Raw genomic sequence first — 89,083 nt, forward strand, 5'->3', positions numbered from 1 at the left:
CTAACATTTGGTTCCAAACGAATCTATCATTACCAAACATTTGGGCTAACTTATCTTTTTGAACTCGATTGGGATAGAGTCTTAATTTAATTCCAGCTAACATTTTTTCACCTCCTCGTCGCAAAAATTATAGCAAATTCAAAAATATACTAAAATAGAAAATCGCTGAAAAAGCTGGTTTCATCTCGGCAATGAATTACCGAGTTTTCACCAGCTCGTAATATTATAAAACTTTAAAATAACATTAAAGCAATGCATATATATTGATAGTATACGGGTTTTCTAGATAAAATAAATAATATACTATTTTAGAGAGGACGCTTAATATATGAGTCAAAAACATAAAAAACGTTCTTGGATGAAGTGGATCATTTTTTTACTTGGTCTAGAAATTATTGCGATTTCAATTAACTTCTTTTATGGACCAATTAATATAGCAGCTGGTGGTTCAACAGGTATTTCAATTTTAGTTGATGCTGTTTGGGGAATTAATCGATCGCTAACTGTATTGATTGTAAATATTTTAATGTTAATTTTAGCTTGGATTTTTTTGGGTAAAAAAACAACTAAAAATATTGCTTTAGGGAGTTTTTTACTGCCACTTTTAATGGAAATTACCCCAACTGCTCAATTAACAGATAATCGCTTATTAGCAGTAATATTTGGTGGGGCGCTAATGGGACTGGGAGTTTCATTACTATACCGCATAAATGCTTCAAGTGGTGGAACGACTGTAGTACCAATGATATTGAAGAAATATTTTTATCTTGATTCTTCAATTGGTTTATTGGGAATTGATATGATAATTATTTTTCTTAATATTTTTGTAGATGGTTGGGAAGCATTTTTATTGGCTGCACTTTCTCAAGTTGTTACTTCTATTACTATGAATTATGCAGAGGCTGGTTTTGACAGAAAGTATCAAATTCGGGTAATGAGTAATAATCACTTTGAAGAATTGAAAAAAATTTTAATGGAAGATACACAAGGACTAACTTTGTATAATGTTGAAGGTGGATATAGTCAGGATGAAAAGCAGCTTATATTAGTTGTGGTTGATCGGCGTGATTATGGTCCTTTAATTAATAAAATTCACGAAATTGATCCAGAAGCATTCATTATCACAGATACTGTTGTACGGGTTCACGGAGGTCAATGGAGTATTTAATTTTTTATAAAAGCATTGCGAAAAAATGCCTGAGGTAGTACACTATAAGAGTTGTATTTGTGGAAACCTCACATCTGCAACCGCACGTTTTGAGGTAAAAAGAAAGTTAACGTTAACTTCACCTCAGGCGGCGAGTCTAAGTATTATTTCGGAGGTGTACAAATGTACGCAATTATTAAGACCGGTGGTAAGCAATACAAGGTTGCTAAGGGTGACAGTGTTTTTGTAGAAAAGCTTGAAGTTGAACCTGGTAAAGAAGTAACCTTTGATGAAGTTATTCTTGTAAACGACGGTAAGTCAACTAAGATTGGTACTCCAGTAGTTGAAGGTGCTAAGGTTGTTGCTAAAGTTGAAAAACAAGGCAAAGAAAAGAAAGTTGTAACTTTCAAGTACAAGCCAAAGAAGCACTCACACACTAAGTACGGTCACCGTCAACCTTATACTAAGGTAACCATCGAAAGCATTGAAGCTTAATTGAGAGGTGAAACAAATGATGATTAATAATCTTGAAGCACTTAAATTATTAGCCCACCACAAGGGTGGTGGTTCAACTGCTAACGGTCGTAACTCAGCTGGTCGTCGTTTAGGCGCAAAGCGTGCTGATGGTCAAGCAGTTCACGCAGGTTCAATTATCTACCGTCAACGTGGTACTAAGATCCACCCAGGTAAGAATGTTGGTCGCGGTGGCGATGACACCTTATTTGCATTAGTTGAAGGTGTAGTTAAGTTTGAACGTTTGGGTAGAAACAAGAAACAAGTTTCTGTTTACCCAGTTGAAGAAGCAAAATAATTACTCTTTTGCAAGACTGGACGCTCGCTAAGAACGTTCGGTCTTTTTTTATGTAAGGGCACGATACTATGGCATCACAACAAGAACTTTTAGCGTTAATTAACAAGCGTATTAATAAAACAACAAATTTGATAAAAGAAGAAGGCGCAGATGGGTTATTAATTTTTAGTCAGCCAAATTATCGTTTTTTAACAAATTTTACTGGTGAAGAAGCTGAGTTAATTGTAACTGCTAAAGGTGATCGAGTATTACTTTCTGATTCGCGGTTTAAAGATCAAATTAAGCATCAAGCACCTGGTGAAATGAAAGTTGTTATGCAAACGATGGATGTGATTCAAGAGGTTGCTAAACAATTAAAACTTTTAGACTTAAAGAATGTATTGGTTGAAGGTGAATTCATCACTGCGACACAATTTGAAGCTTTAAAGTTAGCTTGCCCAGATATCAAATTTACTTTAAGTGCAGAATTAGTAGAAAAGGTTCGTACGGTTAAAGATGAATTGGAATTATCTGCTTTACAGCAAGCTATTAATATTTCAATGGAAAGTTTTAAGCAAATTTTACCTTTAATTAAGCCAGGTGTATCTGAAAGAGAAATTGGTGCTAAACTTGACTACTTTTTCAAAGTTAATGGTGGTGATGGTCCGTCCTTTGACACTATTGTTGCTTCTGGCTATCGTTCAAGTTGGGCCCATGGTGTAGCTAGTGATAAAAAAATTGCCAAAGGTGAATTAGTTGTAATTGATTTTGGTAGTTTTTATAATGGCTATACGGCTGATATTACTCGTACAGTAGCTGTAGGTAAAGTTGAACCAGAGCTTGAAAAAATTTATAAAATTGTTCTAGAAGCACAACGACGTGGAATTGAAGCAGCCATCGCTGGCAATTATGGTCGAGATATTGATAAAGCTGGTCGAAGCTATATCAATGAACAAGGTTATGGAGAGTACTTTGGTCATGGGATTGGTCATGGAATTGGCTTAGAACTCCATGAATTGTGTACACCGGCTATGCCTTATGCTAAGGAAATTTTAAAAGATAATATGGCAATTACTGTTGAACCAGGAATTTATCTCCCTGACCGCGGTGGTGTTAGAATAGAAGATGATATATTAATTAAAGAGAATACTCCAATTACTATATCTAACTTGCCTAAAGATGAATTGATGATCTTGTAAAATTTTGTAATTTCGCTTGTACTTGTTGCGTAAGTTGTTACAAAATTGGTAAGATGTGTATATGTAGAAATGAGGTAATTTATTATGACAATGATTTCTGTTAATGAGTTCAAAAATGGACTTACAATTCAATATAACAATGACTTATGGCGTATCGTAGAATTCCAACACGTTAAGCCAGGTAAGGGTAGCGCCTTTGTACGTTCAAAGCTTAAGAGTTTGAGAACTGGTGCAGTTCAAGAATACACTTTCCGTTCAACTGCTAAAGTTGATACTGCTGATATCCAAACTAAGCAAATGCAATATCTTTACAATGATGGTTCTAGCTTTGTGTTTATGGATACTAATACTTATGAACAACTTGAAATTCCACAAGCACAAGTAGAAGCAGAATCTAAATACTTGAAGGAAAATATGGTAGTTAACGTAATTACTCACGAAGGTGAAACTTTGGGTATCGAATTACCTAACACCGTTGATTTAACTGTTGCTGAAACTGAACCAAACATCAAAGGTGACACTTCTTCAGGTGGTGGTAAGCCAGCTACTATGGAAACTGGTTTAGTAGTGAACGTACCATTCTTCATTAACCAAGGTGATGTATTAACTATCAATACTGCTGATGGTACTTACGTTTCACGTGCAAATAAGTAATTTAATTGAGGTTTACTATGGCTGATAATTCAACTATTCTTTTATCAAGCAATGAAAAAGGCGACGAAACTCGTGTTGACTTGAGTGTTCTTGAAGTCATCTTAGGAATTGCTGCCAGAAAAGTCGATGGCGTCAGCGAAATGCGTGGCTCATTAAAAGCTGGTATTGATCGACTTTTCGGTCGTACTAATCGCGGTAAGGGTGTTTCTTTAAAAGTTGATGACGATAAGCTCACAGCGGACGTTTTCGTTTATCTAGATTACGGTGTTAGCGTTCCGCAAGTAGCAATGGAACTTCAAAAGAAACTTACTTTACAGTTAGAACAAATGACAAACTTGAAATTAGAAAGTATCAACATTCATGTTGTTGGTCTAATTTCTGAGGAAGAAAAAGGTTCTGCTCAAGATGATAGCGAACTTTTTGCAGCAAATACAGATGGTGAGGCACAAGACTAATGACCCAGCATGATATGAGAAGAATTGCTTTGCAGACCTTATACCTTGCTAATCAAAGTCAAGACTCAGATGTAGAGGAAGTTTGTACACGAGCACAAAAAGCTTTAGATATAAAAAAATATCCTGAATATTCTAAAAGTTTGGTTGAGGGTGTTTTAAAAAATAAGGCAGAGTTAGATGAACAGTTAAGTAAATACATTAAGAAGGGGTGGCGTCTTGATCGATTGAATCAAATTGATCGTGCCATTCTTGAATTAGGTCTTTACGAAATTGAAAACGGTGATGTTATCGAACCTGTTTCTGCTCTAAATGAAGCTTTAAACTTATGTGAAGAATTTTCTGCACCTAAATCCAAGGCTTTTATCAATGGTATTTTGGGTAATTTCATTAAAAAGAATTAATTTTTAGAGGTCGGCAAAGTTGCCGACCTTTTTTACGAGGTGGATAATTAATGACAAAAATTTTAAATGGTAAAAAGTTAGCGGCAAAAATTAAAGAAAATATCAAAAAAGATGTTGAGGAATTAAAATCTCAGGGTATTTCTCCAACAATTTGCGTAATTGAAGTTGGAGATGATCCAGCTAGCAAAATTTACTTAGGTTTAAAGGGAAAATTTGCTAAAGAAGTGGGTATTAATGAGCGTGCACTACATTTTCCAGCAGAAATTACCCAGGAAGAGCTTTTAAATGAAATTAAAAAATTGAATCAAGACCCAGCTGTTAATGGAATTATGGTGCAATTACCGGTTTCTAAGCATATTGATGAAACAGCAATTTTTGATACAATTGATCCAATTAAAGATGCAGATGGTTTTCATCCATTTAATCAAGGTAAGCTTTGGCAGGGAAATAGTGATATTATCCCCGCAACGGTACGTGGAATTTTATCATTAATTGATGAATATAATATTGATGTTGCCGGTAAAAATGCTCTTGTAATTGGTCGTAGCACTATTGTTGGTAAGCCAATGGCTGCTGAACTGTTGAATAGAAATGCTACAGTAACAATTGCCCATTCAAAGACTAAAAACTTATCTGAGCTGACTAAACAAGCAGATATTATTGTTTCTGATGTAGGTCAAGCTCACTTAGTTACTGGTGATATGGTTAAAGATGGGGTAATAATAATTGATGTGGGTATGAATCGAGAAGACGGTCAGCTAATGGGTGATGTTGAATACGATGAGGTTGAATCTAAATCTAGTGCCATTACTCCTGTACCTGGTGGTGTTGGTCCATTGACAGTTGCTAGTTTAATGGAACAGGTTATTGTCTTAACGAGGATGCAAAATGGTAGATAAACCAGTTTATTTGTCAGTAAGTGATTTAAATTTTTATATTTCACAAAAATTTAAAAATGATCCTTACTTACATAAAGTCTTCTTGCAAGGAGAGCTTTCAAATTTTAGAAATAGGATGCATTCGCACCAGTACTTTTCTCTCAAAGATGAAAAGGCAAAAATTAACGTAGTAATGTTTAGGCAATACTTCGAAAAGTTAAAATTTAAACCTGAAGAAGGTATGAAAGTTTACGTATCAGGTTATGTTGGAACCTATGAAAAGCAAGGTGCTTATCAGTTTTATGCCGAAACAATGGAACCAGCAGGTTTAGGTGCATTATATGAGCAATTACGTCAATTGCAAGAAAAACTTAATAAGGAAGGTTTATTTGATAGTAGTCATAAAAAAACTATTCCGAAATTTCCTGATAAAATTGCTGTTGTAACAAGTGCATCTGGAGCTGTAATTCATGATATTATGGTAACTGCTAATCGACGCTTTCCTCATGCAGAAATTGATCTTTTCCCGGCTAAGGTACAAGGTAGCGATGCAGCTGAAACAATTGTTAATTCATTACGCCAAATTCAAGCAGGTGGGGATGAGTATGATGTTGTAATTATTGGTCGTGGTGGAGGATCGTTAGAAGATTTATGGCCGTTTAATGAAGAAGAAGTGGTGCGACAGATTTATGAAATGAAGATGCCGGTTATTTCTTCTGTTGGTCATGAAACAGATACTACTTTAGCTGATTTAGTAGCTGATCAGCGAGTAGCTACACCAACAGCGGCTGCTGAGGTGGCAACTCCCAACTTAACAGATGTATTAACTCAAATAAACCAATTACGTGCGCATCTTTATGCGGGGATGCAAGCAATTATTACTCAAAAACGTAATCAAGTTAATTATTTAAACAATAGTCCTATTTTTAAAGAACCAACGCGACTTTATGGTCAACATGTTCAAGATGTAGATATGCTTAAGCAACGCTTATTACAAGCTGAGCGCAATCTATTTAAAGAAAAAATATCTCATTATCGCTTACTAAATCAGCGGTTAAGTGCTGTAAGTCCTGATAAACAACTACAAGAAAATAAACAACGCTTAAATTATCTGATTAGTAATTTGCAAAGAGGTATCGAGGCGTATTTGCAAAATAAGCGTCATGAACTTACTAGTCAAATGCAAAAACTAGATGATAATAGTCCTCTTAAGGCAATTAGCCGGGGATATGTTTATACATCTGATGAGGCAGGAAGAACTATTACTCAAGTAGACCAATTAAAACCTGGACAATTAATTAATTTAACTTTTAAAGATGGTATGGCTCAAGCTCAAGTAACAGAAATCAGGAGAAATCAAGATGACAGAGAAGAATAATTTCGAAGAACAACTCAATCAGTTACAAGAAATTGTTACTAAATTGGAAAGTGGTAATGTACCACTTGAAGATGCTTTAGAAGAATTTCAAGCTGGGGTAAAATTAAGCCGCGATTTAGAGAAAAAATTAACTCAAGCAGAACAAACTGTTGCGAAATTAATTAATCATGATGGTAGTGAACAAGATTTAGATCCTACTAATGCAGCAGCTCCTGAGGAAAAGTAATGAATTTTAAAGATTTTCAAAAAAAATATATACCTCAAATAAATGATTTTTTGGATCAACATCTTATTAGTGAAATTGTTGATCCAAAACTGGGTAAAATCATGGCATATTCCGTTATGGCTGGTGGTAAAAGATTGCGCCCACTTTTATTTTTAGTGACTTTACATACTCTCGGTAAGGAAATTGGAGAGAGAGAATTGAGAATCGCTTGTGGTATTGAACTTATTCATACTTATTCTCTAATTCATGATGATTTGCCTGCAATGGATAATGATGATTACCGACGCGGAAATTTAACTTCGCATAAAAAGTGGGGAGAAGCGGAGGCTATTTTAGCCGGGGATGCTTTATTGCCACTTGGAATTCAATGGATTGCTCAAGGCAGTCAAATGTTTAAGTTGGTTGAAATTATTACCCGTGCTGTAGGTCCTAACGGTATGGTAGGTGGTCAGTATCTTGATATTGATTCAACTAATAATGAGTCAGTAAAAAATGATGCCAATTTTATTAATAATATGGAATGGCTTAAAACAGGTTGTTTAATTGAAGCAAGTGTAGAAATGGCTGCTGTTTATGCACAAGTAGAAGATGAAAAAAAGCAAGCTTTAGTTAAATTTAGCCGTTATTTTGGACGTTCTTATCAAATTTATGATGATTTAGTGGATATTGTTGAAACCACTGAAGAAGCTGGTAAGACTACTCACAAAGATGAAGAAGAGGGAAAGAATAATACTTATACTCTTTTGGGACTTGAAGCTAGTCGCAAGGAATTAAAAGAAATGATTGCTGATGGCAAAAAGTCTTTGGCCAATTTTAATAATCAGATACTAGCAGAATTTTTTGATCTTTATGAAAAGGTGCTCTAATGACAAAGAAAAAACGTGCAGATGTTCTTTTATTTGAACAAAATCTCTTTCATTCAAGAACTGCAGCTCAACGAGCAATTATGGCAGGTTTGGTCAGTGATCATAATCACCAAAGAATTGACAAGAGTGGTGAAAAATTTCCTGAAGATGAAATTTTCTATATTAAAGAAGATGGCAAAAAATATGTCTCTCGTGGTGGGTTTAAGTTAGAGAAGGCTCTTAAAGTTTTTAATATTGATCTTAAAGATCGAATTTGTTTGGACATCGGTGCTTCTACTGGTGGTTTTACAGATGTTGCTTTACAAAATGGAGCTAAAATGGTTTATGCTCTTGATGTGGGTTATAACCAACTAGCTTGGAAGTTACGTGATGATCCAAGAGTAATCGTCATGGAGAAGCAAAATTTTCGTTATAGTAAGCCAAATGATTTTACTGACGGGTTGCCAAGTTTTGCAATGACTGATGTTTCTTTTATTTCATTAGACTTGATTATGCCCCCAATGTATGAAATTTTACAAGATAAGTGCGATGCAGTCTGCTTGATTAAGCCCCAATTTGAAGCGGGTCCAGAAAATGTAGGTAAACATGGTATTGTGCATGATCATCAAGTTCATAAGGCTGTAATTGAGCATACCATGCAAGAGGCCCAAAAGATTGGTTTTAACATTTTAGGAGTTGACTATTCACCAATTAAAGGTGGTAAAGGCAACATTGAATTTTTGATTCATTTGGGGAAAGATAAGTCTGCTTCAAGTCAAAACTTGTGGAATGGTAGTGTTGAAGAAGTAGTACAAAGAGCAGTTAATGGACTGTAGAGGGTGAAATATGCTAGTTGAACTTGATATTCAAAACTTCGCTATTATCAAGTCATTGAAAGTTCGCTTCCAAGAAAAAATGACCGCCTTAATTGGTGAAACTGGTGCAGGTAAATCAATTCTAATTGATGCAGTTTCTCTCCTTTTGGGAAGTCGTGCCCAAAGCGAAATGATTAGAACTGGTGAAAAGAAAGCAATTATTACAGGCTTATTTGCTATTGATGGGCAAAATAAGCTTATTCAATCTCTTTGTGATGAGTATGGTTTGCCGTTTGTTGATAATCAAATTGTAATCAGCCGTGAAATTTCAGTTAAAGGGCGTAATGTTGTTCGAATCAATGGCCAATTAACGACGATTAATGTTTTGAAGGTAATAGGAAAAAATCTAGTTGATATTCACGGTCAAAATGATAATCAGATTTTGATGGATCAAGACCGTCAAATTGATTTGGTAGATAATTATGCAAGTAGTGAATTTAAAGCTAAGCTAGCAAATTATCAGCAAAATTTTTCTCAATGGAAAAAAGTTTCTACGCGTTTGCGTCAATTACGTGAAGATGCTCAACAACTTGCACAAAAACAAGATATTTTGGAGTTTCAAAGCAAAGAACTTGAAGAAGCTGAGTTAGAAGATCTTGAAGAAGACAAGAAGCTTGCGGAAGAATTTAACGAATTAAGCAATTATCAAAAGATTGCCGATACTGCTAATTATTTTATGCAACTGTATGATGATGAAGAACATGGCTTAGGGACCCTATTGGGAGAGGCTCAATCAGCAGCGAATGATTTGTCAGATTATGGTAAAAAGTTTCAAAATTTTGCTCAAGCTTTTACTGATGGAGTTTATTCACTCAATGATGCACGTAGTGAAATAGGCGATTTAATGGATTCGATGGACTTTGATGAGGAACGTTATCAATATGTCGTTAATCGCATCAGTACTCTTAATACACTTAAGAAAAAGTATGGTCCAACTTTGGCAGATGTCTTTAAATTTTATGAAAAAGTCCAACAAGAGCTAAAGCAATTTTCAAGTGATGGATTAGATGAAGATGAACTACAAAAAGAATTGCAAGATTTAGAAAAGAAAATGACTAATCAGGTTCAAGAATTAAGTCATGAACGTTTAGCAATTGCCCACACTTTGGAAGAAAAAATTAAGCAAGAATTAGCTGATCTTTATATGGAAAAAGCTAGATTTGGAATTGATATTGCTCAAACTGAAACTTTTACCAAATTAGGGATGGACTATGTGACCTTTATGATTGCGCCTAATCCAGGCGAAGCGCTGCGACCATTAGTTAAGATTGCATCTGGTGGTGAACAATCACGTTTAGTTTTGGCATTGAAGACTATTTTTAGTCGAGTAGAACCAGCTGGAACTATGATTTTTGACGAAATTGATACTGGGGTATCTGGTCGAGTGTCGGCTGCTATCGGTAAAAAAATGAAATCAATTGGAGAGCATAAACAAGTAATTACTATTACTCACTCTCCACAAGTTGCAGCTGCAGCAGATAATCGTTATTCTGTAGCTAAAGAAATTGAAGCTGGGGCTACTTATACGAATGTCGTACCATTAGATTATGATAAGGCTATTGAAGCAATTGCTAAGATGATGGCTGGGCAAAATGTTACTGAAGCTGCTAAACAAAATGCGATTGATTTGATGAAAAGTTTTGAATAATTAATAAGTTTATGAGCAGTGCTCTAGTTAGCACTGCTTTTTTATTTCTGGAGGTAATAAATGATAGGAGAATATTGGCAAAGATTTTGTAAGCAACATAAAATTGATCTTAAAACGCCATATACTGCTTGGGCTTTTGGGGCTACTGATGAAGAAGCTAATAGATTAGCCGATTTAGTTAATCGAAAAATTAAGACGGCCACAACTTCAGCGTATGAATTATATGGTGACGAACCACTACCTAAAGTAGGGGAATATAATATTATTTTAAATAGTGCCGAGGAGCCAGTCTGTGTTGTTCAAACAAAAGTAGTAGAGATTGTTCCTTATGAGCAGATTTCTGTAGAACATGCTTACCATGAAGGCGAAGGTAACCGTAGTTATAGTTATTGGCGCAAGGTTCATAATGCTTTTTTTGAAGCGGAGTATCACGAAGCTAACAAACAATTTTATCCACAGGCACCAATGGTTTGCGAGGTTTTTGAAAAAGTTGAATAAAAGAAAAAAACAAGAGATTTAAAGTTTTAATTTTTTCAACCCTAGTTAGTTGTTTTACTAATTGGAAGTTAAAGACATTTTTTTATACAATAGGTAAGTGAACTTATTGCACAAATTTAGTTTTTAAAGTAGTATTATCTTGTTACATATTATTGTTTAGGAGATAAAATGGCACGTCAAGGATTATTAATAGTTCTTTCTGGACCTTCCGGAGTTGGTAAAGGTACCGTAAAAAGCGCTATGGTAAAACAAAAAGCTTTTTCATTTGAATATTCAGTTTCAATGACTACTCGTAAGCCCCGTCCGGGTGAAGTAGATGGTAAGGATTATTTTTTTGTAAGTGAAGAACGTTTTCAAGAGGCTATCGCAAATAACGAACTCTTAGAATATAATGCTTATGTGGGTAATCATTATGGAACACCGTTAGCACCTGTTAAGCAAATGCTTGATGAGGGTAAGGATGTTCTACTTGAAATTGATGTAAATGGTGCGCGCCAAGTTCGTAAGTTAATGCCAGAGGGTGTCTTTATTTTCTTAACCCCACCTGATTTACACGAGCTTAAGCACCGAATCGTAAATCGTGGTACTGATTCAGATCAAGTAATTGCGATGCGGATGGAGCAAGCACGTAAAGAAATTTTGATGATGCAAGATTACGATTATGCGGTTGTTAATGATACTGTAGCCAATGCAGTTGATCATATTAAGTCAATTGTTGAGGCTGAACACGTTCGTGTTTCAAGAGTTATTGATGACTATCGTAACATGGTTAAGGAGGACTAATTCATGAAGATTACTTATCCATCAATTGATAAATTGTTAGCACATATTGACTCACGTTACTCATTGTCAGTACTTGCTGCCAAGAGAGCTCACGAACTTCAAGCTGGTGCTCCAGGAGCTTTAGAACATTATAAGTCTGATAAAGCAGTTGGGAAGGCACTTGAAGAAATCGCTGCTGGTAAGGTTACTATTGATCCAGAACATCACGCAAGTCTTGATTAAAGGTACGGGCGTACACTTGCGGCTGTAGTCGTGAAGAGTTCAATAATAAATTAATTATTAGCTACCTTCATTGCTTTAAAGCAATGGAGGTTTTTTGTTAGGTGATTATTAAATGATTGCACAAGTTATTGTTGATGTAGCTAGTAAGCAGACAGATCGAATTTTTGAATATAATATCCCTGATCAACTGGATGATGTTGCAATTGGTTCTCGGGTAGTTGTTCCATTTGGTCGCCGAAAAGTGCAGGGGTTTGTAGTAGGAATGACCGAAAAAACTAATTTTGAGGGAAAGTTAAAAGATCTCTTAGTAGTAGTTGATGAAGTTGCTCCACTAACACCAGAATTAGTAAAACTTTCTGAAAAAATGTCCCATGATATTTTTTCTTATAGAATTACCATTCTTCAAAGTATGTTGCCTCAGGTGATGCGAGCTAATTATCGTAAAATTTTAACACCAATTGATGAAGAGAGTAAGCAATTACCCTATTTTCAAGGTACTCCAATTGATTTAAATAATGTAACGGATTTAAAAGAGATAGTTTTTATCAAAAAGTTATTACGAGAAAATAAGGCTAAGATTGAATATGTTGTTGAAAATAAAGCTCGTAAGAAAAAAGAGTCTATTTATCTGCTAGCAAAAGAAAAAGATGACTTTATTCAGATTTATGAAGAATTACGTAAGTCAGCTAAAAAGCAGCAAAGTTTGTTATTAGATATTTTGAATAATTATGAGACATATCCCAAGCGAGGAAAGCAGCTACAAGAGGAACTAGAAATTTCTTCAGCAGTACTAAAGACGGCGGTTAACAAAGGATGGTTGGTTAAGAAAGAAGTGGAAGTTTATCGTAATCCTCTTAAAGATATGAAAGACACTACTTCTAAAAAAATTATTCTTAACTCAAACCAGCAGCTGGCTTTTAATAAAATAAAAACAGCAGTAGATCAAAAAGAAAGTAAGACTTTCTTATTAGAAGGAATCACAGGTAGTGGTAAGACAGAGGTATATCTTCATGCAATTCAAGCAGCTTTGAATACTAAACGAACGGCTCTAATGTTAGTTCCAGAAATTTCATTAACTCCGCAAATGGTACGGCAGGTAAAAGAACGTTTTGGCTCTGGTGTAGCTGTGCTTCATAGTGCGTTATCGGCGGGAGAAAAGTATGATGAATGGCGTCGGATACGTCGCGGAGAAGCTAAAGTGGTAGTTGGGGCACGGAGTGCAATTTTTGCTCCTTTAGATAATATTGGTTTGATAGTGATTGATGAGGAGCATGAATCATCCTATAAACAAGAAGATAATCCCCGCTATCATGCACGTGATGTTGCTCTTTTACGTAGTAAATTTCATCATTGTCCTGTAGTTTTGGGTAGTGCTACACCCTCATTGGCAAGTCGTGCACGGGCTCAAAAGGGAGTTTATGAGTTATTACAGTTAACTGAACGAGCCAATCAAAAATCACTACCACAGGTTAATTTAATTGATTTAAAGCATGTAGAGTTTGCGGGAGGGCAGTTTGATTTATCGGTAGAATTAGTTGAAGCTATTAAAGAAAAAATTATTAAAAATGAACAGGTAATTCTTTTACTTAATCGCCGTGGATTTGCTAGTTTTATGTTATGTCGTGATTGTGGATTTGTATTGAAGTGTCCTAATTGTGATATTTCTCTTACTTACCATAAAGATACTCAGCAAATGCAATGTCATTATTGTGGGCATCATGAACCATTACCACAAACTTGTCCACATTGTAATAGCCGACAAATTCGTTTTTTAGGTACCGGAACTCAAAAAGTACAAGAAGAATTGTTAGAATTAATCCCGGAAGCTAAAATTTTGCGAATGGATGTGGATACTACTAGAAGAAAGGGTAGCTATAAGCAAATTTTAGATAGTTTTGGTCGTGGAGAGGCAAATATTTTGCTTGGTACACAAATGATTGCCAAAGGATTAGATTTTCCGAATGTTACTTTAGTAGGAGTAATTAATGCGGATACATCACTTCAGGTGCCAGCATATAATGCATCAGAAAAAACTTTTGACTTGTTAACACAAGTTTCAGGACGGGCAGGACGGGCTGATAAAACTGGAGAGGTTTTAATTCAAACCTATAATCCTGAACACTATGCGATTAAGCTTTCGCAGAGTCAAGATTATGAAGCCTTCTATCGTCAAGAGATGCAAGTACGTCATCAAGGTAATTATCCTCCGTTTTTCTTTACTACATTAATTTCTATTGCCTCAAAAAATGAACAAGCTGCTGCAAAAGAGGCATTTTTAATAAAAAGAAAATTAATGAAATCGCTCCATCAACCTACAATTATCTTGGGACCTACTCCAAGTAGTATTACAAGAATTAAGAATCAATATTATTACCAAATCCTGGTAAAATATAAGAAGGAACCACATTTAAATCAAATTTTGCATGAAATTCAAAATGATGCACAATTAATTAAAAAAAGAGGTTTAAATATTTATATAGATAACGAACCAGAAAAAATAATTTAGATAAAGGAAGTTGAAATTATGCCATCAATAATTTTTTTAGGAACTCCAAATTTTGGAAGTGTTGTATTACAAGGTTTAATTGATGCCGGTTATGATATCAAGGCTGTAGTTACTCAACCAGATAAAAAGGTTGGTCGTAAACAAGTTATTCATGAATCAGCTGTTAAGCAAACAGCTAAAGCTAATAACCTACCTGTTTATCAACCAGTTAAATTATCTGGTTCAGAAGAAATGGCTGAATTAGTTGAAATGAATCCTGATTTTATTGTTACTGCAGCTTATGGACAATTTTTACCAACTAAATTTTTAAATGCTGCTAAGATTGCTCCAGTTAATGTTCATGGCTCATTATTGCCAAAATATCGTGGTGGTGCGCCAATTCAATACTCACTTATCAACGGCGATAAAGAAACCGGTGTAACAATTATGCAAATGGTTAAAAAGATGGATGCTGGGGATCTGTATGCTCAACAAGCTCTTGAAATAGCACCAGAAGATAACAGTGGTACTTTGTTTAATAAACTAAGTATTATCGGACGTGATCTTTTATTAGAAACTTTACCTAAGTTTATTGACGGTACAATTACCCAAACTCCACAAAACGAAGCTGAAGTTGTTTTCTCACCAAATATTTCTAAAGAACAAGAACAAATTAAGACTATCATGACAGCTACTGAAGCTAATAATTTAATTCGTGGACTTAATCCAGATCCAGGTGCTTACGTACTTTTAAATGACAAGCGCTTAAAAGTTTGGCAAGCTAAAGTTAGTGATGAAAAGACTGATTTACCAACTGGAAGTTTAGTTTCTAACAAGAAGAGATTTGCTATTGCACTGGCCGATGGTACAGTTTTAGACTTACTTGAAGTTCAGCCAAATGGTAAAAAGAGAATGAATATTAAAGACTTTGCTAATGGCCAAGGAAGTCGCTTTAAGGTTGGAGAAAAGATTATTGATGACTAATGCACGTTCAGTAGCTTTAGATACTTTAATGAAAGTATTTAAACAAAATTCTTATTCGAATATTGCGCTAAATAATGCCTTGCAAAAAAGTAATTTAAGTGAGGTTGATAAAAACTTAGTTACTAATATAGTATATGGGACGATTCAGTATAAAATTTTTCTTGAATATCAATTAAGACCTTTGATTAAAGGAAAGCTGAAAGATGCATTTATTGAGCCGCTTTTATTAATGTCAGCTTATCAGTACTTTTTCTTAGATAAGGTTCCAACTAATGCTATTTTTGATGAAGCTAATAAACTAGCTAAGCAATATAGTAAGAAAAATTCTGGTGCTTATCGTCTGGTAAACGGAATTTTACGTTCTTTAGAGCGGCAAGGGAAAATCTTACCTAATAAAGAAGATATTGTTAACTACTTAAGTATTAAGGAGTCATTTCCTCAGTGGTTAGTAGAATATTTAATTAAAAATTTTGGTGAAAAAAAAGCTCAAAGTATACTTGCTTCTTCTAACCAACCGGCACCTAATAGTATTAGGATGACAGTAGCGCCAGAATTTTATGATGAAATTAAGGCAGATTTAAAGCATGAGGGCTATCATTATGATGTTTCTAAATTGACGGATCATAATTTGATTTTAGATCATGGAAATATTGCTAACACTCCTTTATTTAAACAGGGGAAAGTTACTATTCAAGATAGTGCGGCTTCTTTAGCTGTAGATGCATTTGATTTTAAAGGTAATGAGCAAGTACTTGATGCATGTAGTGCACCAGGTGGTAAAACTGTTCAAATTGCTGAAAATTTAATTTCAGGTAGTGTCATGGCGCTGGATATTCATGAAAATAAGTTGCGTTTGGTGAAAAACGCTGCTAAACGTTTGGGAGTTAGTGATAAAGTTAAAACAAAGGCTCTTGATGCTAGAAAAGCACCAGAGTATTTTGAAAAAGAACAATTTGATAAAATTTTGGTAGATGCACCTTGTTCTGGACTTGGTTTAATTAGAAGAAAACCTGAAATTAGATATGATAAAACTTTTGATGACATTAAGCATTTGAGTAAAATTCAAAGTGATATCTTGGATCAGATAGCTAGTTTGCTAAAGCCAGGCGGAGAATTAGTATATTCTACTTGTACTATTACTAAGGAAGAAGATGAGGATGTGGTGAATACGTTTTTAAGTAAGCATCCTAATTTTTACTTAGAACCAGTCCAAGTTGGTAAGCTTGCTAAGCAAGAAATGGTGCGTATTTTTCCAGATGAATATGATAGTGATGGTTTTTTCATTGCTAAATTAAAAAAACGAGGTTAAATAATTTTGATTAAAACAGCATACGCTTCAAGCATTGGTCGCGTTCGTGAAACGAATCAAGATTTTGTTAAAGTATTTAAAAATCAAAGTAATATTGTAATGGGAATAGTTTGTGATGGTATGGGAGGACATCAAGGAGGAGATGTAGCATCTACAATGGCAGTAAGCCATTTAGGACATAATTTTGAAAAGACAGATTTTACTGATCCTCAATTGGCTGAAAAATGGTTAACGGTACAGTTAAAACTAGAAAATGAAATTATTTTAGAAACTGCTGACCGTTTTTCCGATTTAAATGGTATGGGTACTACCGTTGTATTGGCCTTAGCTTTCGAAGAAAAAATTTTGATTGCCCATTTAGGTGATTCAAGGGCTTATCTATACGGTAGTAATGCTTTTAAGCAAATTACGCAAGATCATTCCCTAGTTAATGAATTAGTTAAAATGGGGGAAATTACCGAACAACAAGCTCGTAATCATCCTCAAAAAAATATTATTACTGAGACTTTAGGGGTATCTAGCACGATTAATCCAGAGTTTAATAATTTGGAAGTTCATGCTGGTGATATTTTCTTACTTTGTACTGATGGTTTAACGAATTCATTAACTGATCCTCAAATTCAACAAATTTTAGCGACTAAGAATTTAACTCTTAAAGAACGCTGTAATAAGCTTATTAATGAAGCCAATCGTCTTGGAGGGGGAGATAACATCACTGTCTGTTTATTAGCCTACGTAGAAAAGGAGGATGACAAATAGTGATTGATAAAGGCTATCTGCTGGGGGGCCGTTATAAAATCATTTCGGTTTTAGGCGAAGGTGGGATGGCTAATGTTTATCTGGCAGAAGATATTATTTTACAAAGGAAAGTAGCTGTTAAGGTCTTACGACTAGATTTACAAAAAGATCCCCAAACAATCCAACGCTTTCAAAGAGAAGCGCAGTCAACAAGTGACCTATCTCATCCACATATTGTTTCTATTTTGGATGTGGGCAGTGATCATAACCAACATTACTTAGTAATGGAATATGTTGATGGTCCAGACTTAGAAGAATATATTCAAAAAAACAGCCCTATTCCTTTTGAAAAAGTAATTAATATCATGGATCAAATATTAAGTGCAATGGCCTTAGCTCATAAGCATAATGTAATTCACCGTGATTTAAAACCACAAAATATCTTGATAGATAAGAATAATGGCAATATTAAAATAGTAGATTTCGGAATCGCAGTAGCACTTAATCAAAGTACGATGACTCAGACAAATACTGCAATTGGGTCAGTGCATTATATGTCTCCTGAACAAGCACGGGGGAGTATGGCTACTAAGCAGTCAGATATCTACTCTTTAGGGATTATGCTCTATGAGTTATTAATAGGAAAAGTGCCTTTTACAGGTGAGAATGCAGTGGCAGTAGCTCTTAAACATTTTCAAGAAAAAACACCGTCTTTAAAAGCTCAAAATCCTAAGATTCCTCAATCGCTTGAAAATGTTGTATTAAAGGCTACTGCTAAAGATCCACGTGATCGTTATAGTTCTGTTTTAGAAATGAAAGAAGATTTAGATACAAGTTTGGATTCTAGCCGGGCTGATGAACCTCCATTTAAGCCTCAACATGATCCAGACCAGGATAAAACAATTGTCTTACCAGCTTTAGACGGATCGGTCCATGATAATAAATCTCCTGATCATGATAAAGAAAATTCTGATACAAAAAATAAAAAGAAACAAAAACCAACTTTATGGGATAATATCAAACAACATAAGTGGTGGTGGATTATTGCCATAATTGCTTTTTTAGGAATTATGATCACTTTGATCGTAGCTTTGGATCGTAAAGATGATGTCAATGTACCGGATGTTTCTAATATGTCTCAAGCTCAAGCTAAGCAGGAATTAGTTTCTTCGGGATTAAAGGTTGGGTCAATTACTAAAAAGTACTCCAATAATGTTAAAAAAAATTATGTGGTAAGATCAATCCCCGGATCAGGATCTACTCTTAAATTAGGAAGAATTGTTGATTTAGTAATCTCTAAAGGTCAATACTACGTGACTGTTCCAAATATTATCGGGGATAGTTATGAATCAGCACGTAAGCGTTTAGTAAAAGATGGCTTTAAAATAAAAAAAGAAGAAACTTACTCTTTTACTACTCCTAAAGGTAATGTTATCTCGCAAGATATTGGTGGTGGGCAAAAAGTAAATCCCACTAAAACTACAATAACGCTTCTAGTTTCTAAAGGTGCTCCAGTAAGTAGGGATACAGTTATAAAGTTAAAGGATTTAACAGGTTATTCATTAAAAGGCGCTCAAGATTATGCTAGGGATAACAAACTTAATTTGAATTTAATTCAAGAGTATTCTGATGAACAAAAAAATACTGTAATTAAACAATCTCCAAGTACGGGAACTGAACTGCACAGTGGTGATACTATTACTTTAACTATTTCTAAAGGAAAAGAAGAAACTAAATCCAGTGACAGTAGTGAAGCGAGTGGACAGGATGTGACAGTAACTAAGTCATTTACTATCCCTTATCAAGAGAATAATGATGAAAAAGGTAATCACGTCCAAATTTATATTTCTGATGCTGATCATTCATTAAATGATGTATATCGTGACTTGTATATTACTAAGGATAGAAGTTTCTCAATTCCTTTTGATTTAAGTAAAGGAGCAGGACATGTTAAAATCGTTCGAGATGGTAAGACGTTGTTAGATGAGGATATAGATAAATAATGAAAAAAGTAGAAGGAACAATTGTTGGCGCAATCTCTGGATACTACGATGTAGAAACTAATGAGGGGATTATACGTACACGTGCTCGCGGGGTTTTTCGTGATCGTAAGCAAAAACCCCTAGTTGGAGACAAAGTAGTTGTACAATTAGACGATAAAGGAATGAATTATTTAGTTGAAATCATGCCTCGTCTAAATGAAATAGGCCGACCTGCAGTTGCTAATGTTGCCCAAGTTTTGTTAGTTATTTCAGGTGTTGAACCAGATTTTTCAACGGAATTATTAGATAGGTATTTAACATTTTTTGCTTGGAAAAAAGTTGGTGTTTGTATTTATCTTTCTAAGGCTGATATTACGCCCGCTGTCAGATTAGAAAAAATAATTCAAAAATTGGATTACTATCATCGTATTGGTTACAGTGTATTTACTAGCGCAAAGGAATTAGAAGAAAAGTTACCTAACTTAGTTCAAGATGGTGAAATTTGGACTTTAGCAGGACAATCAGGAGCCGGTAAGTCTACTTTGTTAAATAAACTAGAAAAAAATGCCAACCAAGCGACTGGCAAAATTTCAATGGCTTTGAATCGTGGTAAGCATACTACTAGAAAGGTTCAACTCTTTAAGTATAGCAAGGGCTTTATTGCCGATACTCCAGGTTTTTCAGCAGTAGATTTATATAAAATAAAGCTTGAAGATTTAGCAAATTGTTTTTATGAATTTGCGGAAGCAAGTAGTGGTTGTAAGTTTAGAAGTTGTCAGCATATTCATGAACCCAAATGTAATGTAAAAAAATTATTAGAAGCTGGTGAAATAGCTCAAAGTAGATATGATGACTACTTAAAAATTCGTCAGGAAATTACTGATAATCGTATGCCAGAGTATTTAAAGTGAGGTATTAAGATATGATTGCACCATCAATTTTAAATGCAAATAATATGAATTTAGGACATGATATTAGTGTAGCTGCCCAAAGTGGGATTAGTCGGTTCCATATTGATATTATGGACGGACACTTTGTTCCGAATTTATCTTATGGTCCTGAATTAGTAAAAGACTTCAAAAAAGAATTTCCAAAGTTAGAGGCTGAAGTTCATTTAATGAGTAATAATTTGGAAGTTACTTTACCACCTTTTGTTAAAGCCGGTGCTGATTTATTAGAGTTTCATTTAGAAGCAACCAAAAAGCCGGAAGAATGGTTAGACTATCTTCATGAACATCAGGTGAAAGCGGGCTTGGTAATTTCTCCAGATACTCCAGTCCAAGATATAAAACCCTTTCTCAATAAAATTGATCNGTTGTTAATTNTGAGTGTTTATCCTGGTTTTGGTGGACAGAGTTTTATTGAAAAATCAGTTAATCGTATTGTCCAAGCTAAAGAATTAATTAAAACTGCTGGAAAAGATATTCCAATTGAAGTTGATGGGGGAATTGATAACCAAACTATTACGCAAGCAGTGAAGGCTGGAGCTGATATTTATGTGGCTGGCTCATATGTATTTAAAAAGGGCCCCATTGATCAACAAATTGCTAATTTGAATCAGGTAATATCTTCATGCAAGCAGTAGCGATGTTGGGAGGTCCACCAGAAGAATGGCCTGAAAATACCGAAGAAATTTTTAAAGAGGCAAAAAATAATAAACAATTAATTTTTGCTAGTGATCGTGGTACAGTTTTTCTCAATCGATGGGGAATCATTCCAGATGTTGCAGTTGGAGACTTTGATTCCTTAAAAAGCGATGAAAAAATCATTCTAAATAAAATTGTTGATGTACGTTATTCCCAACCAATTAAAGATTATACTGATTCTGAACAACTATTTTTAACAGCTTTGAGGGAATATCAGGTTAGTAAACTAACAGTTTATGGATCTACTGGTGGAAGACTAGATCATTTTTTTGTAAATATTTTTACTTTTTTAAAGCCCGAATTACGTAATTTTTTACCCAAAGTTGAGTTGATTGATAAACAGAATATTTTAAAATTTTATAATTCTGGACAACACAAAATTAATTATTGTAAAGGGTACAAATATATTGGCTTTGGTAATTTAGAAAAAATAGTTAATTTTTCAATTTTAGATGCTAGATACGAATTAAAAAATTTTTCTTGTGATTATCCGACTTTCTTTTCCTCCAATGAGTTTGTTAATGAGAATTCTTTTTGGATTAAAAATGAAGGTGGGGTAGTTTTAGCGATCTATAGTAAAGACATCAACCGTTTTGGTTAAAAAAGCAAACAAAAAAAGCGAGGAATTTCCTCGCTTTTTTAGTATCTTCATTAATTAGACACGCTTAACCTTACCGGATTTCAAAGCGCGAGCTGATACCCAAACACGCTTTGGCTTACCGTTAACAAGAATGCGAACTTTTTGAAGGTTTGGCTTCCATGAACGCCGCGTGGAGTTCAAAGCCTTTGAACGCTTGTTACCAAAGACCGTCTTGCGGCCAGTAATAATGTCTTTTGCCATTTGTGCTAAACCCTCCTTTGTTTGTAATAGTACCTATTTAATTTATCACATGAATGGTTTTTATGCAATAATATCTAGTTTTTTTCTTGATAATAATTTACTTAGGTTGATATGGGACGCTGCTATGTTAAAATAAATTGAGTAAATTTATTCTTCAGTAATGGAGGAAAAACATGGCAGTAAAAATAAAAACAAAATATGGCATGATAGATATTTCTAATAGTGTCATCGCAACCGTTGTTGGTGGTGCCGCAACTTCTAATTATGGGGTTGTTGGTATGGCGTCAAAAAATGCAATTCGTGATGGTGCATTAAACATTTTAAATCACGAAAACTACCGTCGCGGTGTTGTAATTCGATCAAAAGATAACGATATCATTGTTGATGTTTATATTATTGTTGGTTATGGATTAAAAATCTCTGAAGTTAGCCGCAATGTTCAAGATAGTGTAAAGTATAATTTAGAAAATCTTTTAGGCATCAAAGCAAAATCTGTTAATGTAATCGTTCAAGGTGTAAAAATTCTTGACGATTAATGATTCGGAGGAGTTATTGTGGTTTTAACTGAAATTGATAGTCAAAAATTTAAAGATATGGTGCGTGCAGCTACTCACCGTATGAGTAAGAATTCAGAATTTGTTAATAAGTTAAATGTTTTTCCAGTTCCTGACGGTGATACTGGTACTAACATGACTTTAACTATTGAAAGCGGAGCGAAGGCAGTTAATGAAAATACTAGTGAAGTAGTTGGTGATTTAACTGAAAGTTTGGCTAAAGGGATGCTAATGGGAGCACGTGGTAATTCGGGAGTTATTACTTCACAGTTATTCCGTGGCTTCTATAAGGCAACAACAGGTAAAAAAACTTTAAATGCACAAGATTTGGCAGATGCTTTTTCTAATGGTGTAACAACTGCTTATAAAGCTGTTATGAAACCTGTGGAAGGTACTATTTTAACTGTAGCACGTGTTGCTGCAGAAGAAGGTAAAAATAAGGCTACTGAAACAGAAGATGTTGTTGAAGTTATGAAGGCAGTTGTTGACGGTGCTAGAAAAGCTTTAAAGTCTACACCAGATCTTTTACCAGTTTTAAAGCAAGTTGGGGTTGTTGACTCTGGTGGTCAAGGATTAGTTTTTATTTATCAAGGCTTTTTAGAAGGTGTACTTGGTGAAAAAGATGATACTTATCAATTAGATGAAACAGAAATGGATGAGCTAATCAATGCAGCTCACCATCAAGCCGAAGCAGCTCAAGTTCAACTTTCTACTAGTGATATTAGCAATGGTTATTGTACGGAGATCATGGTAGATTTGGAAGCAGATGTTCCAAATAAACAAGAATTTAATCTTGATAAGTTTAGAGAACATTTATCTAAACTTGGTGATTCATTGTTAGCCGTATCTGATGGCGAGGTTGCCAAAGTTCACGTTCATACTGAACATCCAGGTGAAGTTTTCACTTATGGTAGTAAATTTGGTGAATTAGGCAAGATCAAGATTGATAATATGCGTATTCAACATGAGACTATTGTTGAAAATAGTGAGGAAAAAGAAGAAGCTGTTGATTTTGCTGTAATTGCTGTCGCTTCAGGTAATGGTATTCGTGAATTATTCAAGAGTGAAGGCGTTAACCGTATCATTTCTGGTGGACAAACTATGAATCCATCAACCCAAGATATTATTGATGCTATTAAAAAATCTGGAGCTACTAAGGCAATTATTTTACCAAATAATGGTAATATTATCATGGCTGCTAAACAGGCGGCAGAAGTAAGTAATATTCCAGTTGGTATTGTACCAACAAAGACTATTTCTCAAGGATTAACTGCAATGCTTTCATTTGACCCAGATGCATCAGTTGAAGAAAATGTTGAAACAATGTCAGAAGATTTAGATTCTGTGGTATCTGGTGAAGTTACGCGCGCTATTCGAGATACTGAAATCAATAATATTCAAATTAAAAAGGATGACTATCTAGGTATTATTGATGGTGATATCAGTGTTGATAATCCAGACTTAATCAACGCAACTGTTGAAATGATTGAAAAGATGCTTGATGATGATAGTGAAATTATCACTTTAATGTTTGGTAGTGATGCAACTGAGTCACAAGCACAAGCAGTCGTAGATCAACTTAAAGAAAAACATGATGATTTGGAATTTGAAATTCATGATGGTGGTCAACCGGTTTACTACTTCTTAGTTTCAGTGGAATAAAATGAATGAACAAACTGAGAAATTATTTTTACCCGTCACTTCTTTGAAAGGGGTTGGAGCTAAGACCAAGGAAACTTTAGCTTCATTAGGGATTAATAGTATTTATGATTTACTTTTTTATTTTCCATTTAGATATGAAGATTTAGAGTCTATGCCTTTAAATCAGGTAATGGATGGACAAAAAATTCTATTAAAAGGTATAGTTGTAACTGAACCTTTTGTTAGTCATTTTGGTTATCGTAAAAGTCGACTCAGTTTTAAAATGAGAATTGACCATGAGGTAATCATGGTCAATTTTTTTAACCAATCCTGGCTAAAAAATAAAATTGAAACAGGCGCAGAAATTGCAGTTTATGGGAAATATAATTCCCCCAGACAGAGTTTGATGGCCTATAAAGTAATTGCCCAAAAGAAAGAAAATCAGGACCTGATGCCTATATATTCTGTTAATAAAGGTATTAAGCAGAAGAAATTACAATCTTTAATCGATTTGGCAATTAAAGAGATGCTTCCCTTAGTAGGGAATGCTGTTCCAGTTGAACTAAGAAAAAAATATCGTCTATTGTCAGATCAGGATATAATTGTTAACTTACATCATCCTAAAGATATGAATGAAGCTAAATTAGCTAGACGGAGTGCGATTTTTAGAGAATTTTTCTTATTTCAGATGCAGCTTGCCCAAGTTGTTAATCGCCGCGATCAACAACATCAAGGTGTTGCTAAGAAATATGATTTAACTGCGGTTAAGGAGCTAATTTCTTCACTTCCATTTGAACTTTCTCCAGATCAAAAGCAGGTAGTGAATGAGATATATAGCGATATGCATGAATCCATTCAGATGCATCGGCTTTTACAAGGGGATGTAGGAAGTGGAAAGACAGTAGTGGCAGTGTTTGCTATTTATGCGGCGATTACTGCTGGCTTTCAAGCTGCTTTAATGGTTCCTACCGAAATTTTGGCTCAACAGCATTTTGATAAAATTGATAGTTTATTAGGACCACTTGGCGTAAGAGTTGCGCTTTTAACGGGTACCACCAAAGAAATAGAAAAACAAGAAATTTATCGTGAGTTAAAAGATGGTACGATTAATGTGGTAATCGGCACCCATGCTTTAATCCAGCCTAAAGTTGAATTTAAAGACCTGGGATTAGTGATTATCGATGAACAGCATCGTTTTGGCGTGAACCAACGTAGTTCACTGATTAATAAAGGGGATAGCCCTGATATTTTAGCAATGACAGCTACTCCAATTCCTAGAACCTTGGCTTTAACTGTATATGGTGATATGGCAGTTTCAGAAATTCATACCTTACCTAATGGGCGCAAACCAATTAAATCTGAATGGGTAACATCTAATCATTTAGACCAAGTTTTGAATAAAATGCATCAGCAGTTAGAAGCCGGATTTCAAATTTATGTAGTGACGCCACTAATTTCTGAATCAGAAAAAAGTGATTTAAAAAATGCTGAAGATTTACAACAGAAAATTTCACAATATTTCTCTAAATATAATGTCACCTTGCTTCATGGACAAATGAAAGGTGAAGATAAAAATAAAATCATGGCTGATTTTTCGAGTGGTAAAGTGAATATTTTGGTTACCACCAGTGTAATTGAAGTTGGAGTTGATGTCCCTAACGCTAATATGATGGTTATATTTAATGCTGAACGATTTGGACTGAGCCAATTACATCAACTTCGCGGACGTATTGGTCGAGGTCAAACAGCTAGTTATTGCTTCTTTATTAGTGATCCAAAAAATGAAGAAGCAAAAAAGAGAATGGAAATTATTGCAAAAATTTCTGATGGTTTTGAACTAGCTCAAGAAGACTTGAAGTTAAGGGGCGAAGGGGATGTGTTTGGTAAAGCTCAATCTGGTTTACCCCAATTTAAGTTAGGTGATGTAGTGACAAACTATAATGCTTTGGTTGTTGCTCAAAAAGAAGCCCGTAACTTAGTCCGTAATGACCCTAATTTAAAAAAGCAGGAGTATAATTTTTTAAGAAATATCTTAAGTTATATCGATAAGCTACAGAATGATTAAAGTGAGAGTGATTGAATGAAAACTATTGCAATTGATGCGATGGGTGGGGAAAATGCCCCTAAGGCAATTATTGATGCTGTAAATAAAGCAAAGAAAAAATTGCCTGATACCAAATTTATTTTATTTGGTAAGCAGGAAGAGATTTTTAATTTTCTCAGTAAAGATGAGATGGGCAATCAAATTGAAGTAATTAATACTACCGAAGTGATTGCGGATAGCGATGAACCAGTTAAAGCAATTAGGAGGAAAAAGGATTCTTCCATGGTTGTTGCAGCCCATTATGTTAAAGAAAAGAAGGCTGATGCCTTACTTTCTTTGGGTAACACGGGTGCACTTCTTGCTTGTGGTATTTTTATTATTGGTAGAATTAAAGGGGTTGACCGTCCAGGTTTAATGCCTACGTTACCTAGTCAAAAAGATGATCAAGGTTTTAATATCATTGATGTAGGAGCTAATGCTCAAAGTAAGCCAGAGTATTTAATCCAATGGGCAGAAATGGCAGCTTTTTATGCTGAAAAAATCAGAAATGTTAAAAAACCTAAAGTTGCACTATTGAATAATGGCGCTGAATCAGATAAAGGAGATCCGCTTCATCAAGAAGCTTATAAGTTACTTAACGATACTGATTTAAATTTCATTGGAAATATCGAAGGTAATGAAGTTATGACAGGTAAAGCTGACGTAATTGTAACGGATGGTTTTACTGGAAATGCGGCTTTGAAATCAATCGAAGGGATGGCAAGTGTTCTTTTACATATGTTAAAGGACTCCTTATTAAATAATGGTTTAAAGGCTAAGATTGGAGCAGCTTTGGCTAAGCCAGCATTAAATTCATTAAAATCCCGCTTTGATACTGCGCGTCATGGTGGAGCAGTTTTAATGGGAATTGACGCACCAGTTGTTAAAACGCATGGTCGTTCAGATGAGAGACCGATTTACTATACTCTCTTACAAATTGATAAAATGCTTGATCAGCACCTAGTTGAAATATTAAGAGAACAATTTAGTAAATCAAACTAGACTTTAATAAATAATTGAATTAAACTAAGATTAAACTTTTTGGGGGTTATAGATTATGACTGAAGAAGAAATTTTTAATAAAATTGCAGATATGATTGCAGATCGTTTTGAAATTAATCGAGATAAAATTACTAAAGATCTTAATTTTCAAAATGATTTAGATGCTGATTCAATTGATTTTGTAGAGTTTGTAATGGATATGGAAGATACATTTGGTTCAGAAATTCCTGATGAAGAGGCCGAAAAGTTACAAACTGTTGGTGAAGCTGTAGAATATATCAAGGAACATCAAAATTAAAATTTTAGCTTAATAAATTGAAAAAGATACTATCATTTTTAACTTTAGGTGCAAAGATTATTGAAATGATAGTATCTTTTGTTTATAATAATGATATTAAATTGAAATTCTAATTGACTTTTAATATTATTAAAAGGTTGAGAGGAGAATGGCCTTTGGAAAAGCAGAGCGATCTATTATTAGATATTCAACATCTGCATACGGCGTATCGTCTACAAGGTAATTTCTATGATGCAGCCGACGACATTAATTTGACACTAAAACGTGATGAAATTTTGGCAATCGTTGGTGAATCTGGAAGTGGTAAGAGTACGATTGCCTCAAGTATTATTGGGTTATATGATCACAAAAATACTAAAGTTACAGGTGATATTCTATATAATGAATTAAACTTAGTAGGATTAAATGAATCGTTATTCAATAAAATTCGTGGTAATAATATTGGTATGATTTTTCAGGATCCTTTGGCAAGTTTGAATCCATTAATGAAGGTAGGAGATCAAGTTGCAGAGACACTTTACTACCACACCGATATGAATGAAAAGGAAAGACATGCTCGTGTTGTTGAACTTTTTAACCAAGTAGGGATGCCACGTCCAGAAGAGATGTATGATATGTATCCCCATGAGTTATCTGGTGGATTACGTCAACGTGTTGTTATTGCTATGGCAATTGCATGTAAACCTGAAATTATTATTGCTGATGAACCTACAACTGCTTTAGACGTAACTATTCAAGCGCAAATTTTGGATTTATTAGAGCAAATTCAAAAAGAAACTCATTCCGGAATCATTATGATTACTCACGATTTAGGTGTTGTGGCAGAAACAGCCGATGAAGTAGCAGTTATGTATGCTGGACAAATCGTAGAAAAAGCTGATGTAAAAACAATTTTTGAAAAACCACTTCATCCTTATACAAGATCATTATTGAATTCAATGCCTCAAAGTGATGATGAAGATGAAGAATTGCATGTAATTCAAGGTACTGTTCCATCACTTAAGAACATGCCACGTGAGGGAGATCGGTTTGCGGCAAGAATTCCTTGGATTCCAGCGAGTGCACATGAAGATGAACCTAAAATTCATGAAGTTGAACCAGGGCATTTTGTAAGATGTACTTGTTGGCAGCAATTCCACTTCTTGAATGATGCCGCTGATGTTAAAGCAAATGAAAAACAAGTAGTAAAGAATAAATAGGGAGTAGTATATGGCAGAAGAAATAATTCAGATTAAAGATTTAAAAGTCCATTACCCTATTCGTTCTGGTTTCTGGAATAGAATTACTGATTATGTACGGGCTGTTGATGGTATTAATCTTTCTATTAAGGAAGGTGAAACTTATGGTCTAATCGGTGAGTCTGGGTCCGGTAAGTCCACTACAGGTAAGGCTATTGTTGGAGTGGAAAAGGCTACTAGCGGTCAAATTCTTTACAAGGGTGTTGACGTAACTAAGGCAAGTAACCGTAAGAAGTTGAACTACAACAAAGATGTTCAAATGATCTTCCAGGATTCAATGTCTAGTCTGAATCCTCGTAAGCGTATTGAAGATATTATTGCTGAACCAATCAGAAACTTTGAAAACTTGACTACTGATGAAGAAAGAAAACGAGTTCAAGAACTTCTTGATATCGTTGGTATGCCAAGTGATGCGATTTACAAGTTTCCACACGAATTCTCCGGTGGCCAAAGACAAAGAATTGGTGTTGCCCGTGCAGTAGCTACTAATCCTAAGTTAATTGTTGCCGATGAACCAACTTCTGCTTTGGACTTGTCGGTTCAAGCACAAGTTTTGAACTTCATGAAGCACATTCAACAACAATACAACATTGCTTTCTTATTTATCTCACACGACTTGGGTGTTGTGAAGCACATGTCGGAAGATATTGCTATTATGCACCGTGGACGTTTCGTAGAAATTGGTAAACGTGATCAAATTTATCAGCACCCAATGCATATCTATACTAAACGATTACTTTCAGCTATTCCGGTTGTAGATGTAGAGAACCGAGAAGCTCATAAAAAAGAGCGACAAAGAGTTGAAAAAGAATTTTTAGATAATCAAGATAAATGGTATGACAAAGATGGTAGAGTTTTACCACTTAAAAAAGTTGGTGACCGTCACTGGGTAGCTTTACCTGATGACATTATCAAAGAAGAATTGAAGGAGGGAGAATAGATATGTGGAAAACGGTTTTACGTAGAATCCTGATCATGATCCCACAATTGATCATCCTTAGTATTTTGGTTTTCCTTTTAGCCAAGATGATGCCAGGTGACCCATTTACTGGAATGATCAATCCTAATTCTGACCCTAAAACCATTGCACGTTTAAGACAAGAATATGGTTTAAATGATCCTGTTTGGGTTCAATATACTCGTTGGTTTGGTAATTTATTACATGGTGATTTGGGTCAATCATATATTCAGAAGGTTTCTGTTTCATCCTTGATTTGGGATCGTGCAGTTAATACTTTCTGGTTATCATTATTGACTGTTGTTTTGACTTATTTAATTGCTATTCCTTTGGGTATTTCTGCTGGTCGTCACCAAGACCAATGGCAAGACCAAAGCATTCAAATTTTTAACTATATTACATTTGCTATTCCAGCATTTGTGTTCTATATCTTAGGATTATGGCTCTTTGGTTTTACTTTAGGTTGGTTCCCAATTTCAGGATCTGTTAGTGGGGATGTTAACCCAGGGACATTTGCTTATGTCTTGAGTAGGTTACAACATATGATTTTACCAGCCATCTTGTGTGCTTTGATTACTACCACTTCCACTGTTCAATATTTAAGAACTGGTATTGTTGATAACAAAGTGGAAGATTACGTAAGAACTGCTAGAAGTAAAGGTGTTCCAGAAAATGTCGTATTTAATAAGCATATTTTAAGAAATTCACTTTTACCAATTGCTGCATTTTTTGGTACTACTATCACTGGTTTGCTTTCAGGTTCAATGGTTATTGAAACTGTCTTCTCATACCCTGGTATGGGTAAGTTGTTCCTTGACTCAATTAGTCAACGTGATTACACAACTTTAACTGCTTTAATCCTTATCTTTGGTATCTTGACTTTGGTAGGTAACTTATTGTCAGATATCATCATGAGTATCATTGACCCTAGAATTAGAGTTAAGTAGGAGGGAAGGAGTTAAATATGGCTAAAGAAAAAGAAAATAAAAATACTGAGTCAACTAAAAAGCCTTCTCTTCCACCATCTGGTTTTAAGGTTGTTGTAAGAGAAATTATTCATGATAAAATTGCAATGGCAGCTTTTATCATCATTGTTTTAATCTTGTTGGCAACTTTTGTTGGTTCATTATTCCTAAATGGACAAAGTGTTACTGAAATTAATATTGCTGATGCTTACTACGGTTGGGGAGAAGCTGGTCACTTATTAGGTACTGATGATGGTGGTCGTGATATTCTTAAACTTTTAATCGTTGGTGGTAGAAACTCAATCTTAATTGGTCTTGCAGTTACTTTGATTACTGAAGTATTTGGTTTAGTTATTGGTTTAGTTTCTGGTTACTATGGTGGTACTGTTGATGCAATTATTATGCGTATAGTTGACTTCATTCAGATTTTGCCACAAATGCCAATCATTATTGTTTTGACTACTGTTCTTCCAAACTACAACGCTGTAACTCTAGTATGGCTAGTTGCCATGTTTGGTTGGACTACAACTGTAAGATATTATCGGAGTTTTATCTTATCACAACGTGGTCGTGATTATGTGTTAGCATCAAAAACTTCTGGTTCCTCCGATCTTAAGATTATGTTCCGTGAAGTTTTACCTAACATTACTTCAATGATTATCATCGATGTTGTTTTGACGGTTGCTGGTAACATTGGTATTGAAACAACTTTATCTTTCTTAGGTTATGGACTACCAACTACTACACCATCACTTGGTACTTTAATTGGTTTTGCAAATGATCCAGTTAATGTTACTACTAGACCATGGTTATGGTTGCCTGCAACTGTTTTGTTATTGCTCATTTCATTGAGTATTAACTATGTTGGTCGTGCTCTCCAAAGAGCTGGGGATGCTCGTCAACGTGAAAGTTAATTTGAATTTTATTAAAAAGCATTCTGCATTTAAGCGGAATGCTTTTTTTGTATAAATTACATTAAATAGTGAAAATTAAGAAGTTTTTCTTAATAATCGTTATATAATACTTTTATAGCAATAGGTAGTAATGAATCGTTTTTAGTATATAGGATATAATATCTAATATAATTTAGAAGTAATTATTAAGTTAAATTAAAATAAATTAAATATTTTTAAGTAAATTACTTGCTTAAATTAGAATGTGATGATAATATTTAATCATCAACTTGATCCAGTAAAATAAATGGGGGAAATAAATATGAAAAAGGCCAAATTATTTGGAAGTTTAACGTTACTTTCTGGTGTTGCTTTAACTTTGGCTGCATGTGGAAATAATAATACGTCAAGCTCAACTACTGATGTAAATAAACTTAAGTCAAGTACTCCTGAAAAAGCTACTAAAAAGGGTGGTACAGTAACTGAAGCTATTGAAACTGATACTCCATTCACTGGTATCTTTTCGAATGAATTATCAACTACTGCAATAGATACTCAGGTTATGGCACCAGCCAATGAAACATTATTTGATACTGATGATACTTATCAGTTTACTAGCAGTGGTCCGGCAACAATTAAAATTGATAACAAAGCCAAAACCGCAACGATAGAAATTAAAAAAGGCGTGAAATGGTCTGATGGCAAGCAAGTGGTTGCCAAAGATTATGAGTATGCTTACGAAATTATTGCCAATAAGGATACTAATTCACAACGTTATACAGATAGTTTGGCTAATTTAGTCGGTTTAGAAGAGTACCACGATGGTAAGGCTAAGACAATTTCTGGTATTGAAATGCCTGATGGTGAAAATGGTCGTAAGATTGTGCTTCACTTTAAACAAATGAAACCAGGAATGAAGTTTAGTGGTAGTGGTTATATTTGGGAAAGTGCAGTTCCATATCACTACTTAAAAGATGTTTCATTTAAGAACCTTGAGTCTTCAGATAAGGTAAGAAAGAATCCTATTTTCTTTGGTCCTTATAAGATAAGCAAAGTTACTCGTGGTCAATCTGTAACTTTTGTACCAAATAAGTACTACTGGCGTGGAACACCTAAATTGGATAAGATTACTTTTTCAGTAATTACTCCTAACTCAGCAACTCAAGCTATTAAGTCAAATAAATTTGATATTGCAGATGTAGTTAACTCCCAATGGGAAAATGTTAAGACTGCTAAGAATGTTAACTTTGTTGCTAGTGTGCCATTAGCTTACTCATACTTAGGGTTTAAAGTTGGTAAGTGGGATTCTAAGACAGGCAAGAATGTTATGAACCCTAACGCTAAGATGAATAACAAAGCGCTTCGTCAAGCAATTGCTTATGGTATGAATGTTGCTCCAGTGGTTAAGCGTTATACTCATGGCCTTACTTTCCAAGTTCCTACTTTGATTCCTAAGCAATTTGGTGCTTACTATGATTCATCAATTAAGGCTTACACTCAGAACTTAAAGAAAGCAAATAAACTTTTAGATGATGCAGGTTATAAAAAGAAGGGTAAGTGGCGTGTTCAACCTAATGGTAAGCCATTAACTATTTATTTGGCTGCTATGACGGGTAACTCAACTCAAGAACCAATTATCCAAAATTATATCCAACAGTGGAAGAAGTTAGGCTTAAATGTTAAGTTAACTGGTGGTCGTTTGATGGAAATGAACTCATTTTACGATAAGGTTCAAAATGACTCTAAAGATGTTGATATGTTCTTAGCTGGTTGGTCATTATCTTCTGAACCATCACCAAATGACTTATATAATGAAAAAGCTCCATTTAACTTTACTCGTTTTGTAACTAAGAAGAACACCCAATTATTGCAAGAAATGGATTCTACTAAGGCCTTTAATAAGTCTTACCGTATCAGTAAATTCCATGAGTGGCAAAAGTACATGAAAGAAGAAGCATATGTAGTTCCAACTACTAATGCTTACACTGTAACTGCTGTTAACAATAAGTTAACCGGTTACTCAACTAAGCCATCTAAAGCAAACTCACTTTGGTACAATATTGGTTACGCAAAATAACAATTTATTTCATATTTTTTTAAAAGCTATCCATCAGGATAGCTTTTTCGTGTACAATAATTCTGTTTGGTTATTTTATAATGGAGGAATTATGAGGAAGAAAAATTTAATTAGTTCTTTATTGACCTTTTCTGCTATTGCTTTAACTTTGACTGCAAAAAGATAATACTACTAAAAATGTTAGTTCTAGTATGTTTAAGAGTGCTGTTCCAGCTAAAGCTGTTAAACAAGGTGGTAGTATTAATGTTGCACTTGAAAGTGGCTCACCGATCACTGGGATTTTTCTTAATGAATTAGCAACTAATAAAACTGACTCTGAAGCTATACAATTTGGTAATGAACCGCTTTTTAAATTTAACAATAATTATCAATATGTTAAGGGTGGAGCTGCAGATATTACTTTTAGTAGAAAAAATAAAACTGCTACAATTACTATTAATCCTAAACTTAGGTGGTCAGATGGTAAACCAGTTACTGCTAAAGATTATGAATATGCCTATGAAATTGTTGCTAATAAAGCTAGCCAATCAGTACGGTATAATAGTAAATTAACTAACTTAAAGGGTTTAGCAGAGTATCATGATGGCAAAGCCAAAACTATTTCTGGTATTGAAATGCCTGACGGTGAAAATGGTAAGAAAGTGATTTTGCATTTTAAGCAAATGTTACCAGCAATGAATCAAATTGGTAGTGGTTATATTTGGGGATCAGCAGCACCATATCATTATTTGAAAAATGTACCGTTTAGTAAGTTGATATCAAGTGACAAAGTTAGAAAACATCCTTTATTCTTTGGGGCTTATAAGGTAGATAAGGTAGATAAGGTAGTTACTGGTGAATCAATTACTTGGAGTCCTAACAAGTATTATTACCTCGGTAAACCAAAGCTAGATAAAATTACTGTTAATGTGATTTCTCCTAATACTGCTACTCAAGCTATCAAGGATAAGAAATTTGATGTTATTAATGTCATTAACTCTCAATGGGAAAATGTTAAAAATACAAAAGGCATGAACTTTATTGCTAAGATTCCATTGAGTTACACTTATCTAGGTTTCAAAGTAGGTAAATGGGATGCCAAAACTGGCAAAAATGTAATGAATCCCAAAGCTAAGATGAATAATCGTGCTCTACGTCAAGCCATTGCGTACGGAATGAATCAGGATCAAGTCTATAAGAAGTATAGTCATGGCTTGACTTTTAGAGTCCCTACTTTAATTCCAGCTCAGTTTGGTAACTACTTTGATAAAAATATTAAAGGTTACACTTATAACCTCAAAAAGGGTAATGAACTATTGGATAAAGCAGGTTATAAGAAGAAAGGGACTTACCGTGTCCAGCCTAATGGTAAGCCACTAATCATTACTTTAGCAGCAACTACTGGGCAAGAAACAATTATCCAAAATTATATTAAGCAGTGGAAGAAGTTAGGATTAAATGTAAAATTATATACTGGTCGCCTGATGGAATCTAATGCGTTTACGTCTGCAGTTCAAAGTGATAACTCTAAAATTGATATGTTTATGAATGGCTGGTCTTTATCTTATGATCCATCTCCAGCTGTTTTGTATAGTGAGAGTTCACCGTTGAATTGGACACGTTTTGTAACTAAAGAAAATAATAAATTACTTCAAGAAATTGATTCTCAAAAAGCATTTAATAATAATTATCGGGTTAAAAAATTACATGAATGGCAAGCTTATATGAATAAAGAGGCTTATGTTGTACCAATGTATAATTCTTACACAATTACTGCTGTTAATAGTAAGTTAACCGGTTATTCATTAGAACCATCTAAGGATATGGGCTTAGGTTATCCTAATTGGTATTACGTGGGTTATGCAAAATAAGATATAAAATATCTGCAGAGGTAGTCGATGGAATTGCTTTCATTAGGTTAAGATGCTAATATATAAAGGTCAACTTGTTCATTTTTTGGAGGAAAATTATATGAAAAGAGCCAAATTATTTGGTACTTTAACTTTACTTTCAGGACTAGCTTTAACACTAGCTGCTTGTGGTAATAGTAACAGTAATAGTCAAACAACTGATACTACTAAGTTTAAGAGCGCAGTTCCATCTAAGCCAACTAAGAAGGGTGGCAATGTGACTGTTGCCGTGGAAACTGATACTCCATTTACTGGTATCTTTCTTAATGAATTATCTACTAGTGCAACTGATACTGAGGTTAGTCAGTATGGTAATGAAACCTTATTTGCAATGAACGATACCTATGGTTATGTAAAGGGTGGTCCAGCCGATATTAGTATTAATAAAGATGCTAAAACGGCTACTATCACTATCAATCCTAAACTTAAGTGGTCAGATGGTAAACCAGTTGTAGCAAAAGACTATGAGTATGCTTATGAAATTATTGCTAATAAAGATACAGCTTCTCAACGCTACACATCAAGTTTAGCTGAGCTTGAAGGTTTAGAAGAATATCATGAAGGTAAGGCAAAGACTATTTCTGGTATTGAGATGCCAGATGGTGAAAATGGACGTAAGATTGTACTTCATTTCAAAGAAATGAAACCAGGTATGACTCAAGCTGGTAATGGCTATATTTGGGAAAATGCAGTACCTTACCACTACTTAAAGGACATTCCATTTAAAAAGTTAATTTCAAGTAACAAAGTTCGTAAGAATCCAATTTTCTTTGGTGCTTATAAGATTAGTAAGGTAACTCGTGGTCAGTCTGTAACTTGGGTTCCTAACAAGTACTACTACAAGGGTCAACCTAAACTTAATAAGATTACGGCTTCAGTTATTTCGCCAAATTCAGTTGCTCAATCAATTAAGAGTAGAAAATATGATGTTGCTGCTGTGATTAACTCTCAATGGCAAAATATTAAAGATACTAAGAATACAAACTTTATTGCGACTGTTCCGTTGCAATATAGCTATCTTGGTTTTAAGGTTGGTAAATGGGATTCTAAAGCTGGAAAGAACGTAATGAATCCAAAGTCTAAGATGAATAATCGTGCCCTTCGTCAGGCTATTGCTTATGGTATGAATGTAAACGAGGTTTATAAGCGCTATACTTATGGTCTTTCATTTAGAATTCCTACTTTAATTCCTAAGCAATTTGGTGATTACTATGATAAGGATCTTAAGGGCTATACTTATAATATTAAGAAAGCCAACGAATTACTTGACAAAGCAGGTTATAAAAAGAAAGGTACTTACCGTGTCCAACCTAATGGGAAGCCTTTAACTATTCGTTTAGCTGCGATGACTGGAAATTCAACTCAAGAACCAATTATTCAAAATTACATTCAACAATGGAAGAAGATGGGATTGAATGTTAAGTTAACTGGTGGTCGATTAATCGAATTTAATTCCTTCTACGATAAACTTCAAAATGATGCTAGCGATGTTGATATGTTTATTGGTGCATGGTCCCTATCAACTGAACCATCACCTAATGATTTATACGGTGAAAAAGCACCATTTAACTACAGCCGTTTTGTAACTAAGGAAAATAATACTTTACTTAAGGATATCGATTCTACTAAGGCATTTAACAAGACCTACCGTGTTACTAAGTTCCATGAATGGCAAGCATATATGAATAAGGAAGCTTATGTTGTTCCAGTAGCTAATTCTTATGCAATTACTGCGGTTAACAACAAATTAACTGGATATTCATTAAAACCATCTAAGAGTATGGGTAACGGCTATCCTAACTGGTACTATGTTGGATATGCAAAATAGTTTTACTTTAAAGTCATCTCTAAGTGAGATGGCTTTTTGTTTGGCTTTTTTCTAAAGGAAAAAATGGGTATAATTAAGAAGTTAAAGAAAGGAAGAGCCTATGGTTACAGAAGATTTTAAAAAGAATCTTAAAGAAAAATATGGAATTAGTTTTCATAATGAACAACTTTTAGAAAATGCTTTTACACATTCTTCTTATGCAAATGAAAATCCTGGTACAACTAATTATGAAAAATTAGAATTTTTAGGGGATGCTGTTTTGGAATTAGCAGTATCGGATTATTTATATCGTCATTTTCCAAAATTACATGAAGGAGAGCTAACTCGTTTACGTTCTAATATCGTTAGAACTGAAGGATTTTCTCAATTTGCAATTGAGTGTGGTTTTCCTTCTCAAATTAATCTTGGGAAGGGAGAGGAAAAATCCGGTGCGCGTAGTCGTAAAACACTTCTTGAAGACGTGTTTGAAGCCTTTAATGGTGCTTTGTTTTTGGATCAAGGAATGCCAGCGGTTCAACATTTTCTCCATTTAACTGTTTATCCAATGATTGCTGAAGGTGATTTTGATGATTCGCGTGATTATAAGACTGAATTACAGGAACGTTTACAGGTTAATGGATCAGTTAATATTAAGTATGAAGTAATTGATCAAGATGAAGCCAAGCCGATGTTTAAAGTTCAATTATTTGTAAACGGTGAACCTAAAACTACAGGTAAGGGTAGAAATAAAAAGATGGCGGAACAGCAAGCCGCATCTCAAGAATTAAAAAATATTAAATAAGAATAGGTGAGATTTTGCCTCTACAAGAACTTATAATTGATGGCTTCAAGTCATTTGCAGATAAAACAACCATTAAGTTTGACTCCGGAATTACTGGAGTTGTGGGTCCTAATGGTAGTGGTAAGAGTAATATAACCGAAGCAGTTAGATGGGTTATGGGGGAAAGCTCTGCAAAATCCTTACGTGGAGAAAATATGAAAGACGTAATCTTTGCAGGAAGTCAATTTCGTAAGCCAATGAATCATGCTGAGGTTACTTTAGTTTTTGATAATCATGATCATGATTTAAATTTTGAAAGTGATCAGGTTTCAGTTACTCGTAAAATTTTACGTAATGGAGATAGTCAATACTTAATTAATAAGAAGCAGGTAAGATTGCGGAATCTACGTGCTTTATTTATTGATGCAGGTATGTCACAAAATAGCTTAGCAATTATTTCCCAGGGAAAAGTAGATCAAATTCTTAATTCACGTCCTCAGGATCGTCGTAGTATTTTTGAAGAGTCTGCTGGTGTATTACATTTTAAAGAGCAAAAACAAGCTGCTTTAAAGCAACTTGAAAAAACTAATGATAACTTAATTAGAATTAACGATTTAGTTAAAGAGTTAGCGGATCGAGTAGAACCCTTAGCTCAACAAAGTTCACTTGCTAAACAATATCAATTTCAAAAGTCTCAGCTTGATAAAAAGATGAAACAACTTTTGGCTATTCAAATTTATCAGTTAAATGAACAAAAAGAAATATTAGAATCAGAAGCTGATAAAAACAGTAAGATTTTGAGTAAGCTAGATAGTGAAGTTAAAAAGTCTCAAACAGATTTAGAAGAAAGAAGAAATCAGGCAGACTTATTATCTGACCAAAAAGATCAACTTCAAAAATCAGTTTTAAGTTTGACTCAAGAAATTGCGACTTTGAATACTAAAATTCAAATGCAAGAGCAGACTTCTAAATATGATGCAGCTACTAAGAAAGAATATTTATCTCAAAAAGCTGAGCTTTTAAGTCATAAAGAAGAGTTGGCAAAGCAATTAGAAGAATATAATTCTAATTATGAAAAAACTCAAGCAATACTTAAACAATTACAATTGGAATTAACTTCACTCAATAGTCGTCTGCAAGAAGATCCTAATGAATTAAATCATGCTCTCGAACAAACACGTAGTGATTACATCCAAACATTACAAGACCAAACAAGTATTAATAATGATCTTGTATACACTCAAAATGAAATCACTAAAATTAAAAATACTTCTAATGCTGATGAATTACATTTAAAAGATGAGCTGAATAAATCAACTCAGGAGTTAAAAAATATCCAAAAAGAAGGTAAAGATTTAGAAGAACAGCGAGAATTTTTAAATCAAGCTTTAAATAAATTAGTGGGAGAATTAGAAGATAATGAAACAAATGCTGGCCGTGTTAAACAGACAGTAAATGAATTAATTACCTTATTAAATCGTCAAACTGCTCAAGTTGAAGGGCTTAACCGCTTGAAAGAACGTCATGAGGGTTATTACTACGGAGTAAAGTATGTTCTTAATCATTTAGATAAATTTTCTGGAATTGTTGGGGTAATTGGAGAGCTGATTACTTTTTCTAGTAAATATCAATCTGCTATGACTACGGCATTAGGATCTGGAGTACAAAATTTAGTAGCTGTAAATCGTAGTAGTGCTAGGGATGCAATTTATAAGTTAAAACAAAATGGTGGAGGACGAGCAACTTTCTTACCATTAGACGGATTACGTCATAATTCTATTCCTGAGTCAACTATCAATACCTTAAAATCAATTGATGGTTTTTTAGGAATTGCAAGTCAGTTAGTGACTTCTAAGGCAGATTCGGATATTAGCAATGCTATCAACTATCTTTTAGGGAATGTAATTGTTGTGAATAATATGGATACTGCCCTTCAAGTTCAAAAGAAAGCTGGTAAGTTTTATCGTATTGTAACACTTGATGGTGATATTATTAGTCCTGGTGGTTCTATGACTGGTGGTACTCGTAATCAACGTACAAATTCACCATTGGTTACAAATACTGAAATTGATAAATTGAATTCAGCAATTCAAAAAGAAAAAAATAGCTTAGCTCATAGTAAAAAAGAATATGAAAATTATACTGAGAAAATTACAGCTCAAAAAACACAGCAAAATCAGCTAGAAGATAAACTTCATAAGATTTCTCAAAAAATAAATGAATTAAAGTTGAGCTATCAAAGTCAAGAACGAGAAGTTAAACGTCTTGAGCATCTATATGAATCACAGTTAAATAATCAGAAACAGCAAGCAATTGAATTACAAAACTTAACTAATAAACTGTCTCAGCAAAAAGTTCAAAAAGATAAGTTGGAACAAAAGGCAGCCTCACAGAAATCTAAAATGGATAAAATTAAACAGGATCTTACTAATTTGGATGAAGTTTATAATAAAATTAAAGGACAAGTTAGTGAGTTAAAGTCTAAAATTGCTGTTTCTGAGAATAAATTAAGTAATATTGCTCATCAACGAAAACAAGTTAATAATCAATTGCAAACTACACGTGCTCAGATTGATAATTTAACTAAGAAGATTTCTATTATTGAAGCTAACAATTCTGAAGCTAATAATAAAGATGTTCTTAAGACCAAAATTGCTAAATTAGAATCTAATAAATCTAAGCGTCAGCTTGAGTTAACCAAGACAAATGAAGAATTAGGTAAGTTAGATGCTCAAATTAATAATTTAGAATCAATTGCTTCACGTAACTATGATTTAAGAAAAGATGCAGCCCAAGAACAAGAGAGTTTTTCTGTAAAAAAAGCTAAACTATCTGAAAAAATTGATCATAATTTAAAGCAATTAAGTGAAGATTATAGTTTAACTTATGAAGCTGCGCTTGGTTTGACCCAGGGAAAAAGAGATAATGAGGAGTTAAACCAATTACAAAAGGATATTCATCTCCATAAGATGTCAATTGAAGACATTGGTCCTGTAAATTTGAATGCGATTGAAGAATATGATGATGTTAAGGAACGATACGATTTCTTAAATAATCAACAAAATGATTTACTTAAAGCGCGAGAAGATATTGAACAATCAATGGCTCAACTTGATAATGAAGTGGAGAGTAGATTTGGTAAAACATTTAATAGAATTGCTAAAAGTTTTAGCGAGATTTTTCCAATTATGTTTGGTGGAGGTCAAGCTAAGTTAGTTTTAACGGAGCCAGATAATTTATTAGAAACGGGAATAAAAATTATTGCTCAGCCACCTGGCAAAAAATTGCAAAATCTTTCTCTCCTTTCTGGTGGGGAAAGAGCTTTAACTGCTATTACTTTGTTATTTGCAATTTTACAGGTAAATCCTGTACCATTTTGCATCTTAGATGAGGTTGAAGCTGCGTTAGATGAAGCAAATGTTGTAAGATTTGCTCAGTTTTTAAATCATTATGAGCTTGCAACTCAGTTTATTGTAATTACTCATCGTCGTGGGACAATGCAAAATGTGGATAATTTATATGGGGTTGTAATGCAAGAATCAGGTGTTTCGCAAGTTTTATCAGTTTCCCTAAAGGAATTAAAGAAAGAAGTGAATGATTAGTGGGATTATTTGATCGAATTAAAAATTCTCTTTTTGGTAAAAAAGATGAAGAAGAGAAAAAAGAAGAGGTTGAAACTCCAGAAGTTGAAGAAGACAAAAGTAGTGAGGAGCAGCCTGTTGAAGAGACAGCACAAACTACTGAAGAAGTGCAAGAAACTAAGCAGGAAGAAAATGAATCATCAGAAGACTCTTCTGATCAACAGCTAGATAATGAAGCTCCAGAAACTTATGATGAACCTGAAACTAAGGAAGAAACTTCCTCACAAGATCCTGAAGAAGATCAGAAAGAACCTGAAAATGTAGAAAGTATTTCTGAAGTTGAGGCTCCAGAAACATTTGAAGAAACTACTGAAGTAGTAGAAGAACCGGCTGAATCTGAAGATTCTGAAGATGATGAAAGTGAAGAAGACACAGAAGAATCCGAACAAGAAAAATATGATCGTGGTTTAAAGAAAACAAATAGCTCATTTGGGGCTAAATTGAATGCTTTCTTTGCTAAATTTAGAACGGTTGATGAAGATTTCTTTGAAGATTTGGAAGATTTATTAATTGAATCTGATGTTGGTTTTGAAACTGCTGAAGAATTAACTGATTCTTTACGTGATGAAGCTAAGTTACAGAAAGCTAAGAGTCATGACGACTTAAAGCAAGTTATCGTTGAAAAATTAGTAGATATTTATGATAAGGGTGGTGAAGGTAAAGATACTAGTTTAGCTTATAATCCTGATGCTAAGCCTAATGTTTACTTATTTGTTGGAGTGAACGGTGCTGGTAAAACTACTACCATTGGTAAGTTAGCTAAGCGGTTAAAAGATTCAGGTAAATCAGTAATGATGGTAGCTGCTGATACGTTTAGAGCTGGAGCTGTTGAACAATTAGTTGAATGGGGTAAACGTGATGATGTACCAGTAATTACTGGTAAAGAGAAAGCTGATCCAGCTTCTGTTGTTTTTGATGGTGTAAATAAGGCTAAAGAAGAGGGTGTTGATTACTTATTAGTTGACACGGCAGGTCGTTTACAAAATAAAGTTAACTTAATGAATGAGTTAGATAAAATTGAAAGAACTATCAAGAAAATTTTACCCGATCAACCTAATGAAGTTTTGCTTGTATTAGATGGTTCAACTGGTCAGAATGCTTTACTTCAGGCTAAAGATTTTGATAAAACAACTAAATTAACAGGTTTAGTTTTAACTAAGCTTGATGGCTCATCCAAAGGTGGGGTTGTTTTAGCAATTAGGAATGAAATGGATTTACCAGTTAAATTAGTGGGTCTTGGTGAAAAAGTCGATGATTTAGCTGATTTTGACGCTGAAAAATTTGCAATTGGTCTTTTCCAAGGCTTGATGTAAAAAGAAAGTATTATTTATTAAAAAAAGAGGATATTTATGAAAGAATTAAGTGCATGTACTTCGATTTTAGTTGGTAAAAAAGCTTCAATTGATGGCTCAACAATGATTGCTCGTAATGATGACACTTTTAAGCCAATCACACCACAAAGATTTATTATTGAACCAGCTGTTCATGGTGAAAAAGGTAGAAAGATCAAATCTTGGTTAAATAAGTTTGAAATGGAATTACCAGAAGACGCTCAGCGTGTACCAGCAGTGCCAAATGTTGATTATAAGACTCAAGGTTACTACGATGAAAGTGGTATTAACGAAAAGAACGTAGCAATGTCATGTACTGAGTCTACTTATGGTAATGAAAGAACTTTGGCCTTTGATCCGCTAGTAAAGGATGGTTTGGATGAAGATTGTATGCAAACTGTAGTTTTGCCATACATCAATTCTGCTCGTGATGGTGTTCGTCGTTTAGGTAGCCTAATTGCTAAATATGGTTCTCCTGCTGGTAACTCTGTTTTATTCAGTGATAAAGATGAAGTTTGGTACATGGAAATCGTGACTGGTCACCATTGGGTAGCACAGCGTATTCCTGATGATTGCTATGCAACTACTGGTAATCGTGTTGCTATTCAACAAGTTAACTTTGATGATCCTGATAACTTTATGTGGAGTGAAGGTATCCAAGAATTCGTGGAAAATAACCATTTGAATCCTGATCATGAAGGTTGGAACTTCCGTCATATTTTTGGTACTTTTACTGAACAAGATCGGCATTATAATACAAGTCGTCAATGGTATATTCAAAAATTGTTTAATCCAGAAATTGAACAAGATCCTGAAGATCCAGATATTCCATTTATTCGTAAGGCAAGCAAGAAGATCGCTAAAGAAGATATTGAATTTGCTTTAGGTTCACACTATCAGGACACTCCATTTGACCCATTCGGTAAGGGAACTGAGGAGGAAAAACATCGTTACCGTCCAATTGGTTTAAATAGAACCCAAAATTCTCATATTTTACAAATTAGAAGTGATGTACCAGACGAAATGGCTGCAATTATGTGGTTATGTATTGGTGGCCCAACATTTACTCCATATATCCCATTCTTTACTAATATGAATGATACTGATCCGTCATTTAATAACACTTCCATGACCTATAATCAAAATGATGCTTGGTGGTACTACAAGTCATTAGCTGCTTTAGTTGAAAGTCATTACCCACAATTTGTGCAATTAGATACTGATTATTTAACTGAATTGAACAGATACTTCCGTGCTCGTGTTGAAGAAATTATTGCCGGCGCAAAGGATTTGTCAGGTGAGGAATTAACTAAATACTTGACTAGTGAAAATCAAAAGACTGTCGCTCATACTAAGAAAGACAGCGAAAAGTTAATGGGACAAATGTTTACTGAAGCAATCAATATGTCTAAGTTGACTTTCAATATGGATGCTAATCTTTAATTTTGTAGTTAACTTGAAATGAAACAGCTCGTCGTAGCTGTTTTATTTTTTAGTAATTTTGATATACTGATTATGGTGATTATTACATGGATGAATTGGCAAAAAGTGAAAAATTAGGTGACTTGTATGCTTATTATGGGCCGCTATTGACTAAAGGTCAGCGAGAATATTTTGAAGATTATTACTATAATGACCTTTCTTTAGGTGAAATTGCTGATAATCATCATGTCACTAGACAGGCAGTTTATGATAATTTAAAGCGTTCGAGCCGGGCACTTGAAAAATATGAAAAAAAGCTGCATATGCAAAAAGACTATCAAGAATTAAGTAACCTTGCTTGGGAGCTAGCATCGGCAGTAGATCATCATCAATTTGATGAAGCTCATGATGAAGTAGGGAAATTATTGAAAAAATTAGGGGAAATGGAATAATGGCTTTTGAAAATTTAAGTGAAAGACTTCAAAAAGCATTACGAAACTTAACTGGTAAAGGTAAAATCTCAGAAGATGATATCAATAAAGCCAGTCGTGAAATTCGTTTGGCTTTACTTGAAGCTGACGTTAACTTCAAAGTTGTAAAAGATTTTATAAAACAAATTAAAAAGGAAGCCTTAGGTAAAGAAGTTCAAGAAAGTTTGAACCCAGGTCAACAAATTATTAAGATTGTTGATGAACAATTGACCAAGATGATGGGGGAAGAAGCTGTTTCTTTAAATAAGTCGCCGCATATTCCTACAATTATTATGATGGTAGGTCTTCAAGGTACTGGTAAAACTACCACTGTAGGTAAATTAGCCAATTATTTAATGAAGAATGACAAAGCACGTCCCTTATTAATTGCTGGTGATATTTATCGTCCAGCAGCGATTGAACAATTAAAACAAATCGGTGAAACTTTAGACGTACCTGTTTATAGTGAGCCTGACAACAAGGATGTTGCTGAAATTGTTAAACATGGTCTTGAAGAAGCTGATAAAAATAAGAATGACTATGTTTTAATTGATACGGCTGGTCGTTTAGAAATTGATGAGCAATTGATGGATGAGCTAAAGCGTGTAACTGAAGTTGCTCATCCAGATAATACCTTATTAGTTGTTGATGCTATGACTGGTCAAGCAGCAACTAAGGTTGCAGAAAAATTCAATGAAGACCTAGACTTAACAGGTATTATCTTGACCAAACTTGATGGGGATACTCGTGGTGGTGCTGCCCTTTCTATTCGTGCCGTGACTGGTTTACCAATTATCTTTACTGGTCAAGGTGAAAAGCTAACAGATTTAGATAGCTTCCATCCAGATCGAATGGCTTCTAGAATTCTTGGTATGGGTGATATGTTGACCTTAATCGAAAAGGCCCAACAAGATTACGATACTAAAGAAGCTGAAAAAATGGCTGAGAAGATGCGTGAAAACACCTTCGACTTTAATGACTTTGTAGATCAAATGGAGCAAGTCCAAAAGTTAGGGCCAATTGATCAATTGATTAAAATGATTCCGGGTATGGCTAATAATCCGGCTTTAAAGAATATTCATATTCCTGATAATGAAATTGCTCATATCAAGGCTATTGTTTATTCAATGACTCCAGAAGAACGTGAAAATCCTGATATTTTGAATCCTTCACGCCGTCGTCGTATTGCAGCTGGTTCAGGGATGCCAATTGTTCAAGTTAACAGAATGATTAAGCAATTCAAACAATCCAAAGATATGATGCAAAAGATGACTTCGGGTAATATGAAGGGATTAGAAAATTTACCTGGAATGGACTCACCAATGGCTCGTCGTGCGATGCGTTCAATGGGCAAAAAGTTCAAGAAAAATAAGAAGAAGCGTTTAAAAAAGATGAAACGATATCATTCATAAAAAAATAAGTGTTAAGGAAAAATACTTTACACCTTTTATCTGATGTGATATATTATTTAAGTCAAGAAATTTAGGAGGAATTATATTATGGCAGTTAAAATTCGTATGCGCCGTATGGGTTCAAAGAGAAAACCTTTTTACCGTGTTGTTGTAGCTGATTCACGTATGCCACGTGATGGTCGTTTCATCGAAGAAGTTGGTTACTACAATCCACTTTCTAACCCTGCAGAATTCAAGCTTAAGGAAGACAGAGTCTTTGAATGGCTTGAAATGGGTGCACAACCTTCAGATACTGTAAGAAGCTTGCTTTCAAAAGCTGGTTTGATGAAGAGATACCATGACGCAAAATACGGTAAGTAATTACTGATAACTAAGAGTTTGGGGCAAAATCCCAAACTTTTTTGTTACCTCGTTTTTTAGAAAGCTATTTTATGAACGAATATTTTGAAGTGGGTCAAATTTTAACGACCCATGGCCTAAAAGGTGAAGTTAAGGTTAATGTTATAACTGATTTTCCAGAAGAGCGTTTTTCGGAAGGGAACAGATTATTTGTAGATTTAAATGGTGAAATGAAGGAATTGACTGTTGAATCTGCAAGAAAGCAAAAGCAATTTTACTTAATCTTTTTTGAAGAAATCGCCGATATAGATGAAGCAGAAAAGATTTGCCATCATAAGTTATATGTTGCTGATGATGATCGTCAAAATTTACCTGAGGGTAGCTATTATTTCAAAGATATTATTGGTACGCCTATTTATGATCATCTAACTGGTGAAAAATTGGGGGTTTTGAATAATATTGAAACTCCAGGAGCAAATGATATTTGGGAAGTAAAGCCAGAAAAGGGTAAGAGTTTTTGGATTCCTAATATTACTTCTGTAGTCAACAAGGTAGATTTACCCAATAAACGTATTGAAGTTACTTTGCTTGAGGGATTACGCTAATGAAAATAAATGTTTTAACACTATTTCCAGATATGTTTACTCCATTGCAAGTCTCAATGCTTGGTCGTGGTTTAGAAGATGGCAAGTGGGATTTAAATTTAGTAAATTTTCGTGATTTTACTGATGATGTCCACCATCATGTTGATGATACCCCTTATGGTGGGGGAGCAGGTATGGTCCTACAAATTATGCCGATTAAAAAGGCACTGGACTCTTTAGAAAATAAAGGAAAAGTAATTATTACCGCTCCTCAGGGGAAAACTTTTAATGAAAAAATGGCTCAAGATTGGTCAAAAGAGGAGAATTTAACTTTTATTTGTGGTCATTATGAAGGTTTTGATCAGCGTGTTTACGATTTAGCTGATGAAACTGTTTCAATTGGTGATTATGTTTTAACTGGTGGAGAATTGCCAACAATGAGTATGATTGATGCGACTGTTCGTTTATTGCCTGGTATTTTGGGCAACAGTGCATCTGCTGTGGAAGAAAGCTTTTCTCATGGTTTACTTGAATATCCACAGTACACTCGTCCAGCTGATTTTGAAGGACAAAAGGTTCCGGAAGTATTAACTTCAGGTAACCACCAAAAGATTGCTGAATGGCGTCATAAAGAAGCTCTTAGAGCCACTTTATTACATCGACCAGATATGCTAGAAAATCGTGAATTAACTAGCGAAGAACACAAGATGCTCAATGAAATTAAAGCAGAACTTAATGAATAAGTATTTACAATTAAGAGCTGATTTGTTAGACTATTAGGCGTGGCGATTTGCCATTATTATGGGTATTCCGCTGGCGTAGGACGTTGATGAATGCCGTAGAAGGAGAAAAAATAATGAATCCATTAATTCAAGAATTAACTAAAGACCAATTACGTAGCGACTTACCTGACTTCCGTCCTGGTGACACTGTTCGTGTTCACGTACGTGTTGTTGAAGGTAGCCACGAACGTATCCAAATTTTCGAAGGTGTCGTAATTAAGCGTAAGGGTGCTGGCATCAGCGCAACTTACACTGTACGTAAGATTTCATCCGGTATCGGTGTTGAACGTACTTTCCCAGTTAACGACCCACGTGTTGCTAAGGTTGAAGTTAAGCGTCAAGGTCGTGTACGTCGTGCTAAGCTTTACTACTTACGTGAACGTCACGGTAAGGCAGCTAGAATTGCTGAAAAGCGTCGTTAATTCTAATAAAAACGATATTAAAAAAGCATCCTCAGTTGAGGGTGCTTTTTTTGCTATGTTCTTATTTTTTTCTGGTAAGAATATGATAAAATCATGATAAATATTTTTATTGGAGAAAGATAAATGGATAGAAATGTGTTTTTGTTAAATTATGATAGTAATCCTAAAGCAGTTTTAGAGCCGAATCATGAGAGGTTGAATTATCATTTTGATTATCCTCTAATTTATGCCTTTTTAGAAAAAGAAGTAATTGATAATTTTTTGTCTAAAACTCGGCATCGTGAAGTTGGAAAATTTGAGACGATTTCTTTTTCACCTAGTATTTATGAAATTGAAGTTAAGGGAAAAAAGTTTAATTTGTGTCAAGCTCCGTTAGGTGCTCCAGTTGCTACACAATTACTTGACTGGTTAATTAGTTATGGAACTAAAAAAGTATTGGCAATTGGTAGTGCAGGGAGCCTAGTAGATTTACCTGAGAATAATTTCTTTTTGGTTAAAAAGGCCATTAGAGATGAGGGAACATCCTTCCATTATCTGTCTGCTGAAAGTGAAATTGAATTAGATAAAGAATTTAGAAATAATTTATTAACTCATGCCAAAAAAGAAAATACTAATTTAACTGAAGTTATTACTTGGACAACTGACGGCTTTTTTAGAGAAACTGAAGATAAGATAAAACAAGCTCTTGCTTATGGTGCAGAGCTTGTTGAAATGGAATGCAGTGCTATGGCAGCCTGTAGCAAATTTAGAAAAGTTGATTTTGCACAAATTTTATTTACCGCTGATAGTTTGGCGGGTGAAGACGGTCATGATGAACGTAGCTGGGGCGAAGTTGGTAGAGCACGTGCTTTAGAATTGGCGGTATCATTGTTAAATTAATACTTAAAATCACATTTTTCTAAATGGTCATTAACCAACCCAATTGCTTGCAAGAAAGAATAAACTGTAGTGGGTCCCACAAATTTAAAGTCAGCTTTTTTCATGTCTTTAGAGATTTGAGTAGATAAGTCGGTCTTGGCAGGAATGTCAGACATAGTTTGGGGATGATGAATAATTGGTTCAGGAATATAGCTTTGTAAAAATTTAGCTAAACTTTTGCCATTTTTATGCCAATCTCTAAGAATTTTAGCGTTATTGACGGCAGCATTGATTTTTAATTTATTACGAATAATTCCTGCATCGTTAATTAATCTTTCAAAATCTTCTTCGCCAAATTGAGCAACTTTATCTACATTAAAATTTGCAAATGCTTCTCTAAAGTTTTCTCGCTTATGTAAAATGGTTGACCAAGACAAGCCTGATTGAAAACTTTCTAAAATAAGCATTTCAAAAAGATATTCCTCATCTAAGTTAAGTTTTCCCCATTCATAATCATGATAATCTTGGTAGAGTTGGTCGGTAGAGCCAGAATATGTCCAATCGCAACGTTGCATAGTTAAGATCCTTTCTAAAATAAAACTTAATTATAGGTTATTTTATAAATAACGATAAATAAATGCAAAAGCTGCCCCATGTGACCAGCTTTTTTGTATAATTTTAATATAAATATAATTTTGGAGGGGATGATAAATTGATTCATGAATATTCAGCAGGCGGTTTAATTTATCGTCTCAAAGATAATCAAGTGCAGCTACTCATTGTTCAAAGTTGTATTAATGGTTCTTGGGGGTTTCCCAAGGGTCATTTAGAGGATGGTGAAACTAATCGTCAAGCAGCTCAAAGAGAAGTTTTAGAAGAAGTGGGTTTAGAGCCTAAATTTGATTTTTCTTTTAGAAAAAGTATTACTTATACCATCGCTAAAAATCGTGAAAAAACTGTTAATCTTTTTTTGGCTAAATCAGTACCTGGTCAACGTGTGCGTTTGCAAGATAATGAAATTAAAAATGCCAAGTGGTTATCTTATGAAGATGCGCGTCAATTTTTGCGATATCCAGAATTGATTAAAATTTTTGAAGATGTAATAGATTATGTTAAAAAATAGGGATAGAGGCAAAGATGCATTATCCAAAAGAGTTAGTGGATGAAGTTAAACAAAGATCTCAAGGAATGAGATTGGAAGGCTTAAATGAAGGAGCCGGGCCAGTTGATCCGAAGTTGATGATTGTTGGTGAAGCTCCTGGAAGAAATGAAATTATTGATAATATTCCATTTAATGGGGATGCTGGTCGCGAGTTGATGAAATCACTGGCTAGCATTGGTTTGGGTCGTGAGGATGTTTATATTACTAGTGCAGTTCGTAGTCGCCCTTATTCAGTTAAAAAAGTTTTTAGTAAACGTGAAAATAAAGAAGTAATCAAATACCCTAATCGTAAACCTACCAAAAATGAAATATTAGCACATGCGCCATTTTTAGATTATGAGATAAAAATGGTCCATCCTAAGTTGATTGTAGCAGTAGGAAATACTGGACTAGAAAGATTAGTTGGTAAGGGAAAAATTTCTGAATTACATGGTAAGGTTATTGAAGATACACCGATTTTACAGTTGAATGAAAATCAAGATAATTATGTGTGGTCAAAAGAACACTATACAATTTTTCCACAATATCATCCAGCAGCCGTCTTTTATAATCGTAAGTTAACTGATGATATTGAAAAAGATTGGCAAGTAATTAAACCATACTTGATAAGTTAAAGAATGATAAATAACAAGTAGGATTTGTTATGGAGGGTTTTCTTATGAAAAAACAAATTGGAATGACTGCAGTTCTTGCAACTTTAATGCTTACAGTAGGTTGTCAAAATTCTGTATCATCAAATAATCAAAGTAGTTTTGAAAGCTCATCACGTTCTAGTAAAGTAGAAAAAACGTCTACTACTTCATCCCCTAAGTCTAGTTCTAATATATCAAGTTCAGAAAAGTCATCATCTTTTTCATCTTCAAGTTCAAAGAAATCTTCCTCAGCAGATAGCCAAACACCAGCAAGCAAGAAGAGTCGCTTTGCAAAGGTAAATTCAGAGATTGCTGAGAAATTTCCTGATCTGCCACTTCCTAGAACTAGCGGCTTAGATACTGATAGTAATGCATTCAATGCTCGTTATACTCAGAGTAAGAATAAAATTACCATCTACTATAGTGTCGGCAATCAAGCCAAGAAATTTAATGCAGCTAGTTTGAAGAAGGAATTACCATATCTTGTTTATAGCCAAGAAAGTAATTTGAGTTCTGAACAAATGAGTAGCGCAATCAATTATCAAAAACAAGCTTCTGGCTTGCCAACTGTGAAGTTAAATAATGGTGTGACTGCTACTGAACAATCTGGTGCAGGTCAAAGATACTTAACTTGGAATAAAGATAACTGGTCATTTACAGTTCATGCTAGTGCTGTAAGTAACCAAAATCCTAAGCCTACTGCTAATAAGTTGATTGCGTTGCTTGAGGATTATGAATTGCCTGAGATGGATGAGAAGGCTTCAATCACTCTTCGAGTCGGCACAAGTTATGGTTCATTAAATAATGAAATGTACTTTGAAAAAGATGGTAAGTTGTATCACTTACAAGCACATAGCTTGAAGACCATGCTTAAAGTGGCTTCGACAATTAGGTAATTAAAAATTCGCTAGAGCTTTTTTACGAGTTCTAGCGAATTTTTTGGTAAGTTAATACATAATTTTATTAGTAGTTAGAAGTGAGAGCTTTAATAATAACTGCAAAAGTACTACCATGCTCCACCCCAAATAGCAGTGGTAGTAAGTGTGAATAGAACTTTTTTTAATTTTGTCATAGTTAGGATACCTCGTTAAATGAAAAATATAAGTAGAATATTAGGACCGAAGTTTCGAAAGATTAGAAAAGAAAAAAACTTACCCTTGATGATGTAGTTAGCGAAGATGTTTCGATATCTAGAGCCACACTCGGTCGCTGGGAGAGAGGTGAGCAAGATATTACAACCGATGCTTATCGTGAGTTATTAAAACGGGTACATCTTGCTTCAGCTGATATGGTCCCTGACAATTTTGAAGATTTTGCAAATAAAATTGGTAATTTATATGAAAATGATAAAAATGATGAGTTAAAAAAGTTATCTCAAAATTTATTACTTAAATATAAGACCAATAATGGTTTTGAAAATCTTTTGAGAGCTACAACTGCTTGCAACTTTTACATGGATCTTACAGATGAAGATTTAACTAATACTAATTTCAAAAATAACCTTGAATCTCAAATTGATAGTATTATTGAACTTGAATTATGGAATGAACCGGATGTTCTTTTTTTACTAATAGTCAATTGCTTATAAAGCCAAAGACAACTTATGAAGCATCTAGATCTTTAAATAGTGTCGTTTGTGTGAAGGAAGTAGTTTCAATTTTATATTCACGTCCATTATTAAATAGCGTTATAGTTTTGATAAAGAAAAAAGACTTATCATATGCGAAGCAGATTTTTTATTTTGTAGCTAAGCTTAAATTTTCTGATGACAACTTTGGTGCTGAACACAGAGTTAATTGTTTTGAGAAAGCTATAACCGGCATAGAAATTGGCAACTTATGATGCATATAAATATATTGCTGATTTAAATCGTACTTCAAATGAGCGACAATTAGCAAAAGCTTTAAATTTCACCTTGGATCAATTTAGAGAAATTTATAACCTTTGAAATTTGAAATATATTTTTGCGTAAATTGAATGCTATTTTTTGTAGTATAGTAAGTTATAAATGTAGCAAGAGAGCTGTTCTTGCTATAACGAATTTTATTGAATAGGAGAGATTTATTATGAAAAAGTTTATCTCTAGGTGGTATTTAATCCAGAATATCATTGCGTTAATCACAATAGTTGTTCTTCATTTAAATATACCGCTAACTATTATTTCCGGGATAGTGTTGGCATTGTCTGTTATCTTTAATTTTGATTTTATTCAATCTAAAAAGTTAAAAGATAGTAACTGGTTTATTCAGTTTTTCCTGCAACCTCTTGCGGTGGTTATGGCTTGGGATTATGTTTACTTTGAATTAGTACAATATCATTTGAATAATTGGTTTTTATCAACAATACTGTTTTTGTATTATCTAGTAATGTTTGTTCCCTTTGCCTATGTTATTGCAGCTAAGGCAAAGAATTTATTTTTAAGATTAATTTTTATTTATTCACAATATTTTATTATTGGTTTTATTGTTAGTTCTAAGAATAGTGTTCTTTTACATTCAAATGTACTTCAAGCTGTTGCATATTTAATCTTTGTTGTTTTGTTAATGCATTTATGGGGTGCAGCAGGACCAGATGTGAAGTCAAATAAAAAAGAAAATGCTTTAGTGATTATTGTTTTGATATTTATTATATTATTTTATGCATTTATAAATGCTTCTAATAATTTAGATACTTTTCAGGAATTAATTAAAGATATTTCTAAAGATAATGTTATTAATTTTTGGGAATCAATAAGAGCTGGAATTGGTGAAGAAATTACAATTAGATATGCAGTTGCTGTTTGTTTATTATGGATTTTTAGTAAATCTGTTCATAGATTAGTTTTTGCGATTTTGGGTAGTTCTATAATTTTTGGCTTATCTCATTTGGTTAACTTAACTAATAGCCAAGCTTTAGAAGCAACTATTTATCAGGTATTAAATGCTTTTGCAATAGGATTAATATTTATGACAATATTTTTATATACTGGAAAAATATGGGTTACTATGTTGCTGCATTTTATAATTGATTGGTCAAGCACATTTGTATCGGGAACTTTAGTAGAAAATAGTATCTTGGGTCCTAATCTTATAGTTAATTATAATTTTACTAATGTACTTATTCTTATAATTGTCTTTGGCTTGGTCCTCATCTGGATGATGCATGGGAAGCGTCGTCAGGTAATGGAAGAACATGCTAAAGCATTGATTAAAAAATAATATGAAGTTATTACGAATAACTCCGCGCCTGATTTTTGAAATTCTGTAAAGCCAATTTTTAGTAGAATATCAGGTTCTATATCTAAGCTCTTTAATCTATCGATCAAGACTAACTACATTGCAATCAATGATTTCATTGATTTTAGAATTAATCATTGTTCTTTATGCGCTTTTCGTGTGAAGAGAGGTGATCTTTTAGCGGGTTTTATACTTCTTTAGGATTATTTAATGGTCTGAGTGGAATTTATAATACTTTTAAACAACCATTATCCTGGATAGTAGATGAAATCAATCTACTATAGTGTCGGCAATCAGGCTAAGAAGTTTAATGCAGCTAGTTTGAAGAAGGAATTACCATATCTTGTTTATAGTCAAGAAAGTAATTTGAGTTCTGAACAAATGAGTAGCGCAATCAATTATCAAAAACAAGCTTCTGGCTTGCCAACTGTGAAGCTAAATAATGGCATGACTGCTACTGAGCAATCTGGTGCAGGTCAAAGATATTTGACTTGGAATAAAGATAACTGGTCATTTGTGGTTAATGCTAGTACTGTAAGTAACCAAAATCCTAAGCCTACTGCTAATAAGTTGATTGCGTTGCTGAATTGCCTGAGATGGATGAGAAGGCTTCAATCACTCTTCAAGTCGGCACAAGTTATGGTTCATTAAATAATGAAATGTACTTTGAAAAAGATGGTAAGTTGTATCACTTACAAGCGCATAGCTTGAAGACCATGCTTAAGTTGGCTTTCACAATTAGGTAATTAATTAAATAAATGAAAAAAGTACCTATTACTTTTATAGCAGTGATTGCGTAAAAGTTGATAGATACTTTTTGCTAAGCTAATATATAATTTTATTTGAGCAGAGCAATAAATGAACTCATTCCGCCAATTAGCATTGTACCATTCCAAATAATAGATGGTAAATGACGCTTAATTTTAGAAAATAACATGTAAAGGAGATCCTTTCTAGTGAAAATTATAGGTAAAGAATTAGGACCAGAATTTAGAAAAATAAGAAAAGCAAAACGCATTACTTTGATTGAAATAAGTAAAGGTATTAGTTCAGAACCCTCTCTTTCCAAATGGGAAAGAGGTTTGCAAAACATACCAGCTAATGTTTACTGTGAACTTTTAAGAAGACTTCATATTATGCCTAGCGAAATAGAAGTAAATAAAAGTCAGATAAAGCCTTTTATGATTAAAGTGAGTGAATTGTATATCAATAATAAAGACATAGAATTACGTAATTTAGGAATTGAACTTCTTAACAAATATTCAAAAACGCATACTTTTATGAATTTGCTTAAAGCAGCAACAGTATGTAATTTTTATTTAGATTCAACTGGTGAAGATATAACTGATGAATTATTTAAAATTCAAATAAGACTTCAATTGTTTGATCCAGAGGGCTGGCATCACGAGCAAGTAGTTCTCTTTACTAATACGCAATTATTATTAGATTCAAAATCTGTATATAAATTAGCACGGTTGTTAGCGAGTCATGTGTATGAAACTGCTAGAATTTCCGATGATGATTCATTTGCTTTAATTAATTCAGTTCTTACTTTAATAAAACGGAAAAAAGTATCAGCTGCTAAAAAAATGTTACATATTCTTAAAAACATAAAATTAGTTTCATATAACTATGTTGTGCAATATAGAATGGAATTTTATGATGTTTTATTGAAATATGTGGAAACACTAAATCCTGAGCCAATAAAAAAGTACTTCTCTAGTCTATCTAATTCTAAAGTTGAACAACAAGTATTAGAAGATTCTAAAAGTGCATATCTTCAAATACGAAAAATATATGAAGAATAAATACGCGAATCTGCTAACGTATTTAGTTTTACATATTGAGCAAACTTTATTTATAAAAATATTCATATATGAATATTTTTTTATATAGAGTCTTCTTAAATTTGCTACTATTACATCGTAGTAAGAAACGTTTCTTGCTATGTAGATTAATTTTAGGAGGTAATTCACATGAAAAATGGTGAAATTACAGATGTTCAAACTGTAAATCCAGCATTAGATTTGCAAAGAAATCAAGGGATGATTTTTGCAAGAAGACGACATCATCATGATGATAGTCATCATTATAGTAACAGTAGTATTAGTATTTTTTGCTCACATGATGGGGTAACTATTATTGGCTAATTGACTAAATTATAAACAGCGATTGTTTTCAATCGCTTTTTTATGGAGTTTTATATATGAAAAAGTCTATTTCTAGATGGTATTTAATTCAAAACATTATTGCGTTGATTATCATCATTGGGTTTCACTTAAATTTATTACAAACGATTCTTTTTGGGTTAGTACTGCTATTGTCAATTATTTTTAGTTTTGATTTTGGCTCACCCACACAGTTAAAAAAGGCAAATTGGTTTGTTCAATTTTTCTTGCAGCCTTGGGCATTGATTACGGCATGGAATACTATTTATTTGGTATTGGTACAGCATCATCTAAATAATTGGGGATTACTAACAATTTTATTCCTATATTATTTAGTAATGTTTATTCCATTTGTCTTTATTATTGCAGCTAAAGCAAAGAATCTAATTTTACGTTTAATTTTTACTTACTCACAATTTTTTATTATTGTTTTAGCACTCAATAGATTTAATAATAATATATTATTATCCTCGACCATTCTACAAGCTGTTTCATATTTTATTTTTATTGTTCTATTAATGCGCTTGTGGGGTGCAGCAGGACCAAATCTAAAAGCAAATAAAAATGAAAGTGTTTGGATTATAGTTAGTTTAATAATTTTTACATTGGCTTTTATAATTTTAAATGCTTGGAATAATATTAGTTCTATACATCAGTTAATTAATGATATTTATAGAGATAAAATTACTAATTTCTTACAGTCTTTAGAAACAGGTATAGCTGAAGAAGTGACATTTAGATATGGCCTAAGTATTTGTTTTCTATGGATATTTGAAAAATCATCGCATAGATTAATTTTTACAATTTTTGGAAGTTCAATATTTTTTGGATTGTCACATTTAGCTAATTTGACGACAGGTCAAGGCTTAATGCCTACTTTAAGTCAAGTTATCTTTGCATTTTCATCAGGATTATTATTTATGATGTGGTTTCTGTACACTGGTAAACTATGGATTACAATATTTTTGCATTTTTTCTTAGATTGGGTAAGTACATTTGGCCATGATTCTATGACTGTTAATAGTATATTGAATTCTATTATTAAAACTACACCTGAATTTATCGGAGCATTTGCTATTTTGATTGTTTTTGGCGGATTACTAATTTGGATGATGCACGGCAAGCGTCGTCAAGTAATGGAAGAACATGCTCAAGCATTGATTGGATATCATAAGTCATAAAAGTATTAAAAACTCCAGAATCATAAAAATCGTTGATAATCTTGATTCATATTTGTGATATGAGTCTTGATATATCAACGATTTTATTTTTTAATTACTGAATGTTGCGATAAAGACTAACAACCTTACCTAAAACTCTATAATTAGCACTATTTTTAAAGCGAGTGATAGAGATTTGATCGTTTACATTTTGGACAGCCACAAGTTCATTATTTGTAGCTAATTCTTGTCTTTTAACAATAATTTGATCATTAGTTAGTAAGCCATTAGAAGGTTGTTCTTGAATTTTAACCATAAACAATTTACCCGCAAATTTTTTTAATTGTGGTGGAATTGGAAAGAAATTTGTTGCGTGTTGCATAGCTTCATCAAGATCGTTTACAGTAGAATTAATGATTGGAATAACTTGCGGCTTTATGCCGAGTTCTTTGAGACCAGCCTTGGTAATTTCCATCGCGCGAGGTTTTGTTGCATCACGATACAATAACCCCTTATTTTCTAAGCGAGCTAGGTGACCGTGAACTGTTGAAGTTGAAGAAAGATTTACTGCTTCGCAAATTTCTCTAACAGTAGGTGGAAATTTCTTTTTTTCAACAGTATCATAAATATATTGCAAGATTTGAATTTGTTTGGATTTATGTTTTTTTGTTTCAGTCATAAAGCTTCTCCATTAGCAATTTTGTTTCATTTTATCAAAAAAATTCTTACCAAACAAACTAACGTTCTTAAAATAATTCTTTAATGGCTTTTTTTCTGAAGAAGATTAGGGTAGACTTAAAGAGTATAGTGAGGTGTTTAACATGGATAAAAAAGAAGAAGAAAAGGTAATTAAGCGTATTAATGAACTTTACCATACAAGTAAAGAAAGAGAATTAACGCCTGATGAGTTAGAAGAAAGAAAGAGACTACGGGCAGCATTCTTAGAAAACTTCCGAGCAGGTTTTAGACAACAACTTGAAGATACTGTAGTTATCGATAAAGATGGTAAGGAAGTAACTTCAGAAAAAGCTAAAGAAGCTCAAAGAAGAAAGGGATTAAGAAAAGATTAATTCTCCCCTTTCAAAAAGCTTGTTTTTTTAGTAAAATTTACTTGTTTATAAAATTGGAGGTTTTTTAATTATGAATTTAGGTTTAGCAATTTTTCTTATCATCATTGCCTTAATTATTGGCTTAGTTGGTGGTTTCTATGGTGCAAGAGCATACATGAAGAAGTATTTCCAAGATAATCCTCCAATCAGCGAAGATATGATTGCTGCAATGATGGCACAAATGGGTCAAAAGCCATCTGCTAAAAAGCTTAACCAAGTAATGAATATGATGAAACACCAACAACAACGTAATAACAAGTAAGTTTTATCTAATCATTGGAGAGACGGAGGAGTGCATCCTCGGTCTCTTTTTATTTGCTAGTAAGTATAAGGAGAATGACGATTTATGAAAAAATATTTTACTGTTCGTGGAGGTGCTGGTGATATTACTGGTTCTGACAAGATGCGTCCACAAGATAATTTGTATTTAGCAGTTAATGCAGATTGGCAAAAGACTGCAAAAATCCCAGCAGATCGTACTGAAACTGGAACTAATGCTCAAATTGATATGCGTCTTGAGAAGATTATGATGCAAGACTTTGCCGACTTTGCTGATGGTAAAAAAGAAATGCCACAAGTTCAAAATTTTGATAAAGCAATTAGCTTATATAAATTAGCTCGTGATTTTGAAACTAGAAATAAGCAAGGTATGACACCAATTCAACAAGATTTAGCTAAAATTAATGATTTAAATAATTTTAGTAAATTTAATCAATCAGCTGGTGAACTTACTTTGCAAGATTTCACTTTACCTTTTGCTTTTGATGTTGATGCTGATATGAAAGATACTAGCAAAAATGTTCTGCATTTTTACGGTCCAGGTACTCTTTTGCCAGATACTACAAGCTATGAAGGTCCAGATGCCGAAAAGTTACTTGGAATTTTAGAAAAACAAACTATTAAACTGTTAGTAATGGCTGGGATAAATGAAACAGATGCTAAGCGTGAAGTAAAAGCAGGTTTAGCATTTGATAAAAAATTAGCTAAAGTAGTTAAGTCGACTGAAGAATGGTCAAACTATGTGGCAATGTATAATCCAATGTCGATGCAAGATTTCTTAGCTAAGTTCAAGTCATTCTATATGAAGCAATATTTAGAAAGTATCTTACCTGAATTGCCAGAAACGGTCATTGTTACTGAACCTAGATTTTTAAATCATGTAGAAGAACTGATTAATGACGCCAATTTTGACGAAATTAAAGGTTGGATGTTAATTAAATTCATTGGTAGTGTAACTAATGTTTTGTCACAAGATGTGAGGGATGCCGCTTTTCCATACCAACAAGCAATTACTGGGGCAGGTGAATTACCATCTCAAGAAAAGCAAGCATATAGGTTAGCAGATCGAATTTTTGATGAAGTTGATGGTATTTATTATGGTCAAACTTATTTTGGTGAAGCGGCTAAGCAAGATGTCACTGAAATGATTAAGCAAATGCTCAAAGTGTATGAACAAAGAATTTCTGAAAATGATTGGCTTTCTGAAGAAACTAAGAAACAAGCAATTGTGAAACTTAATGCTTTAGTTCTTAAAATTGGGTACCCAGAAAAGCAAGAAGAAATTTTTAATAAGCTTGCTGTTGATGAAAATAAGTCATTATATGAAAATGTTAAAAATATCAACATTGCTAAAAATAAAGAAAATTTTGCTAAAATTATTAAGCCAGTTGATCGTACAGTTTGGTTAATGCCAGGTAATATGAATAATGCTTGCTATGATCCACAAAGAAATGATTTAACTTTCCCAGCTGGAATTTTACAAAAACCATTTTACGATGCTAAACAAAGTAGAGCTGCTAACTATGGTGGTATCGGAGCAACTATTGGACATGAAATTTCTCACGCCTTTGATGATAATGGTGCTCAATTTGATGAAAAGGGCAATATGAAGAATTGGTGGGCTAAAGAAGATTTTGCAGAATTTAATAAGCGCACTCAAGCTGCTATCGATATTTATGATGGTTTGGAATACGGTCCATCTAAATTAAACGGTAAGCAAGTAGTTTCTGAAAATATTTCTGATATTAGTGGACTCACTTGTGCTATTCAAGCTTGCAAGCTGGATAAAGGAGATTTAAAAGAATTATTTGAGAATTATGCTCGTTCGTGGATGCAAATTCAACGTCCAGAAGCAATCAAGACAGAAATTGCTGTCGATGTTCATGCACCTCAGCCAACACGTGTAAATATTCCAGTTCAATGCCAAAAAGAATTTTATGAAACTTATAATGTTAAACCACAAGATGGTATGTGGCTTGATAAAGATAAGCGTGTAGTTATTTGGTAAGATTGAAAAAGCTGCTAGGAATTAATTCCTAACAGCTTTTTTATCGTAAAAGTTATTATTTTTCAGTTAACATGTAAGCACGAGTCATTGGTAAGTTTTTACCAGATGGTCCCTTAGTTAATAAGTATTGGATAACGTCAATGTTACCTGATTCAAATGAAGCAGCACACGCTTGAAGGTAAAGGTCCCACATTCTGCAAAATCTTTCCCCCATCATTTCTTTAACTTGATCACGTACAGCATTAAAGTTCTTGTCCCAAATTTCCAAAGTTCGTTGGTAGTGACGGCGAAGAGTTTCCATATCAGTAATCTGCAAGTTGTTTTCTACAATATCACCGACAATTTCTTGAAGACCTGGAATGTAACCACCTGGGAAAATATACTTATCAATCCAAGCATTGGATGCACCACCTTGTTGGCGAGTAATGCCGTGAATTAGAGCAGCTCCATTTGGATTTAAGTATTTAGCAACGTCAGCAAAGTAACCACTCAAGTTTTCGCTACCAACGTGTTCAAACATACCAACGGAAGTAATGTAATCAAACTTACGGTCACCTAATTCGCGGTAATCTTCAAGTAAGACTTCAGCTTGATCTTCTAAGCCCATAGCTTTAATTTTTTGGCTTACTAACTTGTATTGTTCTTCACTCAAAGTTACACCAGTAACCTTAAGATCATATTCTTTAGCAGCGGTGAGCATTAAAGTACCCCAGCCACAACCAATATCTAAGAAAGTCTTACCTTTTTGTGGGTTTAACTTTTTAAGAATATGGTGAACTTTAGCAATTTGTGCAGCTTCTAAGTCGTCGGTATTACCGTTAGTAAAGTAAGCACATGAGTAAGTCATGGTTGGATCTAACCATAATTTATAAAATTCATTTCCAATATCATAGTGACTGTGAATATCTTCTTGATTTTGTTTTTCAGTATGTTTTTTAACCTTAGGCATAAATTTTCTGAATTTAGAATTTCTCATAAAAGATTCAGCAGACTCATAGGCTCCCAAGATTAGCTTTTGAATTACTTGAGTATCGTCACCATTGGCACTCTTGATTTCAATCTTTTTATCCATATAACCTTCACCAAGAGCTAACGAAGCGTTGCTACTGATGTCAGAAATTGGAATCTTTTCATTGAAAACAATCTCAAGTTCAGGTTCTCCATTGCCATAAACTACACTCTTACCGTCCCAGTAAGTAACTTTTACGGGGAAGGGGAAAGACTTACTGAGCATCATTTTATAAAATGTTTTTTCTAATACCAATTAAATTTCCTCCGTTTTTTAAAAACCTAGAGATAATTTTAACACTAATTTAAAATTCTGTAGCAAAGAAAAAAGTGAGAAAATTTTCTCACTTTTATTTTGCAACATAATGAAAATTGGGATTTTGTTCTTTATCAAGTTTGTTCCAAGCTTGCTCAAGTTCAGCATATAATTCTGGAACCGTTTCTTTATCAACTTTTTGTTTTCGTGGAATATAAATAGGTTCTCCAAAGCAAATATCTAATGATTTTCTCTTTAATAATCCTCCAAAAGTTAAAGGACCCTGGTAGATTACTGGAACTATTGGTTTCCCAGACATTTTAGCGATGACAAATGCACCACTTTTTAATTCTGATGAATGACGTGTGCCAGAGGGAAAGATAATTAATGAAAGGTTACCTTTACGTAGTCCCTTTACTGGTATTTTAATTGCTGAAGGACCAGGATTTTTTCGATCAACAGAAAAAGCATGTGCATGAATTAAGATAAATTTTAAAATAGGATTTTTGAATAGTTCTTTTTTAGCCATGAACATAAATTCTGTTGGACTAGCTGCTAAGGCAAATAAAATTGGTTCCCACCAAGTACGATGAGGTGCAGCTAAGATATAATTACCTTCAGGGATACGATTTTTGTGGTGGACATGTAAATGACCATTTAGAACCCAAACAATAAAGCGGACGATTGGGCGAATTATTTTATAAAACATATTATTTCCTCCAATTATTGTAGTAATATTTTATACCAGCTAGATAAAAATATAAATAGAGAGGGTAAATGCAGATGAGAGATTTGCTTAAAAGTGGGGAAAGAATTGATTATCTATATAGTGATGATTTACGAATTATTCAAGCTAAAGATTCATTTGCTGTAACACTTGATACAATGCTTCTAGCGTATTTTGCAAAAGAAAAGATTCATGATAATTATCAAGTAGTAGATTTATGTAGTGGTAATGGTGCGGCAAGTATCTATATGTCTTATTTTAATCGTGCTCATTATCACGCAGTGGAAATTCAACCTAATATAGTGAATCAGGCGCAACGGAGTGTTGAGTTAAATGGTTTGGAAAATAGGATTAATGTTTATGAAATGAATGCAATTGATGCACCTAAAAATTTAGGTAAAGATAAGTTTGATGTTGTGGTAGTTAATCCTCCATATTTTAAGGCACCTGCAGGACATGTAATTAATCCTGATGAAAAAAAGGCAATCGCTCGTCATGAATTATTGATTAATTTAGAGGGTATCATTGATGTGGCGAGTCAAATGTTAAAAATGAAGGGAAAAATGTTTATGGTTCATCGTCCAGAACGATTGGGCGAAATCATGCATTATTGCTTGAATCATAAAATGAGCGTTAAAACTGTTCAGCCTTTTGTTTCTAAACGGGGAGATGATAGTAATTTAATTATTGTTGAAGCGATTAGAAATGCTAGCAGTGATGGGGTAGTTTTGCGGGATGCAATTGAAGTCCATAATCTAGATGGCTCTTTTACACCAATAATTCAAAAGATTATTAAACAAACAGATAGTGAAAGACAAAAACATAATAAAAAGCAAAAATATTATTTTTACTGTCTTTTATGTAATGATGGTAGTTTTTATGGTGGTTTTACGAATGATTTAAGCCATCGTTTAGAGATGCATAATACGGGCAAAGGAGCTAAATATACTAAATCTAGAAGACCTGTCAAGCTGATTTATCATGAAGAATTTGATGATAAAAGATTAGCTTTAAAAAGAGAATATTGGTTTAAGCATCATAGTCGCGAATGGAAAGAGAAATTTTTACGAGAACATAATGTAAAGTTTTGATTGAAAAAATCATTAAGATTGGGTACAATGTTCAAGTGTGCTTTCTGCACACATAAGTTTATAAATCACATCAGAAGCGATTAAAGTCTACGGTGCCCTACGGGGTCTGATTTTAATGGGACCTTCTGAGAGGAATTAATAACCATAGGAGGATATTTTTATGACAGTTGTTACTATGAAGCAATTGCTTGAAGCAGGTGTCCACTTCGGTCACCAAACTAGAAGATGGGACCCAAAGATGGCTCCTTACATCTTTACTCAAAGAAACGGTATCTACATCATTGACTTGCAAAAGACTATCAAGATGTTAGATGACGCTTACAACTACACTAAGGCAGTTGCTCAAGATGGTGGTGTGTTCTTGTTTGTTGGTACTAAGAAGCAAGCACAAGACTCAATCGCTGAAGAAGCTAAGCGTGCAGGTCAATACTACGTTAACCAACGTTGGTTAGGTGGTACTTTGACTAACTGGACTACTATTCAAAGCCGTGTTAAGAGATTAAAGCAATTAAAGCAAATGTCAGAAGATGGTACTTTTGATGTTCTTCCAAAGAAGGAAGTAGCACTTTTGACTAAGGAAATGGACAAGCTTGAAAGATTCTTAGGTGGTATTGAAGATATGCCTAGAATTCCTGATGTTATGTTTGTTGTTGACCCTAAGAAGGAAAAGATTGCTGTTCACGAAGCTAACATTTTAGGTATTCCAGTTGTTGCTATGGTTGATACTAACACTGATCCAGATCCAATTGATGTTGTTATTCCATCAAATGATGACGCTATTCGTGCTATTCGTTTAATTTCCGGTGCTATGGCTGACGCTNTCATTNAAGGTAAGCAAGGTCAANACGACAACGAAGATGTTGAAAAGGAAATGGCTGACAAGGCTGCTGAAGCTGACAATGACGAAGTTTCAATTGAAGAAGTAGTCGAAGAAGCAGAAACTGAAGATTAATTTTTACTAAGATTTCATAAGGAGAAATTGAAATGGCAAAAATTACTGCTGCTCAAGTTAAAGAATTACGTGAAACTACTGGTGCTGGTGTTATGGATGCCAAAAAAGCATTGGTAGAAGTTGATGGTGATATGGAAAAGGCAGTTCAATACCTTCGTGATAAAGGTATGGCAAAGGCTGCTAAGAAAGCTGATCGTATCGCTGCTGAAGGTTTAACTGGAGTTTATGTTGATGGTAATGCAGCAGCTATTACTGAAGTTAACTCTGAAACTGACTTTGTTTCTCAAAACGATAAGTTTGTTAACTTAGTAAATGAAGCTACTAAGACAATTGCTGAAGGTAAGCCTGCTGATATGGAAGCAGCTCAAGAATTGAAGATGGCTGATGGAACTACTTTGGACCAAGCTTTCGTAGATGCTACTGCTACAATCGGTGAAAAGATCGTGTTACGTCGCTTTGCTTTAGAAGAAAAGACTGACGATCAAGAATTTGGTGCTTACCAACATAACGGTGGTCAAATTGGTGTTATTACTGTTTTGGAAGGTGCTGATGCAGAAACTGCTAAGCACTTAGCAATGCATATTGCTGCTATGGGTCCTAAGGTTATTTCACCAGATGAATTAGATGATGAATTTATTACTGATCAATTAGCAGTAATGAACCACAAGATTGACCAAGATAATGAAAGTCGTGCATTAGTAAACAAGAAGCCTTTACCACATCTTGTTTATGGTTCAGCAAAACAATTAAGTGATGATGTTTTAGCTAAGGCTGAAGAAGATATTAAGGCAGAACTTAAAGAATCTGGTAAGCCAGAAAAGATTTGGGATAAGATTATTCCAGGTAAAATGCAACGTTTCATTGATGATAATACTCAAGTTGATAAGCAATTTGCTGTTTTATCACAAGATTACATCATGGACGACAGCAAGACTGTTGGTGAATTTTTGAAAGAAAAAGGCGCTAAATTAGTTGCTTTCCAACGTTATGAAGTTGGTGAAGGTATCGAAAAGAAACAAGAAGATTTCGCTGCCGAAGTTCGCGAACAAATGAAATAATTATTTAATTTTAAAGGAGTGATGCTTATGCATCGCTCTTTTTTTTATTCCTTTACTTTTATATTCAGTTATCGAGCATTCTTTATGGTAAAATGATAAGAGCTATTAAGGAGGATAATCATGAGTCAAGTAAAGTACAAACGCATAATTTTAAAAGTTTCCGGTGAAGCTCTTGCTGGTGAAAAGGGAACTGGTATTAATCCGGAAGTTATTAGACATTTAGCAGGCGAAATCAAAAAAGTCCATGATATGGGCGTAGAAATTGGTATCGTCTGTGGTGGTGGTAATATGTGGCGTGGTGAAACTGGAGCAAATTTGGGCATGGAAAGAGCTCAAGCTGACTACATGGGTATGCTGGCCACAATTATGAACGGTTTGGCCTTGCAAGATGGTTTAGAAAATCTTGGCGTACCTACTAGAGTACAAACTTCAATTGAAATGCGCCAAATTGCTGAGCCTTATATCCGTAGAAAAGCTATCCGTCATTTGGAAAAAGGTCGCGTCGTAATTTTTGGTGGTGGTACAGGAAATCCATATTTCTCAACTGATACTACTGCAGCATTACGTGCAGCTGAAATTGATGCTGATGTAATTTTGATGGCCAAAAACGGTGTTGATGGTGTATATTCTGCTGATCCAAAGCTTGATCCAAGTGCTAAGAAATATGATGAATTAACTCAATTAGATTTAATTTCTAAGAACTTGAAAGTTATGGATAGTACTGCAAGTTCATTATCAATGGATAATGATATTCCATTGGTTGTCTTTAATGTTAATAAGCCTGGCAACATTCAAAAAGTTGTTGAAGGTGAAAATATTGGTACAGTTATTAAGGGGGACAAATAATGGCAAACGAAGTTATTGATAAAGCAAGAAGTAATATGAATAAATCTATTACGGTTTATGAAAAAGACTTAGGCTCAATTCGTGCGGGTGTTGCGAATGCAAGCTTGTTGGATAACATTAAGGTAACTTATTATGGTGCTCCAACACCTTTAAATCAAATGGCAAGTATTACCATTCCTGAAGCTCGTGTTTTAATGGTTACACCATATGATAAGACTAGTTTAGATGATATTGAACATGCCATTTTAGCTTCAGATTTAGGGATTACACCTGCAAATGATGGTTCTGTAATTAGAATTGTGATTCCACAATTAACTGGTGAACGCCGTCAAGAAATTGCTAAGCAAGTAGGTAAACTAGCTGAAAAAGCTAAAATTGCAATCAGAAATGTTCGTCGTGAAGCAATGGATACTTTAAAGCGTCAAACTAAAGATGGCGATATCACTGAAGATGAACAACGTAATTTAGAAAAGCAAGTCCAAAAAGTAACTGATGAGTCAACTAAGAAAGTTGATGAACTTGCTGATAAAAAGAGTAAGGAAATCACTCAAGGTTAGGTTTTAAGATGAGTGATAATAGCAGACCTTTAAATCATTTAGCAATTATTATGGATGGAAATGGTAGATGGGCTAAGAAGAAACACCTACCACGCTTTGTTGGTCATAAAAATGGTATGAAGAACATTCGTAAAATTGCATTAGCTGCTAATGAATTAGGCATTAAAGTTTTAACGCTTTATGCCTTTTCTACTGAAAATTGGGCTCGTCCAACGGACGAAGTAAATTATTTAATGCGGTTGCCAATTGATTTTTTTAATAAGTTCATGCCAGAATTGATGGAAAATAACGTTAAAGTTAATATTATGGGCTTTAAAGATGAAATTCCTCAGAAAACTTATGAAGTTGTTAAAAGGGCAATGGCTGAAACTGCTAATAATACTGGTATGGTATTGAATTTTGCCTTTAACTATGGCTCTCGTAAAGAAATTGTAGCTGCAGTTCAAAAACTCGCTCAAGAAGCAGCAGATGGCAAAATTAGGCCGGATCAAATTGATGAAGAGATAATTTCAAATAATCTATTGACTAATGACCTCAAACCCTATGATGACCCGGATTTGTTAATTAGAACGTCTGGTGAGGAAAGATTATCTAACTTTTTATTATGGCAAGTAGCTTATAGCGAATTTGCCTTTACCAATAAGAATTGGCCTGATTTTGATGAAAATGATTTGAAGCAATTAGTGGATGAATATCAGAAGCGTGACCGACGCTTTGGAAAGTTATAGATTGATAGAAGTTTATTAGTATATGAAAACAAGAGTAATCACGGCAATTATTGCCTTAATTGTATTTATTCCTATCGTATATTTTGGTGGGATTTGGATAGACATAGCTGCTTGTGTTTTTGCAGCAGTAGGTATTAGTGAAATTTTTATTATGAAAAAGCAAATTCTAGTTTCTTGGGATTTTGTATTTGCATTATTAGCTACTTTATCCCTAGCTGTTCCTGATAGCTTTTTCAATTTTTTACCATCATTTTTAAATCGGATAGATATTTTTTATATCTTTGTGATGTTAATGTTGGTGAGAACGGTATTATCAAAAAATCGTGTTACATTTGATGACGCAGGTGTATATACTTTAGCCTCTCTCTACATTGGGACTGGTTTTCACTATATGGCAGCTATTAGAAATGCTCATATGGGATTACAAGTATTGTTCTACGTATTTGTAGTAGTTTGGGCAACTGATATCTTTGCTTACTTAATTGGTAGAAAGATTGGTAAGCATAAGTTATGGCCAGTTATTAGTCCTAATAAAACCTGGGAAGGTTCAATTGGAGCTGTAATTATGGCTTTAGTTTGCGCCGCTATTTATGTTTATTTTGTACCAACTGGAAGAAATCCAATTACTTTAATTATTTTAGCATTCTTCTTATCTATCATTGGTCAAATGGGTGACTTAGTAGAGTCTGCTTATAAGAGATTTTATGGTGTAAAGGACTCAGGTAAAATTTTACCCGGACACGGTGGTATTTTAGATAGATTTGATAGCATGTTATTTGTATTACCTGTAGTTGCATTTATGGGGATTATGTAGGAGAACTACTGGATGAAAGGAATTTTAATCTTTATTGTTGTTTTCGGTATCCTCGTTTTCGTACATGAATTTGGACACTTTATCGTAGCCAAAAAATCAGGTATCTTAGTCCGAGAGTTTTCTATCGGGATGGGACCAAAGCTATTTCAAGTAATGCGTAAGCAGACGACATATACAATTCGATGGTTACCATTGGGAGGTTACGTTCGTTTAGCTGGCCCAGATGATACAGCAAAGATTGATCCCGGTACAACAGTTGTTTTGCAATTAGATGAAAACGGAAATGTTAAGAGAATTGATGCATCAGGATCTCAGATGCCAATTGAAGGTATTCCCGTTCAAGTAAATTCTAGTGATCTTGTGGATAAGTTAATTATCTCTGGATTTGAAAATGGAGATGAAGATAAGCCTAAGACTTATCATGTTGATCACGATGCGACAATTATTGAAAAAAATGAGACTGAACTTTTAATTGCCCCTCGAGATGTACAATTTCAAGAAGCGAATGTTTGGAAGAAATTAGCAACCAATGTTGCTGGTCCCTTAATGAACATAATTTTAGGCTTTGTGGTATTTTTAATTTGGGCTTTAATGATGCCAGGACCATCTACTACTACAATTAGTCGTGTAGTAAATAATTCTCCTGCACAAAGTGTCGGAATCAAGGCTAATGATCAAATTGTTGCTTTAAATAATAAAAAGATTACCCAATTTGATCAAATAAGCCAAATTTTGACGAAAAATAAGAAGAAAACTATCAGTGTTAAAGTTAAGAGAAATAATAAAACACAAACCTTTAAGATAACACCAAAAGAAGTTAAAGTTAATGGGCAAAAAGTATACCAATTAGGTATTTATGCTAAAACTAATGACTCCATTATGGCAAAACTTGGAAATGGATGGAATACTGCTGTAGATACTACTGGCCTAATTTTTAATGCAGTTGGGGGACTATTTAGGCATTTTAGTTTAAATAAACTCTCAGGCCCAGTAGGAATTTATTCTCAAACTGCACAAGTTTCAAAAATGGGCTTTACTTATATTTTGGCCTTCTTGGGCATGATTTCTATCAACTTAGGGATTGTTAACTTATTACCAATTCCAGGCTTAGATGGTGGGAAATTACTATTAAATATTATTGAATTAATTATTGGTAAGCCAATCCCACAAGATAAAGAAGCAATTGTTGATATGATAGGTTTTGTACTTCTTTTAGTATTAATAATTGCGGTTACTGGTAATGATATTTATCGTTACTTTATAAAATAAGTATTAAATTGAATTTTAATTTTGGAGGAAAAATGCGTCAATCAAAATTTTTTATGCCTACTTTAAAAGAGGCACCTGCAGATGCAGTCGCAGAAAGTCATAAGTTAATGATTCGTGGTGGCTATATTCGTCAAGTTACAGCAGGGGTTTATGCTTACCTTCCATTAGGTTATCGTGTTTTAAGAAAAGCAGAAAATATTATGGAAGAAGAAATGGATAAAATTAATGTTCCTGAAATGTTAATGCCCCATTTCTTACCAGCTAGCTTATGGGAAGAGTCTGGACGCTTACCTAAATATGGTCCAGAAATGTTTAGACTTAAGGATCGCCATGATCGTGAAAGTCTTCTCGGTCCAACTCATGAAGAAACTTTTACGGAAATTGTTGCTAAAAATTTGAAGAGTTACAAACAAATGCCAATTGCTCTTTATCAAATTCAAACTAAATTCCGTGATGAAAATCGTCCTCGCTTTGGTTTGTTACGTGGTCGTGAATTCATCATGCTTGATGCGTATAGTTTCGCTTCAACTCAAGAACAACTTGATCAACAATTTGATGATGAAAAACAAGCATTTAAGAATATATTTAGAAGAGCAGGGGTAGATATCCGCCCAGTTATTGCTGATTCTGGGACTATGGGTGGTAAAAACTCTACTGAATTTCAAGCTCCAGCTGCTATTGGTGAAGATACAATTGCAACTAATGAAAAGGGAACTTATGCTGCAAATCTTGAAATGGCTCAAAGTATTGATACTTTTAAACAAGATCCTGAAGATCCTAAAGAGTTAAGTAAAGTTGCTACTCCCGGTATGGATTCAATTAAAAAATTAGCAGAATTTTTAGATGTACCAGCCACTAGAATTGTGAAAAGTATTTTGTTCATTGCTGATGATCAAAAAGTTTTAGTTTTGATTCGTGGTGATAAAGAAATTAATGAAGTAAAATTAGGTCACATTCTTGATGCTGATGAAGTAAGAGAAGCAACTCCAGACGAGCTGATAGAAATTACTGGATCAGCTAAGGGTGGCGTAGGTCCAATTGATGCAGATTGGGCTGATAAAATTATTGCTGATGAAACTGTAAAAGGTCTTTATAATGTTGTCGTTGGTGCTAATGAAACTGATTATCAATATCAAAATGCGAATTTAGATCGTGATTTTAAGGTCGATGAATTTGCTGATATTAGAACTGCCAATGAAGGCGAACCTGATCCAGTTGATCATTTACCACTTCAATTTACAACATCTATTGAAGTTGGCCATATTTTCAAGTTGGGTACTTACTATACTGATACTATGGGTGCAGATTTCTTAGATAATAATGGTAAAGCTAAGCCTGTAATTATGGGTTCTTATGGTATCGGTGTTACTAGAATGTTATCAGCTGCGGTTGAACAACACTTAACCGATAATGGTATTGCTTGGCCAAAAGAAATAGCACCATTTACAATTCATTTAATTCAAATGAAGATGAAAGATGAGATGCAAACTAAAGTTGCCGAAAAACTTGAAAAAGAATTAGCAACTAAGTATGATGTTTTATACGATGACAGAAATGAACGTCCAGGTGTTAAGTTTAATGATGCAGATTTAGTTGGTGCACCAATTAGAATTACGATTGGTCGTAAAGCTGGCGATGGTATTGTTGAAGTTAAGCGCCCAACTGATGAGAAGGCAACTGAAGTTAGCTTAAATGACTTAGACGCATATATTACTAAAGAGTTAGGGTAATTTTCGTGACTAAACAAAATGATCTTTTCTTACGCTTATTGAAGCAAGTTAAGTTTCCCGATAGTTTTGATGATAATAGTGTAATCGAAACTGGTGAAATTCAAAACGTGGATGTATTTGCCAATGAAAGAAAGTGGCAAATCCACGTTTTTTTTGCTACACCGTTACAATTTGATACATATAAAGCATTAATAGATGCAGTAAAAGTTGAATTTGATTCTATTGTTGATGTAGAGATTTTTGTTAAAACAGCGGATGGTAAGGCATTATATTTACCACAATATTGGGAATATGTAGTGCAGAATGCATCTGACTTATCAACGATGGTTAAAAAATTTTTGCAAAAGCAAAAGCCAATTTTAGAAGATGGCAAATGGTATATTCCAAGTCAAAATCAAATTGTAGATAATTTAATTAATGAAAAAATTCTTGCTACTTTAAACGAAGAATTTCGAAAGTATGGATTTTTTAATATTAAATTTTCTACACGAGTGGATAATCAAAGTAATGATGCCGATTTTAAGAGCTTAGAAGAACAACAAGTACAGCATGATCAAGCAATGAGTAAGCTTTATAATGAGGCACCACCAGTACCAAAGCATCATACTCCAGTTAAAACAACCCGTGCTAGCAAGGATAAAATTGATAGTAAAGCTAAGTTTATTCAAATGAAGTTCTTAGAAGACGGTATCTCAAATGTTATTATTCAAGGTAATATTTTTAATGTAGAAGTTAAAGAGTTAAAGTCTGGTAAGGCAATATTTACTGGTGAAATTACTGATTATACCGATTCAATTAGTTTTAAACGTTTTATTTCTAATCCTGATGAAGTAGATTTTTATAAATCAATTAAACCCGGTGTTTGGGCAAAGCTCCAAGGGTCTGCTGCAGATGATCAATGGCAGCATGAGGTAGTTTTTAATATTAGAAATATGGAATTGATTGAACATGCGGGCCGTCAAGAAGAATATAAAGGCGATAAAAAGCATGTGGAATTGCATTTGCATACTAATATGAGTCAATTAGATGCTACAGATAGTCCAACTGATTTTATTAAAACTGCTAAAAAATTTGGTCAAAAAGCTATTGCCATTACTGATCATGGAGATGTACAATCTTTTCCCGAAGCTTATAGTGGTGGTAAAAAAGAAGGTATAAAGATTTTGTATGGATATGAAGCTAATATGATTGATGATCATGCTTTATTAGTTTTAAATCCTGCAGAAATGGATTATCGTGATCGTGAATATGTAATCTTTGACGTTGAAACTACTGGGCTTTCTTCAGTCTACGACACAATTATTGAAATTGGTGCTGTTAAAATGAAGAATGGAGAGGTTATTGAAAGATTTGATAAATTTATTAATCCCCACCATCCTTTAAGTGATGCGACAATTAATTTAACTTCAATTACTGATGAAATGGTAAGCAAAGCTGATGATGAAGCCACTGTAATTAAACAATTTAAAGAATTTTATGGCGATCGACCTTTGTGTGGGCACAATGTTCAATTTGATGTTGGGTTTGTAAATGCAGCTTTACGACGTGCTAATTTAAATGAAATTTCACAACCTGTAGTTGATACATTAGAAGTTTCACGATTACTTCATCCAGAACAAAGTCGACATACACTGGATTCTTTAGCCAAAAAATATAACGTAAAACTTGAGCACCACCATAGAGCTAATCAGGATGCAGAAGCAACTGGATATTTAATGTTTAAGTTACTGGATGCTTTTTATGATAGATTTCATGAAGCTGATTTAGGTAAAATGAATAATTATGCCAAATATGGTCAGGTTTATAAGCGTGCACGTCCAAATCATATGACTGTTTTAGCTTTGAATCAGGCTGGTTTAAAAAATATGTATAAGTTAGTATCTGTTGCAAGTACCAAATACTTCTATCGTGAACCTAGGACTCCTAAATCAGAACTTAGGAATTATCATGAAGGTTTATTATACGGTAGTGGATGCTTAGAAGGTGATGTTTTCATCGCTATGATGCAAAAGGGGTATGATGAAGCACGTGAAAAAGCTAAGTTTTATGATTTTTTAGAAGTTCAACCACCGGCCGCTTATCAAATATTAATTAAAGATGGCCTAATTAAAGATGAAGCAGAATTAGAAGAGATTATTTCTAATATTTACAAATTAGGAAAAGAACTTAACAAACCAGTTGTGGCTACTAGTGATAGTCATTATGTAGAACCACACGAAGACATTTATCGAAAAATCTTAATATCAGCTCAAAAGCGAAATCCTAACCGAAATAAAGAATTACCTGACTTGCATTTTTATACTACACAGGAATTGCTTAATGCTTTTGATTTCTTAGGTGAAGAAGCAGCAAAAGAAATTGTCATCGATAATCCTAATCTAATTGCGGACCAAATTGATGAAATTGCTCCAATCAAAAGTGGGTTATATCCACCTCACATTGCTAATGCAGATCAAGAAATGAAAGATCTGACTTATAATAAGGCATATGAGTTATACGGTAATCCTTTACCTAAGATAGTAAAAGATAGAGTAGATATGGAGCTTAACTCAATTATTTCTAATGGTTATGCAGTTATCTATTTGATTTCTCAAAAGTTAGTAGCTAAGTCTAATAAGGATGGTTACTTAGTAGGATCACGTGGTTCGGTGGGTTCAAGTTTAGTAGCCACAATGTCAGGAATTACAGAGGTTAATCCCCTTGCACCGCATTATCGGTGTCCAGAATGTAAATATTCAGAATTTTTTGAAAATGGTGAATATGGGTCTGGATATGATTTGCCTGATAAGGCATGTCCTCAATGTGGGGCTCAATTAGTAAAAGATGGCCAAGATATTCCTTTTGCAACGTTCTTGGGTTTTCATGGAGATAAAGTACCTGATATTGATTTGAACTTCTCCGGGGATTATCAACCTGTAGCTCATAACTATATTAGAGTTATGTTTGGTCCGGACAATTCATATCGGGCTGGGACAATAGGTACAGTAGCGGATAAAACTGCCTATGGTTATGCAAAGCATTTTGAAGATGAAAATGGTTTAGAATTAAGAAATGCAGAACTTGATCGTTTAGCTGCAGGTGCGACGGGGGTAAAGAGGACTACAGGACAGCATCCGGCAGGGATTGTTGTTGTTCCTGATGATATGGATATTTATGACTTTACTCCAGTCCAATATCCTGCTGACGATCTTAACGCAGCATGGCTGACTACTCACTTTGATTTTCACTCTATTCATGATAATATCTTAAAGTTTGATATCTTAGGTCATGATGACCCAACAATGATCAGAATGTTGCAAGATTTGTCGGGTGTTGATCCATTAACTATTCCACCGGATGATCCAGGTGTAATGTCACTCTTTTCTGGCACAAAGATTTTGGGAGTTACTCCAGAGCAAATTGGTTCGCAAACTGGTACTCTTGGTGTACCTGAATTTGGTACTAGATTTGTGCGTGGAATGCTAGAAGAAACTAAACCAACAACTTTCTCAGAACTTTTACAAATTTCAGGTTTATCGCATGGTACTGATGTATGGTTGGGAAATGCGGAAGACTTAATTAATAAAGGTATTGTAAGCCTGAAAGACGTTATTGGTTGTCGTGATAATATTATGATGGACTTAATTCACTGGGGAGTAAAACCAGAAGTAGCCTTTTCTACAATGGAGTCGGTTCGTCATGGTCGTGGGATTAATGATGATGATATGGCAGTTTTGAAAGAAAATGATAAAATTCCAGACTGGTATATTGACTCATGTTTAAAGATTAAGTATATGTTCCCTAAAGCACATGCCACAGCATATATTTTAATGGCATTACGAATTGCTTGGTTTAAGGTTTATTATCCGGTAATTTACTATACTTCTTACTTCTCAGTTAGAGCTGATTTATTTGATTTAGTAGCAATGAGTCATGGTAAAAATAGTGTGAAAGCTGCTATGCAAAAAATTCAAAATAAGGGAATGGATGCTTCTGCAAAGGATAAGTCTTTATTAACTGTTTTAGAAATTGCTAATGAATGTTTGGAACGTGGTATTAAGATTAAAATGGTTGATATTGATGAATCTGAAGCAACTGACTTTAAGATTATTGATGATCATACTATTTTAGCTCCATTTAATGCTGTACCTGGATTAGGTGATAATGCGGCTCGTCAAATTGTAGCAGCTCGAACTGAGCAAAAATTCTTATCTAAAGAAGATTTAGCAACTCGAGGAAAAGTATCGCAAACAATTATGGAATATTTTGAAAATAATGGTGTTTTAGAAGGAATGCCAGATCAAAATCAACTTTCGCTTTTTTAAGAGTTGAAGATTTACAAATTGAGTTAAATATGCTATTCTAGCAATGAAGTTCGAATAGCTAATTCGAGTGAGCAGGGATGCTCACTCTTTTTATTACGGAGGAATAAAATTGGCAAAAATTACAGAAATTGTTTCAAATGTAGTTGCTCCCCTAGCTGAAGCTCGTGGTGACGAACTAGTAGACGTTGAATATGTAAAAGAAAAATCACAATATTATTTACGTATTTATGTGGATAGAGTTCCGGGTGGCATCGATATTGAAGAGATTGCTAATTTAAGTGATATTGTTTCTGAGAAGCTAGATGAACTTAATCCAGATCCGTTTCCAGTACCATATATATTGGAACTTTCTTCTCCTGGTTTAGAACGCCCAATCAAAACAGAAAAAGATTGGCAACGTGCAAAAGGATCGTATGTTCATATCGGTTTATACAAAAAGATCGATGGCAGTAAAATTTATGAGGGGACTTTAAAAGATTTTGATCAGGATACTGCAAAGTTAGAAGTTAAAATCAAGACTCGTAAAAAAGAAATTGAGATTCCCCGTAATGCGATTGCCAATATTCGCTTTGCAATCGAATTTTAGAAAGGATTGATCAAAAACTTATGTCAAAAGAAATGGTTGAAGCTTTTGCTANNNNANAAAAANAAAAAGGCATTAAGCAAGAAGTTATTGTTGATGCTATTAAGGCAGCTTTAGTAGCCGCATATAAGAAAAATTATAATCAAGCTCAAAATGTAGAAGTTGTTTTTGATGAAAAGAAGGGTTCTTTCAAAGTTAACGCAGTTAAAACTGTAGTGGAAGAAGTTCAAGATGATCGTCTTGAAGTTAGTTTAAAAGATGCTTTGGAAATTAATCGAGCTTACGAATTAGGTGATGAAATTAAATTTGAAGTTACTCCTAAGAATTTTGGCCGTTTGGCAGCTCAAACTGCAAAGCAAGTAATTATGCAACGTTTACGTGAAGCAGAAAGAGAACACATTTATGCTGAGTATTCACAATACTTAGATGAAATTGTAACTGGTATTGTTGAAAGACAGGATAACCGCTTTGTTTATGTGAAGATTGGTAAAGTCGAGGCTGTTATGCCACCACAAGATCAATTAGCTGACGAAGTTTATAATCCTCAAGATAGAATTCGTGTTTTAGTTAAGAAGGTTGGTACTGATTCTAAAGGTGCACAAATCGTCGTATCTAGAACTGCTCCTGATTTAGTAAAACGTTTATTTGAACAAGAAATTCCTGAGGTATATGATGGAACTGTTCAAATAGTTTCCATTGCTCGTGAAGCTGGAGATCGTACTAAAATTGCAGTCAAAAGTGATGATCCAAATGTTGATCCTGTAGGTACTTGTGTTGGTCCAAAAGGTTCGCGTATTCAAAACATTGTCAACGAACTTGGTGGAGAAAATATTGATGTAGTTAAATATGAAGATGATCCTTCAGATTTTATTGCCAATGCTCTTAATCCAGCTGAAGTAATTGCAGTTCAGTTTGGTGATGATGAAACTGAAAAGAATGCTTTAGTTATTGTACCTGACTACCAATTATCATTGGCAATTGGTAAAAAGGGACAGAATGTGCGTTTAGCAGCTCGATTGACTGGTTATAAGATTGATATTAAGCCAGAATCACAAGTTGAATTTGTAGAAGAAAATAATTCAACTGACACTGATGAGATAGTGGATTCAGAAGAAACTGCTGAAGTTGAAAATAGTGATAATCAACAAGAAGTGGTTGAAGAAGCTGATACACTCACTAATGAAAGCGAAAGTAAAGAATAGGAATAGGTGATTTTCTTTGAAAAAAAGAAAAATTCCAATGCGTAAAGATCTTTTGACAAATACTATGGCTCCTAAAAAGGAGCTGGTAAGAATTGTAGTCGATAAAGAAAAAAATGTTTACGTAGATCCTACTGGTAAAAAGTCAGGGCGCGGAGCATATGTATCTTTAGAACCAGAAAAAATTGCTGAAGCTCAAAAAAATAGAGTTTTAGAAAAAAGTCTGGGGACTAAAATCTCTGAAGATTTTTATAAGGAACTTTATTCATATGTAGATCACCAAAAAGCAAGAAAAGAATTGTTTGGTGACGAATAGTTTTGCAAAATGATAAAAAAATTTTAAACTTTTTAGGTTTGGTACAACGTGCTGGAAAGCTAATCAGTGGTTTTGATGCCGTTAAATTAGGTTTAACGCATCATAAATTGAAGATTATTTTTATTGCTTCTGACATAAGCGAAAATACTAAAGATAAATTAGAATTTTTAAATNGTAAGCAANACATTNCTGTTTGTGAATTATTTACAGNAGATNAGCTTACAGATGNATTNGGGAAGAAGNGTAAAGTGGTCGCAATTGCAGATCCAGGGTTTAGTCAAGCTATAATAAAAAAATTAAATAAAGGAGTGTGATTTGATGGCTAAAAAAAGAGTATACGAAGTAGCAAAAGAATTAGACATCGATAATAAGACCGTTGTTGATAAGGCAAAGGAACTAGGGTTTGATGTTAAAAGTCACATGTCCTCATTGGATGATGCGCAAGTTTCTAAATTAATGAGTAGTTTTAAGACTGCTAAATCATCAAAAGCTGACAATAGTAAATCTAAAGGAAAGAGTAAGATAAAAGTCTCAGTTGGTGCAATTAGAAAACGCGACCATAAAGAGAAGAATAATGACTTTCATGGTAAAAATAAGCGTCGTTCTGAAAATTCTAATAAACGCCGCCGTTCTAATAATAACCATGAAGAGTCACACAATAAACCTAATCGTTCGGCTGCTCAAGATTTATTGAAGCAGTTTAAGAAAAAACAACGTGCGGAAGCTGGGGAGCTTGATGCACAAGCTAAAGCTTCACGCCAAAAATGGCATGAAAAACAAAATAAACCTAAATCAGCTCCTAATAAGAGCGTAAAGAAAGAGGAAAATCCTACGCGTAATCAGAGAAGACCAATCATAAAAGAAGGTGCCGAAGCTGTCAAAGCTCACGTAGAAGCAAGTAAAAAAACAATCGGTCCTAAAATTATTAAGCCATCTCCTGCAAGAAATAGACCTAAGGTAAAGAAGGTTGAAAGTGTGGCCTCAATTCCTACCCCTCCAGTTGAAAAACCGGATTCTAAACCAAACAGAGGTAAGGAATTTAGCAAGCCTAATAAGAAGCGTCATAATTCAGCAGATTATGAACGTCAAAGAAGTGAACGTTCTGACAAAGCACGTCGCCGTCGTAATAAAAAGAAGCAACGTACACAACATACTGAAGTAAAGAAACAGCCTACTCAAAGAAAAGAACGTCCATTACCCGAAACTTTAATGTATGAAGAGGGGATGAACGCTCAAGATTTAGGTAAAATTTTACATAGAGAACCAGCAGAAATTGTTAAGAAACTTTTCATGTTGGGTGTAATGACTAATCAAAACCAATCTTTAGATAAAGATACTATTGAACTTTTAGCTGCTGAATATGGTATTAATGCTGAAGAAAAGATTCATGAAGATATTTCTGATATTGACAATCTTTATGCTAAAGAGATGGAAACTTCTAAAGAATCTAAAAATCAGGTTAAGCGTCCACCAGTAGTTACTATTATGGGACACGTTGACCATGGTAAGACTACGTTGCTTGATCGTTTGCGTCATACTAACGTTTCTGAACATGAAGCAGGTGGTATTACTCAGAGTATTGGTGCTTACCAAGTAAGATTAGATGATCGTTTAATTACATTCTTAGATACTCCGGGACACGCCGCTTTCTCTAACATGCGTGCTCGTGGTGCTGAAGTTACCGATATCGTTGTTTTGGTTGTAGCAGCAGATGATGGTGTAATGCCACAGACTATTGAAGCTATTGACCATGCCAAAAGTGCTAATGTTCCAATTATTGTTGCAGTTAACAAGATTGATAAACCAGGCGCAAATCCTGATCATGTAATGGAACAACTCATGAAATATGGTCTTGTCCCAGAAGACTGGGGTGGTGAGACAATCTTTGTTAAGATTTCTGCTAAGACTGGTCAAAATGTCGACGACTTACTTCAAATGATTTTACTTCAAGCTGATGTTATGGAACTCCAAGCTGATCCAGATCAAAAGGCTATTGGTACTGTTGTTGAAGCAAGATTGGATAAGGGTCGTGGTCCTGTTGCTGACTTACTTATTCAACAAGGTACTTTGAAAATCGGTGATCCAATTGTTGTTGGTGATACTTATGGTCGTGTTCGTGTTATGACTAACGATAAAGGTCGTCGTGTTAAGAAAGCTACCCCATCTACACCAGTTGAAATTACAGGATTGAATGATGTTCCTTCATCTGCTGATAAGTTGGTTGTCTTTGATGATGAAAAGACTGCAAGAAGTGTTGGTGAACAACGTGCTAAAAACTCTCTTGAGAAGCAACGTGAAAACGTACAACATGTAACTTTGGACAACTTGTTTGATACAATGAAGAAAGAAAACATGAAAGAAGTAGACATCGTTCTTAAGGCTGATGTTCAAGGTTCTGCAGAAGCATTGCAACAGTCACTTGAAAAGATTGATGTTGAAGGAGTTCGTGTAAATATTATTCACGCTGGTGTTGGTGCGATTAATGAATCTGATGTTACCTTAGCTGGTGCTTCAAATGCCTTTATTATTGGATTCAATGTTCGTCCAACTGCTACTGCTAAGAGCCAAGCTGAAAGTGATGGCGTAGATATTCGTCTTTATAACATTATTTATAAGGCAATGGATGATGTTGAAGCTGCGATGAAGGGTATGCTTGAACCTACTTATGAAGAAAAAGTTACTGGTAATTTAACTGTTCGTGAGACTTGGAAGGTTTCTAAGGTGGGTACTATTGCTGGTGCATTTGTTGATAGTGGTTATGTAACTCGCGACTCTGGTATTCGTGTTATTAGAGATGGTATTGTGAAATACGATGGTAAGGTCGCTTCACTTAAGAGATTTAAAGATGACGTTAAGGAAGTTAAGCAAGGATTTGATTGTGGTTTAACTATTGAAAACTTTAACGATATTAAAATTGATGATCAATTAGAAGCATACGAAATGCAAGAAGTACCTGTTGAATAGAATAGGCCAACTCTTTAGTTAAAAAGGAGTACTATTTATGAAACATAGAATTGGACGTGTCGAAGGTGAAATACTTCGAGAATTAACTAAAATTTTACGTAAAGATATTCGTGATCCACGTGTCAGTGATGTAACAATCACTGCAGTTGAATGTACTAATGATCTTTCTTATGCAACTGTTTATTACAGCTTGTTATCAGATGACCCTAAGGCAGAAAAAGAAGCTGCCGAAGGTTTAGAGAAGGCTAAAGGTGCCATGAGACACTTATTAGGTCAAACTCTTACGGTTTATAAAGTACCAGAATTAATCTTTAAGCGAGATAGTTCTGTTGCTTATGGTAATAAGATTGATAGCTTGATCAGAGAAGTAAAGAAAGCTGATGAAGCTCGAGAAAATAAAAATAATTAAGAAAAGCGCCTTAAGGCGCTTTTTTCATCAAGATAAGGATAGAAAATATGTTAAATGGAATTGTAGTTTTAAATAAACCCCGAGGAATGACTAGTAGCGATTGTGTTTATAAGTTACGGAAAATTCTACATATTAAAAAAATAGGTCATGCTGGAACTTTAGATCCTGAGGTAAATGGGGTTTTACCAATTGCAATTGGACAAGCTACTAAGTTAATTGAATTAATGCACACTAAGCCTAAATCATATGTTGGTCAAGGAATGTTTGGCCAAGCAACCGATAGCTATGATTTAGAGGGTAAAGTTTTAGAAAAAAAAGAAATTTTAGATCCAATTTCTAGTAAAGAAATTGTAGAAGGAATGAACAAATTAACAGGAAAAATTGAACAGGTTCCGCCGATTTATTCTGCGGTAAAAGTTAATGGAAAAAGACTTTACGAGTATGCTAGAGAAGGCATTTCAGTTGAACGTCCTAAAAGAGAAGTGGAGATTTACAGTTATAGGCTTACCTCTGATCCAATTTATGATGGAGAAAATAAAAGTGAAAAATTTAATTTTTCTATCCAATGTTCGAAGGGAACATACGTTAGATCATTAGTTAATGACCTTGGATCATTGTTAGGTGTACCAGCAGTAATGACTAAATTAACTAGAACTGCTAGTTCTGGATATGATATGAGTCAAGCAGTTAGCTTAGAAGAAATTGAGGCTAATATCAATGAGCCCGATAAATGGTTACAATCTATTGATAGTTTTTTTGTAGATTTAACTAATATTGACCTTACTGAAAGTCAGTTTTCTCGTGTAAAAAATGGTGCAGGTATTAGATTAACCAATGTACCTAATACTGTAGCTTTGAGCTATAAAGGAAAAATTAAGGCTATTTATAAGAAAAAAGATAGAGAATATCGTCCAGATTTAATGTTATTACAAAATAACTAAATTAATTCAGAAATTTTAGCACTCTACTTGATTAGAGTGCTAATCTTTAGTATTATATTAATTGTTAGCACATGAGAAACTTGAGTGCTAATAAAGGGGCGATAAAGAATGTTGACTAAACGGCAAGAGCTGATACTTAAAACGATAATTCAGGATTTCACGACAAGTCATGAGCCTGTTGGCTCGAAGACCGTGATGAATCAACTGCCAATTAAAGTTTCAAGTGCAACTATTAGAAACGAAATGGCAGCCTTGGAAGAGCAAGGACTTTTAGAAAAAACTCACTCTTCAAGTGGTAGAATTCCATCAAGTGCTGGTTATCGTTACTATCTTGATAATTTAGTTGATCCAGTTCAAATACCAACATCGGTGTATGATCGAATTGTTTATCAGCTAGATCAACCATTTAATCAGGTAAATGAAATTGTACAAGAGGCTGCTAAGATACTATCTGATTTAACTAATTACACTGCATTCGCAGCTGGTCCAGAAACTCATGATGCATTAATTACAGGTTTTCGGATTGTGCCGCTTTCTAAACATCAGGTGATGGCAATTCTTGTTACTGATGATGGAAATGTAAAAAATCAGGTTTATACTTTATCTCATCATTCAAATGGTGAAGAAATTGAAAAGGCTGTTCATTTAATAAATGATCAGTTAACAGGTAAACCTTTAAGTAGTGTTAATAGTAATCTTTTGCGTCAAATTGCAGATCATTTGATTTCACGTGGTTCTGCTCCTGAAATACTTGAATTGCTTCAAGATGTAGTGAAGGATGCGGCTAGTGAGCAAATGTATGTAGACGGTCAAATTAATTTATTAAATAATTATCATCATCATGATGTTGATAAAATTAAATCACTATATGAAATGTTTGATCAAAATGATGAAATGTATCGATTAATTGGTTCAGACCCTGACCAAAAGGAATCATCAGATGGAAAGAAAAAGGGAAAAGTACAAGTAACCTTAGGACCAGATCTTCCATCTGAACTTTTAAAAAATTATAGCTTACTAACTGCTCATTATAATGTTGGTAAATATGGAAAAGGGACAATCGCACTTTTAGGTCCAACAAATATGCCATACTCGCAAATGATTGGGTTACTTGAATACTTTCGAACAGAATTAGCTCGAAAATTACTTGATTATTACGGTAGGTTTAAATAAAGGAGGCTAGCTGTGAGTAAAGAAGAATTCCCTCATGAAAAAGATTTGAAAGATGAGGTTACTCCAGATAAAGCAGAAAAGAAAAAGACTGCTGATCAAGAAACAGTTGAAGCTAAGGCTTCTAAAGCAGAAAAAGTTGATAAAAGCATTGAATTAGAACAAAAAGTTGCTGCTTTATCTGCTAAAAATAAGGAATTAGAGGATAAATATCTTCGAAGTGAAGCTGAGATTCAAAATATGCAAGCTCGTTATTCTAAAGAACGTGCACAATTAATTAAATATGAATCACAAAGTTTAGCTAAAGATGTTTTACCTGCAATGGATAACTTAGAGAGAGCCTTAGCTGTGAAGGCAGATGATGAAGCTTCAAAGCAATTGCAAAAAGGTGTTCAGATGACTTTGGATGCTTTAGTTAAGGCAATGAGTGATCACGGTATTACTGAAGTGGAAGCAGAGGGTCAACAATTTGATCCTACTGTGCATCAAGCCGTTCAAACTGTGGATGCCAACGAAGATCATGAAAAGGACCAAGTAGTTCAAGTTTTACAAAAAGGTTATAAATATAAAGATAGAACATTAAGACCAGCAATGGTTATAGTAGCTCAATAAAGAAAGGAAGCTTATAAATATGTCAAAAGTTATTGGTATTGACTTAGGTACAACTAACTCTGCTGTTGCTGTACTTGAAGGTAAGGAACCAAAGATTATCACTAATCCAGAAGGTGGTCGTACTACCCCTTCAGTAGTAGCATTTAAGAATGGTGAAATCCAAGTTGGTGAAGTTGCAAAACGTCAAGCTATTACTAACCCAAATACTATTGTGTCAATTAAGCGTCACATGGGTGAAGCAGGATACAAAGTTAAGGTAGATGGCAAAGAATATACTCCTCAAGAAATTTCTGCAATGATTTTGCAATACATTAAGAAGTTTTCTGAAGATTATTTAGGTGAACCAGTTAATGATGCAGTTATTACTGTTCCTGCTTACTTTAATGATGCGCAACGTCAAGCAACTAAAGATGCTGGTAAAATTGCTGGCTTAAATGTTCAAAGAATTATCAATGAACCAACTGCTTCAGCTTTAGCATATGGTTTGGATAAAGATGAAGACGATGAAAAAGTTTTAGTATACGACCTTGGTGGTGGTACTTTCGATGTTTCTGTTCTTCAATTAGGTGATGGTGTCTTCCAAGTTCTATCAACTAATGGGGATACTCATCTTGGTGGTGACGACTTTGATAATGCAATTATCGATTGGCTTGTTAAGAACTTCCAAGAAGAAAACGGCGTAGACTTATCTAAGGATAAGATGGCTATGCAACGTTTAAAGGATGCTGCAGAAAAGGCTAAGAAAGATTTATCAGGTGTAAGTTCAACTCACATCTCTCTTCCATTTATTTCTGCTGGTGAAGCTGGTCCTCTTCACCTTGAAGCTGATTTAACTCGTGCTCAATTTGATGCATTGACTAGTGACTTAGTTGAAAAGACTAAGATTCCATTTGATAATGCTTTAAAGGATGCAGGTTTAACTGTAAATGATATTGATAAGGTTATCTTAAACGGTGGTTCAACTCGTATTCCAGCTGTTCAAGAAGCAGTTAAAAAGTGGGCTGGTAAAGAACCTGATCACTCAATTAATCCAGATGAAGCTGTTGCTTTAGGGGCTGCTATTCAAGGTGGTGTTATTTCTGGTGATGTAAAGGATATCGTTTTACTTGATGTTACCCCATTATCACTTGGTATTGAAACTATGGGTGGAGTATTTACTAAGTTAATTGACAGAAACACTACTATCCCAACTTCAAAGAGTCAAATCTTTTCAACTGCAGCTGATAATCAACCTGCTGTAGATGTTCATGTGCTTCAAGGTGAACGTCCAATGGCTGCTGATGATAAGACTCTTGGTCGTTTTGAATTAACTGATATTCCACCAGCACCACGCGGTGTTCCTCAAATTCAAGTTACTTTTGATATAGATAAAAATGGTATTGTAAACGTATCTGCTAAGGATATGGGTACTGGTAAGGAACAAAAGATTACTATCAAGAGTTCTTCTGGTCTTTCAGATGAAGAGATTAAGAAGATGCAAAAAGATGCTGAAGAACATGCTGAAGAAGATAAGAAGAGAAAAGAAGAAGTTGATCTTCGTAATGAAGTTGATCAATTAATCTTTACTACTGAAAAGACTTTGAAGGAAACTGAAGGTAAAGTTCCAGAAGCTGAAACTAAGAATGTTCAAGAAGCTCTCGATGCTTTAAAACAAGCTCAAAAAGATAATAATCTTGATGAAATGAAGGAAAAGAAGGAAGCTTTATCAAAAGCTGCTCAAGATTTAGCTGTTAAACTTTACCAACAAAATGGTGGAGCACAAGGTGCAGCAGGTCAAGCAGGTCCTCAACCAAATGGTGGTCAACCTGACGATGGTTCTTCAAATAATGGCTCAGATGGTGCAACTGTCGACGGTGATTTTCACAAGGTAGACCCAGATAAGTAAAGCCGTTATAATAGATTAAAAAGAAAAGAACTGCGTTAATGTAGTTCTTTTCTTTTATAAATTAAAGGAGTTTACAAAATGGCACAACGTGATTACTATGAAATCTTGGGTGTTGAAAAAAGTGCAAGTGATGCTGATATTAGTAAAGCATATCGTAAGCTTGCTAAGAAATATCACCCTGATTTGAACCATGAACCTGGTGCTGAAGAAAAGTATAAGGAAGTCAATGAAGCTTATGAAGTGCTTCATGATAAGCAAAAACGTGCTCAATATGATCAATTTGGTCAAGCCGGTGTAAACGGTCAAGGTGGCTTTGGTGGCGGCTTTGGCGGTGGTAGTCAATATGGTGATTTTAGTGGTTTTGGCGGCTTTGGCGATATTTTTAATGATATATTTGGCCAAGGCGGTGGTCGTCAAAGGGTAGATCCAACTGCTCCACAAAGAGGACAAGATTTGGATTATACTATGACGATTGATTTTATGGATGCTATCAAGGGTAAAGAAGCTGATATTACTTATACTAGAAATGAAGTTTGTCCAACTTGTGATGGTTCTGGTGCAGAAAAAGGCACTCATCCAATTACATGTGATAAGTGTCATGGTAGTGGGGTAATGATGGTTACTCGTCAAACCCCATTTGGTGTAATGCAACAACAAATCACCTGTGATAAATGTCATGGACGTGGGGTAATTATTGAGCATCCATGTCAAACTTGCCATGGTCAAGGAACTATCGAACAAAAACAAACTTTACAAGTTAAGGTTCCAGCTGGTATTGATAATGGTCAACAGATTCGCTTAAGTGGCCAAGGTGAAGCTGGTAAAAATGGTGGACCTTATGGTGATTTATATATTGTATTTAAGATTCGTCCAAGTAAGGAATTCACTAGAAGGGGAACTACAATTTATTCTGAAGTTCCAATTTCATTTGCCCAAGCAACCCTCGGAGATCAAATTCAAGTAGATACTGTTCATGGTAAGGTATCGTTAAAAATCCCTGCAGGTACTCAACCAAATACTCATTTTAAACTTCGTGGTCAGGGAGTACCAAAACTTAATGGTGAAGGTAACGGAGATCAAGAAGTTACTGTGAATATTAAAATTCCTAAAAAGATTAATGATAAACAAAAAGAAGCTCTTGTAGATTTTGTTAAAGCAGGTGGTGGTAATATTAGTCCACAAGAAAAGAACTTCTTTGAACGTTTGAAAGATAAATTAAGTTAGTAAAATTTACCTAGTTTCAGAAAGAAACTAGGTATTTTGCTATACCGAGAAAAGATTTATAGATATGATATAATTAATAATGCAATTTAATGATAAATAATTTTATTTTTTATAATTTTTAACTTCTAAAAGATAAAGGTGGACTAAGCTGATGGACATAAAAAAGTTACAAGATTATCAAAAGCATATTAGAAATTTTTCAATTGTAGCCCATATTGACCATGGTAAATCTACGATTGCAGATCGTATCTTGGAATTGACCGATACAGTTTCAGGAAGACAAATGAAGAATCAATTATTAGATGATATGCCACTGGAGCGTCAACGTGGAATTACTATTAAGCTAAATTCTGTACAAGTTAAATATCATGCGAAAGATGGAGAAGACTATATTTTTCACTTAATTGATACTCCAGGGCACGTGGATTTTTCATATGAGGTATCACGTTCTCTAGCAGCCTGTGAGGGAGCTTTATTGGTAGTTGATGCTACACAAGGGGTTCAAGCACAAACATTAGCAAATACTTACTTGGCACTTGATGATGATTTAGAGATTTTACCGGTTATTAATAAGATTGATTTACCTTCTGCTGATCCAGAGATGTGCAAGGATGAAATCGAAGAAATGATAGGCTTAGATGCGACAGATGCGGTTGAAGTTTCTGGTAAAACAGGTCAAGGTATACCTGAATTATTAGAAAGAATTGTCCACGATGTTCCTGCACCATCTGGTGATTTAACTGCCCCGTTAAAGGCTTTAATTTTTGATTCTAAATATGATGATTACCGTGGTGTAGTTTTAGCCGTTCGTATTGAAGAAGGGACGGTGAAGCCTGGAGATAAAATTAAAATTATGAATACAGGCAAGGAATTTGAAGTGACTGAGGTAGGTGTTTCTAGTCCTACTCCAGTCAAAAAGGATATGTTGGTCGCAGGTGACGTAGGCTATTTAACTGCGAATATTAAGTCAGTACGTGAAACTCGAGTTGGTGATACAATCACAAATGCTGAAACTCCTACTGAAAAACCACTTCCAGGGTATCGTCAAATTCCACCAATGGTGTACTCTGGAATGTATCCAGTAGATAATCAAAAATATGATGATTTAAAGGAAGCTTTACAAAAGTTACAGTTAAATGATGCTGCTTTAGAATTTGAACCTGAAACTTCACAAGCTTTAGGATTTGGATTTCGTTGTGGTTTCTTAGGACTGCTCCATCTGGAGATTATTCAGGAGAGACTGGAGAGAGAGTATAACTTAGACATTGTAACAACC

General features: G+C 34.2%; 86 protein-coding genes, 1 pseudogene and 1 other annotated feature. Of the genes and pseudogenes, 81 read left to right on the forward strand and 6 right to left on the reverse strand.

Translation table 11 applies throughout. The features are described from left to right. The coding region (locus HDR40_RS00005) for a helix-turn-helix domain-containing protein (RefSeq protein ID WP_290625193.1) at positions 1-103 on the reverse strand (103 nt) is incomplete at its 3' end. Between the two features lie 225 nt (positions 104-328). On the opposite strand from HDR40_RS00005, the gene HDR40_RS00010 reads away from it, so the two are divergent. The 24 genes from HDR40_RS00010 to HDR40_RS00125 all read left to right on the forward strand — a co-directional run bounded on the left by HDR40_RS00010 (position 329) and on the right by HDR40_RS00125 (position 21,744). Continuing rightward, on the forward strand, positions 329-1,168 hold the full coding sequence (locus tag HDR40_RS00010) for a YitT family protein (protein WP_290625049.1): 840 nt from the start codon (positions 329-331) through the stop codon (positions 1,166-1,168). 68 nt (positions 1,169-1,236) lie between these two features. After that, positions 1,237-1,316 (forward strand) — a sequence feature (ribosomal protein L21 leader region). Between the two features lie 14 nt (positions 1,317-1,330). Further along, positions 1,331-1,642: a 50S ribosomal protein L21 gene (rplU, locus tag HDR40_RS00015; RefSeq protein ID WP_290625051.1), complete on the forward strand. Its 312-nt coding sequence runs from the start codon at positions 1,331-1,333 to the stop codon at positions 1,640-1,642. 16 nt (positions 1,643-1,658) lie between these two features. Further along, complete coding sequence (gene rpmA / locus HDR40_RS00020; protein WP_209685234.1) at positions 1,659-1,958, forward strand: 50S ribosomal protein L27; 300 nt, start codon at positions 1,659-1,661, stop codon at positions 1,956-1,958. A gap of 68 nt (positions 1,959-2,026) precedes the next feature. Further along, positions 2,027-3,136 (forward strand): Xaa-Pro peptidase family protein, encoded by a 1,110-nt coding sequence (locus tag HDR40_RS00025; protein WP_290625055.1) that lies wholly within the window; start codon positions 2,027-2,029, stop codon positions 3,134-3,136. Positions 3,137-3,220: 84 nt separating this feature from the next. Then, on the forward strand, positions 3,221-3,790 hold the full coding sequence (gene efp / locus HDR40_RS00030) for an elongation factor P (RefSeq protein ID WP_290625057.1): 570 nt from the start codon (positions 3,221-3,223) through the stop codon (positions 3,788-3,790). Positions 3,791-3,807: 17 nt separating this feature from the next. Next, positions 3,808-4,245 carry an Asp23/Gls24 family envelope stress response protein gene (locus tag HDR40_RS00035; RefSeq protein ID WP_290625058.1) on the forward strand — a complete coding sequence of 146 codons (438 nt, stop codon included), beginning with the start codon at positions 3,808-3,810 and terminating at the stop codon, positions 4,243-4,245. Further along, the gene (gene nusB / locus HDR40_RS00040; RefSeq protein WP_290625060.1) at positions 4,245-4,646 is read left to right on the forward strand and encodes a transcription antitermination factor NusB; all 402 of its coding nucleotides are present in this window, start codon (positions 4,245-4,247) and stop codon (positions 4,644-4,646) included. The genes HDR40_RS00035 and nusB overlap by 1 nt, the downstream gene beginning before the upstream one ends. Positions 4,647-4,696: 50 nt before the next feature. Continuing rightward, the gene (locus HDR40_RS00045) at positions 4,697-5,545 is read left to right on the forward strand and encodes a tetrahydrofolate dehydrogenase/cyclohydrolase catalytic domain-containing protein (protein ID WP_290625063.1); all 849 of its coding nucleotides are present in this window, start codon (positions 4,697-4,699) and stop codon (positions 5,543-5,545) included. Continuing rightward, complete coding sequence (gene xseA, locus HDR40_RS00050; protein WP_290625065.1) at positions 5,535-6,902, forward strand: exodeoxyribonuclease VII large subunit; 1,368 nt, start codon at positions 5,535-5,537, stop codon at positions 6,900-6,902. The genes HDR40_RS00045 and xseA overlap by 11 nt, the downstream gene beginning before the upstream one ends. Next, complete coding sequence (locus HDR40_RS00055) at positions 6,886-7,128, forward strand: exodeoxyribonuclease VII small subunit (protein ID WP_290625067.1); 243 nt, start codon at positions 6,886-6,888, stop codon at positions 7,126-7,128. The genes xseA and HDR40_RS00055 overlap by 17 nt, the downstream gene beginning before the upstream one ends. After that, positions 7,128-7,994, forward strand: coding sequence for a polyprenyl synthetase family protein (locus HDR40_RS00060; protein WP_290625069.1), 867 nt, complete (start codon positions 7,128-7,130; stop codon positions 7,992-7,994). Before HDR40_RS00055 ends, HDR40_RS00060 begins: the two co-directional genes overlap by 1 nt. Further along, the gene (locus tag HDR40_RS00065) at positions 7,994-8,809 is read left to right on the forward strand and encodes a TlyA family RNA methyltransferase (RefSeq protein WP_290625071.1); all 816 of its coding nucleotides are present in this window, start codon (positions 7,994-7,996) and stop codon (positions 8,807-8,809) included. The genes HDR40_RS00060 and HDR40_RS00065 overlap by 1 nt, the downstream gene beginning before the upstream one ends. 10 nt (positions 8,810-8,819) lie before the next feature. Continuing rightward, the gene (recN, locus tag HDR40_RS00070) at positions 8,820-10,496 is read left to right on the forward strand and encodes a DNA repair protein RecN (RefSeq protein WP_290625073.1); all 1,677 of its coding nucleotides are present in this window, start codon (positions 8,820-8,822) and stop codon (positions 10,494-10,496) included. A gap of 60 nt (positions 10,497-10,556) precedes the next feature. Beyond that, the gene (locus tag HDR40_RS00075) at positions 10,557-10,994 is read left to right on the forward strand and encodes an ASCH domain-containing protein (RefSeq protein WP_290625075.1); all 438 of its coding nucleotides are present in this window, start codon (positions 10,557-10,559) and stop codon (positions 10,992-10,994) included. Between the two features lie 168 nt (positions 10,995-11,162). Continuing rightward, complete coding sequence (gene gmk, locus HDR40_RS00080; protein ID WP_290625077.1) at positions 11,163-11,777, forward strand: guanylate kinase; 615 nt, start codon at positions 11,163-11,165, stop codon at positions 11,775-11,777. Between the two features lie 3 nt (positions 11,778-11,780). After that, positions 11,781-11,999, forward strand: a complete 219-nt coding sequence (gene rpoZ, locus HDR40_RS00085) for a DNA-directed RNA polymerase subunit omega (RefSeq protein ID WP_290625079.1) — start codon at positions 11,781-11,783, stop codon at positions 11,997-11,999. A gap of 112 nt (positions 12,000-12,111) precedes the next feature. Then, the gene (gene priA, locus HDR40_RS00090; protein WP_290625081.1) at positions 12,112-14,505 is read left to right on the forward strand and encodes a primosomal protein N'; all 2,394 of its coding nucleotides are present in this window, start codon (positions 12,112-12,114) and stop codon (positions 14,503-14,505) included. A gap of 18 nt (positions 14,506-14,523) precedes the next feature. Beyond that, entirely contained in the window at positions 14,524-15,468 is a 945-nt protein-coding gene (gene fmt / locus HDR40_RS00095; RefSeq protein ID WP_290625083.1) for a methionyl-tRNA formyltransferase, read from the forward strand. Next, entirely contained in the window at positions 15,461-16,777 is a 1,317-nt protein-coding gene (gene rsmB, locus HDR40_RS00100; protein WP_290625196.1) for a 16S rRNA (cytosine(967)-C(5))-methyltransferase RsmB, read from the forward strand. Before fmt ends, rsmB begins: the two co-directional genes overlap by 8 nt. 6 nt (positions 16,778-16,783) lie before the next feature. Further along, positions 16,784-17,536 carry a Stp1/IreP family PP2C-type Ser/Thr phosphatase gene (locus tag HDR40_RS00105; protein ID WP_290625085.1) on the forward strand — a complete coding sequence of 251 codons (753 nt, stop codon included), beginning with the start codon at positions 16,784-16,786 and terminating at the stop codon, positions 17,534-17,536. After that, a complete protein-coding gene (gene pknB, locus HDR40_RS00110; protein WP_290625087.1) occupies positions 17,536-19,518 on the forward strand; it encodes a Stk1 family PASTA domain-containing Ser/Thr kinase in 1,983 nt (660 codons plus the stop codon). The genes HDR40_RS00105 and pknB overlap by 1 nt, the downstream gene beginning before the upstream one ends. Further along, on the forward strand, positions 19,518-20,408 hold the full coding sequence (gene rsgA / locus HDR40_RS00115) for a ribosome small subunit-dependent GTPase A (RefSeq protein ID WP_290625089.1): 891 nt from the start codon (positions 19,518-19,520) through the stop codon (positions 20,406-20,408). The genes pknB and rsgA overlap by 1 nt, the downstream gene beginning before the upstream one ends. Before the next feature lie 11 nt (positions 20,409-20,419). Then, positions 20,420-21,082 carry a ribulose-phosphate 3-epimerase gene (gene rpe / locus HDR40_RS00120; protein ID WP_290625091.1) on the forward strand — a complete coding sequence of 221 codons (663 nt, stop codon included), beginning with the start codon at positions 20,420-20,422 and terminating at the stop codon, positions 21,080-21,082. Continuing rightward, positions 21,070-21,744, forward strand: coding sequence for a thiamine diphosphokinase (locus HDR40_RS00125; protein ID WP_290625093.1), 675 nt, complete (start codon positions 21,070-21,072; stop codon positions 21,742-21,744). Before rpe ends, HDR40_RS00125 begins: the two co-directional genes overlap by 13 nt. A gap of 54 nt (positions 21,745-21,798) precedes the next feature. Here HDR40_RS00125 and rpmB read toward each other — a convergent pair whose 3' ends face one another. Then, a complete protein-coding gene (gene rpmB, locus HDR40_RS00130) occupies positions 21,799-21,984 on the reverse strand; it encodes a 50S ribosomal protein L28 (RefSeq protein WP_290625095.1) in 186 nt (61 codons plus the stop codon). A 173-nt stretch (positions 21,985-22,157) separates the two neighbouring features. On the opposite strand from rpmB, the gene HDR40_RS00135 reads away from it, so the two are divergent. The 23 genes and pseudogenes from HDR40_RS00135 (at position 22,158) to HDR40_RS00245 (ending at position 49,452) form a co-directional block, all read left to right on the forward strand. After that, positions 22,158-22,520 carry an Asp23/Gls24 family envelope stress response protein gene (locus HDR40_RS00135; RefSeq protein ID WP_290625097.1) on the forward strand — a complete coding sequence of 121 codons (363 nt, stop codon included), beginning with the start codon at positions 22,158-22,160 and terminating at the stop codon, positions 22,518-22,520. Between the two features lie 18 nt (positions 22,521-22,538). Continuing rightward, a complete protein-coding gene (locus HDR40_RS00140; protein ID WP_290625099.1) occupies positions 22,539-24,200 on the forward strand; it encodes a DAK2 domain-containing protein in 1,662 nt (553 codons plus the stop codon). Between the two features lies 1 nt (position 24,201). Continuing rightward, positions 24,202-26,244 (forward strand): ATP-dependent DNA helicase RecG, encoded by a 2,043-nt coding sequence (recG, locus tag HDR40_RS00145; protein ID WP_290625101.1) that lies wholly within the window; start codon positions 24,202-24,204, stop codon positions 26,242-26,244. Between the two features lie 15 nt (positions 26,245-26,259). Further along, positions 26,260-27,264: a phosphate acyltransferase PlsX gene (gene plsX, locus HDR40_RS00150; RefSeq protein ID WP_290625103.1), complete on the forward strand. Its 1,005-nt coding sequence runs from the start codon at positions 26,260-26,262 to the stop codon at positions 27,262-27,264. Positions 27,265-27,319: 55 nt separating this feature from the next. Further along, positions 27,320-27,562: an acyl carrier protein gene (acpP, locus tag HDR40_RS00155; RefSeq protein WP_290625105.1), complete on the forward strand. Its 243-nt coding sequence runs from the start codon at positions 27,320-27,322 to the stop codon at positions 27,560-27,562. A gap of 155 nt (positions 27,563-27,717) precedes the next feature. Then, a complete protein-coding gene (locus HDR40_RS00160; protein WP_290625107.1) occupies positions 27,718-28,761 on the forward strand; it encodes an ABC transporter ATP-binding protein in 1,044 nt (347 codons plus the stop codon). Between the two features lie 10 nt (positions 28,762-28,771). Then, positions 28,772-29,740, forward strand: a complete 969-nt coding sequence (locus HDR40_RS00165) for an ATP-binding cassette domain-containing protein (protein ID WP_290625108.1) — start codon at positions 28,772-28,774, stop codon at positions 29,738-29,740. Between the two features lie 2 nt (positions 29,741-29,742). Continuing rightward, positions 29,743-30,705 carry an oligopeptide ABC transporter permease gene (opp4B, locus tag HDR40_RS00170; RefSeq protein WP_290625109.1) on the forward strand — a complete coding sequence of 321 codons (963 nt, stop codon included), beginning with the start codon at positions 29,743-29,745 and terminating at the stop codon, positions 30,703-30,705. Positions 30,706-30,722: 17 nt separating this feature from the next. Next, positions 30,723-31,637, forward strand: coding sequence for an ABC transporter permease (locus HDR40_RS00175; RefSeq protein WP_290625111.1), 915 nt, complete (start codon positions 30,723-30,725; stop codon positions 31,635-31,637). A gap of 301 nt (positions 31,638-31,938) precedes the next feature. Further along, positions 31,939-33,693: an oligopeptide ABC transporter substrate-binding protein gene (locus HDR40_RS00180; RefSeq protein WP_290625113.1), complete on the forward strand. Its 1,755-nt coding sequence runs from the start codon at positions 31,939-31,941 to the stop codon at positions 33,691-33,693. Between the two features lie 91 nt (positions 33,694-33,784). Beyond that, a pseudogene (locus HDR40_RS00185) lies at positions 33,785-35,543 on the forward strand (oligopeptide ABC transporter substrate-binding protein). Between the two features lie 100 nt (positions 35,544-35,643). Further along, the gene (locus tag HDR40_RS00190; protein WP_290625115.1) at positions 35,644-37,410 is read left to right on the forward strand and encodes an oligopeptide ABC transporter substrate-binding protein; all 1,767 of its coding nucleotides are present in this window, start codon (positions 35,644-35,646) and stop codon (positions 37,408-37,410) included. A gap of 100 nt (positions 37,411-37,510) precedes the next feature. Then, the gene (rnc, locus tag HDR40_RS00195; protein ID WP_290625117.1) at positions 37,511-38,191 is read left to right on the forward strand and encodes a ribonuclease III; all 681 of its coding nucleotides are present in this window, start codon (positions 37,511-37,513) and stop codon (positions 38,189-38,191) included. 14 nt (positions 38,192-38,205) lie between these two features. Further along, complete coding sequence (gene smc, locus HDR40_RS00200) at positions 38,206-41,772, forward strand: chromosome segregation protein SMC (RefSeq protein ID WP_290625119.1); 3,567 nt, start codon at positions 38,206-38,208, stop codon at positions 41,770-41,772. Beyond that, a complete protein-coding gene (gene ftsY, locus HDR40_RS00205) occupies positions 41,772-43,124 on the forward strand; it encodes a signal recognition particle-docking protein FtsY (RefSeq protein WP_290625121.1) in 1,353 nt (450 codons plus the stop codon). Before smc ends, ftsY begins: the two co-directional genes overlap by 1 nt. 36 nt (positions 43,125-43,160) lie before the next feature. Beyond that, entirely contained in the window at positions 43,161-44,585 is a 1,425-nt protein-coding gene (locus tag HDR40_RS00210) for a C69 family dipeptidase (RefSeq protein WP_290625123.1), read from the forward strand. An 86-nt stretch (positions 44,586-44,671) separates the two neighbouring features. Then, positions 44,672-45,016 (forward strand): YlxM family DNA-binding protein, encoded by a 345-nt coding sequence (gene ylxM, locus HDR40_RS00215; RefSeq protein WP_290625125.1) that lies wholly within the window; start codon positions 44,672-44,674, stop codon positions 45,014-45,016. Then, the gene (gene ffh / locus HDR40_RS00220; protein WP_290625127.1) at positions 45,016-46,446 is read left to right on the forward strand and encodes a signal recognition particle protein; all 1,431 of its coding nucleotides are present in this window, start codon (positions 45,016-45,018) and stop codon (positions 46,444-46,446) included. Before ylxM ends, ffh begins: the two co-directional genes overlap by 1 nt. Positions 46,447-46,533: 87 nt before the next feature. After that, the gene (gene rpsP, locus HDR40_RS00225; RefSeq protein WP_290625129.1) at positions 46,534-46,806 is read left to right on the forward strand and encodes a 30S ribosomal protein S16; all 273 of its coding nucleotides are present in this window, start codon (positions 46,534-46,536) and stop codon (positions 46,804-46,806) included. 71 nt (positions 46,807-46,877) lie between these two features. Beyond that, complete coding sequence (rimM, locus tag HDR40_RS00230) at positions 46,878-47,390, forward strand: ribosome maturation factor RimM (protein WP_290625131.1); 513 nt, start codon at positions 46,878-46,880, stop codon at positions 47,388-47,390. After that, on the forward strand, positions 47,390-48,112 hold the full coding sequence (gene trmD, locus HDR40_RS00235) for a tRNA (guanosine(37)-N1)-methyltransferase TrmD (RefSeq protein WP_290625133.1): 723 nt from the start codon (positions 47,390-47,392) through the stop codon (positions 48,110-48,112). The genes rimM and trmD overlap by 1 nt, the downstream gene beginning before the upstream one ends. Before the next feature lie 113 nt (positions 48,113-48,225). Next, positions 48,226-48,573: a 50S ribosomal protein L19 gene (rplS, locus tag HDR40_RS00240; protein WP_290625136.1), complete on the forward strand. Its 348-nt coding sequence runs from the start codon at positions 48,226-48,228 to the stop codon at positions 48,571-48,573. Positions 48,574-48,696: 123 nt separating this feature from the next. Next, positions 48,697-49,452, forward strand: a complete 756-nt coding sequence (locus HDR40_RS00245) for a nucleoside phosphorylase (protein ID WP_290625138.1) — start codon at positions 48,697-48,699, stop codon at positions 49,450-49,452. On the opposite strand, the gene HDR40_RS00250 is transcribed toward HDR40_RS00245, so the two are convergent. After that, positions 49,449-50,006, reverse strand: a complete 558-nt coding sequence (locus HDR40_RS00250) for a DNA-3-methyladenine glycosylase I (protein WP_290625140.1) — start codon at positions 50,004-50,006, stop codon at positions 49,449-49,451. The two genes, HDR40_RS00245 and HDR40_RS00250, sit on opposite strands and share 4 nt — an antisense overlap. 137 nt (positions 50,007-50,143) lie before the next feature. On the opposite strand from HDR40_RS00250, the gene HDR40_RS00255 reads away from it, so the two are divergent. The 9 genes from HDR40_RS00255 to HDR40_RS00295 all read left to right on the forward strand — a co-directional run bounded on the left by HDR40_RS00255 (position 50,144) and on the right by HDR40_RS00295 (position 57,789). Further along, entirely contained in the window at positions 50,144-50,554 is a 411-nt protein-coding gene (locus tag HDR40_RS00255; RefSeq protein WP_290625142.1) for an NUDIX domain-containing protein, read from the forward strand. A gap of 14 nt (positions 50,555-50,568) precedes the next feature. Next, a complete protein-coding gene (locus tag HDR40_RS00260) occupies positions 50,569-51,207 on the forward strand; it encodes a uracil-DNA glycosylase (RefSeq protein WP_290625144.1) in 639 nt (212 codons plus the stop codon). 44 nt (positions 51,208-51,251) lie between these two features. Continuing rightward, complete coding sequence (locus tag HDR40_RS00265) at positions 51,252-52,121, forward strand: hypothetical protein (RefSeq protein WP_290625146.1); 870 nt, start codon at positions 51,252-51,254, stop codon at positions 52,119-52,121. A 392-nt stretch (positions 52,122-52,513) separates the two neighbouring features. Next, the gene (locus HDR40_RS00270) at positions 52,514-52,813 is read left to right on the forward strand and encodes a hypothetical protein (RefSeq protein WP_290625148.1); all 300 of its coding nucleotides are present in this window, start codon (positions 52,514-52,516) and stop codon (positions 52,811-52,813) included. 478 nt (positions 52,814-53,291) lie between these two features. Next, positions 53,292-54,422, forward strand: a complete 1,131-nt coding sequence (locus tag HDR40_RS00275) for a CPBP family intramembrane glutamic endopeptidase (RefSeq protein WP_290625150.1) — start codon at positions 53,292-53,294, stop codon at positions 54,420-54,422. A 282-nt stretch (positions 54,423-54,704) separates the two neighbouring features. Beyond that, complete coding sequence (locus tag HDR40_RS00280; protein ID WP_290625152.1) at positions 54,705-55,091, forward strand: hypothetical protein; 387 nt, start codon at positions 54,705-54,707, stop codon at positions 55,089-55,091. 305 nt (positions 55,092-55,396) lie between these two features. Next, positions 55,397-56,248 (forward strand): Rgg/GadR/MutR family transcriptional regulator, encoded by an 852-nt coding sequence (locus tag HDR40_RS00285; RefSeq protein WP_290625154.1) that lies wholly within the window; start codon positions 55,397-55,399, stop codon positions 56,246-56,248. A 168-nt stretch (positions 56,249-56,416) separates the two neighbouring features. Beyond that, entirely contained in the window at positions 56,417-56,590 is a 174-nt protein-coding gene (locus HDR40_RS00290; RefSeq protein ID WP_290625156.1) for a hypothetical protein, read from the forward strand. A gap of 56 nt (positions 56,591-56,646) precedes the next feature. Beyond that, complete coding sequence (locus tag HDR40_RS00295) at positions 56,647-57,789, forward strand: CPBP family intramembrane glutamic endopeptidase (protein WP_290625157.1); 1,143 nt, start codon at positions 56,647-56,649, stop codon at positions 57,787-57,789. A gap of 94 nt (positions 57,790-57,883) precedes the next feature. On the opposite strand, the gene HDR40_RS00300 is transcribed toward HDR40_RS00295, so the two are convergent. After that, positions 57,884-58,447: a repressor LexA gene (locus HDR40_RS00300; protein ID WP_290625159.1), complete on the reverse strand. Its 564-nt coding sequence runs from the start codon at positions 58,445-58,447 to the stop codon at positions 57,884-57,886. 142 nt (positions 58,448-58,589) lie between these two features. Between HDR40_RS00300 and HDR40_RS00305 the strand changes: the two genes are divergently transcribed. From HDR40_RS00305 to HDR40_RS00315, 3 genes are all read left to right on the forward strand, one after another. Further along, positions 58,590-58,838, forward strand: a complete 249-nt coding sequence (locus HDR40_RS00305; RefSeq protein ID WP_290625161.1) for a DUF896 domain-containing protein — start codon at positions 58,590-58,592, stop codon at positions 58,836-58,838. A 70-nt stretch (positions 58,839-58,908) separates the two neighbouring features. Then, on the forward strand, positions 58,909-59,139 hold the full coding sequence (locus HDR40_RS00310; RefSeq protein ID WP_290625162.1) for a YneF family protein: 231 nt from the start codon (positions 58,909-58,911) through the stop codon (positions 59,137-59,139). An 84-nt stretch (positions 59,140-59,223) separates the two neighbouring features. Then, positions 59,224-61,164, forward strand: a complete 1,941-nt coding sequence (locus tag HDR40_RS00315) for a M13 family metallopeptidase (RefSeq protein ID WP_290625163.1) — start codon at positions 59,224-59,226, stop codon at positions 61,162-61,164. 55 nt (positions 61,165-61,219) lie between these two features. On the opposite strand, the gene HDR40_RS00320 is transcribed toward HDR40_RS00315, so the two are convergent. Further along, positions 61,220-62,401 (reverse strand): cyclopropane-fatty-acyl-phospholipid synthase family protein, encoded by a 1,182-nt coding sequence (locus tag HDR40_RS00320; RefSeq protein ID WP_290625198.1) that lies wholly within the window; start codon positions 62,399-62,401, stop codon positions 61,220-61,222. Between the two features lie 121 nt (positions 62,402-62,522). Further along, the gene (locus tag HDR40_RS00325) at positions 62,523-63,137 is read right to left on the reverse strand and encodes a 1-acyl-sn-glycerol-3-phosphate acyltransferase (RefSeq protein ID WP_290625164.1); all 615 of its coding nucleotides are present in this window, start codon (positions 63,135-63,137) and stop codon (positions 62,523-62,525) included. 74 nt (positions 63,138-63,211) lie between these two features. Between HDR40_RS00325 and HDR40_RS00330 the strand changes: the two genes are divergently transcribed. From HDR40_RS00330 to lepA, 22 genes are all read left to right on the forward strand, one after another. Then, positions 63,212-64,246: a GIY-YIG nuclease family protein gene (locus HDR40_RS00330; RefSeq protein ID WP_290625200.1), complete on the forward strand. Its 1,035-nt coding sequence runs from the start codon at positions 63,212-63,214 to the stop codon at positions 64,244-64,246. A 160-nt stretch (positions 64,247-64,406) separates the two neighbouring features. Then, a complete protein-coding gene (gene rpsB, locus HDR40_RS00335) occupies positions 64,407-65,198 on the forward strand; it encodes a 30S ribosomal protein S2 (protein ID WP_290625165.1) in 792 nt (263 codons plus the stop codon). A gap of 32 nt (positions 65,199-65,230) precedes the next feature. Beyond that, positions 65,231-66,256, forward strand: coding sequence for a translation elongation factor Ts (tsf, locus tag HDR40_RS00340; protein ID WP_290625166.1), 1,026 nt, complete (start codon positions 65,231-65,233; stop codon positions 66,254-66,256). A gap of 120 nt (positions 66,257-66,376) precedes the next feature. Beyond that, the gene (gene pyrH, locus HDR40_RS00345) at positions 66,377-67,102 is read left to right on the forward strand and encodes a UMP kinase (protein ID WP_290625167.1); all 726 of its coding nucleotides are present in this window, start codon (positions 66,377-66,379) and stop codon (positions 67,100-67,102) included. Beyond that, on the forward strand, positions 67,102-67,659 hold the full coding sequence (gene frr, locus HDR40_RS00350; RefSeq protein WP_290625168.1) for a ribosome recycling factor: 558 nt from the start codon (positions 67,102-67,104) through the stop codon (positions 67,657-67,659). Before pyrH ends, frr begins: the two co-directional genes overlap by 1 nt. Before the next feature lie 8 nt (positions 67,660-67,667). Beyond that, positions 67,668-68,387, forward strand: a complete 720-nt coding sequence (locus HDR40_RS00355) for an isoprenyl transferase (protein ID WP_290625169.1) — start codon at positions 67,668-67,670, stop codon at positions 68,385-68,387. A gap of 22 nt (positions 68,388-68,409) precedes the next feature. After that, entirely contained in the window at positions 68,410-69,201 is a 792-nt protein-coding gene (locus tag HDR40_RS00360) for a phosphatidate cytidylyltransferase (protein ID WP_290625170.1), read from the forward strand. 12 nt (positions 69,202-69,213) lie between these two features. Next, entirely contained in the window at positions 69,214-70,470 is a 1,257-nt protein-coding gene (rseP, locus tag HDR40_RS00365) for an RIP metalloprotease RseP (protein ID WP_290625171.1), read from the forward strand. A gap of 32 nt (positions 70,471-70,502) precedes the next feature. Further along, positions 70,503-72,200 (forward strand): proline--tRNA ligase, encoded by a 1,698-nt coding sequence (locus HDR40_RS00370; protein ID WP_290625172.1) that lies wholly within the window; start codon positions 70,503-70,505, stop codon positions 72,198-72,200. A 5-nt stretch (positions 72,201-72,205) separates the two neighbouring features. Then, positions 72,206-76,504, forward strand: a complete 4,299-nt coding sequence (locus tag HDR40_RS00375; protein ID WP_290625173.1) for a PolC-type DNA polymerase III — start codon at positions 72,206-72,208, stop codon at positions 76,502-76,504. A 109-nt stretch (positions 76,505-76,613) separates the two neighbouring features. Next, positions 76,614-77,090 carry a ribosome maturation factor RimP gene (gene rimP, locus HDR40_RS00380; RefSeq protein ID WP_290625174.1) on the forward strand — a complete coding sequence of 159 codons (477 nt, stop codon included), beginning with the start codon at positions 76,614-76,616 and terminating at the stop codon, positions 77,088-77,090. A gap of 20 nt (positions 77,091-77,110) precedes the next feature. After that, a complete protein-coding gene (nusA, locus tag HDR40_RS00385) occupies positions 77,111-78,289 on the forward strand; it encodes a transcription termination factor NusA (protein ID WP_290625175.1) in 1,179 nt (392 codons plus the stop codon). A gap of 16 nt (positions 78,290-78,305) precedes the next feature. After that, positions 78,306-78,602, forward strand: a complete 297-nt coding sequence (locus HDR40_RS00390; protein ID WP_290625176.1) for a YlxR family protein — start codon at positions 78,306-78,308, stop codon at positions 78,600-78,602. 2 nt (positions 78,603-78,604) lie between these two features. Next, entirely contained in the window at positions 78,605-78,916 is a 312-nt protein-coding gene (locus HDR40_RS00395) for a ribosomal L7Ae/L30e/S12e/Gadd45 family protein (protein WP_290625177.1), read from the forward strand. Positions 78,917-78,920: 4 nt separating this feature from the next. Continuing rightward, the gene (gene infB / locus HDR40_RS00400) at positions 78,921-81,566 is read left to right on the forward strand and encodes a translation initiation factor IF-2 (RefSeq protein ID WP_290625178.1); all 2,646 of its coding nucleotides are present in this window, start codon (positions 78,921-78,923) and stop codon (positions 81,564-81,566) included. A 37-nt stretch (positions 81,567-81,603) separates the two neighbouring features. Beyond that, positions 81,604-81,975 (forward strand): ribosome-binding factor A, encoded by a 372-nt coding sequence (locus HDR40_RS00405; protein WP_290625179.1) that lies wholly within the window; start codon positions 81,604-81,606, stop codon positions 81,973-81,975. Between the two features lie 47 nt (positions 81,976-82,022). Beyond that, positions 82,023-82,916: a tRNA pseudouridine(55) synthase TruB gene (gene truB, locus HDR40_RS00410; protein WP_290625181.1), complete on the forward strand. Its 894-nt coding sequence runs from the start codon at positions 82,023-82,025 to the stop codon at positions 82,914-82,916. Positions 82,917-83,024: 108 nt separating this feature from the next. Then, complete coding sequence (gene hrcA, locus HDR40_RS00415; RefSeq protein ID WP_290625183.1) at positions 83,025-84,089, forward strand: heat-inducible transcriptional repressor HrcA; 1,065 nt, start codon at positions 83,025-83,027, stop codon at positions 84,087-84,089. Positions 84,090-84,101: 12 nt separating this feature from the next. Further along, a complete protein-coding gene (grpE, locus tag HDR40_RS00420; protein WP_290625185.1) occupies positions 84,102-84,698 on the forward strand; it encodes a nucleotide exchange factor GrpE in 597 nt (198 codons plus the stop codon). Positions 84,699-84,717: 19 nt separating this feature from the next. Further along, entirely contained in the window at positions 84,718-86,583 is a 1,866-nt protein-coding gene (dnaK, locus tag HDR40_RS00425) for a molecular chaperone DnaK (RefSeq protein ID WP_290625187.1), read from the forward strand. A 78-nt stretch (positions 86,584-86,661) separates the two neighbouring features. Further along, positions 86,662-87,807 carry a molecular chaperone DnaJ gene (gene dnaJ / locus HDR40_RS00430; protein WP_290625189.1) on the forward strand — a complete coding sequence of 382 codons (1,146 nt, stop codon included), beginning with the start codon at positions 86,662-86,664 and terminating at the stop codon, positions 87,805-87,807. Between the two features lie 151 nt (positions 87,808-87,958). Beyond that, a partial coding sequence (gene lepA / locus HDR40_RS00435) for a translation elongation factor 4 (protein ID WP_290625191.1) occupies positions 87,959-89,083 on the forward strand: 1,125 nt, incomplete at its 3' end.

This window comes from Lactobacillus sp., assembly GCF_014803895.1.

What these genes read in the sequence shown, in the direction of transcription:
- HDR40_RS00010 (WP_290625049.1), top strand. Translation starts at nt 329, where the DNA reads ATGAGTCAAAAACATAAAAAACGTTCTTGGATGAAGTGGATCATTTTT.
- rplU (WP_290625051.1), top strand. Translation starts at nt 1,331, where the DNA reads ATGTACGCAATTATTAAGACCGGTGGTAAGCAATACAAGGTTGCTAAG.
- rpmA (WP_209685234.1), top strand. Translation starts at nt 1,659, where the DNA reads ATGATGATTAATAATCTTGAAGCACTTAAATTATTAGCCCACCACAAG.
- HDR40_RS00025 (WP_290625055.1), top strand. Translation starts at nt 2,027, where the DNA reads ATGGCATCACAACAAGAACTTTTAGCGTTAATTAACAAGCGTATTAAT.
- efp (WP_290625057.1), top strand. Translation starts at nt 3,221, where the DNA reads ATGACAATGATTTCTGTTAATGAGTTCAAAAATGGACTTACAATTCAA.
- HDR40_RS00035 (WP_290625058.1), top strand. Translation starts at nt 3,808, where the DNA reads ATGGCTGATAATTCAACTATTCTTTTATCAAGCAATGAAAAAGGCGAC.
- nusB (WP_290625060.1), top strand. Translation starts at nt 4,245, where the DNA reads ATGACCCAGCATGATATGAGAAGAATTGCTTTGCAGACCTTATACCTT.
- HDR40_RS00045 (WP_290625063.1), top strand. Translation starts at nt 4,697, where the DNA reads ATGACAAAAATTTTAAATGGTAAAAAGTTAGCGGCAAAAATTAAAGAA.
- xseA (WP_290625065.1), top strand. Translation starts at nt 5,535, where the DNA reads ATGGTAGATAAACCAGTTTATTTGTCAGTAAGTGATTTAAATTTTTAT.
- HDR40_RS00055 (WP_290625067.1), top strand. Translation starts at nt 6,886, where the DNA reads ATGACAGAGAAGAATAATTTCGAAGAACAACTCAATCAGTTACAAGAA.
- HDR40_RS00060 (WP_290625069.1), top strand. Translation starts at nt 7,128, where the DNA reads ATGAATTTTAAAGATTTTCAAAAAAAATATATACCTCAAATAAATGAT.
- HDR40_RS00065 (WP_290625071.1), top strand. Translation starts at nt 7,994, where the DNA reads ATGACAAAGAAAAAACGTGCAGATGTTCTTTTATTTGAACAAAATCTC.
- recN (WP_290625073.1), top strand. Translation starts at nt 8,820, where the DNA reads ATGCTAGTTGAACTTGATATTCAAAACTTCGCTATTATCAAGTCATTG.
- HDR40_RS00075 (WP_290625075.1), top strand. Translation starts at nt 10,557, where the DNA reads ATGATAGGAGAATATTGGCAAAGATTTTGTAAGCAACATAAAATTGAT.
- gmk (WP_290625077.1), top strand. Translation starts at nt 11,163, where the DNA reads ATGGCACGTCAAGGATTATTAATAGTTCTTTCTGGACCTTCCGGAGTT.
- rpoZ (WP_290625079.1), top strand. Translation starts at nt 11,781, where the DNA reads ATGAAGATTACTTATCCATCAATTGATAAATTGTTAGCACATATTGAC.
- priA (WP_290625081.1), top strand. Translation starts at nt 12,112, where the DNA reads ATGATTGCACAAGTTATTGTTGATGTAGCTAGTAAGCAGACAGATCGA.
- fmt (WP_290625083.1), top strand. Translation starts at nt 14,524, where the DNA reads ATGCCATCAATAATTTTTTTAGGAACTCCAAATTTTGGAAGTGTTGTA.
- rsmB (WP_290625196.1), top strand. Translation starts at nt 15,461, where the DNA reads ATGACTAATGCACGTTCAGTAGCTTTAGATACTTTAATGAAAGTATTT.
- rsgA (WP_290625089.1), top strand. Translation starts at nt 19,518, where the DNA reads ATGAAAAAAGTAGAAGGAACAATTGTTGGCGCAATCTCTGGATACTAC.
- HDR40_RS00125 (WP_290625093.1), top strand. Translation starts at nt 21,070, where the DNA reads ATGCAAGCAGTAGCGATGTTGGGAGGTCCACCAGAAGAATGGCCTGAA.
- rpmB (WP_290625095.1), bottom strand. Translation starts at nt 21,984, where the DNA reads ATGGCAAAAGACATTATTACTGGCCGCAAGACGGTCTTTGGTAACAAG.
- HDR40_RS00135 (WP_290625097.1), top strand. Translation starts at nt 22,158, where the DNA reads ATGGCAGTAAAAATAAAAACAAAATATGGCATGATAGATATTTCTAAT.
- recG (WP_290625101.1), top strand. Translation starts at nt 24,202, where the DNA reads ATGAATGAACAAACTGAGAAATTATTTTTACCCGTCACTTCTTTGAAA.
- plsX (WP_290625103.1), top strand. Translation starts at nt 26,260, where the DNA reads ATGAAAACTATTGCAATTGATGCGATGGGTGGGGAAAATGCCCCTAAG.
- acpP (WP_290625105.1), top strand. Translation starts at nt 27,320, where the DNA reads ATGACTGAAGAAGAAATTTTTAATAAAATTGCAGATATGATTGCAGAT.
- HDR40_RS00165 (WP_290625108.1), top strand. Translation starts at nt 28,772, where the DNA reads ATGGCAGAAGAAATAATTCAGATTAAAGATTTAAAAGTCCATTACCCT.
- opp4B (WP_290625109.1), top strand. Translation starts at nt 29,743, where the DNA reads ATGTGGAAAACGGTTTTACGTAGAATCCTGATCATGATCCCACAATTG.
- HDR40_RS00175 (WP_290625111.1), top strand. Translation starts at nt 30,723, where the DNA reads ATGGCTAAAGAAAAAGAAAATAAAAATACTGAGTCAACTAAAAAGCCT.
- HDR40_RS00180 (WP_290625113.1), top strand. Translation starts at nt 31,939, where the DNA reads ATGAAAAAGGCCAAATTATTTGGAAGTTTAACGTTACTTTCTGGTGTT.
- HDR40_RS00190 (WP_290625115.1), top strand. Translation starts at nt 35,644, where the DNA reads ATGAAAAGAGCCAAATTATTTGGTACTTTAACTTTACTTTCAGGACTA.
- rnc (WP_290625117.1), top strand. Translation starts at nt 37,511, where the DNA reads ATGGTTACAGAAGATTTTAAAAAGAATCTTAAAGAAAAATATGGAATT.
- HDR40_RS00210 (WP_290625123.1), top strand. Translation starts at nt 43,161, where the DNA reads ATGAAAGAATTAAGTGCATGTACTTCGATTTTAGTTGGTAAAAAAGCT.
- ylxM (WP_290625125.1), top strand. Translation starts at nt 44,672, where the DNA reads ATGGATGAATTGGCAAAAAGTGAAAAATTAGGTGACTTGTATGCTTAT.
- ffh (WP_290625127.1), top strand. Translation starts at nt 45,016, where the DNA reads ATGGCTTTTGAAAATTTAAGTGAAAGACTTCAAAAAGCATTACGAAAC.
- rpsP (WP_290625129.1), top strand. Translation starts at nt 46,534, where the DNA reads ATGGCAGTTAAAATTCGTATGCGCCGTATGGGTTCAAAGAGAAAACCT.
- rimM (WP_290625131.1), top strand. Translation starts at nt 46,878, where the DNA reads ATGAACGAATATTTTGAAGTGGGTCAAATTTTAACGACCCATGGCCTA.
- trmD (WP_290625133.1), top strand. Translation starts at nt 47,390, where the DNA reads ATGAAAATAAATGTTTTAACACTATTTCCAGATATGTTTACTCCATTG.
- rplS (WP_290625136.1), top strand. Translation starts at nt 48,226, where the DNA reads ATGAATCCATTAATTCAAGAATTAACTAAAGACCAATTACGTAGCGAC.
- HDR40_RS00245 (WP_290625138.1), top strand. Translation starts at nt 48,697, where the DNA reads ATGGATAGAAATGTGTTTTTGTTAAATTATGATAGTAATCCTAAAGCA.
- HDR40_RS00250 (WP_290625140.1), bottom strand. Translation starts at nt 50,006, where the DNA reads ATGCAACGTTGCGATTGGACATATTCTGGCTCTACCGACCAACTCTAC.
- HDR40_RS00260 (WP_290625144.1), top strand. Translation starts at nt 50,569, where the DNA reads ATGCATTATCCAAAAGAGTTAGTGGATGAAGTTAAACAAAGATCTCAA.
- HDR40_RS00265 (WP_290625146.1), top strand. Translation starts at nt 51,252, where the DNA reads ATGAAAAAACAAATTGGAATGACTGCAGTTCTTGCAACTTTAATGCTT.
- HDR40_RS00270 (WP_290625148.1), top strand. Translation starts at nt 52,514, where the DNA reads ATGGTCCCTGACAATTTTGAAGATTTTGCAAATAAAATTGGTAATTTA.
- HDR40_RS00275 (WP_290625150.1), top strand. Translation starts at nt 53,292, where the DNA reads ATGAAAAAGTTTATCTCTAGGTGGTATTTAATCCAGAATATCATTGCG.
- HDR40_RS00280 (WP_290625152.1), top strand. Translation starts at nt 54,705, where the DNA reads ATGAAATCAATCTACTATAGTGTCGGCAATCAGGCTAAGAAGTTTAAT.
- HDR40_RS00290 (WP_290625156.1), top strand. Translation starts at nt 56,417, where the DNA reads ATGAAAAATGGTGAAATTACAGATGTTCAAACTGTAAATCCAGCATTA.
- HDR40_RS00295 (WP_290625157.1), top strand. Translation starts at nt 56,647, where the DNA reads ATGAAAAAGTCTATTTCTAGATGGTATTTAATTCAAAACATTATTGCG.
- HDR40_RS00300 (WP_290625159.1), bottom strand. Translation starts at nt 58,447, where the DNA reads ATGACTGAAACAAAAAAACATAAATCCAAACAAATTCAAATCTTGCAA.
- HDR40_RS00305 (WP_290625161.1), top strand. Translation starts at nt 58,590, where the DNA reads ATGGATAAAAAAGAAGAAGAAAAGGTAATTAAGCGTATTAATGAACTT.
- HDR40_RS00310 (WP_290625162.1), top strand. Translation starts at nt 58,909, where the DNA reads ATGAATTTAGGTTTAGCAATTTTTCTTATCATCATTGCCTTAATTATT.
- HDR40_RS00315 (WP_290625163.1), top strand. Translation starts at nt 59,224, where the DNA reads ATGAAAAAATATTTTACTGTTCGTGGAGGTGCTGGTGATATTACTGGT.
- HDR40_RS00320 (WP_290625198.1), bottom strand. Translation starts at nt 62,401, where the DNA reads ATGATGCTCAGTAAGTCTTTCCCCTTCCCCGTAAAAGTTACTTACTGG.
- HDR40_RS00325 (WP_290625164.1), bottom strand. Translation starts at nt 63,137, where the DNA reads ATGTTTTATAAAATAATTCGCCCAATCGTCCGCTTTATTGTTTGGGTT.
- HDR40_RS00330 (WP_290625200.1), top strand. Translation starts at nt 63,212, where the DNA reads ATGAGAGATTTGCTTAAAAGTGGGGAAAGAATTGATTATCTATATAGT.
- tsf (WP_290625166.1), top strand. Translation starts at nt 65,231, where the DNA reads ATGGCAAAAATTACTGCTGCTCAAGTTAAAGAATTACGTGAAACTACT.
- pyrH (WP_290625167.1), top strand. Translation starts at nt 66,377, where the DNA reads ATGAGTCAAGTAAAGTACAAACGCATAATTTTAAAAGTTTCCGGTGAA.
- frr (WP_290625168.1), top strand. Translation starts at nt 67,102, where the DNA reads ATGGCAAACGAAGTTATTGATAAAGCAAGAAGTAATATGAATAAATCT.
- HDR40_RS00355 (WP_290625169.1), top strand. Translation starts at nt 67,668, where the DNA reads ATGAGTGATAATAGCAGACCTTTAAATCATTTAGCAATTATTATGGAT.
- HDR40_RS00360 (WP_290625170.1), top strand. Translation starts at nt 68,410, where the DNA reads ATGAAAACAAGAGTAATCACGGCAATTATTGCCTTAATTGTATTTATT.
- rseP (WP_290625171.1), top strand. Translation starts at nt 69,214, where the DNA reads ATGAAAGGAATTTTAATCTTTATTGTTGTTTTCGGTATCCTCGTTTTC.
- HDR40_RS00370 (WP_290625172.1), top strand. Translation starts at nt 70,503, where the DNA reads ATGCGTCAATCAAAATTTTTTATGCCTACTTTAAAAGAGGCACCTGCA.
- infB (WP_290625178.1), top strand. Translation starts at nt 78,921, where the DNA reads ATGGCTAAAAAAAGAGTATACGAAGTAGCAAAAGAATTAGACATCGAT.
- HDR40_RS00405 (WP_290625179.1), top strand. Translation starts at nt 81,604, where the DNA reads ATGAAACATAGAATTGGACGTGTCGAAGGTGAAATACTTCGAGAATTA.
- truB (WP_290625181.1), top strand. Translation starts at nt 82,023, where the DNA reads ATGTTAAATGGAATTGTAGTTTTAAATAAACCCCGAGGAATGACTAGT.
- hrcA (WP_290625183.1), top strand. Translation starts at nt 83,025, where the DNA reads ATGTTGACTAAACGGCAAGAGCTGATACTTAAAACGATAATTCAGGAT.
- dnaK (WP_290625187.1), top strand. Translation starts at nt 84,718, where the DNA reads ATGTCAAAAGTTATTGGTATTGACTTAGGTACAACTAACTCTGCTGTT.
- dnaJ (WP_290625189.1), top strand. Translation starts at nt 86,662, where the DNA reads ATGGCACAACGTGATTACTATGAAATCTTGGGTGTTGAAAAAAGTGCA.